Annotated in this window: 108 protein-coding genes, 1 tRNA gene and 7 pseudogenes; 48 read left to right on the forward strand and 68 right to left on the reverse strand. The window is 62.0% G+C overall.

All coding sequences use genetic code 11. The features are described from left to right. Positions 1-291: 291 nt before the first annotated feature. The 5 genes from LDP01_RS02665 to LDP01_RS02685 all read right to left on the reverse strand — a co-directional run bounded on the left by LDP01_RS02665 (position 292) and on the right by LDP01_RS02685 (position 5161). Complete coding sequence (locus tag LDP01_RS02665) at positions 292-1083, reverse strand: SDR family NAD(P)-dependent oxidoreductase (protein WP_224090039.1); 792 nt, start codon at positions 1081-1083, stop codon at positions 292-294. 160 nt (positions 1084-1243) lie between these two features. Then, a complete protein-coding gene (locus tag LDP01_RS02670) occupies positions 1244-2056 on the reverse strand; it encodes a sugar phosphate isomerase/epimerase family protein (RefSeq protein ID WP_224090986.1) in 813 nt (270 codons plus the stop codon). Between the two features lie 198 nt (positions 2057-2254). Next, positions 2255-3655 (reverse strand): MFS transporter, encoded by a 1401-nt coding sequence (locus tag LDP01_RS02675; RefSeq protein WP_224090040.1) that lies wholly within the window; start codon positions 3653-3655, stop codon positions 2255-2257. Between the two features lie 315 nt (positions 3656-3970). After that, positions 3971-4459: a P-loop nucleotide/nucleoside kinase family protein gene (locus LDP01_RS02680; protein ID WP_224090988.1), complete on the reverse strand. Its 489-nt coding sequence runs from the start codon at positions 4457-4459 to the stop codon at positions 3971-3973. 54 nt (positions 4460-4513) lie between these two features. Further along, a complete protein-coding gene (locus LDP01_RS02685) occupies positions 4514-5161 on the reverse strand; it encodes a bifunctional 4-hydroxy-2-oxoglutarate aldolase/2-dehydro-3-deoxy-phosphogluconate aldolase (protein ID WP_224090041.1) in 648 nt (215 codons plus the stop codon). 225 nt (positions 5162-5386) lie between these two features. Here LDP01_RS02685 and LDP01_RS02690 point away from each other — a divergent pair, with 225 nt between their 5' ends. From LDP01_RS02690 to LDP01_RS02710, 5 genes are read left to right on the forward strand one after another with little or no spacing between them, the layout of a single operon-like run. Then, the gene (locus LDP01_RS02690) at positions 5387-6289 is read left to right on the forward strand and encodes a Gfo/Idh/MocA family protein (RefSeq protein WP_224090042.1); all 903 of its coding nucleotides are present in this window, start codon (positions 5387-5389) and stop codon (positions 6287-6289) included. Further along, positions 6282-7277: a LacI family DNA-binding transcriptional regulator gene (locus LDP01_RS02695; protein ID WP_224090043.1), complete on the forward strand. Its 996-nt coding sequence runs from the start codon at positions 6282-6284 to the stop codon at positions 7275-7277. Before LDP01_RS02690 ends, LDP01_RS02695 begins: the two co-directional genes overlap by 8 nt. Continuing rightward, positions 7274-7840 (forward strand): VOC family protein, encoded by a 567-nt coding sequence (locus LDP01_RS02700; RefSeq protein WP_224090044.1) that lies wholly within the window; start codon positions 7274-7276, stop codon positions 7838-7840. The genes LDP01_RS02695 and LDP01_RS02700 overlap by 4 nt, the downstream gene beginning before the upstream one ends. A 3-nt stretch (positions 7841-7843) precedes the next feature. Beyond that, complete coding sequence (locus LDP01_RS02705; protein WP_224090045.1) at positions 7844-8743, forward strand: sugar phosphate isomerase/epimerase family protein; 900 nt, start codon at positions 7844-7846, stop codon at positions 8741-8743. Continuing rightward, positions 8743-9435 carry a Gfo/Idh/MocA family protein gene (locus LDP01_RS02710; RefSeq protein ID WP_224090046.1) on the forward strand — a complete coding sequence of 231 codons (693 nt, stop codon included), beginning with the start codon at positions 8743-8745 and terminating at the stop codon, positions 9433-9435. The genes LDP01_RS02705 and LDP01_RS02710 overlap by 1 nt, the downstream gene beginning before the upstream one ends. Here LDP01_RS02710 and LDP01_RS23330 read toward each other — a convergent pair. Next, positions 9427-9549: a hypothetical protein gene (locus LDP01_RS23330; RefSeq protein ID WP_263433745.1), complete on the reverse strand. Its 123-nt coding sequence runs from the start codon at positions 9547-9549 to the stop codon at positions 9427-9429. The genes LDP01_RS02710 and LDP01_RS23330 overlap by 9 nt on opposite strands. 305 nt (positions 9550-9854) lie before the next feature. Between LDP01_RS23330 and LDP01_RS02715 the strand changes: the two genes are divergently transcribed. The 4 genes from LDP01_RS02715 to LDP01_RS02730 all read left to right on the forward strand — a co-directional run bounded on the left by LDP01_RS02715 (position 9855) and on the right by LDP01_RS02730 (position 13620). Next, entirely contained in the window at positions 9855-11084 is a 1230-nt protein-coding gene (locus LDP01_RS02715; RefSeq protein ID WP_224090047.1) for an MFS transporter, read from the forward strand. A 135-nt stretch (positions 11085-11219) separates the two neighbouring features. Beyond that, complete coding sequence (locus LDP01_RS02720) at positions 11220-12356, forward strand: Gfo/Idh/MocA family protein (protein ID WP_224090048.1); 1137 nt, start codon at positions 11220-11222, stop codon at positions 12354-12356. Continuing rightward, a complete protein-coding gene (locus LDP01_RS02725) occupies positions 12353-13102 on the forward strand; it encodes an SDR family NAD(P)-dependent oxidoreductase (protein ID WP_224090049.1) in 750 nt (249 codons plus the stop codon). The genes LDP01_RS02720 and LDP01_RS02725 overlap by 4 nt, the downstream gene beginning before the upstream one ends. Before the next feature lie 53 nt (positions 13103-13155). Next, the gene (locus LDP01_RS02730) at positions 13156-13620 is read left to right on the forward strand and encodes a VOC family protein (RefSeq protein ID WP_224090051.1); all 465 of its coding nucleotides are present in this window, start codon (positions 13156-13158) and stop codon (positions 13618-13620) included. 90 nt (positions 13621-13710) lie between these two features. On the opposite strand, the gene LDP01_RS02735 is transcribed toward LDP01_RS02730, so the two are convergent. From LDP01_RS02735 to LDP01_RS02755, 6 genes are all read right to left on the reverse strand, one after another. Further along, complete coding sequence (locus LDP01_RS02735; RefSeq protein WP_224090053.1) at positions 13711-13857, reverse strand: hypothetical protein; 147 nt, start codon at positions 13855-13857, stop codon at positions 13711-13713. Beyond that, complete coding sequence (locus LDP01_RS02740) at positions 13829-14572, reverse strand: carbohydrate ABC transporter permease (RefSeq protein ID WP_224090055.1); 744 nt, start codon at positions 14570-14572, stop codon at positions 13829-13831. The genes LDP01_RS02735 and LDP01_RS02740 overlap by 29 nt, the downstream gene beginning before the upstream one ends. After that, complete coding sequence (locus LDP01_RS02745; protein WP_224090056.1) at positions 14569-15501, reverse strand: carbohydrate ABC transporter permease; 933 nt, start codon at positions 15499-15501, stop codon at positions 14569-14571. Before LDP01_RS02745 ends, LDP01_RS02740 begins: the two co-directional genes overlap by 4 nt. Positions 15502-15559: 58 nt before the next feature. Then, complete coding sequence (locus LDP01_RS02750; RefSeq protein WP_263433746.1) at positions 15560-16420, reverse strand: ABC transporter substrate-binding protein; 861 nt, start codon at positions 16418-16420, stop codon at positions 15560-15562. Then, positions 16407-16817, reverse strand: a complete 411-nt coding sequence (locus LDP01_RS23335) for an extracellular solute-binding protein (RefSeq protein WP_263433747.1) — start codon at positions 16815-16817, stop codon at positions 16407-16409. The genes LDP01_RS02750 and LDP01_RS23335 overlap by 14 nt, the downstream gene beginning before the upstream one ends. 301 nt (positions 16818-17118) lie before the next feature. Beyond that, on the reverse strand, positions 17119-18708 hold the full coding sequence (locus tag LDP01_RS02755) for an ATP-dependent DNA ligase (RefSeq protein ID WP_224090057.1): 1590 nt from the start codon (positions 18706-18708) through the stop codon (positions 17119-17121). Positions 18709-18904: 196 nt separating this feature from the next. On the opposite strand from LDP01_RS02755, the gene LDP01_RS02760 reads away from it, so the two are divergent. Beyond that, positions 18905-19222 carry a DUF6457 domain-containing protein gene (locus LDP01_RS02760; protein WP_224090058.1) on the forward strand — a complete coding sequence of 106 codons (318 nt, stop codon included), beginning with the start codon at positions 18905-18907 and terminating at the stop codon, positions 19220-19222. Between the two features lie 83 nt (positions 19223-19305). Here LDP01_RS02760 and LDP01_RS02765 read toward each other — a convergent pair whose 3' ends face one another. From LDP01_RS02765 to LDP01_RS02775, 3 genes are read right to left on the reverse strand one after another with little or no spacing between them, the layout of a single operon-like run. After that, the gene (locus LDP01_RS02765; RefSeq protein WP_224090059.1) at positions 19306-20073 is read right to left on the reverse strand and encodes an Rv2133c family protein; all 768 of its coding nucleotides are present in this window, start codon (positions 20071-20073) and stop codon (positions 19306-19308) included. After that, the gene (locus LDP01_RS02770) at positions 20073-20627 is read right to left on the reverse strand and encodes an Rv2134c family protein (RefSeq protein WP_224090060.1); all 555 of its coding nucleotides are present in this window, start codon (positions 20625-20627) and stop codon (positions 20073-20075) included. The genes LDP01_RS02765 and LDP01_RS02770 overlap by 1 nt, the downstream gene beginning before the upstream one ends. A gap of 24 nt (positions 20628-20651) precedes the next feature. After that, positions 20652-21344 carry a histidine phosphatase family protein gene (locus LDP01_RS02775; protein WP_224090061.1) on the reverse strand — a complete coding sequence of 231 codons (693 nt, stop codon included), beginning with the start codon at positions 21342-21344 and terminating at the stop codon, positions 20652-20654. Positions 21345-21546: 202 nt separating this feature from the next. Here LDP01_RS02775 and LDP01_RS02780 point away from each other — a divergent pair, with 202 nt between their 5' ends. Both LDP01_RS02780 and mctP read left to right on the forward strand, forming a co-directional pair. Continuing rightward, complete coding sequence (locus LDP01_RS02780; protein ID WP_224090062.1) at positions 21547-21894, forward strand: DUF3311 domain-containing protein; 348 nt, start codon at positions 21547-21549, stop codon at positions 21892-21894. Then, complete coding sequence (mctP, locus tag LDP01_RS02785) at positions 21891-23561, forward strand: monocarboxylate uptake permease MctP (protein ID WP_224090064.1); 1671 nt, start codon at positions 21891-21893, stop codon at positions 23559-23561. Before LDP01_RS02780 ends, mctP begins: the two co-directional genes overlap by 4 nt. 85 nt (positions 23562-23646) lie before the next feature. On the opposite strand, the gene LDP01_RS02790 is transcribed toward mctP, so the two are convergent. From LDP01_RS02790 to LDP01_RS02815, 6 genes are all read right to left on the reverse strand, one after another. After that, complete coding sequence (locus LDP01_RS02790; RefSeq protein ID WP_224090066.1) at positions 23647-24507, reverse strand: phosphogluconate dehydrogenase C-terminal domain-containing protein; 861 nt, start codon at positions 24505-24507, stop codon at positions 23647-23649. Next, a complete protein-coding gene (locus LDP01_RS02795; protein WP_346658894.1) occupies positions 24489-25307 on the reverse strand; it encodes a sugar phosphate isomerase/epimerase family protein in 819 nt (272 codons plus the stop codon). The genes LDP01_RS02790 and LDP01_RS02795 overlap by 19 nt, the downstream gene beginning before the upstream one ends. Next, complete coding sequence (locus tag LDP01_RS02800; protein ID WP_527249050.1) at positions 25304-26122, reverse strand: triose-phosphate isomerase family protein; 819 nt, start codon at positions 26120-26122, stop codon at positions 25304-25306. Before LDP01_RS02800 ends, LDP01_RS02795 begins: the two co-directional genes overlap by 4 nt. Continuing rightward, the gene (locus tag LDP01_RS02805; protein WP_224090067.1) at positions 26106-26576 is read right to left on the reverse strand and encodes a ribose-5-phosphate isomerase; all 471 of its coding nucleotides are present in this window, start codon (positions 26574-26576) and stop codon (positions 26106-26108) included. Before LDP01_RS02805 ends, LDP01_RS02800 begins: the two co-directional genes overlap by 17 nt. Then, entirely contained in the window at positions 26573-28333 is a 1761-nt protein-coding gene (locus LDP01_RS02810) for a dihydroxyacetone kinase family protein (protein WP_224090068.1), read from the reverse strand. The genes LDP01_RS02805 and LDP01_RS02810 overlap by 4 nt, the downstream gene beginning before the upstream one ends. An 87-nt stretch (positions 28334-28420) precedes the next feature. Next, on the reverse strand, positions 28421-29788 hold the full coding sequence (locus LDP01_RS02815; protein WP_224090069.1) for an MFS transporter: 1368 nt from the start codon (positions 29786-29788) through the stop codon (positions 28421-28423). Positions 29789-29994: 206 nt separating this feature from the next. Here LDP01_RS02815 and LDP01_RS23895 point away from each other — a divergent pair. From LDP01_RS23895 to LDP01_RS02830, 3 genes and pseudogenes are all read left to right on the forward strand, one after another. Further along, positions 29995-30739, forward strand: a pseudogene (locus LDP01_RS23895) (FadR/GntR family transcriptional regulator). A gap of 214 nt (positions 30740-30953) precedes the next feature. Continuing rightward, the gene (gene ppsA / locus LDP01_RS02825; protein ID WP_224090070.1) at positions 30954-33353 is read left to right on the forward strand and encodes a phosphoenolpyruvate synthase; all 2400 of its coding nucleotides are present in this window, start codon (positions 30954-30956) and stop codon (positions 33351-33353) included. Continuing rightward, complete coding sequence (locus LDP01_RS02830) at positions 33354-34196, forward strand: pyruvate, water dikinase regulatory protein (RefSeq protein ID WP_224090071.1); 843 nt, start codon at positions 33354-33356, stop codon at positions 34194-34196. An 81-nt stretch (positions 34197-34277) separates the two neighbouring features. On the opposite strand, the gene LDP01_RS02835 is transcribed toward LDP01_RS02830, so the two are convergent. Next, a complete protein-coding gene (locus LDP01_RS02835) occupies positions 34278-34664 on the reverse strand; it encodes a winged helix-turn-helix transcriptional regulator (RefSeq protein WP_224090072.1) in 387 nt (128 codons plus the stop codon). Between the two features lie 81 nt (positions 34665-34745). Here LDP01_RS02835 and LDP01_RS02840 point away from each other — a divergent pair, with 81 nt between their 5' ends. Continuing rightward, positions 34746-35156 (forward strand): RidA family protein, encoded by a 411-nt coding sequence (locus LDP01_RS02840; protein ID WP_224090073.1) that lies wholly within the window; start codon positions 34746-34748, stop codon positions 35154-35156. Positions 35157-35275: 119 nt separating this feature from the next. Further along, complete coding sequence (locus tag LDP01_RS02845) at positions 35276-36316, forward strand: AAA family ATPase (protein ID WP_224090075.1); 1041 nt, start codon at positions 35276-35278, stop codon at positions 36314-36316. A 391-nt stretch (positions 36317-36707) separates the two neighbouring features. On the opposite strand, the gene LDP01_RS23340 is transcribed toward LDP01_RS02845, so the two are convergent. The 5 genes from LDP01_RS23340 to LDP01_RS02865 form a co-directional block, all read right to left on the reverse strand. After that, on the reverse strand, positions 36708-36926 hold the full coding sequence (locus LDP01_RS23340; RefSeq protein ID WP_263433748.1) for a glycine betaine ABC transporter substrate-binding protein: 219 nt from the start codon (positions 36924-36926) through the stop codon (positions 36708-36710). 10 nt (positions 36927-36936) lie between these two features. Further along, positions 36937-37689, reverse strand: coding sequence for a glycine betaine ABC transporter substrate-binding protein (locus LDP01_RS02850; protein WP_263433749.1), 753 nt, complete (start codon positions 37687-37689; stop codon positions 36937-36939). A 65-nt stretch (positions 37690-37754) separates the two neighbouring features. Next, positions 37755-39782 (reverse strand): ABC transporter permease, encoded by a 2028-nt coding sequence (locus LDP01_RS02855; protein ID WP_224090077.1) that lies wholly within the window; start codon positions 39780-39782, stop codon positions 37755-37757. Next, positions 39782-40819 carry a quaternary amine ABC transporter ATP-binding protein gene (locus LDP01_RS02860; protein WP_224090079.1) on the reverse strand — a complete coding sequence of 346 codons (1038 nt, stop codon included), beginning with the start codon at positions 40817-40819 and terminating at the stop codon, positions 39782-39784. The genes LDP01_RS02855 and LDP01_RS02860 overlap by 1 nt, the downstream gene beginning before the upstream one ends. Positions 40820-41306: 487 nt before the next feature. Next, the gene (locus LDP01_RS02865; RefSeq protein ID WP_224090081.1) at positions 41307-42239 is read right to left on the reverse strand and encodes a LysR family transcriptional regulator; all 933 of its coding nucleotides are present in this window, start codon (positions 42237-42239) and stop codon (positions 41307-41309) included. Positions 42240-42402: 163 nt separating this feature from the next. Between LDP01_RS02865 and LDP01_RS02870 the strand changes: the two are divergent. Beyond that, a pseudogene (locus tag LDP01_RS02870) lies at positions 42403-43705 on the forward strand (aromatic ring-hydroxylating oxygenase subunit alpha). Next, positions 43702-45117 carry a ferredoxin reductase gene (locus tag LDP01_RS02875; protein WP_224090083.1) on the forward strand — a complete coding sequence of 472 codons (1416 nt, stop codon included), beginning with the start codon at positions 43702-43704 and terminating at the stop codon, positions 45115-45117. The pseudogene LDP01_RS02870 and the gene LDP01_RS02875 overlap by 4 nt, the downstream one beginning before the upstream one ends. A gap of 230 nt (positions 45118-45347) precedes the next feature. Here LDP01_RS02875 and LDP01_RS02880 read toward each other — a convergent pair whose 3' ends face one another. The 6 genes from LDP01_RS02880 to LDP01_RS02905 form a co-directional block, all read right to left on the reverse strand. Then, complete coding sequence (locus LDP01_RS02880) at positions 45348-46835, reverse strand: NAD-dependent succinate-semialdehyde dehydrogenase (protein WP_224090084.1); 1488 nt, start codon at positions 46833-46835, stop codon at positions 45348-45350. A gap of 184 nt (positions 46836-47019) precedes the next feature. After that, positions 47020-47916: a LysR family transcriptional regulator gene (locus LDP01_RS02885; protein ID WP_224090085.1), complete on the reverse strand. Its 897-nt coding sequence runs from the start codon at positions 47914-47916 to the stop codon at positions 47020-47022. Between the two features lie 44 nt (positions 47917-47960). After that, a tRNA-Lys gene (locus tag LDP01_RS02890) sits at positions 47961-48033 on the reverse strand. Positions 48034-48148: 115 nt separating this feature from the next. Next, positions 48149-48823, reverse strand: a complete 675-nt coding sequence (locus tag LDP01_RS02895; protein WP_224090086.1) for a DUF6766 family protein — start codon at positions 48821-48823, stop codon at positions 48149-48151. A 94-nt stretch (positions 48824-48917) separates the two neighbouring features. Beyond that, the gene (locus LDP01_RS02900; protein WP_224090087.1) at positions 48918-49313 is read right to left on the reverse strand and encodes a hypothetical protein; all 396 of its coding nucleotides are present in this window, start codon (positions 49311-49313) and stop codon (positions 48918-48920) included. A 218-nt stretch (positions 49314-49531) separates the two neighbouring features. After that, positions 49532-49918: a hypothetical protein gene (locus LDP01_RS02905; protein ID WP_224090088.1), complete on the reverse strand. Its 387-nt coding sequence runs from the start codon at positions 49916-49918 to the stop codon at positions 49532-49534. Between the two features lie 158 nt (positions 49919-50076). On the opposite strand from LDP01_RS02905, the gene LDP01_RS23550 reads away from it, so the two are divergent. Next, positions 50077-51729, forward strand: a complete 1653-nt coding sequence (locus LDP01_RS23550) for a helix-turn-helix domain-containing protein (RefSeq protein ID WP_276573605.1) — start codon at positions 50077-50079, stop codon at positions 51727-51729. Between the two features lie 30 nt (positions 51730-51759). Here LDP01_RS23550 and LDP01_RS02915 read toward each other — a convergent pair whose 3' ends face one another. After that, entirely contained in the window at positions 51760-52572 is an 813-nt protein-coding gene (locus LDP01_RS02915; RefSeq protein WP_224090089.1) for an MBL fold metallo-hydrolase, read from the reverse strand. 224 nt (positions 52573-52796) lie between these two features. Here LDP01_RS02915 and LDP01_RS02920 point away from each other — a divergent pair, with 224 nt between their 5' ends. After that, entirely contained in the window at positions 52797-52937 is a 141-nt protein-coding gene (locus LDP01_RS02920; protein WP_224090090.1) for a hypothetical protein, read from the forward strand. Positions 52938-53206: 269 nt separating this feature from the next. On the opposite strand, the gene LDP01_RS02925 is transcribed toward LDP01_RS02920, so the two are convergent. From LDP01_RS02925 to LDP01_RS02950, 6 genes and pseudogenes are all read right to left on the reverse strand, one after another. Beyond that, positions 53207-54883 carry a thiamine pyrophosphate-binding protein gene (locus LDP01_RS02925; protein WP_224090091.1) on the reverse strand — a complete coding sequence of 559 codons (1677 nt, stop codon included), beginning with the start codon at positions 54881-54883 and terminating at the stop codon, positions 53207-53209. Next, positions 54880-55693 (reverse strand): annotated as a pseudogene (locus LDP01_RS02930) (cyclase family protein). The gene LDP01_RS02925 and the pseudogene LDP01_RS02930 overlap by 4 nt, the downstream one beginning before the upstream one ends. Positions 55694-55721: 28 nt before the next feature. Next, positions 55722-57299, reverse strand: a complete 1578-nt coding sequence (locus LDP01_RS02935) for a phytoene desaturase family protein (RefSeq protein WP_224090093.1) — start codon at positions 57297-57299, stop codon at positions 55722-55724. Positions 57300-57315: 16 nt separating this feature from the next. Beyond that, entirely contained in the window at positions 57316-59094 is a 1779-nt protein-coding gene (locus LDP01_RS02940) for a flavin reductase (protein WP_224090094.1), read from the reverse strand. A 50-nt stretch (positions 59095-59144) separates the two neighbouring features. Then, entirely contained in the window at positions 59145-60389 is a 1245-nt protein-coding gene (locus LDP01_RS02945) for a styrene monooxygenase/indole monooxygenase family protein (protein ID WP_224090095.1), read from the reverse strand. Positions 60390-60532: 143 nt separating this feature from the next. Further along, positions 60533-61327: an SDR family oxidoreductase gene (locus LDP01_RS02950; protein ID WP_224090096.1), complete on the reverse strand. Its 795-nt coding sequence runs from the start codon at positions 61325-61327 to the stop codon at positions 60533-60535. A 369-nt stretch (positions 61328-61696) separates the two neighbouring features. On the opposite strand from LDP01_RS02950, the gene LDP01_RS23620 reads away from it, so the two are divergent. After that, entirely contained in the window at positions 61697-62785 is a 1089-nt protein-coding gene (locus tag LDP01_RS23620; RefSeq protein ID WP_346658896.1) for a cupin domain-containing protein, read from the forward strand. Here the strand turns inward: LDP01_RS23620 and LDP01_RS02965 are convergent. From LDP01_RS02965 to LDP01_RS02980, 4 genes are all read right to left on the reverse strand, one after another. Beyond that, positions 62782-62940 carry a universal stress protein gene (locus LDP01_RS02965; RefSeq protein ID WP_527249051.1) on the reverse strand — a complete coding sequence of 53 codons (159 nt, stop codon included), beginning with the start codon at positions 62938-62940 and terminating at the stop codon, positions 62782-62784. The genes LDP01_RS23620 and LDP01_RS02965 overlap by 4 nt on opposite strands. A gap of 30 nt (positions 62941-62970) precedes the next feature. Continuing rightward, complete coding sequence (locus LDP01_RS23625; RefSeq protein WP_346658897.1) at positions 62971-63252, reverse strand: universal stress protein; 282 nt, start codon at positions 63250-63252, stop codon at positions 62971-62973. 165 nt (positions 63253-63417) lie between these two features. Beyond that, on the reverse strand, positions 63418-63597 hold the full coding sequence (locus tag LDP01_RS02975) for a hypothetical protein (RefSeq protein ID WP_224090097.1): 180 nt from the start codon (positions 63595-63597) through the stop codon (positions 63418-63420). Between the two features lie 190 nt (positions 63598-63787). Continuing rightward, positions 63788-64789: a zinc-dependent alcohol dehydrogenase family protein gene (locus tag LDP01_RS02980; protein WP_224090098.1), complete on the reverse strand. Its 1002-nt coding sequence runs from the start codon at positions 64787-64789 to the stop codon at positions 63788-63790. Between the two features lie 614 nt (positions 64790-65403). Here LDP01_RS02980 and LDP01_RS02985 point away from each other — a divergent pair. The 4 genes from LDP01_RS02985 (at position 65404) to LDP01_RS03000 (ending at position 68660) form a co-directional block, all read left to right on the forward strand. Continuing rightward, positions 65404-66675 (forward strand): GAF domain-containing protein, encoded by a 1272-nt coding sequence (locus LDP01_RS02985; RefSeq protein ID WP_346658898.1) that lies wholly within the window; start codon positions 65404-65406, stop codon positions 66673-66675. Positions 66676-66762: 87 nt separating this feature from the next. Then, on the forward strand, positions 66763-67233 hold the full coding sequence (locus tag LDP01_RS02990; RefSeq protein ID WP_224090099.1) for a universal stress protein: 471 nt from the start codon (positions 66763-66765) through the stop codon (positions 67231-67233). Positions 67234-67335: 102 nt separating this feature from the next. Then, on the forward strand, positions 67336-67779 hold the full coding sequence (locus LDP01_RS02995) for a pyridoxamine 5'-phosphate oxidase family protein (RefSeq protein ID WP_224090100.1): 444 nt from the start codon (positions 67336-67338) through the stop codon (positions 67777-67779). A 41-nt stretch (positions 67780-67820) separates the two neighbouring features. Continuing rightward, complete coding sequence (locus tag LDP01_RS03000; protein ID WP_224090101.1) at positions 67821-68660, forward strand: universal stress protein; 840 nt, start codon at positions 67821-67823, stop codon at positions 68658-68660. A 128-nt stretch (positions 68661-68788) separates the two neighbouring features. Here LDP01_RS03000 and LDP01_RS03005 read toward each other — a convergent pair whose 3' ends face one another. Next, a complete protein-coding gene (locus LDP01_RS03005; RefSeq protein WP_224090103.1) occupies positions 68789-69652 on the reverse strand; it encodes a universal stress protein in 864 nt (287 codons plus the stop codon). Positions 69653-70038: 386 nt separating this feature from the next. Then, a complete protein-coding gene (locus LDP01_RS03010; RefSeq protein WP_224090105.1) occupies positions 70039-70401 on the reverse strand; it encodes an SPW repeat protein in 363 nt (120 codons plus the stop codon). A gap of 239 nt (positions 70402-70640) precedes the next feature. Here LDP01_RS03010 and LDP01_RS03015 point away from each other — a divergent pair, with 239 nt between their 5' ends. Then, complete coding sequence (locus LDP01_RS03015) at positions 70641-71330, forward strand: response regulator (protein ID WP_224090107.1); 690 nt, start codon at positions 70641-70643, stop codon at positions 71328-71330. Positions 71331-71347: 17 nt separating this feature from the next. On the opposite strand, the gene LDP01_RS03020 is transcribed toward LDP01_RS03015, so the two are convergent. Then, a complete protein-coding gene (locus LDP01_RS03020) occupies positions 71348-72916 on the reverse strand; it encodes a GAF domain-containing sensor histidine kinase (protein WP_346658899.1) in 1569 nt (522 codons plus the stop codon). Between the two features lie 294 nt (positions 72917-73210). Between LDP01_RS03020 and LDP01_RS03025 the strand changes: the two genes are divergently transcribed. The 4 genes from LDP01_RS03025 to LDP01_RS03040 all read left to right on the forward strand — a co-directional run bounded on the left by LDP01_RS03025 (position 73211) and on the right by LDP01_RS03040 (position 77328). Beyond that, a complete protein-coding gene (locus LDP01_RS03025; RefSeq protein WP_224090109.1) occupies positions 73211-73681 on the forward strand; it encodes a pyridoxamine 5'-phosphate oxidase family protein in 471 nt (156 codons plus the stop codon). A gap of 101 nt (positions 73682-73782) precedes the next feature. Further along, positions 73783-74247 carry a pyridoxamine 5'-phosphate oxidase family protein gene (locus tag LDP01_RS03030; protein WP_224090111.1) on the forward strand — a complete coding sequence of 155 codons (465 nt, stop codon included), beginning with the start codon at positions 73783-73785 and terminating at the stop codon, positions 74245-74247. A 72-nt stretch (positions 74248-74319) separates the two neighbouring features. After that, the gene (locus tag LDP01_RS03035; protein WP_224090996.1) at positions 74320-75387 is read left to right on the forward strand and encodes a zinc-dependent alcohol dehydrogenase family protein; all 1068 of its coding nucleotides are present in this window, start codon (positions 74320-74322) and stop codon (positions 75385-75387) included. Between the two features lie 72 nt (positions 75388-75459). Next, the gene (locus LDP01_RS03040) at positions 75460-77328 is read left to right on the forward strand and encodes a heavy metal translocating P-type ATPase (RefSeq protein ID WP_224090999.1); all 1869 of its coding nucleotides are present in this window, start codon (positions 75460-75462) and stop codon (positions 77326-77328) included. Here the strand turns inward: LDP01_RS03040 and LDP01_RS03045 are convergent. Further along, complete coding sequence (locus LDP01_RS03045; RefSeq protein WP_224090113.1) at positions 77267-77689, reverse strand: pyridoxamine 5'-phosphate oxidase family protein; 423 nt, start codon at positions 77687-77689, stop codon at positions 77267-77269. The two genes, LDP01_RS03040 and LDP01_RS03045, sit on opposite strands and share 62 nt — an antisense overlap. Before the next feature lie 350 nt (positions 77690-78039). Between LDP01_RS03045 and LDP01_RS03050 the strand changes: the two genes are divergently transcribed. Beyond that, positions 78040-78537, forward strand: a complete 498-nt coding sequence (locus tag LDP01_RS03050; RefSeq protein WP_224090115.1) for a pyridoxamine 5'-phosphate oxidase family protein — start codon at positions 78040-78042, stop codon at positions 78535-78537. Positions 78538-78584: 47 nt separating this feature from the next. Here LDP01_RS03050 and LDP01_RS03055 read toward each other — a convergent pair whose 3' ends face one another. Then, the gene (locus LDP01_RS03055; RefSeq protein ID WP_224090117.1) at positions 78585-78692 is read right to left on the reverse strand and encodes a universal stress protein; all 108 of its coding nucleotides are present in this window, start codon (positions 78690-78692) and stop codon (positions 78585-78587) included. A 176-nt stretch (positions 78693-78868) separates the two neighbouring features. Continuing rightward, a pseudogene (locus LDP01_RS03060) lies at positions 78869-79393 on the reverse strand (universal stress protein); the annotation flags it as partial. A gap of 166 nt (positions 79394-79559) precedes the next feature. Between LDP01_RS03060 and LDP01_RS03065 the strand changes: the two are divergent. The 3 genes from LDP01_RS03065 to LDP01_RS03075 all read left to right on the forward strand — a co-directional run bounded on the left by LDP01_RS03065 (position 79560) and on the right by LDP01_RS03075 (position 83862). Continuing rightward, positions 79560-80708: an acetate/propionate family kinase gene (locus tag LDP01_RS03065; protein ID WP_224090119.1), complete on the forward strand. Its 1149-nt coding sequence runs from the start codon at positions 79560-79562 to the stop codon at positions 80706-80708. 13 nt (positions 80709-80721) lie between these two features. After that, entirely contained in the window at positions 80722-83148 is a 2427-nt protein-coding gene (locus tag LDP01_RS03070) for a phosphoketolase family protein (protein WP_224090120.1), read from the forward strand. 264 nt (positions 83149-83412) lie between these two features. Beyond that, positions 83413-83862: a DUF1003 domain-containing protein gene (locus LDP01_RS03075; RefSeq protein ID WP_224090121.1), complete on the forward strand. Its 450-nt coding sequence runs from the start codon at positions 83413-83415 to the stop codon at positions 83860-83862. 251 nt (positions 83863-84113) lie between these two features. Here LDP01_RS03075 and LDP01_RS03080 read toward each other — a convergent pair whose 3' ends face one another. The 6 genes from LDP01_RS03080 to LDP01_RS03105 form a co-directional block, all read right to left on the reverse strand. After that, on the reverse strand, positions 84114-84305 hold the full coding sequence (locus LDP01_RS03080; protein WP_224090122.1) for a hypothetical protein: 192 nt from the start codon (positions 84303-84305) through the stop codon (positions 84114-84116). A 150-nt stretch (positions 84306-84455) separates the two neighbouring features. After that, a complete protein-coding gene (locus LDP01_RS03085) occupies positions 84456-85430 on the reverse strand; it encodes a LysR substrate-binding domain-containing protein (RefSeq protein WP_224090123.1) in 975 nt (324 codons plus the stop codon). Between the two features lie 59 nt (positions 85431-85489). After that, entirely contained in the window at positions 85490-87106 is a 1617-nt protein-coding gene (locus LDP01_RS03090) for an ATP-dependent acyl-CoA ligase (RefSeq protein WP_224090124.1), read from the reverse strand. Next, on the reverse strand, positions 87103-87420 hold the full coding sequence (locus LDP01_RS03095; protein WP_224090125.1) for a zinc ribbon domain-containing protein: 318 nt from the start codon (positions 87418-87420) through the stop codon (positions 87103-87105). The genes LDP01_RS03090 and LDP01_RS03095 overlap by 4 nt, the downstream gene beginning before the upstream one ends. Continuing rightward, a complete protein-coding gene (locus tag LDP01_RS03100; RefSeq protein WP_224090126.1) occupies positions 87417-88556 on the reverse strand; it encodes a thiolase family protein in 1140 nt (379 codons plus the stop codon). The genes LDP01_RS03095 and LDP01_RS03100 overlap by 4 nt, the downstream gene beginning before the upstream one ends. A gap of 49 nt (positions 88557-88605) precedes the next feature. Further along, entirely contained in the window at positions 88606-89934 is a 1329-nt protein-coding gene (locus tag LDP01_RS03105) for an MFS transporter (protein WP_224090127.1), read from the reverse strand. 340 nt (positions 89935-90274) lie between these two features. Here LDP01_RS03105 and LDP01_RS03110 point away from each other — a divergent pair, with 340 nt between their 5' ends. Further along, complete coding sequence (locus tag LDP01_RS03110) at positions 90275-91087, forward strand: cyclase family protein (protein WP_224090129.1); 813 nt, start codon at positions 90275-90277, stop codon at positions 91085-91087. Then, positions 91084-92799 (forward strand): thiamine pyrophosphate-binding protein, encoded by a 1716-nt coding sequence (locus LDP01_RS03115; protein ID WP_224090130.1) that lies wholly within the window; start codon positions 91084-91086, stop codon positions 92797-92799. The genes LDP01_RS03110 and LDP01_RS03115 overlap by 4 nt, the downstream gene beginning before the upstream one ends. A gap of 21 nt (positions 92800-92820) precedes the next feature. Here LDP01_RS03115 and ligD read toward each other — a convergent pair. After that, positions 92821-94066, reverse strand: a pseudogene (gene ligD / locus LDP01_RS03120) (non-homologous end-joining DNA ligase). 106 nt (positions 94067-94172) lie between these two features. Here ligD and LDP01_RS03125 point away from each other — a divergent pair. After that, positions 94173-95922: pseudogene (locus LDP01_RS03125) on the forward strand (pyruvate dehydrogenase). Positions 95923-95973: 51 nt separating this feature from the next. On the opposite strand, the gene pdxR reads toward LDP01_RS03125, so the two are convergent. Next, positions 95974-97371, reverse strand: coding sequence for a MocR-like pyridoxine biosynthesis transcription factor PdxR (gene pdxR / locus LDP01_RS03130; RefSeq protein ID WP_224090131.1), 1398 nt, complete (start codon positions 97369-97371; stop codon positions 95974-95976). A gap of 124 nt (positions 97372-97495) precedes the next feature. Here pdxR and LDP01_RS03135 point away from each other — a divergent pair, with 124 nt between their 5' ends. The 3 genes from LDP01_RS03135 (at position 97496) to LDP01_RS03145 (ending at position 100464) form a co-directional block, all read left to right on the forward strand. Then, complete coding sequence (locus tag LDP01_RS03135) at positions 97496-98383, forward strand: dihydrodipicolinate synthase family protein (protein ID WP_224090132.1); 888 nt, start codon at positions 97496-97498, stop codon at positions 98381-98383. A gap of 76 nt (positions 98384-98459) precedes the next feature. Then, a complete protein-coding gene (locus LDP01_RS03140; RefSeq protein WP_224090133.1) occupies positions 98460-99935 on the forward strand; it encodes an MFS transporter in 1476 nt (491 codons plus the stop codon). A 73-nt stretch (positions 99936-100008) separates the two neighbouring features. After that, the gene (locus tag LDP01_RS03145; RefSeq protein ID WP_224090134.1) at positions 100009-100464 is read left to right on the forward strand and encodes an Lrp/AsnC family transcriptional regulator; all 456 of its coding nucleotides are present in this window, start codon (positions 100009-100011) and stop codon (positions 100462-100464) included. A 111-nt stretch (positions 100465-100575) separates the two neighbouring features. On the opposite strand, the gene LDP01_RS03150 is transcribed toward LDP01_RS03145, so the two are convergent. From LDP01_RS03150 to LDP01_RS03175, 6 genes are all read right to left on the reverse strand, one after another. Continuing rightward, entirely contained in the window at positions 100576-101991 is a 1416-nt protein-coding gene (locus LDP01_RS03150; RefSeq protein ID WP_224090135.1) for an aldehyde dehydrogenase family protein, read from the reverse strand. Then, positions 101984-103030: a homoserine dehydrogenase gene (locus tag LDP01_RS03155; protein WP_224090136.1), complete on the reverse strand. Its 1047-nt coding sequence runs from the start codon at positions 103028-103030 to the stop codon at positions 101984-101986. The genes LDP01_RS03150 and LDP01_RS03155 overlap by 8 nt, the downstream gene beginning before the upstream one ends. Positions 103031-103219: 189 nt before the next feature. Beyond that, the gene (locus LDP01_RS03160) at positions 103220-103621 is read right to left on the reverse strand and encodes a RidA family protein (protein WP_224090137.1); all 402 of its coding nucleotides are present in this window, start codon (positions 103619-103621) and stop codon (positions 103220-103222) included. A 116-nt stretch (positions 103622-103737) separates the two neighbouring features. Next, positions 103738-104157: an alternative ribosome rescue aminoacyl-tRNA hydrolase ArfB gene (gene arfB, locus LDP01_RS03165; RefSeq protein WP_224090139.1), complete on the reverse strand. Its 420-nt coding sequence runs from the start codon at positions 104155-104157 to the stop codon at positions 103738-103740. A gap of 60 nt (positions 104158-104217) precedes the next feature. Next, positions 104218-104358, reverse strand: a complete 141-nt coding sequence (locus LDP01_RS03170; RefSeq protein WP_224090141.1) for a hypothetical protein — start codon at positions 104356-104358, stop codon at positions 104218-104220. After that, complete coding sequence (locus tag LDP01_RS03175; protein WP_224090143.1) at positions 104348-104881, reverse strand: TetR/AcrR family transcriptional regulator; 534 nt, start codon at positions 104879-104881, stop codon at positions 104348-104350. The genes LDP01_RS03170 and LDP01_RS03175 overlap by 11 nt, the downstream gene beginning before the upstream one ends. Positions 104882-104947: 66 nt before the next feature. Here LDP01_RS03175 and LDP01_RS03180 point away from each other — a divergent pair, with 66 nt between their 5' ends. From LDP01_RS03180 to LDP01_RS03195, 4 genes are all read left to right on the forward strand, one after another. Then, positions 104948-105421 carry a nuclear transport factor 2 family protein gene (locus LDP01_RS03180; RefSeq protein ID WP_224090145.1) on the forward strand — a complete coding sequence of 158 codons (474 nt, stop codon included), beginning with the start codon at positions 104948-104950 and terminating at the stop codon, positions 105419-105421. After that, on the forward strand, positions 105418-105867 hold the full coding sequence (locus LDP01_RS03185; protein WP_224090146.1) for an NAD(P)H-binding protein: 450 nt from the start codon (positions 105418-105420) through the stop codon (positions 105865-105867). The genes LDP01_RS03180 and LDP01_RS03185 overlap by 4 nt, the downstream gene beginning before the upstream one ends. After that, positions 105830-106300 (forward strand): NAD-dependent epimerase/dehydratase family protein, encoded by a 471-nt coding sequence (locus LDP01_RS03190; protein WP_224090147.1) that lies wholly within the window; start codon positions 105830-105832, stop codon positions 106298-106300. Before LDP01_RS03185 ends, LDP01_RS03190 begins: the two co-directional genes overlap by 38 nt. A gap of 107 nt (positions 106301-106407) precedes the next feature. Next, positions 106408-107001: a dihydrofolate reductase family protein gene (locus LDP01_RS03195; protein WP_224091001.1), complete on the forward strand. Its 594-nt coding sequence runs from the start codon at positions 106408-106410 to the stop codon at positions 106999-107001. A gap of 65 nt (positions 107002-107066) precedes the next feature. On the opposite strand, the gene LDP01_RS03200 is transcribed toward LDP01_RS03195, so the two are convergent. Then, a complete protein-coding gene (locus LDP01_RS03200; RefSeq protein ID WP_224090148.1) occupies positions 107067-107363 on the reverse strand; it encodes a hypothetical protein in 297 nt (98 codons plus the stop codon). Positions 107364-107737: 374 nt separating this feature from the next. On the opposite strand from LDP01_RS03200, the pseudogene LDP01_RS03205 reads away from it, so the two are divergent. Then, a pseudogene (locus LDP01_RS03205) lies at positions 107738-108092 on the forward strand (TraR/DksA family transcriptional regulator). A 66-nt stretch (positions 108093-108158) separates the two neighbouring features. On the opposite strand, the gene LDP01_RS03210 reads toward LDP01_RS03205, so the two are convergent. From LDP01_RS03210 to LDP01_RS03220, 3 genes are all read right to left on the reverse strand, one after another. Next, positions 108159-108377: a hypothetical protein gene (locus LDP01_RS03210; protein ID WP_346658900.1), complete on the reverse strand. Its 219-nt coding sequence runs from the start codon at positions 108375-108377 to the stop codon at positions 108159-108161. 188 nt (positions 108378-108565) lie between these two features. Then, complete coding sequence (locus tag LDP01_RS03215; protein ID WP_224091003.1) at positions 108566-109822, reverse strand: MFS transporter; 1257 nt, start codon at positions 109820-109822, stop codon at positions 108566-108568. A gap of 129 nt (positions 109823-109951) precedes the next feature. Then, on the reverse strand, positions 109952-111886 hold the full coding sequence (locus tag LDP01_RS03220; RefSeq protein WP_224090150.1) for an FAD-binding monooxygenase: 1935 nt from the start codon (positions 111884-111886) through the stop codon (positions 109952-109954). A 182-nt stretch (positions 111887-112068) separates the two neighbouring features. On the opposite strand from LDP01_RS03220, the gene LDP01_RS03225 reads away from it, so the two are divergent. Then, a complete protein-coding gene (locus LDP01_RS03225) occupies positions 112069-113064 on the forward strand; it encodes a 5'-3' exonuclease (RefSeq protein WP_224090151.1) in 996 nt (331 codons plus the stop codon). 92 nt (positions 113065-113156) lie between these two features. Next, positions 113157-113702: a hypothetical protein gene (locus LDP01_RS03230; RefSeq protein ID WP_224090152.1), complete on the forward strand. Its 546-nt coding sequence runs from the start codon at positions 113157-113159 to the stop codon at positions 113700-113702. The last annotated feature ends 181 nt before the right edge of the window (positions 113703-113883 follow it).

A 113883-nucleotide genomic window follows, 5' to 3' on the forward strand; every position in this document is an offset into this window, starting at 1 on the left:
GCTCCCGCTCGAAATACGGCGGGGCCGCCACAAGACAGACATGCCAGTTCCTGTCGGGCTGCTTTTTGTTGTTCCGGGAGAAGAACCGCGAACTCCGGGGCGGTCCATTCCGTGCCATCCAAAATGTTCTTTGCCATGTACACGGCGCCTCCTCGTGTAGTTGTCATGGACAGTTGAGCGATGTGCTGCGGCCCAGGTGAGTCGGGCCCCCGCCAACGTAACGGTGCTTTCAAAGCACGTGACGGTGGCGGGGCTGGCCCTTTGCTCCGGGTTGCAGGTGCAGTGCAGGCTTCAGGATTTGGAGCTTGGTCGTCCAGGGATATGGCTAAGAATAGATTTGGTGAAGCCACCGTCGACACAAATGTCTTGCCCGGTGACGTAGCCCGCCAGAGGGCTTACGAGAAACTCGATCACGTTGGCAATGTCCATGGGATCTCCAATTCGTGCCAAGGGGATGATGTTTTCCCTGGCCTTCTTGATTTGGGGATCGGCGTACATTTTTTCGGTCATCCGTGTGTGAGTCATTCCGGGCGAGACCACATTGACGCGAATTCCTTCAGGCGCCCATTCCAACGCGAGAGTTTGGGCCAGCATCGTCAACGCGGCCTTACTGGGGCTATAAGCACCTGATCCTGCGTGTGGTATCTGGCCAGACATTGAAGAGGTAAAGCAGGCGGATCCGCGGCTCTGCTTCAAATGCGGGTGGCTTGCTTTGGCAAGAAGCCACGGTCCGCGAAGGTTGACGGAGAACATTTCGTCCCAGTCCTCGATTGTCACGTCACAGATAGCACCAGGATTTGCGATCCCGGCATTCGCTACCAGGGCGTCCAACCCACCAAACTCCGCTACCGCAGCTTCCACCAATTGACTTGGTACATCCGGATCGCCGAGGTTGCCCGCCAGTGCTATCGCGGTACCGCCCATTGACTGGATCGAACGCACCACCTGGTCTTGGTTGCCGTTCGATTCGTGTCCTGCGACTGCGATCATGGGGTGTACGCCGCGGGCAAGAGCCGCCTCTGCGATTCTTAGGCAGGCAGATGCTCCTATGCCGCTGCTTCCACCACTGACCAAAGCTCTCATTAAACGTAGTCCTTATCATCGGTTCACTTGAGAAATACTTCTATTGCCTGAGAATCAAGATCTGCCCAATTTTACCGGCCACCTGATTCGCAATGTGAACTATTTCGAATTTCTAAATTCGATCTACGGGCCCGCAGGCGTCGCGATCGCCAAATCCGGGTTAATTGGCCAGTTCCCAGCCCCGATCTTTGAGGTCCTGCATCGCCTTCTTGAATTCTTGTTCGGGGTTTTCTTCGCGAATAATCTCGAGAACTACGTTGTTGACGCCGCACGTTTCGCTGACCGCCTTGCCCAGTCCGTACCAGTCAATCACTCCCGTGCCGATCGGATCATGACCCCATGTGTCAGTACCCGTATCGGAAATATGTACCAACCCAATTAGCTCGTGATGGGAGAGCAAGCTTTGTACGGGGTCTTCACCTATGTAGGCGGCGTTGGCGACGTCATAGACGATCTTGACGGCGTCGTCGTTGATTGTCTTAACGACGCCTGCCAGGTCCTGGATCGTGGGGGTGAAGCAATACGGAGTGTTTTCGAAGAGGAGTCGCGTGCCCGCCTGTTTGGCCAGCGGAATCAGGCTTTCCAGACTCTCGTACATCCACCCGTAAGTCTTTTCAAGAGAGGGCGAAATCATAGGGCGTCGCGTCCCGGGGGAGATCACCACCTCCGGGACCTTCCAAGCTTCGGCCAGCTCAATCACTGACTTGATATGCTCGATACTCTTCCGGCGCATATTTGCCCCGGGACTGGCCAGATTGATGTCGTATCCACCGGCATTCAGCGACCTGATTTCGGCGCCGTAGCCATTGAGCCGACTGTAGATCGCGGACCGCTCGGGGCCGGAGATTTCCTCCGGCCAGCAATGTGGAGAGCTAATTGGGACTTCAAAGGTTTTGTGCCCGTTTTCAACCAACTCGGCAATCGCATCAATTGCCGTGGATGACCACAGGTAGGAAAACGTATTGATAATCATTTGGTTCACTTGGAGAGTTCCTCTCAGTTCTGAGCCAACGTGGAACGAGCTTTTTAGATAGCACGTACTGTAACTTTCGATCCCACCCGGCAATTTGCTGCGCGAGCCGGCGGCCCGGTAAATCGGGGTCACCCGCTGATGCCTCGTCGGGCTGTGCCGGCCTTCAAAGGACAGGCGCGCCTAACGGCCAGGCCTGCCCTAGCTGGTACGCGAGGACGTGCTTGAGACCAGGTGTTCGCCTTCGAGTACCTCAGGGTCGGCAAGCGCCACGGTGGCGCGGTCACCGCGGTTTCCGGTCTCCGGCAGCGTGAAGTAGACCGCGAGGCAGATAGCGACGACGACGATCATGTAGACCGCGACAAGCATTGGCTGCCCGGCGCCGACGAATGCGGCCGCAATCAGCGGAGCGGTACCCCCGAAGACGGCAATCACGATCTGGTGTGCGAAGCCGATGCCCGATACGCGGACGGAGGCCGGGAACAGCTCGGCCTGAATGGTCGGATAGACCGACTGCCAGATACCGAGAACAACCCATCCGGACGCCGATACGAGGACGTAAACGCCGAAGCCCGGCTGGTTCAGGAGCAGGAGCAAGGGGTAGAAGAGGACGATCATGCCGATGGCGCCGATGATCGGAAAGATCTTGCGTCGGCCGAGACGGTCAGAAATCGCGCCGCATGCCGGCACGATGATAACCAGCAAGGCCAGCCCGATAACACTGCCGGCCAGTGTGGAAGCGAGGTCCCGGCCGGAGGTCAGCTTGGCGTAGGTGGGGAGGAACGTGGCCCAGGTGTAGTAGGCCACGGCCGGAGCAGAGAGCGCTGCTGCCTGCAGCAGCGCCTTCGGGTGTTCGCGAAGCAGGTCCATCAGGCGCGCAGCTGCGGACTTTTGATCGACAAGGCTCCCTGCTTCAAATTCAGGGGTTTCTTCCGCGCGGGACCGCAGGATGAGGCCTACGATGCCGAGGATGCCTCCAATGACGAAGGGGATGCGCCAGCCCCACGCGGCAAGGTCTGCCGGTGTAAAGGATGATGTGACCATTGCAGCGGCCCCTGTTGCCGCGAGGGTCGCCAGACCGCTTGCCATGTTGGTGAACGAACCGAACAGGCCCCTCCGGCGCGCGGGAGCGTGTTCAACCATGAATGCGATGGCGCTCTGTCCCTCGCTGCCGGCCGAGATTCCCTGGAGGATGCGTGCAACCAGGAAGAGTACAGGCGCTGCGTAACCGATGGTTGCAAAAGAAGGAGTGAGGCCAATGATGAGCGAGCCGAGGGCCATTCCGGAGATAGACAGTGTAAGAATGACCCGCCGGCCGAATCGATCGGCCAGTGGCGAGACGATGATTCCGCTGAGCGGGCGTACCACGAACCCGACCGCGTAGGTGAGCAGTGCTGCGATGAGGGAGGCGAAGGGGGAATCGCTGGGGAAAATCTGTGACGAGAACACGGCCGCCAGCAGTCCATAAATGTACCAGTCGTACCACTCAACGAAGTGGCCGATCGTACCGGCCACCATGTTCAGTGTGCGACGAGGATGTTCAGACGCTTCGGGTCGCTCCGAAGTGCCGGGACTGTCAACGGCTTCCTTTGAGGTCTTCATTGAACTCTCCATGTTTTCACGTTTAGTGCTGTGGGTATATTGCGGGTTCCCGGACACGTCGGTGTGCGGGTTTCAGCCGGCTGTAGATTTTGTTGGCCCGGTCGGTGGAATTCCAACGCCGGGCAGCCGGGCAGCGCGGTGGGCGCTGCTTGGTTTTGAAGCGGAAAGAAGCATATGCAACATCCGGAATCTCCAATGAGATCGGTTGCTGAGATCGGTTGCAGTCAACGATACGGATGCAATGTGATCATTGTCAATGTGTTTTGCCATAGCTTCGCGTCGTATCCAACATGCGGTCGTTTAGGAGCAGGGGGCTCAATCGACGGGAAGGGGTGCCTCGTTATTGAAGTCCAGGTATTCCACGCCGGACCAGGCGCACTCCAAGCGGCCATATAAGGACCAATATTCATCCCAGTGGGCAAGTTTCCACTGGTCTCGTTCCAGTCCGCGGCGGATAAGCCGAGTACGCAGAACGTCTTTAGGCACCCGTACCCGGACTACGGTGATCGTGGACGTTGGCCAGTGGAAGCTTTCTGCCGTGCGGGTCAAATAGTCAGGGTCCCCAAAATAGGCCCCAAAAGGGGCGTCGAGGACTACGGACCTGCCTAGGCGCAGGTTCACTCCCGCCACATCCATGAGTGTCTCGTATTCAAGGGGCAGCAAATTGTCCCGGTAGTAGTCGTTGGACTCCCGGTCGGTGGGATCGTGTCCGGTCGCCGCCAGGGCGAATTCGACAAATCGCCCGCTGACCCGGTCCTTGTCCAGATACGCGGCCTCATGATCCTTTGCCGTTTGCTGGGCAATGGTCGTTTTCCCCGAGCCGGCCCGGTCCTATGACAATGAAGACCTGGGGAGACATTAACGGCGGGCCTCTGCTACAGCTGCGAGGAAAGCCCGGGCTGCCTCGCTGACGCGGGTAAAGTCGCCGTCCGGCTGCCATGCCTTGGTCACATAGCTCCCCACGCCGACGCCTGCCACACCCGCGGCAAACCACTCGCCCACATTGTCCAGGGTTACGCCCCCAGCCGGCATGATCGGCAGGTGCGCCAGCGGTGCCAGCACTGCTTTCGCGTACGCGACTCCTCCAGCCTCGGTGGGGAAGAGCTTGAGGATGTCGGCACCTGCCTCGGCGGACTCGACGAGCTCGGTTGGCGTGTAGGCTCCGCTGATTGTTGGCACTTGGTACCGGTTGGCTGTCCTGATCATGGCAGGGTTCAGTTGGGGGCTGACCAGGAACTCGGCGCCCGCCCGGATGCACTCGTATGCGGAGTGCTCATCAAGCACTGTCCCCGCCCCGACCGCCACGCCGCTGGGTCCGTGTTTTGCGGCCAGGTGGCGGATCACTTCAACGGCCCCCGGAATGGAAAGAGTAATTTCCAGGGCCCGGAAGCCTCCTTCGATGGCAGCTTCAGCGACCTGCTCGGCAAGTTCGGCGCTCTCCAGCCGCACGATGAGGACGGCTCCTGATTCATGGATGGTCTGCAGGGTGCGAAGTTTCTTATTCATAGCTGGCCTCTCTCTGGCCGGGCGGCGTCATCTTCACGAGCGGCCCGACCGTATTGATGTTTCGTTGACAAACTCTCCCACCATCCATACTGTTATTGCAACCGATCTCAGCAACCGATCTCATACAAGGGGGTATTGCGGTTGACTCATGTACGAACAATTATTCTTGGCGCTTCCCATTGGCACGTTCCACTCTGCGCGCAGGCTATCGCCGAAGAACACGACGTGGTTGGAGTAAGCGACGAAGATGTCTCCCGTCTGCAGGTAAAGGAACTGGCCGCTCGCTGGGAGGCGGACGCTGAAGCCGATTGGCAAAAGTTGGTTGATGTTCCCGACGTAGGACTCGCGTACGTCTTTGGTCCCCACGAGGGGATGGCGGAAAAGTGCATGGCCCTGATTGAGCGGGGTATTCCGTTCGTCGTGGAAAAGCCGGTGGGCACTTCCCTCGGGGAGCTTGCCACCGTGCGCCAGGCCGCCGAAGCAGCAGGTGTGCCAGCCACTGTGCCCTTGGTTCAGCGCGGTGGACCCACAGAGAAATGGCTTGCCAAGGCGGGTAGGCCCAGTTATCAGCGAGCCTCATTCATTGCCGGGCCGCCATCCCGGTATCTGGAGAACTCCAATCCTTGGATGCTCGATCCGGTCAAGGCCGGGGGAGGCTGCCTCGCGAACCTGGGTCCACATTTTGTTGACCTGTTCCTCCGAGGTTGCGATGAGCCGGCAGCGGACGTGGATTCCCGGCTCTCTTCGGTTCTCCACGGCCAGGCTGTTGAGGATCATGCCAGCCTCATCATCACGACGCCGGAGGGACGTGAAGCCATCGTGGAAGTTGGCTACGCATTCCCTGGCTCGCCATTGAAGCGGTATTGCAGCTTTACCTCAGTGGGCGAGGCCGGATTCGCCTCCGTTAATTCCGATGGCACAGCTACTTTCACGGGACTGGACGGAACTACGGAAACCGACGAAATCAATGTCGACAGCGACCCGCTCTACGACCCGTTTGTGCGGAACGTCGCCCGGACGCTGGAAGATGGATTCCGGGGCCTGCCGACGCTGGCCCAGCTCGAAAATGTCATGCGCCCCATTTGGCAGGCCTATGGCAACCAGCACGGAGGAAGAGAACATGCCTGACTTGAGTATCGACGTCGTCGCGAAAGCCGCCGGTGTCCATCGGTCAACCGTCTCCCGGGCGTTCTCTCGCCCAGAGGCGGTGAAGAGCGAAACACGCGAGCATATCCTCCGGGTCGCCGAAGGACTCGGCTACACGATGAGCCCACTCGCCCAGGCGCTTCGACGGAAGACAAGCAACATCATTCCGCTGATCGTCCCCGACATCACCAACCCGTTCTTCGCGGAACTTGCCAAGACGATGACACAGGCAGCCGACGAGCGCGGCTACCAGCTCATGCTCTGCGTCACCAACGGCGACCCGGCCAAGACCGACGGATACTTCACCGCCATGCAGGCGATGTACGCCCCCTTCGGGATTGTGGCACCTTCGACCAAGGTCGATACCGAGGCCCTGAAACGCTTCGACTTCGGCCACAAGGTGGTGGTAATCGACCGTGTGGAAGGGGATTCCTCCGTACCAACCGTCACGGTCGACAGCTGTCAAGGGATCATGCTCGCACTTGACCACCTGCACGGCCTGGGGCATACATCGATCGGATACGTATCCGGCATCGCCGGCACACACACTGCCCAAGACCGGATGGACGCCTACCTTGAACTCACCGCCCAAAGCGGGAGCACGCCCATCGTGCTGGACAGCGGTTCAGACCTTGATGCGGGCACTCGCGGTGCAGAGCACTTCCTGGAGATGGACAATCCGCCAACGGCCATCATCGCAGCCAACGACATGGTGGCCTTCGCCGTGATCTCAGCACTGGGCGGCAGCGGTGTGAAGGTTCCGGAAGACGTCTCGGTTATCGGATTCGATGGCCTTGCTCTTGGTGCCCGGTTTAACCCTGCCCTGACAACCATCCGGCAGCCCATTGCCGACATGGGGCACATTGCCATCGAGCTGGCCGAGAAGCAAAACGTGGATGGGGCGGTTGAGCATATAGTCCTCGAGCCTGAGCTTCTGGTCCGACGCTCCACCGCTGGACCGCGCAAATGAGCGGGGCGCAGGAACAGACGCTCCGGCGCCTGCCGGGAATACGGCACACAGACCACGTCGGTCTGACGGTTCCGAACCTTGATGAAGGCATTCGCTTCTTCGTCGAAGTCCTCGGCGCCGAGGAGTTGTACCGCTCCGAGCGCGGCCCCGATGAAGAATTCATGCCCACCAACTTCGAAGTGCCGGCAGATGCCAAGCTCACGCTTGCCATGCTGCGCTTGCCGCCGAACCTGAACATCGAGCTTTTCGAGTGGAGCAGCGCTGAGCGGCGTGAGACGCCACCGCGTCATTGCGACGCCGGTGGGCACCACTTGTGCTTCGTCGTGGATGACGTCGACGAAGCCATCGCCGTACTGCAGGAAACACCTGGCGTCAGGGTGCTCGGTGAGCGCAAGGAAGTCGCTGGCGACAGCCCACGCGTAGCTGGCAACCGCTGGACCTACTTCGTCACCCCTTGGGGGCTGCTGATGGAAATCGTGGACAGATCCCGCGTCGCAGCCCCGCCCCGGCTGGTCGGTCCTACGGACTGGACGGCAGCTCCAAACACTTCAGAAAGGACATAAACAATGCGGCTAGCGGGTCACACTCTAGGTACTCCGAACCACACCGTTCCCCAAGCACTTGCTCTCTTTCGGGCCGCAGGGCTCGATGCCGCCGAGGTCATCTACCAGGATGACTACAAGTCCGGTTTGCCCCTGGGCGACCGGCGCTCGGCAATGGAGGCGCTGAAAGCAGCCGAAGGCGAAGGCGTACCAATCGTCGGTTTGACGCCTTACACCACCGCTATCAACTCACTCGACGATGCCGAATGGCACAAAGCCGTTGACGAATTCCGTGGTGCCATTGACACCGCACAATTGCTCGGCGCTGACCGCGTCCGTGTCTACGCTGGTTCCTGGCACCCAGGAGACACCGATCACGCGGCCCGCTGGGGACAGCTGCGGAAGGCGCTGGAGACCCTTGCCCCCGTGGCCCAGCAGGCTGGCGTCCGCCTCTGCGTGGAGAACCATTTCGGCACCATGACCCAGACGGCAGCGGACACAGCGGCCCTGGTCCGGGAAATTGCCCAGCCGTCCGTCCGCGTGCTCTACGATCAGGCGAACCTCACCTTCACGCACGACGAAAACTACGAAGAAGCCTTCGCTGTTCAAGGTGACCTGATCGGCCACGTCCACGTGAAAGACCTTGTCTTCACGGATCCCAATGCGGCCTTCCGCGCCACTGAAACGGCCAGGGTCAACGCCTCAGAGCGGGCAGTCCGTTCCCGCGTTGTAGGAAGCGGTGTTGTTCCGTGGGCCCGGATCCTCGTCGCGCTGCTTCAGCACGGCTATGACGACGTACTGAGCGTCGAGCTTGAATACCGTTGGCACCCGCAAGACCTCCCTGCGCCGGAGGATGGATTCCGGGAATCCGTCGCCGTCCTGCGCTCAATGCTCGCTGATTCGGCCAAAGTAAGGAACGCCTGATGAATACCAACCGCCTCCGCGTCGGAGTTATCGGCGCCGGCAACATCGCCACCATTGCCCAGCTGCCCACCCTCGTGCAACGCGATGACATTGAACTGGCTGCCTTGGTTTCCCGGCGTGAGGATCCCAGCAGCCTGGTCCGGCGGTGGGGCTTCAACGATGCCTACAAAACGGTGGAGGACATGCTGGCTGCGCAGGAGCTGGATGCAGTTTTCGTGTTGACCCCACGTTCCGAGCATGCCCATGCCGTTCAGCTTTGCCTCAATCACGACGTGGATGTGTTTTGCGAGAAGCCTTTGGCTCCGGCAACTGATGAAGCGGAACGTCTGGCTGATCTCGCCGACGAGCGGGGACGGATATTGATGGTTGACTTCAACCGCCGGTATGCACCCGTATACACGGCCGGCCGCGAAGTTTTTGGCGACAAAGGTGCTACTTTCTGCGTCGCCCAGAAGAACCGCCCAGGGTCCGAATACCGCGCGACCTTCGAGAACGCCATCCACATGGTCGATCTCCTCCGCTGGTACTGCGGAGGCGAACCGGAACACGTGGCCGCCCATGCCGCGGGTGAGGATCCTTGGGAAGAAGACGGACTCGCAGCGACCATCCGCTTCAGCACCGGGAATACCGGCGTCCTGATGGCGGCCCCGTACAGCGGGGGCATGGAACGAAAAACTGGACGCCTATGGTGACGGGAAGACGGTCGAAGTCAGGGCACCGGAAACGGTTTCCACCACCATCAACGGCGTCACGACGTCACGGGAACTGAGCGCGGAAGCATACGGCTGGGCTACGGCGACAGACACCCTCGGATTCTCGGCCGCCGTTCACCACTTCCTGGACCGGGTCGCCGACAGGGGCCAGCCGCTTACCTCAGGCCGGGAAGCCGTTCACACCCAACGTCTGCTCGATCAGATCCTTGCAGCCGCCGGCCTGCCGACAGAGGAGCAGACCGGCCGCGAATGGGCAAGCCACGCGGTAAACGCAAGCTGAACCGTTCACCTCTGCCAAAGTTGCACAGGTGTCTGGCGCGGGCGCTTTAGACGCAGTGGCCAGAGCCGCCTGTCGGATATAGGGAGGTGCGAACATAGCTCTACTTCGCCTACGAAACATGGGTGCACTGAAAGGCAAGGAAGCAGAGAAGCGGCCACTTCGGGGGCGTGTCACCGCGCTGGCTGGAGTCCTGCTGGTTGCGTTCAGCGCGAGAGAAGCGGTCTCGGCGGTGTCCCCGCTCCTTGGCCAAATAAGTGCGGACCTTCCGTTCGACGCGGTAACCACGGGGATCCTCGGGATGCTGCCGACCGCAGGCTTCGCAATGATGGGCTTCTTTGCGCTGCCGCTCGTGCGGCAATTCCAGATGGAACACCTGCTCTTGGTCGCGATCCTGTTGACAACATCAGGTCAGGTGGGCCGTGCACTTGGATGGAACGTCGTGGCATTCTTGGTGTTCACCTGCATCGCCATGCTTGGGATTGGCCTGGTCAATGTCGTGGCTCCGCCTCTACTGATGAAGTATTTTCCCGATCGGATCGGGGTTCTGGCAGCGCTTCACATCAGTCTCCTGGGTGGCAGCACGGCCATGGCCGCCCAATTCGCCATCCCTCTGGGCAATCTATATGGCTGGCGGTTCTCCATAGGTATTTGGGCTGCCTTCAGTGCGCTTGCTGCGATCCCTTGGCTGATTCTTCCGGCGGCCAAACGGAACCTAGCCCGTTCGCGGACCTCACCAGCCGATGATAGGCCGTTGCCCCCTGCGAACGCGATAAAACCATGGAGATCATCAATCGGCTGGGGCACAGCGATGATCTTTGCTGGTTGCTCCAGCAACACCTTTGCGGCGCTGACTTGGCTTCCGGCGGTTCTCGTTGACAGAGGGACGGGCCCGGACGCTGCTGGATCCATGCTGGCGCTCTATTCGATCCTCGCTTTGCCGGTCGCCCTGGTTGCGCCTGTGGTTGTCGTAAGAATGCCACGCCCGCTACCTGTGGCAATCCTCTTTGTCCTCGCGTTTGCCGTCGGTTATGCAGGCATAATCTTCGCCCCACCAGCCTCTGCAGCGGTCTGGGTCGTCATTGCGGGCCTGGGCCAAGGCGCTTATGCCTTTGCGTTCACCATGATCAACAAGCGGACACGAACGCAATCCGGCTCGGGAAGTTTATCCGCCTTCGCCCAGGGGACCGGCTACGCCTTCGCAAGCATCGGCCCTTTTCTTTTCGCGCTCCTGCACAGTCCAGGGGACGGCTGGCTGCCCTCATTTGGCATGCTCGGTGCCTGGCTCGTGGTGCTTGTGGCAGGGGCAATCATGGTCAACAAGCCACGCATGCTTGATAAAGGCCCTTGACACCCTTACTGCGACACCAAATGTGGGTGCCGCCCATTAATACAACCGATCTCATCGACATTTTGAATGAACTCAAGGGAGAGATTTCATGACCTACGCTTTCACCCGAGGCTTGACCTTCGCAGGACCCGCATCATGACGACGGCGGCACAGGCACCGTGCGTCGCTGTGGTGGGAGCGGCCGGCTGGGCCGGATCCCGGCATGCCCGCGCATTCGCCAAAGCCGGTGCAAATGTCACCCACCTTGTGGAGCCGGACGAGCGGGGGTTCGCGCTTGCACAGGAGCTGGGTTCGCAGTTGGTGCCCAGCGTCCTGGAGCTGCCTGATCACCTTGACCTGGTCGTCGTCGCGTTGCCAACAACCTTGCAACCGGCCATCTGTGCGGATCTGCTGAACAGGGGATTCCGGGTGCTGACGGAGAAGCCGGTGGCGGCAGATGCAGAAGGTGCTGCCATCATGGCCGCTGCTTCGGGAGTCAATGAACGGCTCATGGTGGGATACACACTCCACCAGCATCCAGGCGTTCCAGCCGTATCGCAGTGGGTCAGCGACAACGACGTTATAGCCATTACTGTTCGTTCGGTTGCCCATAAGCAGAACGTTGACTCATGGCGTGCTGATCCCAAGGAGGGTGGCGTTGCGGTAGTGAACGGCATTCACGCCATAGAACTGGTTTCGTCGTGGTTCAAGGGTGACCCGAAGGTCCTGGCCACCAGCGCCAGCAACAGCCTTTACGGATCTCCGGTGCCGGAACACGTCGTCTCCACGCTCGAATTCCCCTCTGGAGTGGTGTTCACTCTGCAGACTTACTGGTCCCCTTGGCAAGAACCCGAAGGTCTCAATCAGGGCGATTGGAGCCTGACCGTCGATGTCCTTGCCAATGGCGGCCGGATGTTGTGGTCAAACGATTCCCTGCACGTGTGGGACCGGGACGGCGGCCAACAAGAGCAGACCTTCGATCCCTCTGACCTCTTCCTCCGCCAGGCGGAAGCGGCATTGAGGTTCTGTGCGGGTGAAACGCCGGCCGTTTCATTCGCCCAGGCACTCCGTGCCACAGAGATCGCCGACGCAATCCGTGCAGGGGCAGCCCCTGATGCCAGGGCGGTTCATCACGCAGCATCAGCAGAACGCGAAATAGACAAAACGCGAACCAATGGCGACCGGCCGAACCGAGCAATATCGAGTAAGGAAATGAACATGACGCAAGCACCTCACGCCCCGACCACAGGAACGCCGCGGATGAGCCGCGCCCAGAGCGGAGGGAACCGATGAGCCTCAAAAACCAGGTGGTTCTGGTAACCGGATCAAGCGGAGGAATCGGCGATGCTGCAGTCAGCGCACTCACAGCCTCAGGTGCCATCGTCATCGGCGCAGACCGTTCCCCGAAAGAGGACCAGTCCCTGGAGGCGTTCCATCCCCTCGACATCACCTCTGAACAACAGTGCGCAACGGTTATCCAGGACATCCAAGCCAAATATGGCCGTCTTGATGTCCTCGTCCACGCAGCGGGAGTGCTCGGCCCCACACCGGACATCATGGAAACAAGCACCGAAGAGTTCGACTCCATCCTGAGGATCAATACCACCGCGACCTTCACCATGGTCCGGGAGACCGCAAAATCGATGCTTGAGACCGGCACATCCGGCGCCATCGTAGTCCTGTCCTCAGTTGCGGCCAAAGAAGCACGGCTCAACTATCTGCCCTACAACGCGAGCAAGCTTGCGGTCCTGCATATTATGTGGTCTTTCGCCGAATTGCTTGGACCCAACGGCATCTCAGTGAACGCCATTGCGCCAGGACCGGTGAACACGCCCATGTGGGCTCAATTCGCCAGGGACTCCGGCCCGGACGCAGCAGCAAACCGGGCCAAGCGGGCAGCGCAGCTACCGATGCGCCGCTTTGCCGAACCCGATGAAGTTGCCCGTGCCATCCTGTTCCTTTCTGATCCCGACAATCGCTACATCACTGGAGTGTCCCTCGACGTGGCAGGCGGAGCACATCTGGGAATAGGAACCTGACCCGCGCGCATCTTTGAGCAGATATTTCGATTCAGTCAGGAATTAGAGGAAAAATGCATACAGCAATCCGTCATCATCACACTGCTCTGCACGTTGCAGACTTGGAGCGCAGCGCCCGGTTTTACGTGGAAGGGCTGGGCTTGACCCGTTTGAATGAGTGGACCTCGGGCCCCTACGTCGGCGAGCTGTACGGCCGTCCTATCGTCAAGGTCAAAGCCATGATGCTCACAGCCGGTGATGGGACCTTTCACCTGGAGCTGGTCCAGGTTGAGGATCCTCCGCCTGCCGTTGATCCCTCGGAAGCGCAGCCTGGCACGGCACATCTTGCCTTCACGGATATTGACCTGCGCGAGGTCTACGCCAGAATGACGAAGCTCGGATACAGGGCCTTGTCCGAACCGGTCGCGCCCACGTCCGGACCGGTTGCAGGAGGTCTGCTGATCTACTTACTCGATCCGGATGGGAATCGGGTAGAACTGATTCAGCCGCCCGACTGGCGCTCGAGCGAAAATTCATAAGCGAATTGGCGGGCAGGGTGCACCCTGCCCGCCAATGTTGCATTTACCGTGGCACCACGCCCGCCTGAGGACCAAACCTCGGCGAATAGGCTACCCCTTGACACCACCTGAGGTCATGCCGGCAACGAACCAGCGCTGGAATGCGAGGAAGATTGAGAGTACGGGGATGAAAGCCACGACGATGAATGCGGCGAAGAGTCCCCAGAAGCTACCGAAGCCGGTGGTTATGTATCGCACTATGCCGTTCTGGACGGTCTTCATGTCTTCTGTGGTGGCGAGGACGGTGCCCACAAGGAAGTCGTTCCAAACGAAGACAAAGATGAAGATTGCCACAGCAGCGATACCGGGCCCGGATGAGCGGGAGGATGATGCGCCACAAAATCTGCATTCGGGAGCATCCGTCGATTGCCGCCGCTTCCTCGATTTCGACGGGTATGTTCTCGATGAAATTTCGCAGGAACAGGATGGTTTGTCCACAGATGATTGCCGTGTAGACGATGATCAGCATCGGGTAGGTGTTGATCAAGGCGGTCTTGACGAACATGGAGTACAGCGCGATGAAAACCACGATCGCCGGGACCATGGACAGGACCAGAATCCCGGTCATCAGTGTTTCCATGCGGCGGCTCCGGTACCGCGTTGCCACGTACGCTGCCGGGATGCAAATTGCCAGGGCAAGGACGATAGAGCCGACCGCATAGATGAGGGAGTTTGCGAAAAAGCGCATGTTGGTCGACGTCAGCAGGCCGATATAGCCCTCGGCAGAGAATGGGGCCGGTATCCACCTTGGAGGAAATTCCAGGGTGCTCGAGGCGGTCTTGAGCGAAGTGGACAGGATCCATGCGACCGGAGGAAGGACCACCGCGGCTGAGAGAATGACGTACGCCCAGGACGGGACCGCACGAATGACATTGCCCAGGCGTCGCTGGCGGCGCGGGGTTGTGATGCTCACAGGCTTTCCTTCCGTCGGAAGCGAATGGCGACGAGAGTCAGGACGATGTTGACGGCGAAAAGAAGGATTGCCGTTGCTGATGCTCCGGAGAGATCAAACTTGTCGAACATCTGGTTGTAGACACGCATGGACAGCGTCTCTGTAGACCCGATGGGGCCTCCTCTTGTGGTGACCAAAATGATGGTGACCATCTGCACATAGAGCATGAGAAGAACGACGACGACGGAGACGATGGTGTTGCGCAGGTAGGGCAGAGTGATATTCACGAACTGGTGCCAGATACCGCCGCCGTCTACCCTCAGGCTTTCGCGAAGCTCTTCAGGAATCGTTTGAAGGGCGCCCAGGAAGAGGAGCATGGCCTGGGGATAGGACCACCAGGCTGTCATCAGAGTTACTGCAACAAGCGCACTGCCGGGTGATGAGAACACATCAGTAGGTCCGAATCCGAGGGATTTGGTGATAGCGGAAGCGGGACCGTAATTGGGATTGAGGAACCAGAGCCAGATTGTTCCTGCAGTGGCCTGTGACATCAGCCAAGGCAGCAGGAAGAGGCTCCGGACGGAGCGCTTGAAGCGGTGAAGATTGTTGAGCACGATCGCAGACAGAAGCCCGGCCGGCAAGGCGATAACCAGGGCGCCGAGCGAGAATACCAAGGTTGTCCAGATGCGGCTCGGGAGTTCGGAGTCTGAGAACAGTCGGACAAACGAATTCAGACCCGAGAATTTCCCTATCTGGTAATAAGTCGTCTCGTGGAGGGCCGTCCACGCTGTGTAGATGAGCGGCCCCACAAAAACAAAGAGGAAGACGGCGCTGACGGGGACGACGTAGAGCCATACCATTCGATCCCTACGGACCCGGCGGATAGCATCGACGCCTGAAGGGGAAGCCACAGTCTGGCGTGAGGTGCGGGTTGGGCTTTTTGTTGACATTATCTGTGTTCCTTCCGAGGGGAGCCTGATTTGGTCAGGCTCCCCTGACATCGGGCGGCTACTTCTTGTTGGCCGCGTCCTGCGCGGAACGGATAAAGTCGTTGCCTGACGTACCGTTGAGGGTCAGTTTCTGCCCGGCTTGGGACAGACCAGTGGCAAGTGCGGTCCAGGTGTTGGAATAGGTGCGTGGCTCACTGTTGGTCTTGACGTAGGCTGCGATGTCATTGACGGTCTTTGCCTCAGGCGTGGAGAAGAACGGTTGCTGGTAGGTGGCTGCCCGGGTGGGCACCTCACCGCCGGTTGCCATGAGGGCACCGGCTTCCGGCCCGGTCATGTACTCGATAAATTTCCAGGCGGCGTCGGTGTTCTTGCTGCCATTGCCTATGCCCAACGTCCAGCCAATGGTGGTACCTGTCGTATCGCCGGTACTCGCTTTAGGCAAGGCCGTCCACTTAAGGTCCTTGTTCTGCGAGCCGAAGGAAACTGCTCGTTCCGTGCCCAGAACTGCCATGGCGACCGTGCCGCTCGCCATGCCGTCAGCTACTGTGCCGTACGTGTCTGAAACGACGTTGCTACCCAAAGCCTTTGCGTCCCTGAGCTTGGCAAGGAAGTTACCAAACTCGTTGCCTTTGGCTGTTGCGAAATCCGCTTTCCCATCCTTGTTCCAGATTTCCTGGTCAACCTGTGTCATGAAGCAGTTGAAGAAGGTGCTGATGATTGCCGAGTTGTCGGTGTCCGAGAAGCCGGTCCCGAAGCCGGTGAATCCTGCAGCAGCAGCTTTCCGGGCAACGTCGACAACTTGGTCGTACGTGGTGGGAACGGTCGCGCCTATCTGGTCAAGGATCTTTTGGTTGTAGTAGAGGGCGCAGGTTCGGTATTCATAGGGCACGGCAACCGGCTTGCCGTCAGGGGCCGGCAAGAGTGTCGGTCGGACGCAGCCAGTCAGTCACCTTGGAAGCAGCCTCAGGCAGCGGTGCGTAGACGCCGGCAGACGCCATCTGGGGCACTACGGGAGTGAACATCTTGAAGACGTCAGGAGCCTGACCTGCTGCCGCCGCTTGCGGCAGTCTGTTCAACATGTCGCCAAGCGAAACCACAGAGAGGTTGATCTTGATATCGGGGTTTGCCGCCTCAAACTTGGCAATGTTTTCCTTGAGTGCCTTCGAGCGCGGATTCGCCTGGCTGGGATCGAGGAAGTCCCAGTAATTGAGCGTCACGGGACCTTTGGGTTCCGAAGCCGAGGGGGAGCAGCCACTGAGGGCGAGGCCGGCCACGACAGCTGTGACGAGCGCCAAGCCCCATCGCTTTTTGATCATGAATTTCTCCTGTGAACTGGGTTGCATATGCGGGAGCATGCCGTGCTCAATCGATGCCTACCAAACGTGGGCCACCGACGATCGGGAGGAGCCAGTTGATCATCGAGTCTCTCCTTTGAGATCGGTTGCATTTTTACGAAATTAGCAGTGAGATCGGTTGCTGAGATCGGTTGCAATAAACTTAGGGCCGATGGGGGGCTCTGTCAAGGGAACCTTTGGTGCGGATTTTGGAAGTGCCTTGCTCTCGATCGGCGGCCCGTGCGGCCACCGCCACACTGGTCGAACTCAACCAACATCCAGATTAAGGCTCCTCAGCCAGGGCCCGGGGATCCGGCTCCGCCGGTGCGGGCGATACCTTTCTACCCCCTGTTGTACGGAGCAGAGCGCGCAAGGCCTGGATCGTGTCGGCCTCGGCGGCGGTCTTGTCGTCACGGTAGCGCTTGACGCGTGCGAATCGAAGGGCGATTCCACCCGGATAGCGGGGAGAGTGTTGGACGCCGTCGATGGCGATCTCGACCACGGTGACCGGCTCGATCCATACGGTGCCCGCAGTACGCCGCACCTCCAACTCCTGGAACTTTTCAGTCTGCCACTTCAGCAGCGCGTCGGTGATGCCCTTGAAAGTCTTGCCCACCATCACGTAATCGCCGGGTTCGCCGAACTCCCCAACAGGGTCCAGGGCTCCGAGGTGCAGGTTCGACAGCAGCCCGGCGCGTCGTCCTGACCCCCATTCGCAGGCGAGCACCACCAGGTCGTAGGTGAGCACCGGCTTTACCTTGATCCAGTTCGAACCCCGCCGCCCGGCGGCGTAGGACGAGCCCAGCGCCTTCACGACCACACCCTCATGGCCGGCTTCCAGGGCATCGCGCGAAACGCTCTCGGCAACAGCTGCATCCGCAGTTATTTTCCCTGGGATGCGGTGATCGGGGACGATCCGCTCGAGCACGCCGATTCGCGTTGCCAGCGGCTCGTCGAGAAGGTCGCGCCCGTCGACGTGCAGCACGTCGAAAAACCACGGATGCAGCAGTGTGGTGCGCGCCGCGTTTGCCCCGAACCGGGACATGGTCTCCTGGAATGGTCTGGGCCCGCCGTCCTCGTCGAGTGCCAGTGTCTCGCCGTCGAGGATCACATCGCGCACCGGCAGTCCGCGCACCACCTCCACCACCTCAGGCAACCGATGGGTCACTTCGGCCAGGGTGCGGGTGAAGATATGCACGTCGTCGCCGGCACGGTGCACCTGGATGCGTGCGCCGTCGAGTTTGTATTCCACGGACGCTTCCCCCGTCGTCTCCAGGGCCTCGCTGGCACTGGCCGCGGTTGCGGCGAGCATGGGCTGGACAGGACGCCCGACGACGAGGCCGACTGCGTCAAGCTCGGCGGCGGTGCCTGTGATCGCCAGCAGGGCAGTCCCGCCGAGATCGCCGGAGAGCATCGCTGCGCGCCGTACGGCCTCGACCGGGCGATCGGCGGCACGGGCAACGGCATCCGTTAATACGCCCTCAAGCGCACCGGTACGAAGCTCCCCGAGCAGCACGCCGGCGATGAAGGTCTGCTCTCGTTCTGTGGCTTCCGCTATCAGGGTCCGAAGGATGGCGGCGCGTTCTACGGTCGACCCAGCGCCTGCGGCCGCCAGCAGCCGGTCCAAGGCAGCGTCGAGGTGGGCGATGGTGAGAGTCGGCTCAGCAGCGGGCTTGCCCTTGGCCGCCCTCATGCCGCTCCAGCCGATCCCGACCCGCCCTTGGCGAGGCTTCGCCGTGAGCAAGCCGACCGCCGTCGGGATGTCCGCGGGGTCGAGGCGCAGCAGCAGGCCTACCAGTTCGTTGATCTTGGCGACCCGGGAGCGGGTGGCCGCGACGGCTTCCGAGGTCCTCACGAGCTCATCGAGCAGCATGGCACCAGTCTGTCACGGCCGCCGTCCATGAACAGCGATTAATCCCTGTCCAGAAGCGGCGCGGGCGAATGCCCGGTCCCCGGCCAATTTGCCGGGCAACCCCTGACTTGTGGAGCAATGCCTTGTATTCTCATGGCACCACACCGAACCACGGCACCACCCCCGAACCACTTGAGACTTTCGGCAAGGAGAAATCATGCCCAGCGACAACGAAGCACAGGTTCTGTCCCAGTGGAGCCAGGAACTGGCAAGGGCGCTGCACATCCTGGACCTTGAGGTTGACCAGGAACTTGTCCTCGATCTGGCCAGGAAATCTGCAGACTCCGTGATCCATGCAGCAGCGCCGGTGACGGCTTTCATGGTCGGTTACGCTGCCGGGCTTGAAGCCGGGAAAGGAAGCCGGGGATCGGACGTTTTACCTGCCGTGGCAACTAGCAAGGCGGCAGACATCGCCTTCAGGCTCTGTTCTGACCGGGCGGAAGGAAGGGGCTGGGAGCCCACAAATCAGTCGTAAGGCCGAGAACCCCTGACGGTAAGACTTGGCACAGGGGAGTACCGGACGACTCAGCCCGCGAAGCCGGTAGCCGGTAGCCGACTCTAGAACAGCGGCCAGGGGACCGCCGGCATTCCACTGACCGGGGCCGGAAATCGTCCCGTCAGCCGGAGCCGAGCGCAGCGCGCGATGAGCGATGCGATTTCTTCGGAAGTGAGCAGGTCCGCCAGATTCCGGCCCAGCTCGCGCTTTAGTCCTTCGGTGACGCGATCGATCCCGTCGAGTTCCTCCGCTGTCAGGGCCTCTCCCAGCCATCCCCATAGCACGGTACGCAGTTTAGGTTCGCTGTGAAAGGTGAGTCCGTGGTCCACACCGTGCCGGTGTCCGTCCGTCATGGCAAGTATGTGGTTTCCTTTGCGGTCAGCGTTGTTGACCACGACGTCGAACACCGCCATACGTCTCAGCGCCGGCGAGTCTTCGTGGACGAGGGCCACCATCCGACCATTTTCATCTTGTCCCTCGAGAACGTGTTTCCAACCTGACTCTGGCAGGTGGTCCGCTGCAATCAGGTCCACCGCGCTTTGGGCGGGGTGTTGCTCCTGCCAGAGCTGCACCATCCCTTCGCCCAGAGGACCGTCACGCAGCCAGGTGTGCGGCACGACGTTCCAGCCGAGGACCTGCGAGACCAGGTACGCGGCCACCTCCCGGTGGGCGAGGGTGCCGTCGGGAAAGTCCCATAGGGGGCTCTCGCCCGCTATTGGCTTATAGACGACCGGCACGTCGCCGATGCTGCCGAGGAATGTGGCGTTTGAGGCCGCCGTGATGCGCCCTGAAAGCGTCAGCTCGGCGGTCATCAGGTCCAGCGCCGGCATTAGACCTCGGGCAAGGTGCAGTCGTGCCCGTCCGCATCCATGGGGTACCCGCAGCGGGGGCATATCGGCCGACCGGCGTCCACAATCTCACGTGTGCGCTTGGCGAATGCGCGGGCGGTCCCAACCGGCATTCGCACCAGCATCATTTCGGTTTCGTTAGAGCCGTCCTCAACAAGCGGTTCGTCCTCGTCGTCAGCATCAACGTCGATGAGGGGGTATGCCTCGACGACGATCTGGGCTGTGGTTGGGTCCCAATCCAAGGTCATGGCGCCGGTGCGGAACTGCTCCACAGGAGGTTCGATCGGGTCATTGTCGACGAGTTCAATGGGTGTACCCGTAGGGACGCTGAAGGGGTTGCCGTCGACGGTGAGGAGTTGATCGAGCAGTTCGTCGATCTTCTCCGCGAGCAGGGCCGACTGCTGCTTCTCAAGGGCAATACTCACGATCTGCGCCCCGGTCCGCACTTGCAGGTAGAACGTGCGCGCTCCGGGAAGGCCAATGGTGCCAATGACAACCCGATCAGGCCAGGCAAACTCGTGAACGCGTGTAGGCATGCCAGTAGTTTAGGCACATGACCTTCACGTCGTCTTCTGTCCTGCGCCGCCGCCCACCGGTGCATCGCCCGAGCGGATGCCGTTCGACAGCCACGACAGGTCACCAGCTTCGGTATTGGTCGCATGGACGCTGGGGCGACTCGCGCTGTAATGCACGATTGATACGGAACCGGGGCTGACGTTAATACGCTGGAACAGGTCAAGGTGCATGCCCAGCGCGTCCGCAAGGATTGACTTGATGACGTCACCGTGACTCACGGCCACCCACACGGCCCCTGGCCCGTTCCGGGCTTCGAAGGCAGCATCGTGGCGTCGAACTGCTGCCACGGACCTGGCCTGCATCGCGGCCATGGATTCACCGCCGGGAAAGACGACGGCGGACGGTTGCGACTGCACCATAGGCCACAAATCCTCGGTGGCCAGGTCATCGAGCTTGCGGCCCTGCCACTGACCGTAATCGCACTCGGTGAGATCGGGATCCACTACTGCCTGCGGCGAGCCGGCCTGGCGATCGATGATGAGCCGGGCGGTCTGCCGGCAACGCTCAAGAGGGCTCGATACCACCCCGGCGACGGGCACAGCAGCGAGCCGGTCACCGGCCAGGGCTGCTTGATCGCAGCCCAGTTGGTCCAGGCTGATGCCGTCGGCCCTACCCGCCAACAGTCCACTGGCGTTGGCTGTGGTGCGGCCATGCCGCACGAGAATTAGTGTTGCCATCCACCCAGCCTAGCCACCCTCCGCTGGTGGTGTGGACCATGCCGGGTCGCATCATTCCTGGCTCGGTAAGGAAGAGAATCCTGCGATGAACAAACAGGCTTCGGATAGGCCGAAGAGGCCTTCCCGAGCGGGACACACAGCGGTACAAAAGAGTTGAGGAGGGCATATTCGCCCTCCAACCATGGTCGACAAGGAGGTCGTGGTGTCCAATCAAAATGGTGCGGGTCCGGATCAGGGCCCCTTCCCCGCAGTTCCGCCGGGCGGACAGCCAACCCGCGAGACGCCAACCCGAGGACCGGCGAGGCCCCTACCCTACGTGGTGGCAGGCGTACTGTTGGTCACCGCGATCGTGCTCCCACTCATGCCGCAGCTGTACTCTTTCGACGCGCCACGCCTGGGCGGTATGCCCTTCTTCTACTGGTACCAGCTGCTCTGGGTGCCCATCTCCGCAGGGCTCAGCGGGATAGCCTACTGGCTGGTCAGTACGGAGGATCGACGACGGCGGACAGCGGCCCGCGCCGGGAACCGAAACGGAGGGGACAGGCCATGAACGGACGCGAGATCAACTGGATCGCCCTCATCATCGTCATCGTGCTGTTCGTCATTGTTGCTGTTATGGGCTTCCTTGCCGCTCGGTGGCGCAAGTCGGACGAGGGGCTCCACAGCCTCGATGAATGGGGGCTGGGCGGCCGCGGCTTCGGAACGTGGATCACTTGGTTCCTGCTGGGCGGCGACCTCTACACGGCCTACACCTTCGTGGCCGTGCCTGCAGCGATGTGGGCCACGGGCGCGGTGACCGGCTTCTTCGCCGTGCCGTATACGATCGTCCTCTACCCGATCATCTTCATCATCATGAGCCGGCTGTGGTCCGTGTCCCACAGGCACGGCTACGTCACTTCCGCGGATTTCGTTGGTGGCCGGTACGGGAGCCGGTGGCTGTCGCTCGCCGTCGCCATCACCGGCATTGTGGCGACGATGCCTTACATCGCCCTCCAGCTTGTGGGCATCAAGGCAGTCCTCACGGTTCTCGGCCTCGGCAGCTCCGAGAACGTGCTGCTAACGGACCTGCCGCTCATCCTCGCATTCGTCGTGCTCGCCGCCTACACCTACACCTCAGGTTTGCGGGCGCCGGCCATGATCGCCGTCGTCAAGGACCTGCTCATCTACCTCTCCGTCATCGTGGCGGTCATCTACCTTCCGATCAAGTTCGGCGGTTGGGACACGATTTTCGGTGCGGCGGAAACCAAGCTGGGCACAGTGAACCAGGCAACGGGCAAGCCGGCCGGGGTGTTCATCCCAGGCGGCGCCAACTACTCCGCATATTGGACCCTGGCGCTCGGCTCAGCCCTGGCCCTCTTCATGTACCCGCACTCCGTGACTGGCGTCCTCGCGTCAAAAGGCCGCAACACGATCCGACGCAACGCAGCCATCCTGCCGCTTTACTCGCTCATGCTCGGGTTCCTCGCCCTGCTGGGTTACGTGGCCATCAAAGCCGGTACCAAGCCGACTGACCTCGATGGATCGGTCAATCCCCAACTCGTGGTCCCGCAGTTGTTCCTGGACCACTTCCCGGCGTGGTTCGCCGGAGTTGCCCTCGCGGCCATTGCCATCGGTGCCCTGGTGCCGGCGGCCATCATGTCCATTGCCGCGGCGAACCTGTTCACGCGCAACGTCTACCGGGACTTCATCCGGCCCGACGTCGACCCCAAGACAGAGGCGAGCGTCTCCAAGATCGTCTCGCTGGTGGTCAAGGTTGGCGCGCTCATCTTCGTCGTCGCCATGGACCAGACCACGGCGATCAACTTGCAGCTGCTGGGCGGCATCTGGATCCTCCAGACGTTCCCGGCCGTTGTAGCCGGTCTATACACGCGATGGTTTGACCGCTGGGCGCTGCTTGCCGGATGGGCGGTAGGCATAGCCTTCGGTACCGTCTCGGCCTACAACGTCGTCAACCCGGTGACCCACGCGCATTTTGGTGGATCCGTCGCCCTCATCCCGGGAACCGACTTCACCGTGTATATCGCCGTTACGGCCTTCGCCCTCAACCTGATCGTCGCCGCTGTCCTCACCTTGGTGCTGCGCGCGCTGAAGGTGCCGGCAGGGGCGGACAAGACCCGGCCATCGGATTATGGCGCCGATGAAACCGATCCGAAGATTGCCGAGATCGAGCGGACGCATCGCTTCGTGGAGCCGGGAGACGCGCCGCCGGTGCCGTGAGGCTGAGCAAAGCGCCTGCCTGGGCCGCAGCCCGGGATGGCCCGAGGTGCGGTGGCATGGTGACCACCGCACCTCCCGGAAGATTTCAGCGCTTGACGGCGTCCAGCTTGAGCATCTTGGCGATGACGCCGTCCAGTTCGGAGTCGTCGAAGATCTTCTTCCAGTCGTCCTTGATGATGGTGTCCTTGCCGTATTGGATCGCGATTTCGCAGGCTTCGGAGAAGGGATTGGACCCGCGCAGGGCGTTGGTGAGTGCGATCTGGACGTGGCCGAACAGCATGGCCTTGGCGGCTTCCTCGGGAACCCCGGCTGTGTGGACGGTCTCGTGCAGTGCTTCGTTGAGCAGGGTGCCGATCATGCAGGCCACGGTTTCCACCAGGGTGGGTTCCAGGATGGCGAGCTGCTTGACGGTGACCCAGTGAACGTCGATCACGGGTGCGTAAATGGTGCGGATGACCGCTTCGGCTACGTCGCGGGTGGTGCTGGGTGCGTCGTCGTCAATGGCTGCTACGACATTCTGCGAGGCCCCCTGGCCGCCGAAGGTATCGGCCCATTCTTCCTTGGTGGTGCGCTCCAGGAACACGGACGGGTGGCACGGGTGGGCGACGGCCTGGACAACGTCGTCGCGCTTGGCCAGCAGTCCTGCGTACGCGGCGGCCGGGTCAAGGGTCAGAAGGATCGCGCCGGCCTTCATCTGCGGGACGACGCCCTCGGAGACAATGCCAAGGACGGTGTCCGGGACGGCGAGGATGACGACGTCGGCGGACTTGACGGCGTCGTCAGTTGCCGTGATCTCGCGGCCTTCAGCGCGGACGCGCTCCTGGCCGGCGGGGGAGTTCTCGCTGTAAAAGACGGTGTGGCTGGACTTCTGGAGGTTGCGGGAAACGCGCATCCCCATTTTGCCACCGGCTCCGATAACCGCGACGGTCAATTGTTCTGCTGACATTTCACTTGCTCCTTAGGAAATCGAGGCTTTGTTGGGTCCACTGGTTTTCGAGGCGGATGGTTTCCGCTTCTGTGTCCTGCCATGGCAGCCAGTGTTCGACGATCTGGTTGATGTTTCTTTCTTTGGGCTGGATCTTTTCGACCATGTAGTCGTAGTCGAGAAGGCCCTCGCCCAGGGGTGCGCCCGAGTACGTGAACCCGACCCATCCCTGTTTGCGGCTGAACGCAAAGTCTTTGATGTGCATATTCAGGACGTAAGGGCCCGACGGCGTCAATCACCTGCCGCGGCATCTCCAGCGCCGCCACGGTATTGGCGGGGTCGCTGCAAATGCCGAGATACGGGCTGTTGACGCGGCGGACGACGTCCAGGATCCGTTCCGTGGGGACCTGTTCATAGGTCTCGACGGCGATCCTCACCCCGGCTGCCTCAAACTCGGGCAGCACCTCGGTAAAGATCGCCACGGTTTCCTCGTTGTCCGGGGTGTGGCCGGGAACGTTGAACATGGTCCGCAAAAGGTCCGAGCCCAGCACCCGGGCGATATGCAGGAACCTGCGCAGGTGCTCCGGGCGGATGCCCTTCGTCCCCACTTCCAGGGTGATTCCCAGTTGGTCTGCCGTACGGCGGACGGCGGCGAGGTCGGCGTCGTCCATGTCTTCCAGCGGCGCGTAATCGCAGATCTGGAACAGGTCCACGCCCAGGTCCGCGGCCTTCCGCAGGGCGTCATGGATGCTCAGCGGTTGGGAGACCTGATCCGAGAGCTGCCAGAAGAACGCGTAGCTGCTTAAACCAATCCTGCTCATGCGGCCACCGCCTTATCCGCGGCGAGCCGTGCGGCTGTCTCGTCCAGGATGGTCTTCAGCGCTTGCGGATCGTGCGCGAAGCGGCCCAGGAACAAGCCCGCGACGGCGGTGTCCAGTTCCGTGATCAGGCCCGGTCCGGCGCTGCCGCCGTAGATGACCCGGCTGCTTTCCTGGCCCGGCAGCGAGCGGAGGTGCTCGTCCAGGCCACGAACCACGGCGCTGATGTAGTCCGGTGTTGCAGGTTCCGGTGCTCCGATGGCCCACTGCGGTTCGTAGGCCACGATGGTCCTGTTTGTGGGGCCAAGGGTTGCGGCACGGTTGAGCGCGGCGTCGATCTCTGCCGTGCAGTGGGCAACGGCTTCCTCGGGGGAGCCGGCGTTCAGTTCGCCCACGCAGAGCACGGGCGTGAGGCCATTGCGGTAGGCAGCTGCAGTCTTCAGGCCGATCACGCGATCGTCCTCGGCGAAGATCCTGCGGCGTTCCGCGTGTCCGACCTCGACGTACCTGCCACCGAGCTCGGCAACGGTCTTGCCGCCGACCTCCCCGGTGTACGCGCCCTCGTCTTCCCAGAAGATGTCCTGCGCTCCCGTTCCAACGTTGGCTTGCCCCAGGATCCGGGCCGCTTCGGGCAGGACCGGCAGGGTAGGCAGCACGAATACTTCGATGTCGCCGCTCACCACGGCCGGGTGCTTGAAAGCGATCGTGGCGACATCGCGGCAATAGTCCACGGAGCGCTGGTAGCCGAAGTACATCTTCAGGCTCACGCCGATGACCGCCATGGATTTCACCCCGGGGTTGTTAGCAGGAAGTGACACCCTCGTAGTCCTTAATCAGTGTGACCTTCTCGGCCGAGGCAGAGGTTTCGTCGAAGGTGTACGTGAGCCACTCCTTGGCGAGGCGGCGGGCGAGTTCCAGCCCAACCACGCGCTGTCCGAAGGTGAGGACCTGTGCGTTGTTCGAAAGGACGGAGCGTTCCACGGAGAAGGAATCGTGGGCGGTGACGGCGCGGATGCCGGGAACCTTGTTCGCTGCGATCGCGACGCCGAGGCCGGTGCCGCAGACCAGGAGCGCGCGGTCGGCCTTGCCGGCGGCGATCAGTTCAGCCGCTGCGATGGCCACGGACGGGTACGGAGTGTGGCTTGACGCGTCGACGCCGACGTCGGTCACGGATTCCACCAAACCGTTGGCTTCCAAGTCGGCTTTGAGGGCCTCCTTGTACTCGAATCCGGCGTCGTCCGATCCTATGACCAAGCGCAGTTTGGTGCTCATGCTGATTCCTTTACTGAGATCTTCCCGGCGGTGTTCCCGGCGAGGGTGTTGTGGATGGCCCGGACGATCAAAGCCATGGAGACGGCTCCGGCGTCGGGCGTTCCAAGGCTCTTTTCCGCGTGCGGGCGGGCGCGGCCCATGAGGGGCAGCAGGTTCGCGGTCGCCTCGGCCGACTGCTCGGCGATGGTGGCGGCAAGGCCCCACGCCTCGGTCAGGGACTGGCCGTGGTGGACACCCTCGCTGAGTGAGTCGCGGAAAGGGACCAGGACATCAACCATGGTCTTGTCGCCCACCTTGGCCTTGCCGAAGTTCATGATCGCGGCGGCGGCGTCGGCCACACCGGTGGCGACAGAACCGGCGTCGGGCGCGTTGACATCACCCAAGGCGTCACCCACCGCCCGCAAGGCCATGCCCCAGAGGGCGCCGGACGTGCCACCGGCTTTGTCTGCCCAGGCATCGGCGGCCAGGTTCAGGACGGTTCCGGCGCCGGCACCGCGTTCGACGGCGTCTTCCGCGGCTTCCACGGCGGCCCGGACTCCGCGTTCCATGCCAATGCCGTGGTCGCCGTCGCCGGCGATCGCATCGATCCTTCCCAGTTCGTCCACGCTTGAGTCAATGACTGCCTTCGCGGCACCAAGTGCCGCAAGGACACGGACTGCTGCATCACGGGAGACCACGGAGGCAACTGGGATGGAACGCTCCGCCACGTCGCTGCCGGCGGCGAGTTGTGCGGCGTCGAGCGGTGTTGCGGTGACCGCACCACGGCGGAAAGCCGGGGCATCGGCGGGGGCGAGCCACAACGCCTCCAGCTCCGCGTCCAACCAGAACAACGTCAGGGACGTCCCGGCCATGTCGAAACTGGTGACGAGCTCGCCCACCTGTGGGTCCACGGCTTGGATGCCTGCCTCGGCCAGGAGCTGGGCCACGCGGCGGTAGACCACGAACAGTTCCTCGTACTTGACGCTGCCCAAGCCATTGAGGACCGGGACCACCCGTGCGCCGTGGGCGGAGAGTCCATCCGGGATTTCGGCGAGGAGGTCCTTGACCAGCAGTTCGGCGAGTTCATCCGCCGTCGGGATGTTCGTCTCGGCAATACCGGGCTCCCCATGGATGCCCATTCCCACGGCCATACGCCCCTCGGGAACTGTGAAGAGCGGGTGGTCCGCGCCCGGCAACGTGCAGCCGGTGAACGCGACACCGAAGGAACGGGTGCGGTCATTGGCCCGTTCGGCAATCTCCACCACGGCATCCATGGAGTAGCCCGCTTCGGCGGCCGCTGCGGCCACTTTGAAGACCGTGAGGTCGCCGGCGATGCCCCGGCGCTTGTGCCGTTCGGCCAAGGGCGCGCTGGAAATGTCATCGGTGACGGCGATGCTCCTGCAGTCGATGCCCTCGGCGCGGAGCTTGTCCTGGGCCTGGGTGAAGTGCAGGACATCGCCGGCGTAGTTGCCGTAGCCGAGCAGGATGCCGCCGCCGTTGTTCGCGGCTTTGGCTACGTTGTAGACCTGCTGGGCGGAAGGGGACGCGAAGAGGTTGCCCATCGCTGCACCGTGGGCCATGCCCTGGCCGACCAAGCCAGCGAAAGCCGGGTAGTGACCGGAGCCGCCCCCGATCACCAAGGACACAGAGCCCGGGATGCTGCGGGTGCTTCTGGCGACGCCACCGGCGACACGCCGGACCCAGCGGCCGTGCGATGCGACGAAGCCTTCGATCATTTCGTCAGCGAAAGCTGAGGGCTCGTTGAATAGGCGGGTCATGGGGTATCTCCTGGGCTGTACTAAAGGTGTGAGGTGTGGTGGTTGTGCCCTCCCTGCTGGAAGGGCACAACCTGCTGCTTGGCGTGGTTACGGCTCCGCGTGGTGGCCGGCACCTGCGGGGTCCAGTGCCTCGGCGGGGATGCCGTCGCTGGACTTACGCTGGCGGCTGAGGGTGACCATGAGGATCGAGGAGAGCAACATGAAGCCTCCGACGACGAACATGGGTACCGTGTAGCCGCCGGTCAGGTCCTTGAGCCAGCCCGTGATATATCCGGCGCTGAAACCTGCCAGGTTGCCCACCGTGTTGATCAGTGCGATGCCTGCGGCGGCCGCTGCACCTGTAAGGAACTGGGTGGGAACCGTCCAGAAGTTGGGCAGTGCCGCGAAGATGGACATTGCCGTGATGGTGATGACGGCAATCGTTGCCGTGGGGGATCCGGCGAACAGCGCCAGTGGGATGCTGACACCGCCAATGAGGGCCGGAAGGGCGATGTGCCAGGTCTTTACGCCGCGCTTTGTGGCGTCCTTGGACCAGAAGTACAGGGCGAACGCTGCCGGCAGGTACGGGATGGCCGTGATCAGGCCCTTCTGGAAGACATCGAATTTGGTGCCGTAGAGGCCTTCGAAGCCGGCGATGATGGTCGGCAGGAAGAAGCCAAGGGCGTACAGGCCGTAGATGAATCCGAAGTAGATCAGGGAGAGCATCCAGACGCGGCCATTGCCGAATACGGTGCGGACGCTGACGTGCTTGTTGCTTGCGGCGGTCTGGGCCTTTTCCTTTTCAAGGGCGCCGGTCAGCCAGGTCTTTTCCTCGGATGTCAGCCACTTGGCCTTGGCGGGGGAGTCCGCCAGGTAGAACCAGGCGATGATGCCGATGACGATTGCCGGGATGGCGACACCGAAGAACATGAAGCGCCAGCCCTCGAGACCGAAGAACACGCCGTGCTGCTGGATCAAAGCTCCGGCAAGCGGGGCGCCGATCACGGTGGTGAGTGGCTGTGCCAAGTAGAAGAGGGCAAGGATCTTGCTGCGGTGCTTGGACGGAACCCAGAGGCTCAGGAAGAGGATGGCGCCGGGAAAGAAACCGGCTTCGGCAACACCCAGGATGAAACGCAGGATGTACAGCTGCTCAACGTTGCCTACCCAGGTGAAAAGCAGGGACACGATGCCCCAGCTGACCATGATGCGTGCCAGCCAGCGGCGGGCGCCGAATTTGTGGAGGGCCAGGTTGCTGGGGACTTCGAGAAGGATGTAGCCGATGAAGAAGACTCCGGATGCGAAGCCGAACTGGGCCGCAGAGAGTGCCAAATCGTTGTTCATACCGTTGGGGCCGGCAAAGGAGATGGCCGTGCGGTCAAGGTAGTTGATGAAGAACATCAGGGCGACGAACGGCACCAGCCGGATTGCCACCTTCTTGATTGCGGATTTTTCGACCACCGATTGTGTGGTGTCCACATTGACTCCTAGATGTTGGTATCCCTGCGGATCCTGCACTGGATGCGCCGGGCTGACTCATGTCATGCCGGTGGGGATCCGGCGATGGCGAAGCTTGTGAGTTAAACCATAGGGCGCTCGAGGCAAATTGGTCAACCGGTTGACCTCAAGTATTTGTTCCGGATCCCCAAACGCTCAATTGGTCATCCGGTTGTTACGCTGAGAGCATGTCAGCGAACACCGCCGCAGCAGCGGCACACATGACGGCAGCGCTTGCCCCCATGGAGCAGGGCTCCGTTGTGTCCGAAGTTGCAGAAAGGCTGCTGGCCTACTTCACGAGTGGTGACATCGCACCGGGAACCCGCCTTCCGGCGGAGCGGAATCTGGCTGCTTCCTTGGGGGTTGGGCGTTCAGCGATCCGCGAGGGCCCTCGCCGCGTTGGAGATCCTCGGTATCGTCATCGTGCGCCCAGGTTCGGGAACGTACCTGCGCGACGGCGTCTCCGAACTTTTGCCCCGGACGCTGAGTTGGGGACTGATGCTGGGTGAGCCGCGTACCCGCGAACTGGTTGAGTTGCGCAGCGGCCTGGAAGTTCAAGCTGTCGAGCTTGCCGCGCTTAGGGTTACTGACGAGGCGCTTGAGCGCATGCAGACCGACCTGGACGTCATGGCCAAGAACCTCGATGACCTCGCAGCATTCGTTGAAGCAGATGCGGCCTTCCACCGCGAAATTGCGGCCGCCTCCGGCAACATGGTCCTGGAGGAGCTCCTCCAAAGCATTCGCTCGCTCCTGCGTATCTGGGTGGACCGTGCCCTGACCGACGAAGGCCACGCCGAAGCCGCGCTCCGCGAACACACTGCGATCTTCGAGGCTTTGCGTTCCAGGGACGCCTCAGCAGTGTCCGAGACGATGCGTTCCCACATGGACACGGCATCGCGGCGCCTGCTCGCCGGATTCGACGCTGCACAGTAGGACACCGCGCGCTTCACGCCAAACGCCCTGGGCATTTGAGTCCGGCAATGGTCTTACGCAGTGGCTTCCGAGACCGGGTGGGTGACCTTTCGTTACTTCCCGGTCATGTTGCGCTCATCACATCTATTTGCTTCCCTCGACCTGTGCGCTGGATCCTTGCATGACCTAGTTTTTTTAGCGCTTGTCAGAGCGTGCCCAATGGAGGACACAATTTATGACTAACGTTCTTTGGTTTTCTGAGCTTGGCTTGTCCGACCTTGACCAGGTTGGCGGCAAAAATGCATCGCTTGGGGAAATGGTCCGGAATCTCGCCTCTGCCGGGGTGAAGGTTCCAGGCGGTTTCGCGACGACGGCGGACGCTTACCGGCGTTTTCTGGCGGACTCGGGGTTGGATGCCCGGATTGAAAGCATTCTTGAGGGCTTGGACAGCGGCGATGTGGCCGCGTTGGCCAAGGCCGGCCAGGAAATCCGGACCCTGATCCGTGAGACGCCGTTTCCGGCCGGTTTCGAAGAGGACATCCGGACGGCTTATGAGCGACTGACCCAGGAGCATGGTGGGGATGTGTCGTGGGCGGTACGTTCCAGTGCCACGGCTGAGGACCTTCCGGATGCGTCGTTTGCAGGGCAGCAGGAGACGTTCTTGAACATCCGCGGCATCGGGAACATCCTGCTGGCCATTAAGGATGTGTTCGCTTCCCTGTACAACGACCGCGCCATCGCCTACCGCGTACATCACGGCTTCACGCATTCGGAAGTGGCGCTCTCGGCAGGTATTCAGCGGATGGTGCGTTCCGACGTCGGTGCCTCCGGCGTCATGTTCACGATGGACACCGAAACCGGCTTCAGGGACGCTGTCTTCATCACGTCCTCGTATGGGCTGGGGGAGGCCGTGGTCCAGGGGGCTGTGAACCCTGATGAGTTCTATGTCTACAAGCCCGCTTTGGCAGCTGGGCGCCCGGCGGTGCTCAAGCGCGGCTTGGGCGAAAAGGCCGTGCAGATGGTCTACACGGATTCGGACGAAGTTGGCCGGACGATTGACTTCGTCCCGGTGGCGCAGGATCTGCGGAACCGTCTCAGCCTGACCGATGCTGAGGTTGAACAGCTCGCCCGGCACGCGGTAGCGATCGAGGAGCACTACGGCCGTCCGATGGATATTGAGTGGGGCAAGGACGGTGTGGACGGGGAGGTTTACATTCTTCAGGCCCGTCCGGAAACCGTAGAGTCCCGAAAAGCCGCGGGGACCACTTCCCGGTACACGCTTACTGAGCGGTCCACCGTGTTGGTGGAGGGCCGGGCGATCGGTCAGCGGATCGGTGCCGGGCAGGTGCGGGTGCTCTCCTCGATCGACCAGATGGCCTCGTTCCAGGAAGGCGATGTCCTGGTGGCGAACATGACGGACCCGGACTGGGAACCGATTATGAAGAAGGCCGCCGCGATTGTCACGGACAGAGGCGGCCGGACCTGCCACGCCGCCATCATTGCCCGGGAACTGGGTATTCCAGCCGTCGTTGGTACTGGATACGCGTCCCAGATCCTCAAGGACGGCACTCCGGTCACCGTTAGCTGCGCGGAGGGCGAGGCTGGGCTCGTCTATGAAGGTTTGCTGGAGTACTCGCTGCACGAAACCAGCCTGGAGACCATGCCGGAAGCTCCGGTGAAGATCATGATGAACGTGGGTACCCCGGAACAGGCGTTCAGTTTCGCCAAGCTCCCCAACCACGGTGTGGGCCTGGCCCGCTTGGAGTTCATCATCAACCGGCAGATCGGTGTCCATCCCAACGCCCTGTTGGCTGTGGCTGGTGAGATCGAGCGCCCGGCGACCCTGGATGACTACACCATCCGGCAAATCCAGGAAAAAACAGCCGCCTACGACGGTCCCCGCGACTATTACGTCCGGCGCCTGGCCGAAGGCATCGCCACCATCGCGGCGGCTTTCGCCCCGGAACCGGTCATCATCCGGCTCTCGGATTTCAAGTCCAACGAGTACGCCAACCTGATCGGTGGTCCGGCGTTCGAGCCGGAGGAGGAAAACCCGATGATCGGGTACCGCGGCGCGTCCCGGTACCTGTCGGCGTCCTTCCGGCAAGCGTTCGAACTCGAATGCGAAGCCTTGAAGTACGTGCGGAACGAGATGGGCCTGTCCAACATCAAGCTGATGGTCCCGTTCGTCCGGACCCTGGACGAGGCCCGCGGCGTGACCGAACTGCTCGCCGCCAACGGGCTTAGCCGTGGCGAGGACGGGCTGGAGATCGTGATGATGTGCGAACTGCCGGCCAACGCGCTCCTTGCCGACGAGTTCCTGGAGTACTTCGACGGCTTCTCCATCGGGTCAAACGACCTCACCCAGCTCACCCTGGGCCTGGATCGCGACTCTGCCCTGGTTGCCGAAGGCTTCGATGAACGGAACCCGGCCGTGACCAAGCTGCTGGAGATGGCGATCACGGCGTGCCGCGCCAAGGGCCGCTACGTCGGCATCTGTGGCCAGGGCCCCAGTGACCACCCGGACTTTGCCGAGTGGCTGCTCGGGCAGGGCATCAGTTCGATTTCGCTCAACCCCGACGCCGTGACCGAAACCTGGCTGCGCCTGGCCCGCACCACCAGCACCACGGTCTAAGTGGCAGACCACCAAACCGTGGGGGCGGGCTCCCCGCCCGCCCCCACGGTGTTCTTCCTCTCGGACAGCACCGGAATCACCGCTGAAACGCTCGGCAATACGCTGCTGACGCAGTTCCCGGGCCAGCGGCTGGAACGGCGGACCATCCCGTTCATCACCACCATCCAGCAAGCGCGTGAGGTCGTGGCGCTGATCGACCGGGTGGCTGCCACAGGTCCTGTTCCGATCATCTTTTCCACCGCCGTGGGGCAGGACATCCGTGCCGTACTCTCCCAGAGCCGCGGGCAATTCTTCGACTTGTTCGGTACGCATATAGGGCAACTCGAACAAGCCCTCGGTGCGCAGGCCAACGGCAAGCCCGGCCAGGCCCACGGCGTGGGCGATGCCGTCCGCTATCAATCCCGCATGGCCGCGGTGGAATATGCCATAGAGCACGACGACGGCCAATCGCTCCGGGCGCTTGAACGCGCCGAATTGATACTCATTGCCCCTTCGCGGTGCGGGAAAACTCCCACCACCATGTACCTTGCTTTGCAGCACGGCATCCTCGCCGCCAATTTCCCGCTGGTGGAGGAAGACTTTGACAACATGGTGCTCCCGAAGCCTTTGTTGCCTTTCGCGGGCAAGTGTTTCGGGCTGACATCCCAGCCTGTCCGGCTCAGCCAAATCCGGCAGGAACGCCGCCCGGGCAGTAACTACGCGTCCCTGAACCAGTGCACCTTTGAGCTGCGCAACGCCGAAGACATGTACCGGGCCAATGACATTCCCTACGTCAACTCCGCGTCCATGTCCGTGGAAGAAATATCTGCCACGGTGCTCCAACGAATGCAGCTGCATCACTGATGGCGTGTCGTCGTCTCGCAACCCATGGTTGATGTAGATCATGAACATCGGGAGGCACGCCGGTCGGAAGGTCAGAGACGGTCAGGTGTCTTCGGCCAGGTCCTGGACGTCGAAGGTCTCGCGCGCCTGTTCGATGAGGGGCATGTGCTTTGCGGCCCACTCCAGGAGCACATCGATGGGGTAACGAAGTGTCTTGCCTAAAGGTGTGATGCGGTACTCGATCGCGACGGGGCGCGAGCTAAGCAGTTCGCGTTCGATAATGCCGTTTCGTTCGAGGCGACGCAGCGTCGCCGTCAGGGACTTCTGCGACACCGACGGGATGGCCCGTCGCAGTTCGCTGAACCGGCAAGGCCGCTCGCAGAGTTCGTTGAGCACGCTCAATGACCACTTGTCGAGAACTTGATCGAGCAATTCCCGATGGGGCGTGCTGATCTCCAGACGGTCATCGTGGCTAGTGGTATCCGGCATGAAACCTGGTCTCGTTGAAGTGTCCTGCATCTACCAGGTATCAAAGATATACCAACGTTTACCTCTTTCCCAAGGAGTCTCATGCCTGTTCACCGTTTCAGCCCGGAAGGCCTGATGCAGCCCACCCCGTACCACCACGTCGCCGTCGGCACCGGCACCCGTCACGTTCACGTCGCGGGCCAGATCTCGCGCCTGGCTGATGCTACGCCCGTCGCTCCGGACGACCTGGCCGGCCAGGTCGCCCAGGCCCTCCGCAATACCGCGACCGCGCTGGCCGGCGCCGGGGCGAGCTTCGACGACGTCGTGCGTTTGACGTTCTACGTCACCGCCTGGGCTCCGGAGAAGATCAGCGCTTTCATGGAAGGTATCGAAAGTGTCGCTGCGGAGATCGGACTGCCCTCGCCGATGCCACCGTCCTCGCTGATCGGCGTCGAGTATCTGTTCGAACCGGATGGGCTCGTCGAAGTTGAAGCAACCGCGGTACTGGATTAGCAACGCCACCAGGGGTTTATACGCCACTCCTAAAGAGCCCTCAGCGCTTCAACCACCAAATCGTGATACCGGTGGGGGCCAAGCCCACTCAGCGGGAAAACGAGTACTACAGTTGATGTATGGCTGCCAGCCGCAATCCGCTCGATGACCTGCGCGAAACCATCGGCCATCTGGCCAATCAGCTCAAGCTGCCTGGTTCCGAACGCGTCGACGACCTCGTGGGCGATCTCATCGGTGCGAGGCCCGGGCCGGCCCGCCCGCTGTCCGAGGTGCAGGCCGAACTCGACGCGCTGGTTGGACTGGGGACCGTGAAGGAACAGGTGCGGGCCCTGGTCGCACTGCTCCAGGTCCAGGCCCGTCGTAAGGCGCACGGTCTGCCGGAGGTGGCCACATCCCAGCATCTGGTGTTCCTCGGAAACCCGGGCACAGGCAAGACCACCGTGGCGAGGCTCCTGGCCGAGATGTACCGCGCGGTCGGGCTGCTGCAGAAAGGACACTTGGTCGAGGTCGACCGTTCGGGCCTGGTGGGGCAGTACGTCGGGGCGACCGCCATCAAGACGGACCGGGTGATCCGGCGTGCGTTGGACGGTGTCCTGTTCATCGACGAGGCCTACGCGCTGGCCCCGGAGGACGGCCGGATGGATTTCGGCCCTGAGGCGATCGAGGTCCTGCTCAAGCGGATGGAGGACCACCGCCACCGCCTGGTGGTGATCGTGGCCGGCTACCCGCGGCTGATGGAGTCCTTCTTGCTCTCGAACCCTGGACTGCGCTCCCGGTTCGCCCGGGAGATTACGTTCCCGGACTACTCCGTGGACGAGCTCGATACGATCTTCCACCAGATGCTTGCCCAGCACGAGTACACACTGGAGTCGGGTGCGGACCAGATGCTGCGGCGCATTCTCACCGGACTCCACGCGGGCGAGGACTCCGGCAACGCGCGGTTCGCACGCACGCTGTTCGAGCAGGCGCTCAACCGCCAGGCGCTTCGGCTCTCGCTCGATGAAGAACAAAGTCTCGACGCCCTCGATCGTGAGGCCGTCATGACGCTCACCGCGGACGACATCGCCGAGGCCGCACTGGCCTTGGGTGAGGAGCCGGAGCCGGAGACGGAAGCGACGCCGGAACGGCAACAGTCACGCTGGTGGCGCTGGCTGGTCTGAAGTAGAGACCTTCTCGCCGCCTCGGGCTCGAGGTGGTGGCACGCTGCCGGAAAGCCTTCAATCACGGCAGTCGGGCCAGATTTGATGGCTCGTTTCCTGAATGCCAAAACCACGGGATTCGGATCGCAGCCCAGTCGCGGGGGGAGTCCGCCACGCGGTCGCCTTACATGTGACACCGCTCGACACTTTGACCGGCGAGCTTCCCTTGGGGGCTCCGCCTAAGGTAGGGGTGTCTGTTATGCGCTTCATGGCTCCTCCTGCATCCTGCTGGTTCAACCATGCTTCACCTGGATCAAGAGTTACCCCGGTTTTGCGCAGCGTAGGCAAAGTTTATGGACAGGAAAAAGTGCGACGGCGGTACTTGCCGAGTGCCGCCGTCGCACGATTCCTGTTACTTAAGCCAGGACGTCACCGTTTCCTGGTGCGCGTCCACCCACTTTTTGGCTGCGGCTTCGGGGCTCATGCCGCCCTGAATATCCGTGGCGACTGAATTCTGGTCATCGTTGGTCCATTTGAAGCCCTTGGCCAGTTTGGCTGCCGGTGAGCCGCTGTCCGCAAACTTCTTGGAAATAATCTTGTTGAGTGTATAGGTCGGGTAGTCGCAGGCCACTTTTTCTGCGTCAGCATCGCAGCCCTCGGTCCAGGGCCGGCAGGGAGACCTTCTTGAGGGGAATCTGGGACAGGAACCACTGCGGTTCGTAGAAGTAGCCCAGCAGCGGCGTCTTGTTTTGCTCCGCCGTCCGGAACGACTGGATAAGGGCAGCCTCCGAGCCGGAGAACACCACTTTGTAATCCAGGTTCAGGTTCTTCACCAGTGCTTCGTCGTTCGTGACGAAAGCGGGGTCGCCGTCGAGGATCTGGCCCTTTCCGCCGGACTCGGAGGTGGTGAACATCGACGCGTACTTGTTCAGGTTCTTCCCGTCCGTGATGTCCGGGTACTTCTCTGCCATCCATGGTGGTACGTACCAGCCGATGTGGCCTTCGTTGCCGGTGGGTCCGGCGTCTACAGCCACCTTCTGATCCGTAATGTACTGCTTGGTGAGGTCAGCATGACCCCAGTTTTCCATGATGACGTCCACCTCACCGGAGGCGAAACCCTGCCAGGAAATCTGTTCGTTGAGGTCCTTCTGCACCACAGTGCAACCAAGCTGGTTTTTCGCTACGTAGCTGTACACGGCAGCATTGGCCGTATAGCCGACCCAGGCGTTCATCGCGACACTAACAGCTCCGCAGGGTGCATCCGAGGCACCTGCGGGTGCGGCGGCCACCTGGTTCACGGAAGCACCCCCGCAGCCTGTCAGCAGCAAAGCAGCCGCGGCGACTCCTGCCATCAGGGGGATAGTTCGTTTCAACAGCGGTCCGGCTTTTTTCATTGTTGGGTCTCCTTGTTGGGGGGTGGGAGTATGGCGGGAATGTTTGTTCATTGGAGCGACCAGGTTCATGGGGTCTTGGCCGCGGCAATTTTCCGCAGCGGGGTTGCTGCCGCAGCCTGGGTCATCCTGTCGAGCAGGATGCCGAGGAACACGATGGCAAGGCCTGCGGCCAGGCCCTTGCCGAACAGTGAACTTTGGACAAAGCCGGCGACGACGTCGTACCCGAGTCCGCCTGCACCGACCAGGGCACCCACGACCACCATGGCAAGGACGTAGATCAGCCCTTGGTTGGCGGCGAGTGCCAGGGACTTCCTGGCCATCGGCAACTGGACCTTGGTAATGACCTGCCAAGGCGTTGAGCCGCTGGAAATGGCAGCTTCAAGGACAGTGGGTGAGATTGCTGCGATGCCATCGGCGGTGATTTTGATGGCGACAGGAGCTGCGTAGATGATGCCTGCGATGATCGCCGTGAAACGGGTAGCGCCGAAGAGTCCCAGGAACGGAACAAGATAAACGAACGCGGGCATCGTCTGGCCGGCGTCCAGAATTGGCCGAAGGACTTGGTCTACCCTTTCGGAACGGCCCATCGCGACACCGAAGACCACACCAAGGACCATGACAAGCGCGGTGGCCACCAGCGTTCCGGCGAGGGTGACCATGGAATCGCTCCAGAGGCCAAGGTAGATGATGACACCAAGGCAGGCGGTGGTTACGGCGGCGAGCTTCCAACCGCCCAATGCGTAAGCGGCCAGGGCAATGACGCCCACGAGGATGTAGAAAGGGGTGTCTGTGAGCAGGGACTGGAACGGGTTCAGGATTCCAGTGGTGACCGATTCACGCAGGGACACTGTGAACAGGGACAGGTTGCTCTGCATCCACTGGCTTGCCGAGCTCACCGCCTGGACAATCGCCGGGCCGATGTTGAAGTCCTTCGGGAAAGCCGCGGCCCACAATGAGCTCCTGGACAACTGGACCATGACCAGGGCCAGGCCCAGCGTGACACCCAGGACTATGTATCGGTTCCTGCGCGAGATCCGGCCGTTCCGGGCAGCGCCCGGTTCCGCCCGGCGGCTGGCTGCAGTGGTTACCCGGTCCAGCACGATCGCGAGCAGGACGATGGAGAGGCCGGCATTTACTGCAGTTCCGACGTCGAGCGATTGCAGCGCGCGGACAACGACCTGGCCGAGTCCTGGAGCGGCGATCAGTGCCGCAATAGTGACCATGGACAGAGCCGCCATGGTGCTTTGGTTGATTCCCATGACAACTGTGCGCCTGGCCATGGGAAGCTGCAGGGTAAGCAGCCGCTGCAGGCCCGTGGTACCCAGCGAGTCCGAGGCTTCCCGGGTGTTCTCCGGGATGCTTCGGATACCGTGGGCCGTGAGGCGGATTACCGGAGGCGCGGCGTAGATGACAGTGGCAATGACGGCCGAGGCCGGGCCGATGAGGAAGATGAGCGCCAAGGGGGCCAGGTAGACGAATGTGGGCAGCGTCTGCATGAAGTCCAGTACCGGCGTGATCACTGTGGCAACCCGGGTGGAGACACCGGCGAGGATACCGAGCGGGATCCCAATCAGGAGTGTCAGCAGCACAGCGGTAAGAACCAAGGCGAACGTGTAGGTGGCCTCAACGAACAGACCCTGGATGCCGAAGAAGGTAAAGACGGATAGGGTCAGGAGAGCCACGCGGACGTTCCCGACGGCGAACGCAATCCAGCCAAGTAGTCCTACGGTTCCTAGCCAGCCAATTTCAGGCAGCCGCAGGCCGGTGGAACTCGCCGCAAAGAGCGTGATGAAGAGGTTGGCGACGTTGTCCACCACGGCCCGCAGTGGTGTGAAGATATACAGGAAGACGGGGTTGTCGGCCCGGTTGGCCGCAACCCAGGCGTTGAACTGGTTGAGTGAGCGGTGCAGATCCGTCAACTCGGAGGCAGGCAAAGTCAGGGTGGACGTCCCGTGCAGGATCAGAAAGCCCAGGATCCAGATGACGCCCGCGCCAACCAGCAGCATGGTGCGGCGACTGGGCAGGCGGCGCGGTTCCTTAACAGGGGAGGAGGCTGGCTGGATCTTTTCCTGATCCCGGACAAGCGTAGTCATCAGGCCGCTGCTTCCGCTGGCTGCAGCACAGAGAGGATGCTGTCACGGTCGATCTGCCCGATGATCCTGCCTGCTTCATCCTCCACGAGGACGGGGCAGGAGGAATGCATCACGGTTGTTATGGCGTCCCGGATGATCATGCCGGAACTGAGGACCGGAGCATCCAGGGGCGTTCCATCCATCAAGGGACGCATAATCCACTTCAAGGTCAGGACGTCCGCGCGGGGAACTTCGGACACAAAATCCTCAATGTACTGATCTGCCGGAGATCCCACCAACTCATCCCCGGTGCCGCACTGGACCATCTCGCCGTTGCGCATGATCAGGATGCGGTCCCCGAGCTTGAGTGCCTCGGAAAGGTCATGGGTGACGAACACCATGGTCTTCCCCATTTCCTTGTGGAGTCGGATCACCTCGGCCTGCATGTCACGCCTGATGAGGGGATCCAATGCAGAGAAGGGCTCGTCGAAAAGGATGGTGTCCGGGTCGCCTGCCAAAGCCCGGCCAAGGCCGACACGCTGCTGCATACCGCCGGACAGCTGGTCCGGATAGTGCTGTTCGTACCCCTTCAGGCCGACCAGTTCAATGATTTCCCGAGCCCGGCCGTAGCGCTCGTTCTTAGCCGCCCCGCGGATTTGCAGCCCGTAGGATACGTTGTCCAAAACCGTCCGGTGAGGCAGGAGTCCGAAGTGCTGGAACACCATGGACATCTTCCGCCGGCGAAGTTCCCGCAACTCCCCAACGCCTGCCTGCAGGACGTCCTTGCCGTCCACCATTACCTGCCCTGAAGTGGGTTCAATAAGCCGGGTAAGGCAGCGGACAAGGGTTGATTTGCCGGATCCCGAGAGACCCATAACGACGAAGACCTCACCCTTTGCGACGTCGAAACTTAGGTTGCGGACGGCCGCTACGCAGCCTGAGGCTGCCAACAGTTCAGCAGAGCTAAGGGACGAAAGCCGGGGATCACCAGGGATCTTTTCACCAGCGGGGCCAAAGACTTTCCAGAGGTTCCGTACTGAGATGTCGGGGCTGTTCATTGCTGTACTCCTGCTTATGGCGGCTCGAACCAATGGCCGGGCTTTGAGTGGATGTCTTGCTGCTTGCCTTTTCGCCGAAGTCCCCCACTGAGCTTGGGGAAAGCTGGGGGATACGCCGGTGGAGGCAGCGCTCTCAACGCCATGCTCCAGACGCCCGCGGGCAAATCCTTGCGCGATGTCGCGAGGGCACTGTAAATCTTCTTCGCTGCGAACGGACTTGATCTGCATGTTGCTGGTTGTGCATGCATCAACATCACCCGTAATACGCAACAGTGATGTATCTCACTCCACCTGTCAAGGTTTGGAAATAAATAAAAACGATGGCCAACAGCCACCGTGGGTGACGCTTGCGCCATCCCAATGATTGACGGGTTGGGCGCTGGACCACGTCAAGGGAAGGGTCGCCGTGAGGGAAGCTGCTTTGTGACGGTGCCGTCGAGTCGTATGACGGCATTGGCCCGTACTGGTTCTGACCGGTGTGAGGATCTCAGAGGTCGTCTTCGGGCCGGGCAGTGAGAATTCGATTGGCGCTCAACTGGAGGATGCCGAGCGATTCCTGGATCAGGGGAGAGGTGATGCTGCCGCGGCGTACGGCAGCGACAATGCGGCGCGACGGCTTACCCCTGCCCGTGATACGGAGCCGAACTACGTTTTCTGCACTACGCAGCGGCGCCAGTCTCGGCAGCAGGCCCACGCCCAGCCCTGCGCCCACGAAGGCGATTTGGGTTTCCCACTCGACGGCCTCGTGGGCAATTCGTGGTGTTACCCCGGCCGCGGTGAACGCCGCAGTGAAGAGGGAATGGTAGGTGGAGCCGGCGGCCTCCGTGATCCAGGGTTCCGACGCCAGCTCCTGGAGTGTCACTGTCTCCCGCGATGCCAACGGATGATCAGAGGGAATGATCACGTCCAGGGGGTCATCGAGCAGGACGGTCTGTTCGAAGCGCGGATCGTCCTCGGCGTAAGTGTCGGACTGCATGGCGACGATGACTGCAAGGTCGATTCGCTCGGCAACCAACAAGTCGAAGCAGCGGGCCGGGTTGGCCTCGAGCACTTGCACTTCCAGTTGGGGGCGCGTTGAGCGAAGAGTCGCGGCGAGTGGCGCAAGCAACTGGGCGGCCGCCGTCGAGAATCCGCCGAGGCCAAAATGTGACTGGACCTGGTCCCCGGCCTTCATGGCTGCGGCGCGCAGGCTCTCCCAGTCGGCAATGAGCGTGTCCGAACCCGCCACGAGAAAGCGGCCAGTGGCGGTCAGCCGCACCCCCCGGCCGTCCTTCGTCAGCAGCTGCATTCCAAGTACGCGTTGGAGCTCCCGCAACTGCGCCGACACGGCGGAGGGAGAATAACCTGTGAGCTCCGCGGTGGCGCCAATGGTGCCGCAGCGGGCAAACACTCGAAGTGTGATGAGTCTCGCATCGATCATGCACCTATTGTGCACGGTTATCTTCCAAATGTTGCGCTTTTGTTGCAGCGCATTCGTCCCTAATCTCATGACTACAAGGATTTTGAATACAACATCGGTTGCACCCAAGCACCCTTGGTCGCCATGAATCGCACGCTAACCCAGGCCTCCCGGGAGGAAACACATGTCTGCTCCAGTCTTGCCCCTCAATTCACGCGGAAAACTCGCTTCATCATTGCCTGCAGAGCAGCTGGCAGAGATCAGCCAGTTGTTCGAGTTCCGGCGCACGGGATATTCCCTCGATGCCCCCTTCTACACAGACCCCACGATTTTCAAGATCGACATGGAGGCCATTTTTGGCCAGCACTGGATCTTTGCCGGCAGCGTCGCAGAACTCCCGGAGCCGGGTGACTACATCACTGTGGATTATGGCCCCTACTCGCTGATTGTGCTGCGGAACGACGACGGCGGCGTGAACGTCCTGCACAACGTGTGCCGCCACCGTGGCGCCCGCGTCCTGACCGAAGCTGCCGGGTCCACTGGCAACCTCGTTTGTGGCTACCACTCCTGGACCTATTCCGCGGAAGGTAACCTCATCCACGCCTCCGCTCCCGGCGAAGCGAAGTTCGACAAGAACTGCTTCGCGCTCAAGCGTGCGCACAGCCGCGAAGTTGCCGGCCTCATCTTCGTCTGCATCGCTGATGAACCGCCGACGGACTTTGACGAGACCTCCAAGATCTTCGAGCCCTATCTCGCGCCCCACGATCTGTCCAAGACGAAGATTGCCTACCAGCAGAACATCATCGAAGAGGGCAACTGGAAGCTCGTCATGGAGAACAACCGTGAGTGCTACCACTGCGACGGGCATCCGGAACTCGCCTGCTCGCTCTTCCCCACGTGGGGCCTGACCGAGGGGCTGATCCCGGCCCATCTCGAGGAAGTTTGGGACCGCAACAAGGAAGCACAGTCCTCGCTTGAGGAGCGTTGCCGCCGTTACGGCCTGCCCTACGAGGTAGTTGAGGAACTGGACACCCGTATCGCCGGAATCCGCATCTCGCGCGAATCCCTGGACGGTGAGGGCGAATCGTTCTCCGCCGATGGCCGCCGGCTGTCCAAGAAGCTGCTCGGTGACCTGCCCGACTTCCGCCTTGGCCGCTGCTCGATGCACCTGCAGCCCAACAGCTGGTTCCACTTCCTGGGCGACCACGTGATCACCTTCGGTGTCTTCCCGATCAATGAGCACCAGTCCTTGGTCCGCACCACCTGGCTGGTAGCCGACGATGCCGTGGAAGGCGTTGACTACGACCTCGAGAAGCTGACCTACACCTGGAAGCAGACCAACCTGCAGGACAAGGCCTTCGTGGAGCTGTGCCAGCAGGGCGCCGGCAGCCCCGCCTACGAGCCCGGCCCCGTACATGAAGAGCGAATACCAGGTTGAGGCGTTCATCAACTGGTACGTACAGCGCGTGCAGGAGCACTTGGCATGATTGAACTCCTCACAGAGACGGCAATCCAGGAGCCACAGCGGATCCGTGGACTTGAAATGCCGTGGAACAGGGTGATGGGCAGCACCGAGGCACCCGCCCGTGCTGCCCGTGCCCTGGGTCCCTGGCACCCGCAGGAGTTCATGGCTGAATGCGTGGAAACCGTTCCGGAAGCGGGCGGCCTCATGACGTTCGTGTTCCGGCGCTGCGACGGCGCCCCTCTGGCGTTCCGCGCAGGGCAGTACGTCAACGTGGCCTTTCCCGTGAACGGCGAGGACAAGGAACCGGTGGACCGCAGCTACTCGCTGTCCAGTTCGCCTACCGAGCCGTGGACTTTCAGCATCAGCGTCAAGCGCGACGGTGGCGGCCTGGTTTCGCCGTGGGTGCACGAAAACGTCAAGCCAGGTACCGTCCTGGAGATGCTCGGGCCAGTCGGCGCGTTCCACCTGCCCGACGCGGACCGGCGTGCTCGTTACCTGTTGCTCGCTGCTGGAGCCGGCATTACGCCCATCATGTCCATGGTGCGGACCATCCACTCCTTGCCGGGGCATGCTGACGTTGTTGTCCTGTACCACGGAGCGGAAGCCGGGGGTTTTGCCTTCCACCAGGAATTGGCATACATCGCGTCCGTGGACTCGCGCGTAAAGGTCTTCTATTCCCTGGGTGACCGCAGCAAACCCGAGGGGTGGGAAGGGCTCAGCGGAAGGCTGACGGCGGCCATGCTCGACGAGGTGGCCCCTGATGCCAACGGCCGTCAGGTCTATGCCTGCGGTCCCGAGGGCTACCTGAACACTGCCACCGAGCTCCTCAAGAAGGTGGGCGTCGACGACACCTCCATCTACATGGAGTTCTTCACCGGCGACCGCCAGACGCTCCTTGAATACCAGGCAGAGCTGGCGCATGCAGCGGACATTGCCGAGGAAATCGCGGAGGAAATCGCTGATTCCGCCGAGGACTACTTTGAAAGCCAGCCCACAGCCTTTGGGCTCTACGAGCCAGGCTACGACGCCGAGGGAACCCTGAAGGCCGGGGGACTGCCGCTGGAAACCGTCGATGCGGATGCGGCTGGTCCGGAAGCCCTCGACGGCGGTTCGGACACCGAGCCGGAGACCGCGACCCCGGATGCCTCAAGTTTCGACACTGTCGGAACGGGAAGCCTCACGCTGTCCTTCATGCGCACGGGAATCAATGTACGCATCGATCCCACCGAGCACATCCTGGGGGCGGCCCAGCGTGCGGGCGTCAGGATCGGCGCAAACTGTAAGGAAGGCATGTGTGGCTCCTGCAAGGTCGTCAAGCTTTCCGGGGAGGTGGAGATGAACCACCAGGGCGGGATCCGGGCCCGGGAAATCGATGCAGGCAAGTTCCTGCCCTGCTGCTCCACAGCCCGGACCGACATGGTGATCGATGCCTAGCTTCCAGCTGCGGAGATAGCGGGACAGGTAGCGTGGCCGCGGTTAGGGACGAAAGACGAGTACAAACTACTCGTGCACCAAGACTGCCCGTTGGTCTTTACTGGATGCAGCGGAGCCCAAATAACTGCCAATAACCCCCCAACGTTTGGCGGTTGGTGCCCAAGGGTTCCGTCGGCCAGGGCCGGACAACTGCAGCAATGCAGATGTCCGGCCCTTAGCCTTGCCACGGGCTAGGATGTGGCGCGTCGCGCTACGTTGTAGAAGCGGATGTTCTCGTATTCTTCGAGGCCTTCGGCGCTTCCTTCGCGTCCGAGGCCTGACTGCTTGACGCCTCCGAAGGGGGCGGCTGCGTTGGATGGGACGCCTTGGTTGATGCCGACGATTCCTGTCTGGAGACTGTCGGCGACATTAAGGGCGCGGTCCAGGTTCTCGGTGAAGACGTAGCCGGCGAGGCCGAATTCCGAGGCGTTGGCGCGGGCAATTACTTCGGTTTCGGAGTTGAAGCGCTGTATCGCCGCGATGGGGCCGAAAATTTCGGACCGGGCGACGTCGGAATCTTCCGTGACGCGGTCCAGGACGGTTGGGGCGAAGAAATTGCCTGCGGAGTCGTAACCGTGGCCGCCGGTGAGCAGTGTGGCTCCGAGAGCCACGGCGTTCTCGGTGTAGGCCTGCATTTGGGCGACTGCACGGTCATCGATCAGCGCGCCGAGTCCGGTCTGCTGTCCGAGGCCGCTTCCCACAGCGACCTGGGCGAAGCGTTCGGTGAGCGCTGCTACGAAGTCATCGGCTATTCCGTCCTGGACGTAGATCCGGTTGGCTCCAATGCAGGACTGGCCGCCATTGCGGAGTTTCGCGGCAAACGTTCCGTCCACTGCCCGCTGCAGATCGGCGTCGTTGAAGACGATGAGCGGTGCGTTGCCGCCAAGCTCCATTGAGCTTCGGAGGACATTCTGGGAGGCAAGCTGCAGCAGCTGGCGTCCCACCGGCGTCGATCCGGTGAAAGAAACTTTCCTGACTCTGGGATCGAGCAGGACGGCTTCGCTGAACGCACCTGATTTTGAGGTCGTGATGACCTGGATAAGTTCTTCCGGTACCCCTGCCTCGACGGCGAGTTGAACGGCAAAGTACGTCGTGAGGGGAGTGAGGGTCGCAGGCTTGATGACTACGGGGCATCCCGCAGCCAGGGCGGGTGCGATTTTTCGGGTGGCCATCGCCAAGGGGAAATTCCATGGCGTGATCAGGACCGCCAGGCCGACGGGGGAGCGGCGTGTCAGGAGGCTCGCACCACCATCCGGTGTTTCGCGGAAGTTTCCTGCGGGGCGGACTGCTTCCTCGGCGTACCAGCGGACGAAATCGGTTCCGTACTTGACCTCGCCGCGGGCTTCGGCGAGGGGCTTGCCCATTTCGCGGGAGATCAGGTGGGCGAGGTCTTCGGTGTGTTCAACGAGTTTGTTGTACCAGGCGTGGAGTACGTCGGCGCGTTGGCGGAGGCTGGACCTGGCCCAGGGCGTTCCAGCCTTGTCGGCCGTCGCAACAGCTTCCAGCGCGGCCTCAACATCGGCGTCGGGGACATGGGCTATGGTTTCGCCTGTCGCGGGGTCCTGGACTTCGATGCCCGAGCTGGGAAGGCTGATGGATCGGATGACGGCATCGGCGTGTTTGACGCTGGCGGAGTCGGCCGCAATCAGGGGTGCAGCGACGTCGGATATGAGGCTCATCGATTCTCTCTTTCAGTACTGGCCTGGTCGATGGCGGTACGAAGACGCGTACATCTCCAACGGATGATCTGCGTTTCGCCGCGATCGATAACCAACGCATGATGGTTTTGTGCCTAAAGCCAATGTAATTACGTGCGAAAGTAAATAAAAGCGAACCTTTTTGACGTACTTATGTAAGTTTTTCTTACATGTTGTGCTTGGCGTGCAGCACTTGGGTTATTGCTTCCCGCACGGCAGTCAGGGAAGCGCTGCGCTCAGAGCCGGACCGAACCAGGAACTGGATGCTGCGCTGTTGATCCGCTGGCAGCCAGGAGCTGGGCGTCATCACACTGCCGGCTTCACGCAGCACCATGTCAGGCAGGAAGGCCGCGGCGAGGCCCTGTTCAACCATGCGGAGGTGGAAAAGAAGGTCCGAAGAAACATAGGAGATAACCGGATCGATGCCTAGCTCGCGGCAGACGCGCACGGCCCATTGTGATGAGGCGGTGTGCGGTGGCTCTGCTACCCAGCGCAGTTGCTTCAGATCGTCAAAGTCAGCAAACTCCAGGCCGTGCGGCAGATAGCCGCGGATTGGGTCCTGGCCGATCAGGGTGGTGTGCACTCCTCCGGGCGGAGCCACTGCAGTCCCGGGAAACGCATCGCTGACCACGGCATCGACCTGCCGGGAGATCAGCTGAACGACTGCCTGCTCGGGATCCTCGCGTCGCAACCTGACGTCCAGTCCGGGATAGTTTCGGGCCAGTTCGGCCAGCGCAAAAGGCATTACGCTTCGGCTGATAGTGCTGAATGCCGCTATGGTCACAATCCCCTGGGGCCGTTCATGGGAGGTCGCAAGATCAGCTTCGGCGCGCTCCATCGCGGTCAGTATTGCCTCGGTATTGCGTACGAGTTCCTCGCCTGCAGGGGTGAGCCGGACATTGCGCCCCACCCGTTCGAGAAGAACGACACCTGTTTCCTTTTCCAACAAACCGAGCTGCTGTGAGATCGCGGAGTGGCTATAGGAAAGTTCGCGGGCGGCGGCACTCATGCTGCCGTGCAGCTTGACTTCCCTGAGGAGGGTGAGGCGATGGAGGTCGAGCATGCTGGTAGCTTACGCGTGCGCAGGCGGGGTAGTTTCCACTTCGGTGCATCCGGTGGGGTTCGAACCCACGACCCGAGGATTAAAAGTCCCCTGCTCTGACCACTGAGCTACGGATGCCGGAATCGCGCCGGAGCCATGCGCGCCGGACTCCGGCTCGGCCAGGGTCACACGGCCTGACTCATTGTGGGCGCAATCTTTAACCGTGCCTCACCACGAGGTATTCCCGGCCGGGTCAGCCGCTGGTTCCGGTGGCATCATGGGCTGCGCCAACAGGTTTGGACTCCGGTGATCCCCGCTGGCGAAGGTAAATGGAAAGGACCACCATGGATCCGACTGCAAGGAACTCCGACTGCCAGTTCTGCAGAGTACGGTTCCAAAAGTCAGGTGATACCAGATACTCAGCCCAGGACAGTGGCTCTTGGAAGTTGCGAAGTTGCTCTTCGTTGAAGGCAACGTGGCCTGTGATGGACTGGACCAGCCACGAGAGGATAAAAATCAGACCCATTGTTGCGGCGAGCGAGTTCGAGAATACGGTCAGGCGCCAACCTTTTGCCTTTGCCCATGCGGGGGACTTGGCGTCGGCATGCTCACCGACGAGTTGTTCTTCGTCGGATTCCAGGCCCGGCTTGTCCAGCTCCTTTGATTCCGGGGATCCCTTCTGAAGCAGCCAGATGGTAGCTGTGATGTAGAGGAGAAACTGCAGGTACTCGGATTGCCAGTTTTCCGACACGTCAACCGCGAAGCTGGAAGAAGTGATGTATTGGAAGAAGGTGATTTCATCAAGGCCGGCAGTGAGTTGGTCTTCGTTGAAGACGGCCTGTCCAGTAATGGCCTGACCCGCCAACGCAAGGATGAAGATCAGACCGAAAAATAGGCTTAGTCCGTTGTTCCTCAAGGCTTTTTTCACGTCGCGTCCTATCCGTGAACCAGTCCCACGGAGGCCAGGTAGGCAAGACCACCGAAAATGAGAATGAGATAGAGGCTAAAGGCGACACGCATTGCTATCTTCCTCCTACTTCACAGGAATAGGGGGTTTCCTCCCTTTGAGTGCATCCGGCAGCTGTCACACGCCAACTTGAGCCGGAAACAGCGACGAAAACGTTATCCCTCTCGAACTGCACCAATGCTTCCCGGCCATAGGCTTCGGTTTTGACCACTTCTCCGGAAGCTCGAAGATGTAGTGACGCCAAGTGGGTCTGGCAGTCGTCACCGTCCTGCTCTTCAGATTTGTCCCGGACCGTGGGCTGCAGCAAATCACAGGCAGCAGCCCAGTCCGAGGCATCTACGGCACGATGGAAATCCTCAGCGACCTTGGTTGCGCCGGCAGTATCTACGGCGCAACCTGTCGCAGCAAAGAGGAGAAGGCTGGCGGCAGTAGCGGGGATTATTCTGCGCATGGGCCCCAGCTTAAGAGACTGGACCAGGCAACCGAACCTTCGACATGCACCCATGCGTTCCTCCCCGCCACCGACACTAAGCAACCTGAGGATCTGCTATGGCTTTAGTGTAAACCCAGGAACTGCTTAGCCAGGTGAACTGCACGTCGCCGCCTTATCCAGCGACTTTGGGCAGTTCCGCGGTGGTCCTCAATGGCGACCTTCATCAGGGCCTGTGCTCACCCTACGGGCGACCCAACTCTGGTGATGCCCGCTATGCGCCGCGGGAACTGATCCAGTTGCTCGCCGGCCTCCTCATACCACTGCGTCAGGACGGCTGGTGGCTCGCCCAGTGTGACGGCATTGGTGAAGGACTCGATCCATGAACCGGACTGTGCGAGATGATCGCTGATCACGGACATGTGATTGGCCATGGACTCTGCTTCGGCATGGACCTGAAGGCAGGTGATTTTCCGGCCTGATTCGTCGCCGAAGAATTGGAAAATAAGCATCCTGGGCTCGCGGCTCTCCACAAGCCGCGACACCTCGCGGCATGCTTCGAGGGCTTCCTCCAGATGACCGGCCCGCACCTTATATGTGCTGAAGTAGATGAACGGCTCTGACATGATTGCCTCCTGAATCAAGGGATCCGCACCTTGCGGATTACCTTCAGGATCCCGCTGGCGCCCCGCCCGGACATCGGGAGTTCGGGCCGGCTTCGCCGTCCCGGCGTTGGGTAGTTCTGCCCAGTCCACCGATGCATACTGGTGATCAGGAGGTGGACGTGGCCGACGAGGCAGATCACCTGGCGAGGGCCCGGACGCTCCACATGGAGTACCAGTGGCGGGAGGCGTGCGAGGAGTTTCGCGCCGCCGGCGGACTGCCGGCACTCGGGGTAGAGGATGTGGAGCGCTTCGCGGAGTGCGCACAGATCGCAGGGCTGAATGAGGATGCGATACCCGCGCTTGAGCGTTCCTTCGAAGTGCGGGCAGCGGAGGGTCAGGTGCGCGCCGCGCTCGCCTCAGCGTTCTGGCTGTGGCAGGCGTACAACCTCAATAATGAGTTCGCCCAGGCCAGCGGCTGGATGGCAAGGGCTCGCGAACTCGGTCCGGATGACGTGGGGGGAGACCCCGGTTGGCTGCTCATCACTAAGGCTTACGGTCTCATCGCGGCGGGCGCGTATGACGAGGCGGGCGTACTTCTCGCGCGCGCCCGGGCGACGGCCACTGCCGCGCACGACGCCGATCAGCTGGCTTTTTCGACGCTTCTTACCGGCCGCGCACTGGTCAAGTCCGGCCACCTCGCGGACGGACTGGCTTGGCTGGACGATGCGATGCTCCGTGTTGTGGTGGGCGAAACCACCCCCAGGACCACGAGCCTGCTCTTCTGCGCGGCGATCGGCACGTGCCAGATGGAGGCCCGGGATGTGTCGCGGGTCCGCGAGTGGAGCATAGCCCTTGGATCGTGGTTGGATGCGGTGCCCCCATTCGGCGGGCCCTTCTATGGCAATTGCCTTACATACCGGGCAGTCCATCTCCGGCTCGCGGGACAATGGGCGGCGGCCCTCGCTGAGCTTCAGGAGGCATGTCGGAGTTTGGCCGACGGTGCGGGCACACGCCTTATCGGCCACGCCCGCTACGAACTCGGTGAATCGCATCGTCTTTTCGGGGATTTCCCCGAGGCAGAGGCGTCCTTCCGGGCGGCCGCCTTCTCGGGAGGTCCTACGCAGCCGGGGCTGGCACTGCTCAGGCTTTCCCTGGGCGATGTTCCAGCGGCGGCCGCGGGTATCCGGCGCGCACTCGGGGAATCCGCGGGATCAGGTGCTCGCGTGGACCTGCTGCCCGCGGCGGTGACGGTCCTTCTTGCGGCCGGGGCTGGCCGCGAGGCCGCGGCCGCTGCCGAGGAGATAGGCAGCCTCGCCGAGCATTTCGCCTCTGACAGTGTTCGCGCAGCCCACGCGCGGGCCCTGGGCGAGCTTGCTCTTGCCGACGGTGACTGTCAGAAGGCACTTCCCGAACTTCGACGGGCCGCTGACCTATGGCGTGGGCTGGATGTCCCCTACGAAGTCGCGCGGTGCTCGGTCCTCCTCGCGACGGCCTGCCGGGGTGTGCGGGACCACGAGGCCGCAGGCTTTGAGCTTGAATCAGCGCGACAGGAATTCAGGCGTCTCGGCGCCCGTGCCGACCTGGCCGAGGTTGAGAACATGCTCCGGCAGCAGGGTGTTTCCCCTCAATACGGGCTCTCGCCGCGCGAATTGGAGGTGCTCCGTTTGATCGTGCGTGGCCGGACGAACCGGGCAATTGCCGGCGAGTTGTTCATCAGCGAGCGGACCGTCCACCGGCACGTAACCAATATTCTCGAAAAGCTCGGCGTGAGCTCCCGAACGCAAGCAGCCACGCATGCCATCGGCCAGGGGATCGTCAACATCGCCCCGTAGCCGAGTGTCTTTGGGCGCCAGGTTGCCCCATCACGTCAAATGGTCAAAGTCGCCTCGCGCCCAGGCAGCATGCCGTTGGGCTGAATCGTGCAGAACGGCTTTGGCTTCGGAGGCGATGATGTTGTTGAAGTTGCCGTAGATCCTGTCGAACGTGAGTTCTTCCAGTTGTGCGGTGACCCGCAACGCTACCGCACCCGAAAGCGGCAGATGATTCGGGTAGCTACGCATGAAGGCGATGGAGCGGCGGTCCGGATTTGGAAACACGCTATCTCCGGTCAGCAGGACCCCCTTGCCTCCTGCTCCCGCAGTCCAGTGCGCTACCGCGCTCCCGGGGAAGTGGCCTCCGGTCTGGTGCAACGTCAATCCTTCGGTGATGGTCCTGCTGCCGGACCAGTAGGAGATGACCGCATCATTCCGACCAACCCACTGCCGGTCGGCGTCCGCCACAAGCACGGGGACGCCGCCAAGCCGGCGTGACCATTCCACCTGCACCCCGAACATGTGGGGATGGCTGGCTGCAATCGCCACAACCGGGCCTCGTTCAAGGACTGCTTTCACGCTGATGTCATCAACAAATCCAACGGGGTCCCACAGCAGCGAACCCTGTGGTGTCACTACAAGCTGGGCAGTTTGACCGATCCCGACTTTCGGCGCAGCTCTGATGCCGATAAGTCCCGGCTCGTTCTCTTCCAGCAGTAACTGCTGGCCAGCCTGCGCCAATTCGTCGAGTGAAATCCACGTTTGTCCGTCCTCGGGCACGTACTGGCGCTCGTCGGCGCAGATCGGGCAGAGTTCCGGCGTCGGCTCGTCACGTTCAACGGCACAGGTTGCGCAGATCAGCACAGCTATCCCTTCCAGCTCAGGTCCCGGACGTATCCGGTCTCCTTCTGCTCCGAACCTGCCGCCAATTTACGCTGTATCAGCCTTCTACTCCAGCCCCTCTAGCCCGGAAATATATATGTCGATCCATTTACGAGCGTCATAGTATCGATATAAACTTGTGTCTGGAAGCATGGGGGCACCGCAAATGGTGGCCCGCTCCTCATGTCCGAACTAAGGAGACAAAGATGTCTGGTTCACGCTCTGATGAGATCAATGAACATTCACAGGAACTGACCATGGGCGCTCTGCTCGATGAAGAGTTCCGCTCCGTGTTCGACGGCACGACGCCGGTTGCCACACCGTGGGCTGGCCTCATCTTCATCTAGACACACTTGAACAAATTCCTTGCGTGTACAGCACGTACAGCAGGTAGGGCCGTGAAACTGCATGGGCTGGCCGCCAAGGAGCTCTTCACCAAGCTTCACGGTCTCCTGGGTCCGAAGGCCCATGATGATGCGCTGTCCATCGTTGGTTCACCTGCGACATCGGATGTGCCGGCAGTCGCAGCCCTTAACAACTGTGTGAAAGTACGCAACCGTGAAAAGGGTTGGGGCAGCATCGCGCCCCAACCCTTCTCCAACCACCCATCCCGGGATCAGTGTCCTTGGAAGGCCTCCGCCAGCCACCAGGAGCCACCATCCGAGGCGATCTTGGCATCGATCACCAAGGGCCGGTCCTGGCCACCGTCGCGGAAGGCCGCAACCCATTCCCGCACTGGCTGAAGGTCCTCCAGGGTCCTGACTGTCACGCCGTCGGCCCCAAATCCCCTGGCGATTGCGGCAATATCGGTCTCCGGGAACGAGACACTGCCCAGTTCCTCCTCGGCGTGATGCTCAGCGAAGTGATGCACCTCAGCGCCGTACGCGGCGTCGTTGTAGACGATGCAAACCAGCGGCAGCTTAAGCCGGACGGCGGTCTCCAGTTCGCTGATGCCCATCAGGAAACCACCGTCTCCGGCACCCAGGACGGGCAGCCGCTGTGGTTGCGCCATTGCAGCGCCGATTGCCGTGTAGAGGCCAATGCCGATCGCCTGGAACGCTTGGGTGAAACAGAATCCGAATTCGTCCGGCACCGCCAGGTACTGGCTGGGGTAGCCCATGAAGTTGCCCGAATCCACTGCGACGATCCTGTCTGCCGGAAGGATTGTATCCAGTTCCCGGCTGATCACCCGGGGATCGATGGACGTCGAAGTGCCCAGGTCCGGAGTCTCCACGTCCCGCCACCGTGCACTCTGTTTGATGGCGAGGGCGTTCTGCTCGGTACGGTACTTTTCAGCCGCAGCAGGCTGGATCGTCTTGAGGACTTCCAGGGCGTCCTCCGCGGTGAGGGCGGAATCACCCAGCACGCCCAGTGTGATCGCCCTGTTGGCGCCCAAGGAGGAGTCTTCGACGTCGATCTGGACTACTTTTGTTCCGGCAGAGATGAGCCTGCCGTGACGCATAGTCCACATATTCAGCGTGCAACCCCACCCGATAATCAGGTCCGCTGAGGTAATGAGCTCCGCGGTCAATGGGGAGGAGAACCCGCCGGAGATGCCCAAATTATGCGAATCGCCGTTGAACAGCCCATTGGCCACGGCCGAGGTCGCCACCAGCGCCCCGGCGTGCCGGGCCAGGGCCAGGATGGAATCCCGGGCGCCCCGGCCACCGCGGCCTGCGACGAACACGGGACGTTTAGCATTCGAGATCAGCTCTACCAGCTGGTTCACCGCACCGGTATCCGGACGAAGCCGCGCCGGCACAGGCACGACGACGGTACCCACCGTGTCTGCGGCGGTTCCGCTTTGGATATCCAAAGGCAAGCTGAGCACCACGGTCCTGCGCTCGTTCACCGCCGTTCGGAAGGCCCGGACGGTATCCGCTACGGCCGTTTCGGGGGAGTGGATCCGTTCTGCCACGGCCCCGACGCTGCGCGCCAGAGCATCCTGGTCGATCTTGAAGTTGGACCGGATGGCTGCCGCCTGCGTATCAGCCGTCAGCACGATCATGGGGGTGCGGCTCTTGGCAGCCTCTCCGACGCCGGTGATCGCGTTGCTCAGGCCACATCCTTGGTGTGTGGTCACCACGCCCACCTTGCCCGACATCCTGGAGTAGGCATCGGCCATGGTGGCAGCGCCGCCCTCATGGCGGGCCGCGGTGTAGGGAACACCGGCGTTCATCAGGGTGCTGGTGACGTCGAAGTTGCCGCTTCCCACCACCCCGAAGACGTGGCCGACTCCCAGTTTTGCCAGTGTCCGGCCCACCAGGGTGGAGACCCTTGCCTGCTCGCTCATGCGCCCGGCTCCGATACCGTGCTTGCCGTATGTGCTGAGTTGTCAACCAGAGCATAAACGCGGCTGGGGCTGCCCGTCCCGCCAACGATGGGCAGGGGTGCGACCACCAGCGTCGCGCCGGTGACCGGGAGGCGGTCAACGTTCCGCAGCGACGTCACGCCATATTTGTCAGCGCCGAGCAGGAACGAATGGACAGGGAACATAGGGTCCAGCGTGGCGGCCTGGCCGGCGTCGATGCCCACCGTTTCCACGCCGAAGCCGCTGATGGAGGCATTGCCGGCGAGCCACTTGGCGCCGGCCGCGGAGACCCCCGGCGTGTGGGGGCCGGCGTCGTCAGCGTTCATGAAGTCCGCGGCGTTACCGCCGCGTGCGGACCAGCCGGTGCGGAAGATGACCCAGCAGTTTTCCGGGAAAGGGCCATGCTCCTGCTGCCACTGCTCGAAGTGTTCGGGCTCCAGCAGGAAATCGGCGTCTCGTGCAGCTTCGGCGGTCTTGTCAATCACTACGGCCGGCCCCCACCAGGCGGTGCGGCTCGATCCGGTCCACCGACTTCCCGTCCTTGCCCGTGATCCAGTGGACGGGAGCGTCCAAGTGCGTCCCGGCGTGTTCGCCCACCGTGACGTCGTTCCACGCCCAGGCCGGTCCGGCGTCGTCGAAATTGCTGACGGGAGTCAGCGAGAGTCCAACCGTGTTGGCCAGGGGTTGCGGCAGATTCAGGATGGGAGTGTCACCGCTGAGCGGCGTGGTGAGGTCGACGACGTCGATGGCGCCGGATGACAAGGCTGCGGTGAGCTCATTTAGAACAGACATTGTTCTCCTGTCGGATTGATGTATGGGTTCATTTCAATTTTTGGGCCACCAAATGCCCCGACCCGCCGGACAGTCCGGGGCCGGGGTGGGTGGACGCGCCGATGTGCCACAAGCCCTTGACCGGGGTTTTGTGGTTTGCGGCCTGGGGGAAGGGCCGCCAGAGCAGGTTCTGGAAGAGTTCGGCGGATCCGCCGTACGGGTCGCCGTTGACAGCATTGGGGTTTTCCGCAGCCAGATCGGTTGGTGCCAGGATGTCCCAGGCCAGGACGGACGCCCTGGTGCCCGGCGCGAATTGTTCGAGCCTGCTCAGGACGCGCTCCATGTACCGTTCCTTAAGTTCCTGTGTCCAGCCGCCGTCCACGGCGAGCGCGCCTGCGGCATCCGCCACAGGCGAGAAGGGCACTTCCTGAAGCTGGAGCCAAAGTGTCGCTTTGCCTGCGGGGGCCCGGGTAGGATCCAGGATGCACTGTTGGCCGACGACGACGGTAGGTTCCGTAGGCAACAGCCCCGCCTCGGCTTGGGCGCAAGCAATTGCAGTACTGTCCGAACCGTTGCTCAAGTGCACCAGGGGTACGGAATCCAAACGGGGATCGAGCCATTGGACCGGTTTGTCCAGGGCCAGGTGGATCTGCATGGCTCCGCGGCCGTTCTGGTAACGCGCGGCTGCTTCGGCCAAGCCCGCTGGTGGTTGACGCAACAGTTTGGAATACAAGGCCTGGGGCGACACGTTTGCCAGGACGGTTCGTGCGCTGATCAGGCCATTGGAGGTTTTCACTCCCGTTGCACCTTTGGAATCGACCGGGATTTCCTCGGCTTCTGTGTCCAGCAGGATCCGGACGCCTTTATCCCTCAGGAGGGCCTCAAACGCAGCGATGAAGTTCGAGGCACCGCCTTTCACGACAGGGAGGCCAAAGCTGTGCATGCTCAAGGCCATGACCGGAAGCATGACGCCGCCGGTCGCTTGGTCCGGGCCGAGGCCTGCGTGAAGGAGCCAAGGGGACCAGAGCTGGTCGGTTTGCCATCCATTGAAGCGGCTGCGGAGGTAGTTGCGGCCACTCATCACCGAATCGCGGACGAATGCTTCGGTGCCGTTGACCTTGCCTCGCCGCAGGGCGCCCGCGGCGATCGTCAGGACCTCCCTGAAAGACCGCAGTTCAGCACCGAACGCACCGAAAATGGTCCCGGCATTGCGGCCCAGGTCCTCCAGCATCGCCAGGTAGGCGCCGTCGTCTCCGTTTGCCTGCAAAGCGGCTGCAGTGACCTCTGGATCGCGGTGCGCCACGACCACTCTGTGCTGCCCTGTCTTTGGATCGGCTGCCACGCTGGCGGTCACCGCGCCGTCGGAATTGCAGTATTCCAACCCCCTCGCATGGAGCTCGCTTCCCAAAGCTTGGTAAGCCCCTCCGGAAACGAACAGGGGGTGCCAGGAAGAGAAGGAATCATGGATGAACCCGGGCAGCGTTCGTTCCGCTGAATGGATGAAGCCGCCCAGCCTATCGGCACGTTCAATCAGGCAGACGCGCTTCCCGGCCATCGCAAGCTCCGCGGCGGCTACCAGGGAATTGATCCCCGAACCAACGATGGCAATATCGGTCGAGTCCGTCATGGAGGACGCCGTCATCTCAGAAGTCCGGGTGGTTGGTCGCGGCGTGGTACTTCCCGCTGTGGAACACCAGGGGCGCCCCTCCAGCATTCTCGTACTTCTCCACCTCGCCTACGTAGATGACGTGGTCTCCGGCATCGTGTCGCGAGACGGTCCGGCATTGGAACGTGGCGACAGCGCCGTCCAGCAACGGGATCCCGGCGATTCCTTCCGTGGTTTCCGCGCCGGCGAATTTGTCTGTGGCGGGTGTTGCGAACTGGCGCGAGAGGACGTGCTGGTCGCTGGCCAGGATGTTGATGGCAAAGTGCGTGGCGTCCTCGAAGTCCGCCAGGCTCGGAGCCCGTTTGCTGGGGCACCACAACACCAGTGGAGGTTCCATGGAAACGGACGTGAAGGAGTTGGCAGTCATGCCCACTTTCCGGCCGTCGGTTCCGAGGGTGGTGACCACCGTGACGCCGGTGGCGAATTGTCCCAGGGCGCCGCGGAAGTCCCTCAGGTCAAAAGCCGACGAATCTTCGTCCTTGCGTGCCTGCACGAACTCGGCGGCAGCTGCGGGATCGAACCACCATGGGTAGAACGTGCGGGGATCATCGAATCCTGCAGCGATGCTTGCGGCCAGGGCCGGGTGGTCTGCAGCCTCGGCCAGGACAGTCTGCTGGTGTTCCCGCCGGGGTTTGAGCATGTCATTTGTCCATGCCACCGCCCACTGGCCCCAGCCCCGCCAGAACTCGTCAAAGGTGCGTTCCATCCATTGCTTGTCAAAGGGCTGCTGGCCTCGCCTCACGATGGAATCCAGATAGTACTTGGCGGCCAGCGTCGCGTTATTGGACCCTTGGCCGGTGAGGGGATCGTTGAGCAGGACGGCGTCGCCCAGGCCGAAGACGAGGTTGCCGTTGCCCAGCTCACCCACTGCTGAGCGAACCGTCGGGGTGATCCGGCCCAGGAGGGTTGCGCCCTCGTCGGTGAGCCTTGCGTTGGCGAAGTTCTTCGCCTCGTGGGGAAAATACTCTTCCAGGATTTCCAGAGATCGACTCAGCTGCTCCTCCGGACTGGTGACGTCGGTCCACTTATCCATCGGGCCGCCCACGACGCCTTCAAAGACCATCATCTGGCATGGCCCGGACACGGTGAGTCCGGGAAAGGTGAAGAATTCCCCCACGCCGGGGACTACCGACATGCGGATGCTGTCGCTGGGCTGATCGGCCGGTTCGTTGGTGGATGCATCGAGAGAGGCTGTGTCGAGAGAGACGGTATCGAGGCAGACATAGTTCAGGGCGAGGACTCTTTGCGGCCGGTCAAACGGGGACTTGGACCTGTCCTTGGGGAAGATCTGGGCGATCTCTCCCTTTCCGGTGCTGACGATAACCAGTTCGTAGTCCCGTGCGAGCTGCTCGAGCATGCGCGGCGTTACTTTCTCTATACGGAAATCACCGCCGCCAGCCACAAAGGCCTCGATCCAGGCAGCACTCTTGATCCGCTGATCCACCGAATGGGCGGTTCCCTCAAGGGGCGCCTCCCACTCGATGGCGCCGAAGCCGGGTTCGCCTTCCACACGCAATTGGATAGCGCTGATCCCGGGCACGGCTTCATCGTCATAAAGCCTGGTCAGGGCCGAACTCAGCTGTGCTTCGGCGGCGAGGGCCGTGGGGAACATGCATTGGCTGGACATTACCTTGCCGGTGCGGATTTGGGCGGCCGAACGGTCCGAGAACAGCGTGACTTCATACCCCTCCCGCTGCAGGCCCAAGGCGAGTTGAGCGCCGGATTCGCCGGCTCCGATAATTGCGATCTTTCGCATGTCTGGTTTTCCTTCGAGGAACGTTGTTGCCAGGGGAAGTGGAACGACTATCAGGTCGCGGGTACGGCGGAGCCCACGCTTGCAAGGTATGCAGCCGCCTTATCCGGGTCCATGAACCATTCCTGGAAGTCCGGCGGGTTGTTGAATCCGTTGGCGAAGCGGTGGGCGATTTCGGCCGACTGGCCGGCCGCTCCCAGTAGCGAAAGGACATGCGGGGGCGGCGGAGCCAGCAGCGCATTCGTCCACTGTGCTACGTGCTGGGCGTAGTTCCAATACTTTTCGAAAGTGGCCTGCATAAACGCTGCGTCGAAGGCACCTTCGCCGTGCGCCGCGATGCTCTGCAAGTAGGAAGCCGCGCACTTGCTGGCGTTGTTGGAGCCCTGTCCGGTGATGGGGTCGTTCAGGACAACGACGTCGGCGAGTCCCAGGACCTTCTTGCCGCTGGGGAGCGTGGCGACGGGATGGCGGACAGTGGGTGCGAACCGGCCCTGCAGGAACCCGTTGGGGTCGGTCAGCTCGACGTCGGCTGCCCGGCTGGCTTCCCACGGCAAGTACTGCTTCAGGATGTTTTTGGACGTCTCCAGGTGTTCCGCGGGAGTCAGGCCCTTCCAGCAATCCATGGGTCCGCCCGGGATGCCCTCGAAAACCATGATTTCGCAGGGACCAGTTGTGGTGAGCGCAGGGAAGGCAAAATATTCGCCCACCCCTGGAATCAGGTTGAAGGAAACTGCCGAATGTTCTGCCCTGGGCTCCATTCCAGTGACGTACGTCAGCGCCAAAGCGCGTTGGGGTGCGTCGTAGGCGCTGCGCTGGGCATCCCGGGTGAAGAGCTGCGCAATTTCTCCCTTGCCGGCTGCCACAATCACCAAATCGGAGTTTAGCGAGTAGCGTTCCAGTTCTTCCACGCCGGCGTCCTCGAACACGAGCTCGCCTCCCTGCGCCACGAACTCTTCCATGAACCGCGGGAATTTGACCCGCTGGTCAATGGACTTGGCCGGGTTATCCAGGCGGGATGCCCAGCTGATGGCCTTCTCACCAGGAACTTCAGGATGGGGGATCGTGAACGATATTCCGTCCACGGTGGGAGCTTCTGGCCAGAAGTCCAACCCAAGCGCCCTCTCGTGTTCAAGGGCATCGTGGAAGATGCACTGGCTGGAGGAGACTTTTCCCTCGTGGATTTCTTCAGCGGTGCGGTTGGAGATCGTGGTGACCGTAAATCCTGCCTTGAGCAAGCCGATGCCAAGTTGCAGACCTGACTGCCCTGCTCCGACGATGGTGATGTGGCGCTGTGTCATAGTGTTGACCTTGTCTTTCTGCTGTCTCTGCATCCGTAAATGATGGGGGAAGATATTTGGCCGGGCCTCGGCGTTCGTTCGGGATGGGTTTGTTCCCAGCCGGGAAGGCCGATGTGCACGAGCTTGATGTCATTCATGTGTCGTCACCTCTTTTCAGCGGCGAGTAATGGGATGGCTTCTTCGGCGCGCTCGGGCCCCAAAGCGGAGTAGCCGCCGTCGACGGCCCAATCAGCTCCTGTCACGAAGCTTGCGGCGTCGCTGGCGAGGAAAGCGACCACGGCTCCGATCTCCTCGGGCCGGCCCACCCGCTTCAGGGCATGGAACGGGGCTGCCACCGAGTCTGTCTTGTCAATGTCGCCGCCGGACAGGGTGTCCATGATGTTGCTCCACACCCATCCAGGGCTGACCGAATTGACGCGAATGCCGTCGTCGGCAAGATCTACGGCCATACTCCGGGTGAGCTGGACCAGGGCGGCCTTGCCCGCGGGGTAGAGCCACCGGCCTGTCTGGGCAACGGAACTCGAAATCGAGGTGAAGTTGATGATGGCTCCGCGCTGGGATGCCTTGAGGTAGGGGCGCGCCGCGTTGCTTGCCATGACGGCACTCACCACGTTGACGTTGAGTGCCTGAAGCCAATCGTTCCTGTCCGAAGCCGCACCATCATCCTTGTAGGTGCAGGCAAGGTTGACAAGGATGTCGATACCCCCGTGCGAGGCTGCCGTGTCGTCCATAAGCCGCGCAATGGCTACGTCATCCGTGATGTCAGTGAGTGAAAAGCTGATGCCGCTTCCCAACGTGTGGAGCTGGGCACCGCCGTCGGCGTCGATGTCGGCGACCACGACGGTGGCACCGGCATCGTGCAACGCCATGGCGACGCCTTGGCCGATCTTGGTGACGCCGCCAGTGACGACAGCGGTCCTGCCCGAGAGTTCTGACATGGCCAAACCTTTCGTAGTGAATCTGTGAGGTGGAAAGTCTTACGTACGCTTGACGCTCGTCATTGCCGACGGAGGGCCCGTTTCACTGCCTATTTGACCGAGCCAGGACTATTGGACAGTCGGCCTGGACCTATTTGACAGTCGGCTTGGGCGCGGGCTTCGGATGAGTCCGTTCCCACTCGATTCGGCGGTCATGCACCAGCTTGACGTTCTTCATCTCTGCTCACCCCTTCCATCGGTTTCGTTGCTGCGTTTCTATGACGTGCGTCATACTTGTTCTAAAAGCGACTCTATTCACAGGCGAAAAACGGGTCTATCCGCTTGGCGCAGGGCTCATCCGAAAAACGAAAACCGGGGAAGGAACGCGCAATGGTGAGGATCCTTCCCCGTGACGTCCTCCGGGGTCTGCCCACAGTGACCACGACCGATGTCGAGGATGCGCACCAGAAAATTGCCGACTTATTCTGCGGTCACGACCTCGTTCCGCAGACCCGCGGGACGTCCGTGGACATGAAGCTGCGCTCGTTGCATCGCGGTGATGTCGGCATCGAATTCCTCGACTACGGTGCGGACGTCCGGATCAGTCCGGAAGGCCTGGAGAACTTCCATCTGATCCAGATTCCGCTCGCTGGCCACGCGCACATGGATGTGGGCGAATCCTCGGTGGACTCGAGCCCCAAAACCGCGACAGTTCCGCCGATCGACCGCCCGTTCACCATGACGTGGGATCGCGGAACCCCGCACCTGATTGTCTACGTGAGCCGCCTCGCCCTTGCCTCCGTTGCAGCGCAGCTCTACGGCGGGGATCCGCAGGGTAAAGACTTGGGCAGCAATGATCCGGGCGCAGACCCGGAGAAGAGCGTGAAGCTCGGCTACGCGATGGACCTCACGGGCTCGGCCGGCCGGGCGTTCTTGAGGTCCGTCGTCGAACTCCACGACGACATGATCAGCCAGCGGGAAAAGACAGCTCCAGGGTTCGTCCAGAAGCTACTCGCGGACACGATGGTTTCACGGCTGCTCTTGGCAATGAATCCTGTGACGGAGGCTGATCGCTCCAGCCCTGCCGCCGAGAGCCGGTTGATCCGCCAGTTCCGCGAACTGCTGGAACGGCACGCCTCTGAGGACCTGGCGGTTCCGGACATCGCAGAGAACCTGGGAGTGTCGGTGCGCACCCTGCAACTGGCTCTTCGCTCCGAAGTTGGGGCAACGCCGTCAGAGTTGTTGAGGAGGGTGCGCCTGGACCGGGCCCCGGGAACTGCTTCTCGCTGCCGCCCCTGGACAGGAAACCATTGTTTCGATCGCCGAGCGCTGCGGTTTCTCCCACCAAGGGCGCTTCTCGGCGCTGTACCTGGACACGTTCGGCGAGTTGCCCTCGGAGAGCCTTCGCCGGTAGCAGAGACCTTCGCGGCGCTGCTGCACCGTCGGTTGCAGGTGGGAGGATGGAGAAGCGCAGGCTAGTCCATCCCCGGAGTGTTGTCCGGCGGGATGACGATGGTGGGGCATGGCAAATGAGTCAGAACGCCATGGACCGTCGAGCCAAGCAGCAGACGGGCGAAACCTCCGCGTCCCCGGCTCCCCACCACCACCAGCCTTGCGTTGGCGGCCGGCGCCAAACCAGCATCCGTGACCGGTCCGGCTCCATCTCACGTGGCCGTCTCGCGTGAATGAACGACGACGACAGGGCAGTGGGCGTGGGCGACGACTGCGGAACTCACTGAGCCAAGAAGGAGGCCACCAAAGCCACCATGTCCGCGGCGGCCGACGACGACGAGTGCTGCATGCTTGCTGCCCTCCACCAAGGCGGCACGGGCCGAGCCTTGGACAAGTCGCCAGCTGACGTTCTTTGGCAGCCTGGCCCCGAAAGCCTCTACAAGGGCGTCCTCCAAATGCTTCTCGGCTTCATGGGCGAACCCGTCGATGCCCATCGCCAGGTAGGTCTCGTATCCGAGGGGAAGTTCCCAACAAGCCCAGGCCCTCCATGGGCGCGTTGAGGGCCGTTGCCAAATGTTGGCCTTGGCGCAAAGCTTCCACTGAAGCTTGGGAGCCGTCGACGCCGACGATGATCTTGCTGGAATCCAAACGTCCAGCCATCAGGCACTCCTCTTCGTTGCATTGGTCTTGATTAGCGTTAGGAGCTCCCCGCCCCATGTACGTGCCCGCTCGGTCTCCCCGGCCAGGAGCGGACCTTCCGTGCCCTCCACGTAGAAGGGCACGGGCTTGCTCACAAGAGTTGCGCCCGATTCCAGCCTCCCGAAGTTGGATGGTTCCATGGTTTACCTCCTGCTCTCTTGTCCAGCATGGGCGGCCGTCAGGTGGCGTAACAGGGCCAAAAGTCACCAGGGGCCAGAGGACCAAGACCCTCCGCATGCAGCGGGCCTACCTCCAGAATCAAGGCATGCCGAATAGCCACCCGTACTCCGCCGAGGAACCGACCACGGAAGCATGCCGGGACTCAGGTGGTCAGTGGACGCGGAGTACGGCCGCTCCGGTAATACGGTCGTTGGCCAGATCGTCCAGGGCCTGATCTGCACGCCCGAAGTCGTACGAGGTTGTGGTCGGTGTCAATGCCATGTCCGCCGCGAGAGCCAGGAGTTCCTCCCCGTCCGTGCGTGTGTTGGCAGTTACGCTCCGCACCTGACGTTCGTAGAAGAGGTCGTCGGCGTAGTCGAGTGACGGGATCTCTGTGAGGTGTATGCCGGCAATTGCCAGCGTTCCGCCGCGGTCCAGCGACCTCAATGCGTAGGGCACCAGCTCTCCTGCCGGTGCGAAAAGAATGGCTGAATCGAGTTTGACCGGAGGAACATCCTTGGCACCGCCCACGTACTCGGCGCCAAGGGCACGGGCAAGGGCCTGGGCTTCAGTTGAACGCGTCATGACGTAGACCGATGCTCCTTGATGGAGGGCAATCTGCGCGGTGAGGTGGGCAGAACCTCCGAAACCGTAGATGCCCAGGCGCCCTCCTGGTGGTAGGGAGGACCTCTTCAGTGCGCGATAGCCGATAATTCCCGAGCATAGGAGCGGAGCGGCTTGTTCGTCCGTGAAGTCGGCTGGGACAGCGTAGGCAAAATCCTCTTGGGCCGTCATCAGTTCCGCGAAGCCACCGTCGCGGTCCCATCCAGTGAAAGTTGGCGTCAAACACAGGTTTTCCTTGCCCCGTCGGCAGAAGGTGCACGTTCCGCAGGTGCCACCGAGCCATGCCACGCCCACGCGGTCGCCCGCCGCGAATCTGCTGTCGTTCGAGCCGGTTTCGAGCACAGTTCCGACGGCCTCGTGGCCCGGAACCACATTAGCGCTGCGCGGCTGCAGATCACCCTCAGCCAAGTGCAGGTCTGTCCGGCATACACCGCAAACACTCACCCGGATCAACAATTCCCCGGCTTTCGGCCGGGGATCTTTCCGCTTCCCCTGCACCAAGGGCCGGGTCGGCATCGGTCCGGGATTTGCTACCCACCATGCATGCATTGCCAAATCCTTCCGCGATTCAATGCCACGAGGTTTGCAGGCTGCAGGGATACAAACCAGAGCCAAAGGTCACGGGGTCCGGTTATTGGGGCCGGGGGGCACCCTCCTGCGGAATCGCCCCGCGATCTCGACGGCGGCGCTGGACGCCACCGCGACTCCGATCGTCACCGGCAAAAGATCCCCCGGGGGCCAGTCGAGCCGGAAGAAGTCACTCAGCAGCGGGAACGTGAATACAGTGACTGTGCCGGTATACGTTGCGGCTATGACAGCTGGATCACCACAATTAGGGCGTTCCCGATGGCCGCCAACCCCAACAGCGCGTCTTGCCACTCCCCGAGGAACAGCAACAGCGAAAGCCCGACAGGACGATGCAGTTGAAGAGCGTAAAGACGTTTTGCACGGATGACCGAAAGTCACAACATAGTTTTCAACGATAGTTTGCAACGTCGGGAGAAGAATGCTCTGTACAAGGGCCCACCCCGGAGTTGCAGGGACGTGTGCCTGTATTCTGCGATTTCCCCTAGACTCAACCAAAAGGCACTCCTGGACCGACGTAAGGAAGTTCGGTACCCATGGGCGAAGAACATACTTGGGGCTCCCCGGTGAAAGGGCGTGTGGATACGCTTCTGCGCGAATTCGTGGAGCGTGCAGACGAATTGTTGCATGCCCAGGAACAGATGAACGGCCTGCTCGCGGCAGTCGTATCAATTGCCGAAGACCTAAGCTTGGAAGCCGCTCTTGATCGCGTCGTCAAATCGGCCTGCGCGCTGGTGGATGCAAAATACGGAGCGCTGGGCGTGATCGGGGAAGACCAGCGTCTGAGCCACTTCATCACAGTAGGTATCGACGACGACGGCATCAGGTCCATCGGCGATCTCCCGACCGGGCATGGGGTTCTGGGACATCTGATCCGGGAGCCGGAGCCTCTACGGCTCCATGACCTGCGCCATCATCCCATGGCCGTGGGATTCCCCGAAAACCACCCGCCCATGAAGACTTTCCTTGGCGTTCCGATCCGGGTCAGAGACATCGTTTTCGGCAATTTGTATCTCACGGAAAAGAGCAATGGCCAGGACTTCAACGCATCAGACCAGGAACTTGCCATCGCTCTTGCAGCGGCGGCCGGTGTTGCCATCCAGAATGCCCGCCTTTTCGAGGAGAGTCGCCGCCGGCAGCGGTGGTTGGAGGCCGGCATGGAGCTGGGCGGACGCCTGATTGCCGATCAGTCCGAGAGTGGCCCGGGCAACCTTGACCATGTTGCCGAAACTGCTTTACGGGCCTCGGACTCTATCCTGGGCGTCGTAGCCGTCCCGACTCCTGCAGGAGTTCTGCGCTGCCGCTCGGCCGTCGGGGTGCAGGGCTTGTACTCGGGCCAGGAACTTCCAAGCTCTGACGTTGTCGCGTCGGTGCTGGAAACGGGAGAATCCGAGTTGGTGCGCGATGCGGCGACGGTGTTTGGGGCTGGCGTGTCGGAAAAGCTGGGTAGCGTACTGGTCTCCGCCCTGGGTCACCGCGGGGCCGGGAACGGAGTCCTGCTGCTGGCGCGATCTGCAGGTGGCCCTCTGTACACGCGCTCCGACGTCGAATCGAGCGCCTTGTTTGGCAGCAGGGTCGGTCTCGCCTTGGACCTTGCGCGAGTCAGCGCCCTTCGCGAGCAAGCACTCCTGCTGACGGACCGGGAACGAATCGCCCGGGATCTGCACGACCTCGTGATCCAACGCCTCTTTGCCGCTGGCCTGGGGATTCAGAACCTTCGGCGCTTCATGGAGGATCCTGCAGCCCTGGAACGCATGGAGGACATAACATCGGACCTCGACCAAACCATCCGAACGCTCCGGGAGACCATCGAGCAACTCCGCTCGGACGAATCCAGGGACGTCCCGTGAGTGGCGTTGTGACCTAGGACTCTGGTCGACGTCGGTCTTTCACGAGAATCTGGCAGTGCAAATGCTTTGCTCGGTGGGAGGACGGTTATGAACAGTTCAGTTTCCGCAGGCACCATTATCGTAGGAGTCGACGGCTCGGAGGCATCAATCGCTGCCCTGCAGGAAGCCCAACGCCTGGCTGTGCCCTTGGGCGCTGAGGTGGTTGCCACGGCGTTCTGGGAGTATCCCCGTGTTTATGAGGGCTACGTAGCCATGGGAATCACCGGCTTCGAGGAAGCTGCGGGGGAGATCCTCAAGAAGTCCGTAGAAAAAGCATTCGGACCTGCCCTTCCGGACAACGTCGTTTCCCGTTTGGTCCGTAATCATCCTCGGCAAGGGCTGATCGAGGCAAGCCGCGACGCGGATCTGATTGTCGTTGGACGGCGCGGACATGGTGGGTTTGGTGGGCTGCTGGTGGGATCGGTCAGCTCAGCGTGCGTCGCACATGCCCACTGTCCGGTTCTCGTTGTGCATGAGCCTGAGGTGGATGCGACGTCGGACAACGGCAGGAGCCAGTAACTGGTGTTCCGGGGTCTTTTGGCCCTACGCCCCGGTGCCCTGGGCTTCCTAGGCTCACGGTAGACGGTGGGTGAACGCACCCGCCCAATGGAGGAGATGAAGATGGCACATCCAAACACGGAGCCTGGCCGGATTGATGGAGCAAGGCATGTCAGCGAAGACCTCAGCAAAGACCAGTGCTGGGAATTGCTCCGTTCGCAGACTACCGGCAGGGTTGGATTCGTGCACCACGGGAGGGTGATGATCCTTCCCGTTAACCACGTGATCCACAAGAACAATCTCTACTTTCGCACAGCTGCCGAAGGGCTTATCGGTGAGCCATATGCACGGATGCAGGTGTCCTTCCAGGTTGATGACTTCCGGGTCGACAGGAGTGAAGGCTGGTCCGTGCTCGCCAGTGGTCCGTCTTCCCATGTGGTAGAGCCTGAGCTGTTGACCGAACTCTGGGGCAAGGCCATGGCCGAGCCTTGGGCAGGCGGCGGACGTGACCTCTTCGTCCGTGTTCAGGTCGTCGAGATGACAGGCCGGCATGTCTATTTGGCCTGACAGGAGCCATGGGCCATGCGTGGCGGAATGAGGATTTGACCATGAATGACAGCGAGCCGATTGTCGCTGGCTACGACGGTTCGCACGAGGCAGACACGGCCGTGCAGTGGGCCGCCAGGCTGGCCAACAGGAGAAAATGCCCGCTGCAAATTGTGCATTGCTCGCTCTGGCCGGTCATAACCCACAACATGGAACCTGTGCCTGGAATCGCCGAAAGCGGCTTGCGCCACGCGGCCGAGTCGGTCGTTTCCGAAGGAGTAGCGCGCGCTCACGAGGTGTCGGCTGACGTCGAGGTCACAACGAGCCTGGTGTACGGCTGGCCGGCCGAGAACCTGCGCAAATTGGCCTCACATGCTTCCCTCCTGGTTGTCGGCACCCGCGGCATTGGTGGGTTCCTGGGCCTGCTGGTCGGATCGGTCAGCCTCGAACTGGCCGCCACGGCGGCCTGTCCCGTGGCCGTTATCGGGCCCGTGCAGCGTCCCGGCGGACCCGTCGTTGTCGGAATCGATGGGGAAGGCTGGGAAGCGACGCTCCGGTATGCAGCGACCTTCGCATCCCAGACCCAAGCGAGCCTAAGGATTGTGCACGTTCGGAGAAAGCACGACGGTCATGACCCGGCTCAGGGCCCTGGCGCCCGGGAAATGCTTGACTCCGCAATACGTTCTGTACGCAACACGACGCCGGGGCTGGAGGTGGCGGATGTCCTGCTGAGTGGAACATCCGTCGCAGGAACACTCTTGAGCGCCACAAGCGATGCGCAGGTTGTCGTCGTGGGGAGCTCCGGCCTCGGCCTCGTTAAAGGCAGTATTGGTTCGACTGCCCATGCCGTGCTCCACCACGCCGGCTGCCCGGTGATTGTCGTCAGGCACCCCAAGCAGTAGTCAGGTACACGAAGCCGTAAGAGAATGCCGGCCGTTGCAGCGAAGGACCGCCGAACCTGAAGGGCCCTGGAACGTGTGGGTCCAGGGCCCTTCAAACTACAGCGATCAGCCAAACTGCAGCACTCAGGCTATTCGGAGTGCTTCACGGTATGGAGGCGGGTGATGATGGTCGGGCACGGCAGCTTGCTAAGTACTGAGTGTGCCGTTGATCCCAACAGAAGACGCTTGAAACCACCACGCCCCTTGCTGCCGACAACCAGCAAGCGTGCAGTAGCGGCGGCTGCGATAAGTGCCTCTGCGGGTCCCGTGTGTGTCTCCAGAACCTGATGCACAATGAGGTCAGGGTAGGTGTCTGCCAACCCTGCAACCGTTTCGGCCAACACCACGCGTTCTTCCTCGGCAACGATTTCTGAGAAGTTTCCTGGCGGCATGCCGCGGGCCACCACCGGCTCGGGCAGCCGGAAGGCGTGGAGCACGGTAAGCTCCTGTCCTTCCCGATCCGCCTCGGCTGCGGCAAACGCCACGGCTTGCGTGGATTCTTCCGAACCGTCCACGCCCACCAGGACGCCGTGCCGGTTCGCCAGATCATGCTCCCCTATTACTGCCACGGGGCAGTGGGCCACGGCGGCAACCTGCAGCGCACGGTCAGTCAGGGAGCCCCCAACCCAGCTGTGCCCGGATCCTATAACCACCATTGAGGCCCTTTTTGACTTCTTGCGAAGCGCGTATCCGGCCCCTCCCGAGACCAGGTCTGTGGTGATTTCGACAGTCGGCTCAAGTTTGCTGGCACGGTCCTTGGCTGTGACCAGGAATTTGTCCCCGGATTCCCGGATCCATTCGTTATACCCAACGGCGTCATATGCCCAGCGGTCATCCACTGCGTGAACAAGCTGCACCGGCAACTTCAGGGCGGCCGCCCTCTGCATGGCCCACCGTGTGGCGGCCTCGCTACCGGGGGAATCGCTGACGCCAACGACAATTGCTTCCTTCATGGCTGATCCCATTCTTCTTGGATATTTCCCCGGAAGGGTGAGGCCGGGGCTTTGTCAGTCCAGTTTCTGCTTTCCATTTCCTTGGAGTTAGGGCCGGAAGTCCTACTAAGTGGATGCTGGTCCCGCTGCTGTCCAGGGCCGGGGATCTGGCTTCGCGGGTTCCGGCGGCTGGTAGCCGCTCAGCACCAGGGCATTATTCGGGTCGGACCCTTACGCCTGTATAGGGTGCAGGATCCTGCTGCCAGCACGTGGACTGAGGAGCCCATTTGGCCTGCGTAGCGGGCTTCCTCTTCCTGCAAGTGGGCGCTGGGCCGGCGGCTGAAGCAGCGGGATTCGGGGAAGCATCTGGCGCCGGGCGATGCTCCGGCGCCAGGTGTTTGTCCTCGCTAGGACGACGGAACGGCGTGGTGATGCCGGTATCCCTCAGTACTGGGCTTTATTGCCAACGCGGTTACTACCAACGCAACGGCGCCGGTAATCCACGCGCTCCAGGCTGCGCCTGTGGCCGAAGTGAAGCCGGCTACCCACGGCGCCAGCAGCAGGGCCACCGCAATGATGGCTTGTGCCCATTCCGCAGCAGGCAACCCTGGCGCGGCAAGGTTAACCACCCCGCCGATGACAAGGAGTATGCCCAGGGTGACCATGACTGCCGTCGAGGATCCCATTTGACTGGTCCACAACACGGATAGGGCCGCATAGGCGCCGGCTGCGACAACGGTCCAGTCCTGCCATCGCGTCCATTTCTTCATGGTTTTCTTGCTCCTTCATTGTCTGGAAACACCGCCTGCCTCTGCAGGGCGGCTTCCGGTCTCCCGTATTCCCAGATTCAGTTCAAACCTCGAAGCGCAACAGGGCCGAAAGTACAGGGCCGAAAGTCACGAGGGCGCGGCAGGGTCCTTGGGCCCTTGTGACCCGGGGAGGAGGTCCGCAACAATTTGGGGGAGTTGATAGATCGGCAAGTGCGGTGCCGCCGCCGGAGAGGAAAGCGATGTATCCCCTAGAGGAATCCGCCCCGGATATCACGGTGCAGCCCATCCGTGTGTTCATACTCGACGACCACGAATTGGTACGCCGGGGTTTGCAGGAGCTTCTGGAAAGCGAGGGGTTCGAGGTGGTTGGGATGTCGGGGTCTGCAGAGGAGGCGACTCGGCGGATACCAGCCTTGCACCCCGACGTCGCGGTCCTGGATGCGCGGCTTCCGGACGGGACGGGAATCGAAGTTTGCCGGGACGTCCGTTCCGTTGACCCTCGCCTCAACTGTTTGATTTTGACCAGCTACGACGACGAGCAGGCATTGCGTGGCGCGGTGCTTGCCGGTGCGGCCGGTTACATTCTCAAGGAAATTGGCGGCACGGATCTCCTGGGGGCCCTGCGACGCGCAGCCCGCGGCGAATCATTGTTCGATGAGAGTGTCAAGGCCCGCATTATCAAGGGACTCACGGAGCCCAAGAGGCTGGATCCGCGCGTAGCGTCACTGACGCCGCAGGAGCGGCGTGTCCTGGAGTACGTCGGCCAAGGCATGACCAACCGCCAGATTGGTGAAGAGATGCTACTGGCAGAGAAGACTGTCAAGAACTATGTTTCGTCATTGTTGGCGAAACTGGGTTTTGAACGCCGGACCCAGGCGGCGGTCTTCATGGCCCAGGCGCCGGGGGAGGACTCAGGAAGAGGTCACTGACTGTCAGGTTGACCGGCTCACCGCAACGGAACGGTCCATGTCAGCGAGGTACCCTTGCCCGGGGCACTGGTGATGGTGCATGAACCATTGAGTTCAGCTGCCCTGCGGATCATGTTGCCCAGCCCGTTGCCGGCACGGGGCTCCTTGAATCCGCAGCCATTATCGGCCAGCTCCATAATCAGGGCGCCGTCTTCCACCGCCACGGCCACTGTGATCGTTTCTGCCCCCGAATGGCGTACGGCGTTGCTCAGGCTTTCCGTAATGACTGCCAACAGGTGCTCTACGACAACCTCGTCCTCCAAGGCATCCACGGCCCCTGTCAGTGTCAGGTGTGGTGCATGTGGCAGAGTCTTTGCCCCTGCTTGTATGGTCCGCAGGATCCGGCTGCTCAAGAGCTCAGGTTCACTGGTAGTCGCCCGCAGGGAGTAGATGGTATTCCGAAGATCCCGGATGCTGGTGTCGAGCTCGTCCGTTATGGCATCGATCCGCCCTGCAGCTGATCCTGTGGAGGTGAAGCGACGCAGGCTTTGGATGCTCAGTCCTGCGGCGAAGAGCCGTTGGATCACCAGATCATGAAGATCGCGCGCGATCCTGTCCCGGTCAGTGAAGACGACCAACTGTTCACGTAAGCGATGAATACGGTCAAGGGCCAAAGCCAGGGCCACGTGTGAGCCATAGACGGATGCCATATCAATATCGGTGGCGGAGAAGGCCCCGGCGCCGGGCGAACGGCCCAGTAGGAGGTATCCCTGATGGGCGCCTTGGGCGCTGAGGTCCACCATGAGCAGCTTGCCGGGCTGCCCATGGCCTGTCTTGTCAACGAGTCTCCAGGGATCGTCGAGGGCGGTCGCTGCTCCGTCGAAGGTATCGGCGCCGGTATCCGTGGAATCCACGGATAGCACCCGGCCTCTGAGTGCAACACTGTCTATTCCGGCGGAACCCTCCACGGTGTAGACCCCGTGCCGCTCGGCGGCAGGCAACAGGACCAAGGCCAGCTTCGCCCCGGATTCCAGTAAAGCCCTGCTTGCAATCAGGTCCAGGGATGCATTCTCGGGCTGGCCGTCCTCCAGCATCCTGCCGGTGACGTCCATGCAGGCTTCGAGCCACGATGTGCGGCGACGGGCGTCCTCGTAGAGGCGGGCGTTCTCAATGGCCACGCCGGCCGCGGCCGCCAAAGCAATTGCCAGGTCCTCGTCTTCCGGCGTGAAGTCCTCGCCGCCGGCCTTTTCAGTCAAGTAGAGGTTCCCAAAGACCGTATCCCGGACCCGCACCGGGACGCCCAGAAACGACTTCATGGGAGGATGATTCCGGGGGAAGCCATGGGCTTTGGGATGCTGGCTGAGATCATGGAGCCGCAGCGGTGCGGGCTCAGTGATCAGAAGACCGAGGACCCCGTGGCCGGTGGGAAGCGGGCCGATCCGGCTGGCCAGGTGGTCATCGATGCCGACGGTGATGAAGTGACTTAATGCGTCGTCCTCGCCGATGACGCCCAGAGCGCCGTAGCGTGCTTGGAGGAGATCGCAGGCGGATCTGACAACCCGCTCCAGCACGGATTCGAGGCTCAGGTCCTCGGCTACGGCCACCACCGCTTCGAGCAGCCCCCGCGTTCTCTCCTGGGGCCTGGAGCAGTTCTCCCGCCCGGGCCATGAATTCTTTCAGGAGGTCTTCCAACTGGACTCCCGGCGTGCCCGGCGCCTCGTTGCGTGCTTCCTCCGGAGAATCGTTCATTGTCGCCTTTCGACCAGGACCGGCAACACCACGGGAGGTGCCTCACCCATCTTTGGTGCCAGCCTACTCCGGGGCCCTTCCGCCCGAAACCGTTGTCGGGTAGGGGGCTTTGGGCCCTGTCGCATTCCCTTGGGCCGCCTTAGTGTCGTCGCATGACGAACAAACCAGCGATCCCCGAGGCAGAGAACCTGGACATCAAACAATGCTGGGAACTGCTCCGCAGTGTGTCGGTGGGGCGCTTGGCAGTCTGGGCAGGCGACCACCCCGACATCTTCCCCATCAATTACAAAGTTGATCACGGAACCTTGGTCTTCCGCACTGGCGAAGGCACAAAGCTCCATGCGGCACTGGGGGCAACGCCTGAAGCGCTGGAGGCGGACGGTGTGGACTCCGGATCCGGTATTGCCTGGAGCGTAGTGATCAAGGGGACCACGGAAAGCATCAAGTTGACACAGGATGTACTGGACACTGTTGGTTTCTTGCTCTTTCCCTGGCAGGCCGGCCGGAAGGACCATTTTGTCCGGATTGTCCCAACCTCCATGACCGGGCGGCGCTTCAAGGTGACGCCGCCCCTGACGTGGTGGAGCCCCTTGGACGATGCCACCCGCGCAAGTTTGGAATAGCGGGCGGGCCCGCTGCGGTCGGTCCAACAGCATCCAGGCCCGCGCTGCCCCGGGTCCAACGGCCCTAACGACGGCGACCTGCCGCCGCTAGCGTCGAGGGCATGAAGACAAAGCCTGATGCAGTCATAGAGCGGTTGGCCCCTGACGAATGTTGGGACCTGCTGGGTGAGACCAACGTTGGCCGGCTGGCCGTCCTGGTTGAAGGACACCCTGATGTTTTTCCGGTGAATTACGTCCTGGAAGGAGACAGCATCGTCTTCCGTACAGGTGCCGGTACGAAATTCTGGAGCACCATGACCACGTCCTGTGCCTTGGAAATCGACGGTTACCAGGCACTCAGCGGAAAGGCCTGGAGCGTGGTCGTTCGCGGCCGGACAGCCCTGATCCTGGACCGGCAGGAAAGGGCCAAGGTTGACGCGCTGGGACTCGATCCCTGGCAACCTGGCAGCAAGAACTACTACCTGCGCCTCGTTCCGGACGCCGTCACCGGCCGCCGCTTCAAGACCCAGCGACCGGATCTCTGGGGAACCCCGTTGAACGACGCGCGTACCGAAACCTTCCACTAACCCACTCCCAAAGTGCCTTGCACGCCTGCTAAGCGGTAGCCTGCAACGCCACGTACAGGACGGATGAGCACTATGAAAGCCCTTGTTTACGGTGGTCCAGACACCAAGACGTGGAAGGATGTTCCGGATCCGGGCATCACTGAGCCCACGGATGCAATTGTGCGCATCGACACGACCACCATTTGCGGCACCGATCTGCATATCCTCAAGGGCGACGTACCTGCAGTGGAACCTGGACGGATCCTCGGCCATGAAGGGGTGGGTACCGTCGTGGAGGTTGGTGGTTCAGTTGGCAACGTCAGGCCAGGAGACCGTGTGATCATCTCTTGCATCAAGTCCTGCGGACACTGCACCAATTGCCGGAAAGGGCTGTTCTCGCATTGCCTTGGAGATGAAGGGCAAGTGGGTACGGGCTGGATTTTCGGTCATCTCATTGACGGGACCCAGGCGGAGTTCGTTCGTGTTCCCTACGCGGACAACTCACTTCACAAGCTTCCGCACGGCGTCAACGATGATGAGGCCGTCATGTTGTCCGACATCCTTCCCACAGCCTTTGAGATCGGCGTGCTGGATGGCCGCGTTGCTCCCGGCGACATTATCGCCGTAGTGGGGGCCGGGCCCATTGGCTTGGCGGCCATGGCGACGGCGGGACTCTGCGGAGCGTCAACGATCATCGCCATCGACCCCAACGTAAGCCGCCTTTCAAGGGCCGCCGATTTCGGTGCGACGCACACCGTCAACCCTGAAAGCCAGGATTGGATCAGCGACGTCCTGGCCCTCACGGATGGTGCCGGCGTTGACGTTGCCATGGAAGCGGTGGGGATTCCGGAGACTTTCGAGATGGCCCTGCGGCTGGTACGTCCAGGAGGCAATGTGGCCAATATCGGCGTTCACGGAAAGCCTGTTCAACTGCCCTTGCAGGACTTGTGGATCCGCAATATCAATATCAGCATGGGGTTGGTCAACACGAACACCACTCCGATGCTCCTGCGCTTGGTTGCCCAGCACAAGCTGCCCGCAGAGAAGTTCGCCACCCATCACTTTTCCCTCGACCGGATCATGGACGCCTATGACACATTTTCCAGGGCCGCCGAAACGGAGGCGTTGAAAGTGGTGCTCAGCAGGACGCCCCGTGACTGAACATTCATCGTGAGACATCGTTTGGTGACGCTGGTAGCGCGCTTTCCGTTGGTGGCCGGCACTGTGCTGGCCATGCTCGTCGTTGCGGCACTGATTATCAGCGGGCACGATGCTGCAGCCCAGGGGACGGCAACCATTTACTCGCTCTCGGTAGCGGTCTACCGCGCAGGGAGCATGGTCAAGGGCCTTTTTCAAGGACGGTGGGGCATTGACCTCCTGGCCGTTACGGCCATTTGTTCAACCGCAATTGTCGGGGAGTACATTGCGTCCTTGGTCATTGTTCTCATGCTGACCGGTGGCGAAGCGTTGGAGGACTTTGCCCACGGCCGCGCCACCAAGGAGCTCCGCGCACTATTGGAACGTACCCCGCGTATTGCCCACCGTGAGGAAAGCGGTGGATTAGTGGAAGACGTCGGCGTCGAGTCCGTTGCTCGTGGTGACATTCTGCTGGTGAAGCCGGCTGAAACTGTTCCCGTGGACGGCAGGCTGCTGTCCGACGTCGGGACCTTTGACGAGTCTGCGCTGACAGGCGAAAGCCTTCCGGCGGAGCGACTGGCGGGAGACTTGCTGCTCAGTGGCTCCGTGAACGGGGCCGACGCGATCCGGATGGTGGCCACGGCTTCCGCGGGCGATTCGCAGTACAGCCAGATTGTTGCGTTGGTGAGGGAAGCCGCGGCGAGTCGTGCACCTACGGTTCGCCTGGCTGACAGATATGCCGTGCCGTTCACCCTGGTAGCCTTTGTCCTTGCCGGGGCGGCCTGGTGGCTCAGCCACGATCCAGTCCGGTTTGTGGAGGTGCTCGTTGTTGCGACTCCGTGTCCCTTGCTGATTGCCGCGCCCGTCGCCTTCCTTGCCGGTACCAGCCGGGCCGCCAAAGCCGGCATCATCATCAAGAATGCAGGTACGTTGGAGCAGCTCAGCCGCGTGAAGACTGCTGTGTTCGACAAGACCGGTACTCTCACCCAAGGCAGGCCTGTCCTGACCGGGATTCGCCTTTCTGCCGCGGCAGGCCTGTCAAAAAACGAGCTGTTGCAGCTGGCGGCATCGGCTGAGCAGTACTCGTCGCACATCTTTGCAGCCTCCGTCATCGCGGCGGCGCGCGAGCGGAGCTTACCGTTGCTGCCGGCGACGAACGCCAGCGAACACGCCACCAATGGCGTGGCTGCCGATGTCGGAACCCGGAGGGTGGTGGTGGGAAAGCCGGCGTTCGTCGAGGAAAATACGGCAGGCTTTGAAAGCGCGCCCCTGGAAGGAGGGCAACTCGCGGTCTACGTAGGTGTGGAGGGAAAGTTTGCCGGGACACTCATCATGAGTGATCCCTTGCGGGCAAATGCTGTGGAAACACTCACGGAGCTCCGCAGGCTCGGTGTCGCACAAACCATGCTGCTGACTGGCGATGCTTCGTCGACCGCCCATCACATCGCTGAAACCGCTGGGATCGGGAATGTCCAGGCGGAGTGTCTGCCTTCGGACAAGGTCGCCACCGTTGCAGCCCTCACTGTGCGGCCGGTCATGATGGTTGGTGACGGTGTCAACGACGCCCCTGTCCTGGCGGCGGCCGACGTCGGCATCGCCATGGGCGCCAAAGGTGCCACTGCGGCAAGCGAATCGGCGGACGTGGTCATTATGCTCGACGACCTCTCAAGAGCCGCCTTCGCGGTGGACATCGGCCAGCACACCATGCGGATCGCCCGCACGAGCATCTGGACAGGCATCCTCCTAAGCTTAGGCCTGATGGCGGTGGCAACGTTGGGTGTGATCCCCGCCGTGGCCGGAGCGCTGCTTCAGGAATTCGTGGATTTGGCGACTATCCTGAATGCGCTCAGGGCGCTTGGTCCACGGCTGGCCAGCGCACGTTCAAGGGCCGTTGGCCCCGCGTTCAGTAGCGCTCGGGCTCATCCCCAAGTTCAAAATAGCGGCCCTGGACACGCGTCGGAGTGATCTCCACGTAGGTGTATTTGCGGGTCGGGATCCACGGTTTGAGGGGCAACTTGTCGGCCTCGTCGATTTCCGACTGCGACTCGATGACGCGCGCCGTCCCTTTGAGGACCACACTCCAGGCTTCGGCGTCAACGATCTCTTCCACTTCGAAGGCAACCTTCTCATTGACAGTCAACTCAGCTAGCTTTGTTCCCGGATTGGTCCTGAGGAGCAAACGCTTCCCATGTGCGATGAAGTTCAAGGGGTAGATGTCCGGCTCGCCCAGGACGCTGACGGCCAAACGACCATGCTGGTTCCGTTCGAGGACCTTCCATGAGTCGGCTTCGGACAGGACAGTGCCTGGTCGCTCGTCATTTTCCACGGTCTTTCTCCTGCACCTGACGTAGGGGCTGCCCGGCTGGATGGCCTGCCGCAGCTGATGTCCGTGATCCTACGGCGGGCCATGTTGACCGCAACAGGGTCGAAGGTCCTGCGGGAAGGTGCGGCACCATGACCTTCGGCTCTGGCCTCCCGGGCCTGTCCGCGAGAAGCTGTGAAGCGGGCCCGTTCAGGTGTGGAGGGAGACATAGAGGACATGGTTTCTCCAAAACGGGATGCCTGTTCGATGGAAGGCTCCATCAGCAGCCCTGACGTGTCTAGGGCCAAAGGGCACGGTTGGGAAAGGACCTTCTGCCCTACACGTGCCGCGTCTGAGGCGTTAGGCTCGGCGCCATGGAGAACACATCACCGGACCAGGAAACGAAAGAACTCAGCGTCCACGACTGCTGGAAGTATCTGCAGTCCACGTCTACGTGCAGGGTGGCACTCATCAATGGGGACGTTCCGGAGATCTTCCCGGTCAACTACATCCCTAATTTCGGGACGCTGCTGTTCAGGACCGGACAGGGGACCAAACACAACGCCCTCCGCGAAGGGTCCGTGCTTGCTATGGAAGCTGACGGGTTCAACCGTTACGGGACCATCGCTTGGAGCGTCATCATTAAGGGACGCCCCGAGTTCGTGACCCATCCCGAAGAAATTCAGGAAGCGGTGGATGCAGGCTTGTCCCCGTGGCAGCCCGGTCCGAAGGACATTTTGGTGCGGGTGACGCCAACGGAAATCAGTGGACGGCGGTTTGTCATCACCCCACCCTCCAAGTGGTGGCCGCCGCTGGATCCTGCCGCATCTGACGACGGGGCCGCGGAAGGGAACGACGCCGGACACCAGTAGCGGGCGCGCCGGCCCGGGGTTGGCGGTCTGGTTTCAGGACGGCCTTGTCAGGATGACGGCCTCGTCAGGATGGTGGGGCACTGGACATTGAGGAGAACGTGCTGTGCCACGGATCCCAGCAGCACCCGTAGGCCGCCCCGCCCGCGGCAGCCCATGACCAGCAGCCGGGGCCCTCCCTGGCAGCATCCACCAGCGCGTCCCCAGGTCCTAGGCTGTCCTCCAGCTCTTCCTGCACGGATACCCCGGGGTAGTTTTCGTGGACCCAGCGGACGGCCTCGGCCAGGATGCCACCGTTCCGGGGAGATCGGGGATCCGGACCCGTCGCATGAACGATGATCAGTTCTTCATCCATACGCTGTGCCTCACTCGCCGCGAGATCCAGGGCAGTGAGCGAATCGGCGGAGCCGTCGACTCCGACCACCACGCCCGTGCAGACACCGGATGCCATGTCCGGAACCACCGCGACAGGGCAGTTGCTTGTGACTGCGATCTGGAAACTGACGGATCCGTATCCCTGGCCTTCCGTCCCCGGCCCGCGGTCGGTTCCTGCGACCAGCATGTTTGCTTCCGGGGACAGGCCGGCGAGGGTTTCTGCAGGTTCTCCGGTCAACTGTGTGGATGAGACCTCCAACGAAGGGTACGCCTGGGCGAGCCGCCTGGTTTCGCTGCCTAACAGGTCGCCAGCCCGTTCCAGGGCCAACTTTCGTTCATCCGCCCCGGGAAACGCCCAGTCGGGCGGAACGACATGAACGAGGTTGAGCCCCAGACCAAGGGCATCTGCATGTGCCGCCGCCCAGTCTGCGACGTTCCGGCCGGCCCTGGAACCATCAAGGGCTGCCACGATCTGCTTCTTCACGTAACGGCGCCCCCTCGCGTGTCCCAACAGTGATCGTTTCCACTATCTGCGGGAGAAGTCGCGGTCGCAAGGGCCAGAAGACCTTTCCGCCGCCTGCAGAAGTGCGTTAGGGTCCTCAGCAGAGGGCTGGAGGCTCCCACTGGACATAGGCGGGAAGGATCACAATGTGCAAGTTCTTGTGCTGAACCCCGGTTCCTCATCGCTGAAATACCATTTGAGGGACACTATGCACCCCGCTGGGAACAACAGCGTCCTGACTTCGGGACAGGTCAATTTGCCACCGGATGGCCGCCATGATCCTTCTCTCCTGCTGGAGACTTTTGAAGAAATCGGTGCCGCAGTGGCCAAGAACGCGGGGACAGGATTTCCGGAGGCAATCGGACACCGCGTCGTTCACGGCGGTGACCGGTTCAGTACTCCGGTACGCGTTACGTCGGACGTTGTGGCGGCCATTGAACGGCTGAGTCCCTTGGCGCCGCTGCATAACCCCGCGAGCGCCGCTTGTATGAAGACTGCCGGAGAACGCTGGCCGGGGATCCCCCAAGTGGCTGTGTTCGACACAGGGTTTCACCGTTCCATCCCCGAGTTCGCAGCCCGCTATGCGATTCCGGAAGACAGCTATACAGCGCACCCCGTCAGGCGCTATGGATTCCACGGCATTTCCGTTGAGATGGCATGCCGTGATGCGGCTGCGTTTCTTGATGTGGCTTGTCCTTCCCTTAACGCAATAGTGGCGCACGTGGGTAATGGCGCATCGGTGACGGCAGTCAGGGACGGCCGGAGCGTGGACACCTCCATGGGTATGACACCGCTGGAAGGGCTGGTCATGGGTACCCGATCAGGGGACCTGGACCCTTCCATCATCGTCTTGATGCAACGTGCGGGAGCCACTGCGGACGAAGTCGATGCTGTCCTCAATCATCGATCGGGCCTCCTGGCATTGGCAGGAACGGCGGACATGCGCGAAATTGGCGCTGCGGTAGAGAGGGGAGAGCCCAGGGCAGTTCTGGCCCTCGAGACTGCTGCCTACCGTCTGGCCAAGTACATCGCGGCATACTCGATGGTGGTTCATCGGCCCGACGCTTTAGTGTTCACGGGGGGCGTGGGTGAGAATTCCCATGTGTTCAGGGCCAAGGTCCTTTCCTGGCTGGGCCCCTTGGGACTACACGTTGCCGCGGAGGGGAACTCAGCTGATGTGAAAGGCATCCACGGCGTCAGCACGGAGGATTCCACATTTCCTGTGCTTGTGGTGCCCAGCGACGAGGAGCGCGCAATCGCAGAAGCCACTGCTTCATTCCTCGCTGAACGTGAATAGGAAGGATTGCAAGATGAGGCCAAGCACGCCGGACACCCGCCAGGTCAATGGGCCGGAGTCCGAGGACTTTCAATTGCTCAACCGTTACTGGGCTGCCGCGAACTACCTCACCGTGGCTCAGATCTACCTTCAGGAAAATCCTCTTCTGCGCGAACCATTGCAAGCACGGCACATCAAACCCCGGCTTCTGGGCCATTGGGGAACCAGCCCCGGGCTGTCTCTCATTTATGCCCACCTGAACCGGCTTATCTGTCGCACGAAGGCGGAAGTCCTCTTGGTGACTGGCCCTGGCCATGGAGGCCCCGCCGTCGTTGCCAATACGTATCTTGAGGGCAGCTATTCAGAGGTCTATCCGGCTGTTGGCAGGGATCTTGAAGGGCTGAGGCGCCTTGTCAGGCAATTTTCGACGCCCGGCGGGATCGCCAGCCATGTCGGACCGGCCACGCCCGGTTCCATCCACGAAGGCGGTGAACTGGGGTACTCGCTGATGCATGCCACTGGAGCCGCCATGGACAATCCGGACCTCATTGTGGCCTGTGTGGTTGGGGATGGAGAGGCAGAAACAGGGCCTTTGGAGGGTTCATGGAAGGCGCCGGCATTTATCAACCCGCTCCGCGACGGCGCGGTCCTTCCTGTTCTCCACCTCAATGGATACAAGATCTCTGGTCCCACGGTCTTGGGCCGTCGCACGGACATGGACGTCGCGGCGTTGCTGGCGGCGCATGGCTGGGACCCTGTCACTGTTGCCGGAGACGATCCGGACCTTGTACACCCAGCCTTGGCCTCCGCGATGGATTCGGCGTACGCCTCCATCCGGGCCATACAATCGCATGCCCGCCAAGAAGGCGTTACGGGTCCGGCCCGATGGCCTGCCATTATCCTTCGCACTCCCAAAGGTTGGACGGGGCCGGTCGCAGTGGACGGAGTGCCGGTTGAAGGAACCAGCCGTTCACATCAGGTGCCGTTGGCTGGAGTAAGGGAAAAGCCCGGGCATCTGGCGCAACTGGAGGCCTGGATGCGCTCCTACCGTCCGGAGGACCTCTTCGATGACCAAGGGCGCCTTATCCCTGAACTGGCGGCCTTGGCTCCCGACGGCGACCTTCGCATGGGAGCGCTGCCGGCGAGCCGTGGGGTGGGTGGTGGAGAACTCGTGATCCCCGACCTTGGCCGGTACGCCGTCCGGGCTGTTCCTCGCGGAGCGTTGATGAACGAGAGCACCAGACCACTCGGGGAGATGCTCAGGGACATCTATATCGATACCGCCGATGATCCCAAATTCCGCCTTTTCTGCCCGGACGAAACCAATAGCAACCGGCTTGGTGCAGTCTTTGAAGCCACGGACAGGTGCTTGCTGGAGTCGCCCGCCAACAGTGCCGCCGCACTGGCCGAGGACCATGTCTCGGCCAGCGGCCGGGTTATGGAGGTCCTCTCCGAACACCTGTGCCAAGGCTGGCTTGAAGGATACGTGCTAACAGGACGGCACGGCCTCTTCGCAAGCTACGAGGCATTTGCGATGGTGAGCGCCTCCATGACAGTCCAGCACGCCAAGTGGTTGCAGCATTCCAGGGAGCTGGAATGGCGGCAGCCAGTCCCGAGCCTTAATATCCTGCTGACCTCTACCTGTTGGCGAAACGATCACAACGGATTCAGCCATCAGGGACCGGGGCTCATCGACACGGTCCTATCGCTGTCCGGAAGTGTCATCAGGGTCTACCTCCCGCCGGATGCCAATACCCTGTTAGTGGCGGCGGAGCACATGCTGGGGAGCAAGGACTACGTAAACCTCGTTGTCATCGACAAGCAGGACCACCCCCAGTATCTGACGCTTGCCGAGGCCAGGGAGCACGCTGCCGTTGGTGCGTCCATATGGGGGTGGGCCGGGAATGAACCGCGCGGCAGTTCACCCGTGGCTTCAGAACCTGACATCGTCCTTGCCTGTGCCGGGGATGTTCCCACCCAGGAGACCCTGGCCGCCGCCTGGCTTCTCCAGCGTTACGTCCCCAAGCTGACTCTGCGGGTGGTCAACGTCATGGATGCCATGGTGCTCCCGCCTGCGGGTGCGCATCCCCACGGGCTCTCAACTGAGAAGTTTGAAGAGATCTTGACTACTGACGTGGACGTGGTGATGGCGTGGCATGGATACGCGCGGGCTCTCCATCAACTCCTGCACGGCCGCCCACATCCCGAGAGATTCCACGTCCGCGGTTACAACGAACAAGGGACCACCACCACACCCTTTGACATGGTGGTCCTGAACAGGGTTAGCCGCTACCACTTGGTCATGGAGGCGCTACGCCGGGCCCGTGGGCACTTCGCAGGTTCGGAAGAACTTGTGAAGCACTGTCTGAGTCAGCTTGACGCCCACGCAACCTACATACGGGAGCATTTCGAAGACCTTCCAGAGATCAGGGACTGGACATGGTCGGAGCCGGATTCCTAACGGACTTCGATGACGCCAACATCCCTTGATCCTCACATCAGGACCACCAGAAGCACGAGTATTGCCGGTCCGATGACAATCCGCAGCCCCCGCAGGAACACCCAAACATTCCGTATGCCAACACACGTCATGACAAGCACCCCTCCCATAGCGAATAGCTTGTTTGGACGGCGTGCTGATACTCCGGGGCTGCGTGCGCGACATCGCAACGCTCAACAAGTGCTGAAAGTCCCTGGACTGCCTTCCGCGCTCTACGCTGTGCTCATGAGTGAGCGAATGAGAACGTGGCATGGACAGCACAAGGCTGGGTTGAGCCGTGGTGAGCGCGCGGCCGACGCCCTTCGGAACGGCATGGGCAGCTGGACTTTCGTTGGGCTCTTCGTTGCCTTCATGGCTGCATGGGCCGCCGTCAATACCTATCTGTTCGCTGCGCAGGCCTGGGACCCGTATCCATTCATCCTGCTGAACCTCTTCTTATCAATGCTGGCGGGGCTCCAAGGCGCCATACTGCTCATTGCCGCAAAGCGTCAGGATTCCATAGCTGCCGCCATGGCTTTGCATGATTTTGAAACAGATGTGCAGGCAAAGGCAGAAATCGACCGGCTCATGGCGGTAAACAACCAGCAGCTGGAACTGCTGGAGGAACTCCGGGCACTCCTGCTCAGGCCAGGCCCGACGGATCAGGGAATGCGCAGGGGGGAGTTGGGTGAGTAGTCAGGCTCATGGATTCTTGTTAGGAATTCCACAATCCCTGGACGCATAGCGGATGGAAACTCCTCGTACTTTTCGCCCGTCGGCCACCCGCAGCGGTTTATCACGACGCTGACCCCGGAGGGCCAATGCCGCATGACGGGCCGCAAAGTGACTGGACTATCCGTTCTTAGCTGACTTATGGCCGATTTGTGCCAAACACCACGGCGTCCCGATCCCCAATCCAGCAGGGAAACAAGGACGCAGTGCTTCCGTCACCCAAACGCGCCCAGCTGGATGTTGACGGCAAGCACCACGGACGCCAGCGCGAGGATTCCCGCGCCGAGCTGCAAGAGGAGGCCGTCCTTGGAGAGCCGCGATCCTCCTGGCGCGGAGCGCGGAATGAGGGACACTGCACTGAAACTGGTCACCAAGGCCGCGGCGATGATGAGGCTCAAGCTAAGCATGGCGCCAGAACCTTCGCCGGCTTGCAAAACTTCCAGGGCGATAGACGACGACGTTGTCGCATGGGGGGCTGCCTTTCGCAGACGGATGCAACAACAATATCGTCAATTGTTGACGATTACCAAGGATTTCGAATTGCAGTCTGCCTTCGTTCAGCCTTCTCCGGGAACCTCGGACGAAGGCAGCGCCCGTAGAGCAAGTTCGCTTGCCATCTCGTCCCCGACTTCGCGGAGTTTTTCTGCCAGCAGTGCTGCGCTGGGGGCCAGGGGCCTATCGGGATGGAGCAGCAGCCCTACTTGTTGAGCCAGTCCGTTCAGATGAAGGTCGACGATCTTCACATCCGGTTCAGCCAAGGCCATGGACTCAGGCATGAGGGCCAGGAACCCCGCCTCCACCACGAGCGTACGCACGGTGGCCGGAGCGCCGGATTCGACCTGTTGTGCAGGTGGGGCAAGCCCGGCATTCCTGAAATTCTGTTCGAGCTCATCGCGAAGCGGAGTGTTGGCAAGTGGTACCACCCAGCGCTGATCTGCCAGGTCCTGCAGGGTGACGTCGGGCATGGCGTGGGCGGGGTGCCACGGAGCGGCGACGATGCGAAAGTCCTCACGGTACAGGGGGACGAGCCGCAGCCGTGCTGTACTGGGATGCTCAGTCACACGCCCTACAAGCAGGTCCAGGTCACCATTGCCCAGTTCCTGGATCAGTGTCTCAGGCGGCGCTTCGCGGAGACGGACTTCCACGCGGGGCTTTTCGGCGGTGAGGCGGGCGACAGCGCGCGGCAACAGGAGATTGGCGCCGGTGACATGTGCGCCCACCTTAACCAGGCCCGAGGCAGGGTCGGCCAGTTCCTCTACCCGGCGCCGCAGGGTGCTGAGATGACCGACGATGGCCTTTGCATGCTCAAGGCATGCCTCCCCGGCCGGCGTAGGGACCATCCCACGCGCCGTTCGTTCGAAAAGGGGTGCTCCGATGGCGTGTTCGGCTTCCCGTAAAGCGCGGCTCAACGCCGGTTGGGTTAGATAGAGTTCTTCGGCCGCCCGGACCAAGCTGCCTTGCTCCGCCACGGTGAGCACAATGACAAGGTGGCGGAGCTTTACGTGGGTGGTCAGCAGCGCCCGCAGGTCCATGCCTTCATCCTACGGGTCGATATCCTGCGGGCTGCTGCCAACCCCAGCGGGAGTGGCAATCAGCGGGTGCCTACAGACGCGGCCCGGTGCGGGGAGGCAACGTCCCTGTCCCACTGTGCTGCCTCCCGGCCAGCGGCTTTGAGCACCTGTTTGCGCACTTTGCCGTTCTCGGTCTGGGGCAGTTCATCCACGACCCGCAGGAAGCGGGGGATGGCGAAGGAAGCGAGCCGGGGAACACAGAACTCGCACAACCCCTCAAAATCCACAGGTTCACGCAGGACAAGTGCGGCCATGACTTCATCTTCACCGAGTTCGGAATCCACCGCGTACACGGCAGCCTCCTGGACGGCGGGATGCTGCCGCAGAACCTGCTCAACCTCCACTGAAGAGATGTTTTCCCCGCGGCGCCGGATGACATCCTTGATCCGGTCGACAAACCGGACCCACCCGTCCTCTTCCAGAACCACCCTGTCCCCGGAATGGAACCAGAGATCCTGCCACGCCTTCGTTGTCGCCTCGGGCATGGCATGGTATCCGGTGGCCAGTGCATGGGGCTGCTCGCTGCGGATGAGCAGCTCACCCGGCTGCCCATTGGGAACGGGCACTCCGTGCGCGTCCACAACGCGGATGGAGAACCCGGGCCGCACCTGGCCCATGTACCCTTGACGCCACCGATGGGGCGTGGAACCGATCACGGAGTTGGTCTCGGTGGATCCGTAGCCATCCAGGAGGAGCACACCGAACCGTTCCTGGAAGGGCTCCACCAGGCGGGAAGGCGTGGCCGGGGAAAGGGCCAGGCGAATGGTGTGGTTCCGATCGCCGGGTGCAGGCTCCTTGCCGGCGAGTATTCCGACCATCGCGCCGAGAAGGTAGGTCACGGTCGCTCCCGCCGAGGACGCATCTGCCCAGAACCGCGAGGCCGAAAACCGTGGGCCGAGTACGTACTCACCGCCGCAAGCGACGGCCTGCATGAAGGCATTGAGGGCGTTCGTGTGGAACAGCGGCAAACAGGTGTAGAGCACGTCATCAGGCTTGAGACCCAGCTGGTCTGACATATTTTCGGCCCACCAATAGAACTGCCCTTGAGGGCACAGCACACCTTTGGATACCCCGGTGGTGCCGGAGGTGTAAAGGATCGCAGCTGTGTCTGCCGGTCCCGCTTCCACTGGTTCCACTCCGGAAACGGCCTCGGGAACAGGCATAACCTCAAATGCGGGGGTGGCCTCGAAAGCGGTGGTAACGTCCGTCATCGAACCATCAAGTACCCACACCTTCTGCAGGTCCGGTATTGGACCAACCGCGGAGATATGGGGCAGCAGTTCAGCTTCAGCAACCATCAGCGCCGGTCGGGAGTTGATCAGGACGTGCCGCAACTGCTCGCCCCTGCTTGCAGTGTTTACGGGGACAGCGACAGCGCCGATCCATGCGCAGCCCAGGATGAAGTCCAGCAGCTCTATCCTGTTGGAGGACATCAGGGCTACTGTTTGGCCAGCCTCGATCCCGGCACTGCGCAGCAGCCCACCAGCGCGGGCAACTGCGTCTGCCATCGTCTGGCTGTCCCGACGAATTTCACCGCAGCGGAACAGAGGCGCCGTGGGTGCTTTCCGGGCTCGTTCAAGGAGCATTTCCGGGATGGTCAGGGGGCGGCGGTTTGGGTCTGTTACCTGAGGGTTCATGGCTGATTCTCATTTACGTTTGAGTGGACAGGGATGAAGGCGTGGACGCCGGGGCCGGCGTTTGGGTTGTTGGTGAGCGGCAGGCTTTGACCGGGCTTTGTCGTGCCGCCGGTCACCCTGGCAATGACATGAGGCCCGTTCGGGATACTCAGAGTGGCCAGAAGCGTGCCGTCAGCCAGTTGCGTTGTCTGCTGGACGTCTGCGTGCCCGGCCTGGACCGTCGAAAAGTCATCCTGTCCGCAGCGGGGACAAATGAGACGTGCCGGAAAGAAGAGGCTCCCGCATCCAACGCAGGCTTGGATGGCGGCGCTCATTCGGCTGCCTCCAGCACCGACATCGTGGCGCAGGCCCCGTAACGGTAAAGGACCATCCCATAACCGCTGACGACTGCGTGGCGTGCCGTGACCTGACGGGCCCCGGCCCGTCCCATCAGCTGTGTGGCCGCTTCAACCAGTCCGTGCATTCCACCCGCTGCACCAGCTTGCCCGGCCGAAAGCTGGCCTCCGGAGCTGTTGACCGGCAACTGGCGCGTGGCAATTCGGTGTTCGATGAAGTAGGCCGGGTCGTCCTGCTCTGAAAGAATGCCCAGGTCCGCCAATTGCGCGACCACCATGGCCGGGTAGTCGTCATAGACGCAGGCGAGACCTACGTCGCTGGGACCGATCCCCGCCTGCTCCCAGCCGCTGGTTGCGCAGGCTTGCAGGCCCGTAGCGAGGCCGTCGCCGGACTGTTGGTCGGAGTTGTACGAGGCCTTTGCGGAAAGCACCTTGGCGCGGGGAGTTCCCTTGCTACGATCTGCCATTAGGACAACCGCGTCCGCCCCGGTAACGGGAGGTACGCAGTCGTACCGGCCCAAGGGGGTGGCAACCATTGGAGCGTTAAGGTATTCGTCCATGCTCAGGGATGTGCGGTAGACAGCAGCTGGGTTATGCATGGCCCATTGGCGCTGCGCAACGGCGATGCGGCCGTAATCTTCCCGGCAGAGTCCCAAGTGCTCCATCTGGCGGGAAGTAAGCATTGCAAAGAGCGCATTCGGTCCGTTCATCGGCAGGGGCGTCAGATGGACTTCCGTCGCCTTGTTGTAACTGGCAACAAGGCGGGAGAACGCGGCCTGGTCCATGAGGTCACCGGCGGCCAGGACGATAACGTTTGCGTCGCCTGCTTCAATGGCACGGATGGCATGCTGGAGCATTCCACCTGCGCTGGCGCCGCCGTTGGTGTCCTGCATCAGCCAGGAGAGTCGAAGGCCCATGCGCCATGCCAGATCGATGGCGTGATCGGGTGCGAGCGTGAAGCTGGATACCGCAAACCCATCCACGTCACTGGTTTGGAGGCCGGCATCATGCAATGCCTTGCTCACGGCCCCGGCAATAAGCCGGGACGTGGTGGTACCTGGTGAAGGGTGCCTGGTGTAGGGGGACTGTCCCGTCCCGATGATGGAGACCGTCATGGCCATCCTTTCCAAAGAATGAAAGCAGTAGCAGAAGGACTTTGGGTGCCTACAAGAGAACCTGTGCCTGATGGCCAGCCTTTTCCTTCTGTGCGGCTTTGATGCCATGGCGCGAGAAGACCAGTGCTACGAGCGTGACCAGGACCAGGCCAATCACATAAAGGGACACCGGTATGGAGGAACCGTATTGCAGCAGCAAGGCTGTGGCGATCAAAGGGGCGAATCCGCCGGCGAAGACCGCTGCAAGCTCGTGGGCGATCGCCATCGCGGAATACCGGACCTCGGCGGAGAACAGTTCGTGGAAGAATGCCGGCTGCGTTCCGATCATTGCTCCGTGGCAGAGGCCATTGCCCAGGAGGAAGGCAAACATGACGATGGCGGGAGTGTTGGAATCAATCATGGAAAAGAACGGGAAAGCCATGGCGCCCATGCCAACTGCCCCGAGGGCGTAGACAGGACGCCGTCCAATCCTGTCCGAGAGATGGCCGAAGAAGATGTACGTGCCAAATGAGACAAGCATGGATACTGCCACTGCCATCAACAGCAGGCCCTTGTCCACGCCCACGTGAACTCCATAGGCAATGGAGAAGGAGAGGAAGATGTACGAGCCGCCGTTCTCTGCCACACGAAGTCCCATGGCGACGAGGATTTCGCGGGGGTGGGTTTTGATGGCCGCAAGCACGGGGAGGCGGTGTTGTTTGCTGTGGCTGACGGCGGTGAACTCCTTGCTTTCCGGTAGCCGGAAGCGAATGTACGCGCCCACTGCCAGCAGCACAACGCTCAGGAGGAACGGAACGCGCCAGCCCCACGCCAGGAACTGGGCGTCCGGCATCAACTGGACCAGGAAGAAGACCATGGACGACAGCACGAAACCGAGCGAAATTCCTCCCTGGCTGAAGGCAGAGAGCATGCCCCGGCGGGCATTGGAGGAGTTCTCGCTGATCAGCAGGACGCCTCCGCCCCACTCACCACCGGCCGCGATGCCCTGAATGACCCTGAGCAGGATCAACAAGGCAGGGGCCCACAGCCCTACTTGCGCATATGTGGGTAGCAAGCCCATGAGGGCTGTGCTGATTCCCATGATGGATAGCGTCATGACCAGGGCGCGCTTGCGCCCCAGCCTGTCGCCGATGTGTCCGAAAATGATTCCGCCCAGAGGACGGGCTGCAAACCCGACGGCGAAGCCGGCGAAGGCGGCCATGGTACCAACCAGGGGGTCGACGTCGGAGGGGAAAAACAACCGTCCAAAGACGACTGCCGATGCAGTGGCGTAGAGGAAGAAGTCATACCACTCCAGCGCATTGCCCACGAGGGAGGCAACAACGTACCGACGGACTCCGGGACGTTGTCCGGGCAAGGTGTGCTGTGGATGGGACATTGTTGCTCCTTAGGGCGAAAGCTCCGGCAATCGTGCGGCCAATTGGACGTACCGTCCTGGCTGCAACTCTGCGGATCAGGTTGTCCGCTTCATGATCGAAACGGTCAATTGTGATGGGCGTTACAGCTGCTGATTTCAGTTTCCACCGAGGGCAGGGGAACGTCGAATGCCGGTTTTGCCAGGGGCTATGCCTTTCCGGGTAACCCTTGCAATTGGGATGAAAACGCTGTTCCGGTGCGTATGAATGTGCTGCTAATGTCGCAGCCACAAGTCCTGTTGCGCACCGCCACGGGACCCTCAACGCCCTCATCGACGGCGGACCCATCCCCAAGGAACTCTCATGGATACCAGCAGCAATATTGACGTGCGCCAAGGCAGCGTAGCCCAGGTGCTTGCCGGCCTCGCCGCGGGCGGGATCGATGTCATTGACCTGACCACCAGGCTCTCGAACAACACTCCAACCCTCGAACTACCCGAGCCCTTCGCAAACCTCATCGACTTCAGCCTCGAAGAGGTCTCCGCCTATAACAGCCCCGGGCCCTTCTGGAAGCATCACAATATCCACACCGGCGAACACATAGGCACCCATCTGGACGCGCCCGTGCACTGGATCACCGGGCGCAACGGCAAAGACGTCGCCCGGATAGAACCAAACAGGCTCGTGGGCCCGGCCATCGTCCTTGACGCGACCGGGGAAGCTACTGCGGACCCGGACTTCCTCCTGGACCTCCACCACATCCGCCGATGGGAGGAAACCTACGGACCACTGCCCGACGGCGGCTGGCTCCTCATTCGAACGGGATGGGACAAGCGCTCCCATGACCGACAGCTCTTCCTGAACAAGGACGAGTTTGGGCCACATTCTCCCGGGCTCACGGTCGAATGCGCCCGATGGATTGCCGAGGAGTCTGCGCTGTCCGGCATTGGCGTGGAAACCGTTGGTATCGATGCCGGGGCCGCCGGTGGACAGGAACCTCCCTTTCCGGCCCATCACTTCCTGCTGGGTAACGACAAGTACGGAATAACCTCATTGCAAAACCTCGACCAACTGCCCCCAATCGGAGCCGCGCTCATCGTCGCGCCCTTGCCAATCGTTGGCGGAACCGGAAGCCCGGCCCGCGTGTTCGCGCTCAAAGAAGGAGAAACACGATGACCGTCACCACCAGCACCCCGGTTCTCAAACAGGACCCCACCGCGCTGGTCCCTGCATCCCGCTCCGTCAATGTTGCCGAACTCGTGGGGAACACCCTCGCCCGGCTTGGTATCGGCCACGTCTTCGGAGTAGTGGGCAGCGGGAACTTCGTCGTGACAAACGCACTGCGCAGGGCAGGAGTTCCCTATACCGCAGCAAGGCACGAAGGCGGCGCCGCCACCATGGCCGATGCCTACGGGAGGATGTCGGGCAAGGTAGGGGTCGTCACTACGCATCAGGGTTGCGGGCTGACCAATGCTGTAACTGGAATCGGGGAGGCAGCGAAGAGCCGAACTCCCATGATCGTCCTAACCGCGGACACGGCTGCATCCGCCGTCAGGTCCAACTTCACGATCGATCAGGATGCCCTTGCCCGAAGCGTCGGGGCAGTGGCTGAGCGGGTCCACTCGCCGCAAAGCGCAGTAGCAGACACCCTTCGCGCCTACCGGACGGCCGTAAATGAACGCCGCACGGTGGTCCTTTCACTGCCGACAGACATCCAAAGCGCAGAGGCACCGGCAGGAACAGGCCACGTGGAGCCTTTGGAACCCCGGCAGCGGATCAGGCCTCCACGGGCGGCTGCCAGCAAACTGGCAGAACTCATCCAAGCTGCGAAGAAGCCCGTCTTTGTGGCTGGCCGTGGAGGCCGCGATGCAGGGCCGGACATCGCAGCGCTCGCCGAAACCGCGGGCGCGCTCGTGGCGACATCCGCAGTCGCTCACGGACTCTTCAACGGCGATGCGTTCAATCTAGGAATCTCCGGTGGATTCTCCTCGCCATTCACTGCGGACACCGTGCGGGACGCAGACTTGATCGTCGGTTGGGGCTGTGCGCTGAACATGTGGACGATGCGCCATGGTTCGCTCATTGGCCCGGGAACAAAAGTGGTGCAAGTGGATCTTGATGACTCGGCCCTGGGGGCAAACAGGCCCATCGATCTGGGGGTACTGGGGGATTGCGGCGAGACGGCCGTTGCTGTGCTCCATGAACTGCGCTCTGCCGGACACCAGGCGGTTGGCCTGCGTACCAACCAGATGGCTGACCGGATAGCCGTGCATGCGCGCTGGAACTCGGTGGCCACGGAAGACCTGTCCACTGCGGGGACCATCGATCCCCGGGTGCTCAGCCGCGAGCTGGACCGGATCCTGCCCCACAATCGAATCGTTTCCGTTGATTCCGGCAATTTCATGGGGTACCCGAGCGCCTACCTGTCCGTTCCCGATGAGTATGGCTTTTGCTTCACCCAGGCTTTTCAGTCGATTGGGCTGGGGTTGTCCACTGCGATCGGCGCGGCGGTCGCCCAACCCCTGCGCGTACCTGTCCTGGGCACCGGCGACGGTGGCTTCCTCATGGCCATTTCCGAATTGGAGACGCTGGTCCGTGAGCGGATTCCGATGGTGGTGATTGTTTACAACGATTCCGCGTACGGCGCCGAGGTCCATCACTTTGATGCAGATGATGAAGACCTGGAAGTGGTTCGATTCCCCACGACAGATATCGCCTCCATCGCCGCGGGCTACGGTGTTGCCACCGTGACGGTCCGAAGCGTCGCGGATTTGGCTCCAGTGGAGGAATGGGTTGCGGGTCCCCGGGATATGCCGCTCGTCATTGACGCCCGCATCGCTTCCGACGGTGGCGCGTGGTGGCTCGCCGAGGCCTTCAAAGGCCATTGAAGCCGACCGTCGCGCAGGGCATCAGGATCCTGGACGCCCTGGCCATTCCTTGCCGGCCCAGGGATCGTAGTCCGCGATGAGCTCCTCCTGGGCCGGGCGCTTTGCTCCGGGGATGTGCTGCAGGTTCACCCGGACCCGGTACCAGAGCGAACTCGAACCGCGCATCCCATCGATGAGTACATCGGCGGGGTGCAGGTCCGGGACAAGGTCCGCATGCCGGGCTTTCCATTCATCGAGGGCGGCCTGCGCTTCGGGCTTGGTCTTTGTGCGGGCTACCTCAATGAGTGGCATTGTTGAGACACGGCGGCCCGACCCATCGCCGGCGCGCGGTGCCTTCTCGGCGGGGCCAAGTTCCTTGGCCAAGGCCAGCAGGCCCTCGAGGGATCCAACGGCGCCGTCGATTCCAGCGTGGGGATCGCCCAGCTCCGCGAAGCGTTCTGGCACTGAGCGGACGGTGAATTGTTCGGGCCTGGTGGTAGTGACCTCGGCCCATGTCAGGGGAGTAGAAACGCGGGCATCCGGCCGGGGGCCGGACAGAGTAGGCGGAGGCGACAGTCCGATCCTTCGCGTTCTGGTTGAAGTCGACGAAGACACTTTCGCCGCGTTCCTCCTTCCACCACCGCGCCGTGGCGAGCCCGGGGGCCCGGTTCTCGACCTCCCGGGCAAGGGTCTCCGCGGCGAGCCGCAGCTCGCTATAGGACCACTCCGGGGAGATCCGCACCAAAATGTGCAGTCCCCGGGACCCGCTTGTCTTGGGCCAACCAACCAGCCCGACGTCGTCAAGCACCTCGCGCGCCACATAGGCGACGTCGACGATCTGCGACCAATCCACACCGGGCATGGGATCAAGATCGATCCGCAGCTCATCGGGATGATCCAGATCCTCGGCACGTACGGGGTGGGGGTTGAGGTCCAGGCAGCCAAGATTCACCACCCACGCCAAACCGGCGGCGTCCCGGATTACAGTTTCTTCTGCTGACGTCCCCGATGAGTAGTGCAACGTTGCCGTATCAATGAACTCCGGATGGTTTTCGGGTACGCGCTTCTGAAAGAACGGCTCAGCGTCGATGCCCTTGGGGAAGCGCTTGAGCACCATGGGGCGGCCGCCCGCGCCCCGCAGCGCACCCTCCGCAACTGAAAGGTAGTAGCGGACCAAATCCAGCTTCGTTAGCCCGGGTTCGGGGAAAACCACCTTGTCCGGATTCGAGACGCGAACTTCGGCGTCGCCAATGTCCAGAATCTCTGCCGGAGTCTTCGACGGGTTCATGCCGCCACGCTAGCAACGATCGGCGGTCCCAGCCAGACCAAGGGCGAGGGCGGCGACTATATTGACCATGTCAGTCCACCACCACAATCGCGGGAGTCTGCACACTATGGCCAAGGAACTTGCTACCCAGCTCATCGAACAACTCCAGGCTGCCGGTGTGCAGCGCATTTACGGAATCGTCGGTGACAGCCTCAACCCAATAGTGGATGCCGTACGTCAAACGGGAGGGTCGGCCAAAGGCGGTATCGATTGGATCCATGTCCGCCACGAAGAAGCGGCCGCTTTTGCTGCGGCCGCCGAGGCTCAACTGACTGGCAAGCTTGCAGTCTGTGCCGGCTCCTGTGGACCGGGCAACCTCCATCTGATCAACGGACTCTACGACGCCAACCGCACTGGCGCGCCCGTACTTGCCATCGCTTCGCACATCCCCAGCAAGCAGATCGGCAGCGGGTTCTTCCAGGAAACCCATCCTGACCGGCTCTTCACCGAATGCTCAGTGTATTCGGAACTGGTCAGCACGGCCGAGCAGGCTCCCCGCGTTATGCACAGCGCCATCCAGAACGCTGTAGCCCTTGGGGGAGTCGCCGTCGTGACTCTTCCCGGCGATATCGCCGGACTTGAGGCCACCGCGCCGACGCCGTTACCCGCTACGTTTCGGCCCGCCCGCCTGATCCCGGACCAGTCGAGCGTCCAGGAACTGGCTGACGCCATCAACGACGCCGGAAAAGTCGCCATTTTCGCGGGGGCGGGCGTCCAGGGAGCCCACGACGAACTGATCGCTTTGGCGGAGCTGGTCAACGCCCCGATTGGCCACTCGCTGCGAGGCAAGGACTTCGTCCAGTACGACAACCCGTTCGACATCGGCATGACCGGGCTCCTGGGCTATGGTGCTGCTGCGGAGGGCATCGAGGACGCCGATCTGCTGATCCTTCTTGGTACCGATTTTCCCTACGACCAGTTCCTGCCGGACACCCGGACGGCACAGGTTGACCGGGCCGCACAGCGGCTGGGGAGGAGGACCGACGTCGACATTGCCGTCCACGGCGACGTCCTGCCTACCTTGGCCGCTCTTCTGCCCTTGGTCAATCCAAAGAAGAACCGCCGCTTCCTGGACCAGATGCTGAAGAAGCACGACCGCCTGATGAACAAGGCTGTGGGCGCGTACACGCGGAAGGTCGAAAAGAAGCAGCCCATTCATCCTGAGTATGCTGCTTCCCTGCTGGACCAGGTAGCGGCGGAAGACGCCATCTTCACCGCGGATACCGGTATGTGCAACGTCTGGACGGCTCGCTATATCAACCCCCTGGGCACGCGCCGGCTGATCGGTTCCTTCCTTCACGGGTCAATGACCAACGCCCTTCCACACGCCATCGGTGCACAGATGGCCTATCCCGGGCGCCAGGTGGTTTCTGTCTCTGGTGATGGGGGCTTGGCCATGTTGCTTGGTGAGCTCATTACCGTGGCTGCACATCAACTGCCGGTCAATGTAGTGGTCTTCAACAACTCAACACTGGGCATGGTCAAGCTCGAAATGTTGGTGGATGGGCTGCCCGATTTCGGCGTCGACGTACCTGACGCAAACTATGCCGCCGTCGCGAAGGGCCTTGGGCTTCCATGCTGTCCGGGTGACAGATCCTGCGGACATCGAGGAAGCGTATCGGGAGGCGTTCGCCTACCCGGGCCCTTCGCTGGTGGAGCTCATCACTGATCCGAATGCGCTGTCCATCCCGCCGAAGATTTCGGGGCAACAAGTCATCGGGTTCGCGACGGCCATGTCCAAAGTGGTCTTGAACCGCGGCGCCGGCGAAGCTGTAAGCATGGCCCGCAGCAATCTGCGCAACATTCCCCGGCGGTGACGGGAGTCTGTGCCGGCGGCAGTCTCAAACGGAACGCAGGAATTCCCTGGCTTACGGATGCTCGTCGAGAAGGGTGCCCAGAATAGCGAGGGCTTTTGACAGTTGGAGGTCGGACACTGCGCCATACCCGACGACCAAGCCATTCACCGGTGGGCGCTCAGCGTAATATCCGGCCAGGGGGATGACCCGTACACCCCGTTCCAGCGCCTTCCCAGCCAGATCCGCCGCGTCAGGGTGTTCGAAGCGGATCACGGCATGCAACCCGCCGTCGAGTCCTGCAAGCTCCACATCGGTCCGCGGGCCCAAGCGCTCAATGAGCAAGGACCGGCGGTGCGAATATTCCCTCCGGGCCCGGGCAATGTGTCGGGAGAGTCCGCCGCCCTGAAGGTAATGGGCGAGGGCCGACTGCAGGACCCCGGCCACCGGAGTGTCCAAGGCTTCACGTACGGCCTTGAGGCGCTGGCCGGCATCGCCCCGGACCACCAGATAACCGCAGCGCAGCCAAGGACTGAGGTTCTTTGAGAACGTTCCGAGAAGTACGACGTCGGCAGCTGCTGGCAGGGAGGCGACGGCAGGCAGGGGCATTCTGCTGTGGCGGAATTCGCTGTCGTAGTCGTCCTCCAACACGAGCACGCCATGGCGGTCCGCCCACTTCAGCAGGCCGAGCCGTTCCTGGACTGCCATCCTGCCACCGAGAGGGTACTGGTGGCTGGGGGTGATGAGGACGGCGTCGGGAATGACGTTGAGTCCGGCGAGTTGGGAGCTCTTCAGGCCGTCCTCGTCCACGGGAAGCAGCTGAAGATGGGCACCGGCCGCGCTCATCACCCGCCGCGCCGTGGGGTAGCCCGGGTCTTCGACCAGGATGCGCGGATTGTTCCTCCTGCCGCGAAGCATGGACACCACCAGATGCAGTGCATCACTGGTGCCGGCAGTAATCATGACGTCCTCCGGGTCGACGGCCAAACCCCTGGACACCGCCAGATGACCGGCCACGGCTTCCCGAAGCTCCAGCGTTCCAAGGGCTGGTGGCAGATGCGTGTTTCCTTGCTCCGCCAAGGCCCTCTTCCACGCGTTGCGCCACTCCCTGTCTTGGAACGGCGATCCCGAGGGGCGGCCGGGGGTCAGGTCAATCACCTCGGCGTTGGCAGGGCTGCTGCGCTGCGCTTTCACTTCGTCCGGGCGCTTTTGAATGTCCGGCCGGACAGCCACTCTGGTCCCACCAGTACCGTTGCTTTCCAGGAAACCTTCCCCGGAGAGCTGCTCGAAGGCCCGCACCACCACGCCACGGGATATCCCCAAGTCCTTGGCCAGGCTTCGGGTTGCGGGGAGCGTGTGCTCAGGCTGGAGGAGTCCGCTGAGGATGGCGCTACGGAGCTGGCTTGCAACTTGGGCGGACAGGGAGGCCGGACTCTGCCTATCCACCTCGATGGGTATTTCCGATTCGCTCATTGGACCTCCGGAGTTGTTCATTCTTGGATCTAGTGTAGGACCAAGCCCTTTGGCAGCATGAGACGCGTACTCACCCATTTGCTGTGCTCGCACCCGGCCACAGCCACAAGAAAGCAGGACTGTAGTGTTCAACGGCCTCAGCGCATTCCCCCTGACACCCATGAACGGTGAAAGTGTCGATCTGGACGCCGTTGCCCGGCTGGCGGCCCGCGCGGCACAGTCAGGGGCGGATTCACTCGGTGTCCTTGGCTCGACGGGAAACTACGCCTATCTCTCCCGTGAAGAACGACGCATGGTCCTTGAAGCGTCCGTTCAGGCTGCGGGGGGCGTGCCGGTTTTGGCCGGTGTGGGGGCAGTGCGTACCCGCGACGTCCTCGTTCTTGCCGGCGATGCCCATGCCGCTGGCGCCTCGGCACTGCTCTTGGCTCCGGTGTCTTATCAACGCCTGTCGGAAGGGGAAGTTTTCGGGTTGTTTGAGGACCTCGCGTCAGAGTCAGACCTTCCGGTCGTCGTGTATGACAATCCCGGCACCACGGGCTTTACCTTCACGGACGAACTGCATGCCCGGATCGCACGTATCCCGGGAATAGCTTCCATCAAGATTCCGCCGCCGGCTGCCACTGACATTGAGAGCAGGCTCGGCAAGCTCCGCGCAGCTTTGCCCGGGCAAACATTTTTGGGTATCAGCGGAGATTGGATTGCCGCCGAAGCACTGCTTGCTGGTTGCGATCTCTGGTACTCGGTGATTGGCGGGATCCTTCCCCGCCAGGCCCGGGAAATCGTTGACCACGCTTTGGCTGGCCGGCGCGATGATGCGATGGCAGCTTCCGCCGCGTTGGAACCCGTCTGGTCCCTGTTCCGAACCTATGGGAGCCTTCGGGTCACCGTCGCACTGGCTGAAGACCTGGGGCTCATTCCGTCGTCAGCCTTGCCGTTGCCGCTGCACGGCTTGGATACCGAAGGGCGCACCAGAGTTACCGAGGCCATCCGCCAGTGTGGATTGGAGGCCTAGGTGGCTTGGAGGGCTGGTCACCTGGCTGGAAACAACGCAAATGAATGGGGTCGGACCAAGAACGGGGGAGAGGGACATGAGCCTCATCGACGGGCGCACAACCAACCGTGCTGCCAGGGGTAAGCAGACGTCTCCGGGCGGATTGGCCCGCTATGTCGCTGCGGCCACCCTGGCGCGCAGCGCCGATGGGGGTGCGGTTGTCGCCATTGTCCTGCTGGTGACAACCAGTGGGGCGCCGGGTTGGCTGGCCGGAATCCTGGGTGCCTGCATCACGGCACCGCACCTTTTCGGTCCGTTCGTTGCCAGGACACTGGACACTGCCCGGGACGGCAGAACGGTGATCGCCTGGGCGTGCCTGATGCACGGCGTTACCCTGGCCGCTGCTGTCCTGCTGTACCCGCTGACTCCTCCAATCGTGCCGGGTCTTCTGCTCATTGCGTCCGGACTGGTCGGTCCATTATTGACGGGCGGCATTAGCAGCCGGCTCTCAGCGATCGCTGGGGGCAGCAGAATCAGTCAGCGACGCGCACATGGATGGGATGTAGCAACATATGGCATCAGCGGAACCATTGGTCCCTCTTTGGTCGCAGCTGTTTCGGGCTGGGCGAATCCGGCATTGGCGGCATTGATCCTAGCCGGACTAACGTTTGTCGCCGCCGCCCTGGTCAGGCTTTTGCCCTCTTCTCCTCAAACTTCAGTTCCCTCGGAGGTACCGCGCCCGGGTCCGACATTGCTAATGATGCTGTCCAGCGGTCCTTTGCGTCGCACGCTCTACCTGACGGTCGTCGTCGCCTTGTCGGTCGCTTCGCTGCCTGTCACCGCAGTGGCTTCGACGACACAACTGGGGGTCGGGCCAGCCGCGGCAGGGGTCCTGACTGCCGCATATGGTCTTGGCGGGCTTCTAGGATCCGCTGGTGTCATGATCCGGCCGTTGCGAAGCGATGCGGACCACCTCATGACCTGGCTGGGAGCTGCTGTTGGCGTTGCGCTGTGTGGGGCGGTCTTCGCCGGGATCTTCCCCGTGGCAGCGGTGGTCTATTCCCTGGCCGGAGTGCTCAACTCCTGCTTTTTCGCCGCAACATTGGCCGCGCGCAGCGAATATGCACCAGCCGGGGCACGAGGTCAGGTCTTCGTGTGGATCGGAGCCTTAAAGATCACAGCGGGTTCTGCCGGCACAGCGTTGGCAGGGGCCATGGTTGTACCAATGACACACCTGCCCTTGCTTTTGGCGTCCGCCCTTATTGCGGTGGCCGTGAGCGCTTCCCTGTTTGACCGCCGTCGTGAACGGTCCCAAACAGCGGGATCGGCCCTGAGGCAGGCCAGGGCCGCAAGACATATAAGGGTTCTACTGGAGCAGAAAGCCGCTTGCCGCACTTCTCCACAGCAGGGCACCATCACCTTTTCGTGTCACCTTGACGCTCTTGGGTTCGGGGGACTGGACCAGGTCCGGCAGGCCCACACCGAGCACCAAACAAGGTCCTGCCAACTATGCCCGAAGAAGCAACAGATCAATGGGATATGTTTGAACCGGCCAACTCGCCGGACACGGTAGCCGCAGCGGCATTCCTGCTTCGAAGGGCGTTGTCCCCAAACACATGTTCACATCCCCTCAGACAGGAGCGTCCGTGCCGAAGAGTCCACGTGATGAGATAGATGCGCAGATTCTGGCCGAGCTGCGGCGCAATGCCCGTATCAGCCTTGCCCAGTTGGGCGAGAAGGTGCTGCTCTCCCGAAACGCAGTGAGGCAACGGATTGAGCGGCTTGAACGGGACGGGTATATCCACGGGTACACCATCAAGGAATCAGCCGGGGAAGGCTCGGCCACGGTCAATGCGGTGCTCCTGATCCAACGGCATGACAGGATGCGGGGCGGAGACGTGATTGCCGGACTCAAGGCCATTCCTGAGATCGCCACTTGTGATGTCGTCAGCGGCGAACTGGATATCGTGGTCAGGGTGGAGGCCCCCGACGCTGCACGGATCCAGGAGATCTGGAGGCAGGTCTCAGAGTTTCCTGGAGTCCGCGACATCACCACTGCCTTGTCCCTCTCCACGGTCATCGACAGGCAGTCACCCCGCTAGGGCGGCGCGAACCATGCCGGGCTTAAATGGTTCCGGCGCTGCGGAACCGAGGAGGTTACGCAGCGCCGGACAGGCACGGCCTGTTTTATTGACGGTAACGCCAGGCGATCATCATGACGTGATCGCGATGACCTTGGGCTGCGTCATTTCTTCGTAGGCGAAGCGGACGCCTTCCCGGCCCATGCTGCCGTATTTCGAGCCGCCAAAAGGCATCGCATCGAGGCGGTAGTCCGAAGAATCGTTGATCATCACTCCGCCTGCGTCGATTGCCTTGGCGGTGGCCAGCGCCCGGGCCAGGTCCTTGGTAAATACCCCCGCTTGCAACGCGTATTCGCTGTCGTTGGCCAGTTCGATGGCTTCCTCGGCGGAGTCGAACGGTTCCACGAGGACCACGGGTGCGAACAGTTCCTCGCTCCATGCCTCGCAACTGCGCGGTACTTCGGTAAGGACAGCAGGTGTCAGGAGCGCGCCGTCCAAGGTGCCGCCAGTGAGCAGTCGCGCACCGGCCGACACCGCTTCGTCGATCTTGCGCTTCGCTTCTGCGGCAGAGGAGGCGCTGATCATGGGTCCGACGTCGGTCTGCTGCCTTCGGGGATCGCCTGTCGTGAGGGCGGCCGTTCGGGCGACAAAAGCGTGAAGGAAGGTGTCGAAGACCGGCCGCTGGACGAGGATCCGCTGGGCGCCGATGCAATTCTGTCCCGCGGCCCAGAAGGAACCGGAAACACTGGCCTCGACGGCGGCAGGAATGTCCGCGTCGTCGAAGACGATGACGGGTGCGTTGCCGCCGAGTTCCATGGACAGGCGTTTTATACCGGCATTGGCGGCGATGGCCCGGCCCGTGGAAAAGCCGCCCGTGAAGGAGACCATCCGAACCAGTTTGGACGAGATGATGGTTTGCGCGATGGTGCGATCGCCCAGGACAACGGTGACGAACTCCGTCGGCAGGCCTGCCTCGCGCAACAGGTCCACGAGGAGGATGGCCGTCAAAGGTGTCAGCTGGGACGGCTTGAGGATGACGGTGTTCCCTCCGGCAATCGCCGGCCCCAACTTGTGCGCCACCAGGTTCAGGGCATCGTTGTACGGGGTAATGGCAGCGATAAGACCCAACGGTTCACGGGTGAACCAGCCCTGGCGGTTTTCGGAGCCGGAGAAGGAGTCGAAGGGAACTACTTCGCCAACGTTGCGGCGGGTTTCCGCTGCCGAGAGCTTCAGCGTATTCACTGCACGGGAGACCTCTTTGAGCGCCTGTGTGATGGTCTTCCCGGCCTCGGCGACGATTAGCCCGGCCACTTTCTGCGTCCGTTGCTGGAGAAGGTCTGCAGCCGTATCCAGAATCCGCCCACGTTCATGACGCGGCATAGCCGCTGCTGCCGGAGCGGAGGCCGCCGCCCGGATGATCTCCACGCGCACATCTGCCTCGGTGCACTGTGGAAGTGTCGCCAGGATGGAACCGTCAAACTTGTCGTAGACCGCCAGGTCGGTGGTAGCGGCTGCGGTTGTGGCGTCGGCGATGGCTGACTCAGGCACGGACCGCTCCTTTGGCGAATTCGTTGACGGCGATGATGTCCGAGATGAGGGCGTAGGCAGTTTCCACGCGGCCGGCCCCAGGACCCGATACTGTGACGGCTCCCAGCAAATCCGTGCTGAAGGACACGGCATTGGTGGCACCGGAAATACCAGCCAGCGGGTGTTCACCCGGAAGGGCGATGGGCTGGACGGTAGCTACGATGCCGCCGTCGTCTTGCCGCCGGGCTTCGCCAATCAACTTCCAGCGGTAGCCGCTTGCCAGGGCCTGTGCCACGTCTTCGCTCTTGATGTCCTGAATACCGGTGGTTTCCACGTCATTGGGGTGGATGTTGGCACCGAGCAGCTCGTTGGCCAGGATGGCGACCTTCAACCGGACGTCCGAGCCGCCGATGTCAGCAGTGGGGTCCGCTTCGGCGTATCCGCGGTCCTGGGCTTCGGCAATCGCTTCCTCCAGGCCCAGCCCGGCCTCCATCCGGCCCAGGACGTAGTTGCTGGTTCCGTTCAGAATGCCTTGAACGGAGTTCAATTCGAGGCCGCCCAGCATTTTGTGTGCTAGTCGAATGACGGGCGTGCCACTCATGACTGAACCCTCGTACTCGAAACGGACACCATTGTCTGCCGCAAGCCGGCCCAGTTCCATGCCATGCAAGGCCACCGGGCCCTTGTTGGTGGTCACCACATGCTTGCCGGACTCGATGGCCCACTTGACGTGCGAAACTGCGGGTTCGCCGTCGATCGGACTGGTGAATGTAGCCTCAACGACGATGTCGGCCGGGCTGTTCTTGATGACGTCTTCATTGCGGGGATCCGGGCTGCCACCTGGCAGTCCCTCGAACGAGGACCCGCGGGGCATCGCCAACACGGCGGCCAGGTCGATGCCGTCTACCTGTACGAGTGAGCCGAAGGCAAGATCGGTGATGGCCACGACGCGAAGCTCGAATCCGAGTGAGGCAAATCGCCGGGGTTCATCACGGATGAGTTCGGCCAAAGCGCGGTTAACGCCTCCGAAACCGATGAGGGCCAGGTTGTAGGTAGTCACGTGATCTCCTTGGTAGGGCGGTGGTGCTGTCCTTTAAGCCTCGGTTCCAGGCGTGTCAGTTCCCTAGATGCGAATCGCCCGCCAAGGATGACGAAACGCCCAAAAAAGCTGCCAACCATGCCTAAACGCCCGCGGTGCTGCCCCCAGTTGGGATTGGATGGAGAACATCTTCCAGTGCAATGGCCTTCTTTACCGCTCGACGGCGGCTACCGCACTGATCTCCACCAGCGCCCCGGGAACGCCCAAACGGGAGACAAACGCGGCTGTCACGAGCGGCGGCTCGTCGGCGGCGAGGTCGGATGCAATGGCGCCGTACCCTGCGGCGAGGTCGGCGCCGTCCACGAAGAGGACCGTCCACTGCACGACGTCGCGAAGGGTTGCCCCGGCAGCCGCGAGCGCGGTCTTTGCGTTCGCCAGGGCGCGGGCAGATTGCACTCCAACATCACCCTCGCCTACGAGCGAACCGCCGCTGTCGACGGAGTTCTGGCCGCCGACGTAGATGGTGGTGGCGTTTGGAGGGACGACGGCTACATGGCTGAATGCCGGGCTGGAGACAAGTCCCTCGGGCCGGATGCGCTGGATAGGTGACATGACTGTATGCTGCCATCCCCGGCCAATTGCCAAAAGGGGGTGCACCCCAATGCTCCGGTTGGCCACGCCTCGTCAGTCGCGTATTCGCACTCAGGTGCTCGTGAGTCAGGTGTTCGTCACTCAGGCGAGGGCCGCCGTCGTTGCTGTTTCGTTGCTGCCCTCTGTACTTTTGCGGCGCGGTGCCGCTGGGCGGACCCGCGTGTGGGTTTAGTTGACCTGCGGACAGTCCGTGAGGCAAGGCCCGCCACCACAATGCCAGCGAGCTTGGCCAGGGCGCTCTCGCGGTTGCGTAACTGCGAGCGCTGTTCGGAGGCTGTAACTGTGATGACTCCGTCGACGAGTCGCTTCTCCAGGCGACGCAGCAAGATCTCCCGCTGGCCTTCTGTTAATGCCTCAGACGTAGCTACGTTCCAGGAAAGCTCAGCCTTGCTGTCGGTCGTGTTGACGTGTTGACCGCCCGGTCCCGATGAACGCGAGAACCGCCAACCGAGTTCCGAGGCTGGAATCGTGAGGGAGGGCGAGATTTCCAAGTCCATTGAACAAGCGTTGCACGTCGGGGCGGGTCTTCCCAGCCGGGCGGTGCTTCGGCATGCGTGTCAGAGCAGGTTTGCGGCGAGAGCAGAGGCGATGAACCGGCCGTACCGCACTGCGCTCCACCCTCGTTTCAGGACGAGGCTTTCGAACAGTTCGGGCGTGGTGCACGCGAACATGATGTCGGCGGCCTCTTCAGCGCCCAAGCCCGGACGGAGCAGGGCCTCGGGCAATCAGTTGACGCGCGTTGTGCAGCATCCGGCGATGCCGGGCGTCGTCAATGTCCTTCAGGAGGCCGGCCATGTCGGCATCCCCTGTTGCAGCGGCGTCACGGATCAGCAGGCTGATTTGTGCCGCAAGGGGGCGGACTTCTGCAGTGAACCGGCCGAACTGTTCCATCAGTTCCCGTGGGTCGTCTGCCGCTACTTGTGCGAGGTCTGAGCGCTGCTCGGCTGGCGGCCCGCCCTTGCCGAGGAGACTCTGCTCGTGGAGAGCCCGGACGAGGCCGGCCTTGCCGCCAAATTTCTTGTAGATGGACTCCGTCGATACTGCGGACGCAGCGGCAATTTCGGAGATGGTGGTCGCGCCGAAGCCCTGCAGGAGGAATAGTTCGCGGGCGTGCGCGAGGATGGTGCGCCGCGACGCCTCGGCGGCTTGGCGGCGACGGCTGGCATCGTAGCTGCGTTGACCCCCGGATGTTTCACCGGGACTCTTGATTCCGGTTGCCATGACTCCTAGACTCCAATCAATACAGATAACTGTATTGAATTCAAGATACCGCACCAAGGAGTCACCATGGAAACCGTGGAGGGCCTGGAGCGCCTTCCGGAAGGGCCCGTTCGCCGGATGTTCGCTGCGTCCGGCCGCCACGACCTTGACGCCTTGGTCGCCGAATTCGCCGCGGACTACGTCAACATCACCCCGATTCATCCCGAACGTAATTTCACCGGCCGCGCCCAGGTCCGTGCCAACTGGACCAGCCTTTTTGCTGGCATTCCTGACCTCACACCGGCAATCGCCGACGCCGCTGAAGGCCGGCACGGAACCGTTTGGGTTGAATGGGGCGCCCGGGGCACAAGACGCGATGGGACGCCGGTGGAACTTGCCGGAGTGGCGATTATTACTGTGCGGCAGGAGCGGATCGCCTCCGTCCATTTCTATCTCGAACCTGTGGAACGTTCTTCGGGTGACATCGACGACGCCGTCCGCACCACTGCGGGCACGGGCCTTCAGGATGGGGCCGTACTTCCGATATCGCAGGAGTCATGATCCTCGTAGTGGGCGGTACGGGCCGCCTGGGTTCGCGGCTTACGGGGGAACTGGTTCGGCGCGGTGCTTCCGTACGGGTCATGGCCAGGGGTGAATCCCAGCCCTTCCCCAGGAAGAACGTCGACGGCGTCGAGCTTGTCCGCGGGACGCTCGCCTCGGGCAAGGACTGCGGACGGGCCGTTGCCGGATGCAGCCACGTGGTGTTCGCGGCGTCGGGCTTTGGGCTGAAAAGAGGCGGCAACCCACGCAGTGTGGACCGCGACGGCGCACTTCGGGTCATCGATGCCGCGTCCCGGGCGGGCGTGGAACATGTAGTGATGATGTCGATGCATGGGGCGGCTCCCGATGCCCCTCTGGATTTCCTGCGCATGAAGTACGCAGCGGAGGAGGCATTGAAGGGCCTCGGGCATGGCATGGACAGTAATCCGGATGGGAGCGAACCTTGAGCAGTTCCTCGACTCAATGAGCCAGCCCCTCCACACGAAGGGCAGGGTGCTTGTCTTCGGTTCGGGACGGGCACCTGTGACATTTACGTCGACGCCGGACGCTGCTGCCGCTGTTCGGTTGGCTCTGTCCGGACCTTCCTTGCGTGGAAGAACCGTTGAGTGGGGGTCCGAAACGCACCCCTTCAACACGCTCGCGGAAGCCATCCTCGCAGACGCTGGAAAGGGCTCGATCCAGAGGATCCCAGTGGCAGCGTTGCGGGTGATGGCCGCAGTTGCAGGTCCGATTTCGCCGTTCATGGCCCGGATGGCCAGGGCTGCGCTGTGGATGGAATCAGGCGCTGCGGCCTTCGATCCGGCTGTGGAACGTGCCGCGCTCCCTGAAATTCCGGTGATCGGACTGCGTGAGAGTTTGGACCGGATCAGGAGCACATGAGTCGTGGTGCAAACCGGCCTTCGGGAGGACAATGCTAGGCACAACCTGAAATCCCGTGAGGAGCAGCCGTGGGCGAGCCAACTACAGAAGCGACATCAGCGCAGTTGATGGTGGATTTGATCATTTCCCTTGATGGGTATGCCTCAGCGGAGGGGTGGCCCGGTTGGTGGGGACTTGAATCCCCGGAATACCTTGCCTGGCTTGAGGAAGAAGGGAAGAAGGATTTCACAACGCTGATGGGGGCCAACACCTATCGGGTGATGTCAAGCATGTCGGAACAGGCCGCAGGCGAAGACTCCGGGTTCTCCAAGGAAGAGGGAGAGGCCTTGACAGGGCTGGCTGCCCTGCCGAAGGTCGTCTTCTCGTCCACACTCCAGGAACCCCTGGCTTGGCCGAATTCCGAGCTGGTAAGCGGGGATGCTGTGGAAGCTGTCAAAGAGCTGAAGCGGACCCGGACCGGCACCCTGACCACACTGGGAAGCCTCAGCCTTTGCCGCTCTTTGTTGAGTGCCGGACTTGTGGACCGATACAGGATCGTCGTTTTTCCGGTGATCACTGGCCGCACTGGCAGGGAACGGATCTATGACGGCTATCCTGATGTTTCGCTTCAAATGGTGAACAGCAGGACCTTCGATGGTCAGCTGCAGCTGCTGGAGTACATACCCACGCTGATCAGCGGTCCGCCTGTCCGGCAGCCGTGAAAAGAGGCTCCAGCGAATCCGAATAGCTGGACATTATTTCGGCAAACGTGAGCAGCTGGAATCCTTCAGCGGGGCAGAGGAGTGGTTCGCTGGTGGTTCCATTGGCGGTGAGCGTCGCGATTCCCCATGGACGCGTTGGTTCGCCGACCGAGATGCCGGCTGCGTCGAAGGTGTCCCGGAGCACGTACCGCGTGACGGTCCGCCACGACTGCAGGAACGGTGGCCGCAAACTGCTCAACGAGTTCTTCATCGTTGGCCTGGTAGGCAGTCCACAGATTCACGGACAGTTCGTCCCACTCCTTGGCGTCACGGACCATGAGGTGGGCCGCCCGGAGTCGGGCAATCGTTTCGTTCAACGTCATGGTCAGTCCCCAAACTTCCTGTCGTTATGTGTATGGCGGAAACGGCCGTCGTTATTTGTACGGCGGAAACGGCCGTTGTAGAGATGGCCGTTGTAGACATAACGGGCCGTTGTTCCGCATGATTCCCGGCCGCCGCGCGATGAAGGCCGGCGCTCACGCTGGGCCGGAAGTCTCTTGCAAACCTGCTTTGATTTTCCGCCACCCGCCTGCGCGATTGTTGGCGGCGATCTGTCGCAGCATAGCGATGAGGGGTGCGGTAGGTACATCGTCGTTGATGTAAAAGCTGATCATTCGGCCGGTCTTGTTATCGTGCCCTGCTGTGATGATCCCGGCCGGGTCAGGAACGGGGCGGGGCGATGGGTAGGCTTGCTCACATGGTCGACGTCGAGCGGTTCCGGGTTCTGCTGGAGGAGGAGCGGGGCCGGAAGCTTGCCCTGCTGAAGGCGCTGCGCAGTGACATCACATCGGTCAGCCTCGCCCGCCAGGACTCGAACGTCGACGACGAGCATGATCCTGAAGGCACCACCATCGCCTTCGAGCTCTCACAGGGCCTCCGCGCTGCTTGACCAGAGCCGTGTGGGCCTTGAGCAGATTGAGGCCGCGTTGCAGCGGATTTCCGATGGTACTTACGGCATATGTGCGCTTTGTGGTGTCGCTATTCCGGAGGGCCGGCTCGAAGCGAGGCCGTGGACGCCCTATTGCGTCAAGCACGCCTCAGGCAAACATTAGAACCCGGACAAACAGGAAACCCAGGCAACAGGAAAACCCGACGGGTAGAGACCAGCCAGGCACGCTTCACGCCATGTCAGGGCTGATGGGCACGAACTCGATGCCATGCTGGACCTTCTTTTTTGGTCCGCGGTCGAAGCCCTTGGCGTCCAGGTTGTTTCCCGCCCGGAACGCAGCCAGGGCGTCGTCGAAGATCTCGTTGAGCCACTTGCCCGGGAAAACCTTCCGGGTGCCGTCGGCAAAGGTGACGGAAACAGCGGCGCTGGCGGGAAAATGCCTGCTCATCCGGATGAAGCCTTGGGAATCCTGCCGTAGGGAGATCATTGCTTGTCCACGCTTTCAGTATCTGGTTTCACCACATTTGCGTTTAAACACGTTCATGGAGTGAGTCCCACTGTGTCATGCCGACGGACTTGCCGCCTCATTCACCTTCCCCTGACCGGAAGATTGCCCATAAAGCCCTCGTTGCCGGCTCAAGGTGACTGAACGGCTTCGGTGTTGGCACGGTCTGCGGATGCCCCCTGCCTTCGGCTCGCCAGCAGGAACGGCACCGAAATGAGCTCAATAATGCCCGCGATGGCCAGCGACGCCGGGTAGCCGTAAAGGTCAGCCCCACGGCCAAGGAGTGGCTGTATCACTACGCCACCGCTGGATCCCATGAGCGAATCGAAGCTCAGCACTGTGGCGCGCTGCTTCGAGGGGATCATGTCATTGACGTACGCCTGCCGGACGGGAGTTGCCGCAGAGCCAACCACAGCCCACAGTGCCAGCAGCACCAGTGCCACCCAAAAGACACGGGTGAAACCGAGGACCAGCAAGATCACGAATCCCACCAGACCGCCCAGGATCATCACCGAGGTTCGTTTGTGGAACAAGCGCCGGGCATGCGGCGCAAGCCAACCGCCCAGGATTTGCGAGCCCGCCACAATTGCAGCGGCGAGGCCCGCAATGGAATAGGCATGGGGGTCGCCAAACAGGTCCAGGAGGTATGGCTGCAGGGCGTAGAAAACATAGATCCCGACGCCGGCACTAAAGGGAGCGGCGAGCATGACGTATCGGACCGGAGGGTTTTTGAGGCCGTTCTCGATCGAGGCAGTAAGCACTGCGCGGGTGGCACGGAAGGGGTGCGTGGACCGCTCAGGTGAGAATCCGACGTCGTGCATTAGCCCAAACGCCACGGCGAACATGGCAACCAGAACGAAAACCCGTAAGAGGAACGGCACACCAAGGTTGGTGGCTTGGGCGATCACCCCACCTGCCACCGAACCCAGCAGCATAGCCACACCCTGCACCATCTGGCCGCGGCCCAGAACGGTTTCAAGACCGCCTTCGTAGCCTGAGAAGCGCAAGGCGTCCACAAGCCAGGCCTCCACAGCTCCGGAAAAGAACGTGAACCCGAGGCCAAGGAGCACCGAGACAACGGCCCACATCCAAAACGGTGCAGAGATCTGCCACAGCACGAAGTACAAGTATGTAGAGGCCGCCAACGTGATCGTGCCAAGCAGGAAAGAAGTACGGCGACCCCAGCCGTCCGCGATCACGCCTGTAGGTACCTCGAAAAGGACCATCCCCGCTGTGAAGAAAGCGTTGGCAGCGAAGGCCTCGAGGTTGCTCAAGCCTGCATCAAGCAGGAAAAGCGTGTTAATACCCCAGATGAAGGAAGCTGCCACCGTGTTGCCCAGCGTCAGCGTGAGATAGACACGTTGAATCTTTCTGGCGGCGTCGTTCAGGGTGTCGCCGCCAGCGCTGGCAGGTGTGACCACACGCTCATTCTCGTCCGCTTGCCCGGCCTCCGCCAGATCCCGGGGAAGGTTTCGCTGCCGGGAGCCTGGTCCCGCTCCCGGCAGCTGCATCCATCCTTACGCCTGGTGGCTGACCAGATCGGCGTCCGTTGTGTTCGACTTTTCCCGCTCCCGGGAATGCACGGTGGCAAAGAACCCACCGAGTTCCGCCGTCGCGGTCAGGGGGAGTACGTTGGCGACGTATTGGTCCGGGCGGACCACCACCACCACGCCGTCGCGGCTGAGTCCGCGCAGCTCAAAGATGTCTGCTGCCGGGTCCGTGCCGAAGACCTTCTCGAGGTAGGTGAGCTTGAATGGTCCAACGGTGGGTTTGAACGCTGCGGGGACGGCGTTGATGTCTACGTTGGTGTGGTCCTGCTGGTAGATCACCTTCACATCGAACCAGGCGTCGCGGTCAGCGTCCGACGGCGTAGCCGCAAGCGGCGAGTCCGGCGAGTTCGCGATCCACTCGGCGAAGTCCGCGAGGCGGCCCGGGGCGCCGGCCTGCGCGGCATCGGCGAAGACGTAGATCCGCCAGCGGCCGTCTGCCTTGGCGTGGTGGCCCAGGTGCATCGGGTTCGTGTCGCAGACCCGCAGGACCGGGGCCGACTTGAAGCGCTTGCCGATGGGGAAGCCCGTGGCGAGTTCCTGGTGCGTGGGCTCGGCAACAAGCATGGACGGAGCGTACTGGGTCATGAAACCGGCAGGGAACTCGGCCGTGCTTGTGTAGAAGTTTTCAAGCTCTGTGGGGTCTTCGAACTCTTCGGGTTTCTTGGCCATCAAGGTGGACCACTGCTTGTCGAAGTCGATCAGGTTCTTGGCCACCACCTGACGCTCAGCGGAGTACGTGTCCAGGAGGCTCTCAGGGCTTCGGCCTTCCAGGACATGCCCGAGTTTCCAGCCGATGTTGAAGCCGTCCTGCATGGAAACGTTCATTCCCTGGCCGGCCTTTGCGCTGTGCGTGTGGCAGGCATCGCCGGTGATGAACACCCTCGGCGTCCGCGTCCCGCGTTCCTCCGGCAGGACGTCGTCGAACCTGTCCGTGAGCCGGTGCCCCACCTCATAAACACTGTGCCACGCGACGTTGCGGACATCCAGCGTGTAGGGGTGCAGGATGTCGTTGGCCTTCTGGATGATCTGCTCAATGGTGGTCTTCCGCACAGCGCCGTGATCCTCAGGCTTAACCTCGCCAAGGTCCACATACATGCGGAACAGGTGCCCGCCCTCGCGGGGGATCAGCAGGATGCTGCCGCCGGCGCCGGACTGGATAGCGCATTTGGTGCGGATATCCGGGAAGTCGGTGACGGCCAGAACGTCCATGACACCCCAGGCATGGTTGGCCTGGTCACCTGCGAGATGGCACCCGATGGACTCGCGGACCTTGCTGCGGGCACCATCGGCACCAACGACGTACTTGGCCCGGATGGTGCGCTCCTGGCCTTCGTCCGGCCCCGCAGTGTGCCCAAGGGTGACGGTGACCGGGTAGTCACCGACACCAGTGACCTGAAGACTGCGGAACTCGTAGCCGTAGTCAGGCTTCATGCGGGTGGGGGAGTTGGCCATGAACTCCGCGAAGTAGTCCAGCACGCGGGCCTGGTTCACGATCAGGTGCGGGAATTCGCTGATACCGGTGGGGTCATCCACTGTGCGGGCCGCGCGGACGATGCGCGAGTGGTCGGCGGGGTCCGGCTTCCAGAACGCCATTTCGGTGATGCGGTAGGCCTCAGCCGTGATGCGTTCGGCGAACCCGAACGCTTGGAAGGTCTCCACGCTGCGGGCCTGGATGCCGTCGGCTTGGCCGATGGCCAGACGACCGGGGCGCCGCTCGATGATACGCGTCGTGATATCCGGGAACTGAGCCAGTTGCGCGGCCGCCAGCATCCCTGCAGGGCCTGTACCGACGATGAGAACGTCGACTTCATCGGGAAGCTCGGCCGGGCGGTTGATTCCGACGCCGGCGGCTGGCTCGACCCGAGGGTCACCGGATACGTAACCGTGGTGGTGGAACTGCACGGGCTTTCCTCACTTCTTTGTGGGTTGAATTCTTATTGTGTTCTATAGTTGAACACCTTGTTCTATTATCGCTCACCCAATCGTAATGCGGCTCACAGTGAGGATCAAGTCTTTATGTAGCCGGCCGACGAGGCTTAGCGCAGGTTCACGGTGAATCCGGCCAGGACGTGTCAGGATCAGATATGCCTCGACTCATGCTCCTGGACACTGCTTCCTTGTACTTCCGCGCCTTTTACGGTGTTCCGGACTCCATCCGCCGCTCCGACGGCACACCCGTCAACGCCGTCCGCGGCCTGATGGACATGATTGCCCGCCTCACCACGGACTATGAAGCGACCCACGTGGTCGCCTGCTGGGACAATGACTGGCGCCCGAAGTGGCGTGTTGAGCTCATCCCCAGCTACAAGGCCCACAGGGTGGCCGAAATCGTGCCGGTGGGCCCCGACGTCGAAATCGTCCCCGATCCTCTCGAAGCGCAGATCCCGCTGATCCGCCACGTGCTGGACCTTGCGGGTATTGCTGTGGTGGGCATCGATGACCATGAAGCCGACGATGTCGTAGGAACATACGCCAGCCAGGCGCAGCTGCCCACCGATGTGGTCACGGGTGATCGGGACCTTTTCCAACTCGTCGACGATGATCGGGACGTCCGCGTCATTTACACCGCTCGTGGCATGAAGAACCTGGAAGTGGTCACCGACGTCGTCGTCGTTGGCAAGTACCGCGTGCTGCCGCAACAATACGCGGACTACGCCACACTGCGCGGCGATTCATCCGATGGCCTGCCGGGCGTTGCCGGTATCGGCGAGAAAACGGCCGCGTCCCTGCTCGCGGAACACGGCTCCCTTGAGGGCCTCCTGGAGGCAGCAGAGGATCCCGACGGCGGACTATCCAGTTCCGTACGCGCCAAGCTTTCCGCAGCGGCCGGATACCTTAAGGTAGCTCCCGCCGTCGTCAATGTGGTTCGCGACCTGCAGGTGCCCACACTTGAGGAGGCAGGCGCCCAACTGCGTCCCGTGACCGGCGAGGCACGCGCCGAGCTTGAGCGCTTGGCCAACGAATGGAACCTGGGTGGTTCAGTCAAACGATTGCTTGCGGCCCTTGGACACCCAACCACACCTTCACAGCTGATTGACAGCTTCAGAACAGCGTGGGCTTGGGTGATCGCCTCACTGTAGTAACAGGACGATGTTTACAGATCGTCTGGAAGTTACCAGCCGTTCGGACGGCTCAGCACCGTTAAATTGACGGCGGATTGAGGAGAGGCACCATGTCAAAGACCAAGAGAATCACGCTGGGCATCACAGCCGGAGCGTTGGCGCTGGGCGCAGGGCTGGGTGTCACCAGTGTCGCTTCAGCCACCACGACGCCGAGCGCAACGTCGTCAGCCGATGCCACCACGCCCGGGCAGGGCCACGGAAGGCCCGGAGGCCACGGTCCGGACCGCGGCCAGCTCGCAGCGGACCTTGCCGCCAAGTTGGGAGTGGACGAAGCCAAAGTCACCGACGCACTAAAGGCCTTCAGAGAAGCGAATAAGCCCACCACGCCACCAACCCAAGGCACCGAAGGAACCAAGCCGGACCGGGCGGCGCAGGAAGCAGCCTTGGCCAAGTCCCTGGCCGCAGCCCTGGGCATTGACGAATCCAAGGTCACTACCGCCTTGGAAGAAATTCGTGCTGCCGCCCAGCAGGAGCGAGCCGCTGCCCTCAAGACCCGGCTGGACAAGGCCGTGGCGGACGGCAAGCTCACACAGGCTGAAGCGGATGCCGTGACCAAAGCTGTTGAAGCTGGAGTCATCGGAGGCGGCGGCCACTAAGGCGCTGCCCCCCCGGGCAGGAGTAACCACCCCGCGATGCTCCGAAAGCAATAAGGATCCCCTGGACAGCTCCAGGGGATCCTTATCGTTGAGGCCAAACAGCTTCTGGAAGAACCAGGAAAATTCTTTTGAGAGGTTGTCGATTTCGTCTCGCACTGTTCGACCCATGAATGAGAAGGTC

Origin of the sequence: Arthrobacter sp. StoSoilB13 (genome assembly GCF_019977255.1) — a bacterium.
GTDB lineage: Bacteria > Actinomycetota > Actinomycetes > Actinomycetales > Micrococcaceae > Arthrobacter.

Coding starts and splice junctions, on each gene's coding strand:
- LDP01_RS02665 (WP_224090039.1), bottom strand. CDS start 1,083: ATGAGAGCTTTGGTCAGTGGTGGAAGCAGCGGCATAGGAGCATCTGCC.
- LDP01_RS02670 (WP_224090986.1), bottom strand. CDS start 2,056: ATGATTATCAATACGTTTTCCTACCTGTGGTCATCCACGGCAATTGAT.
- LDP01_RS02675 (WP_224090040.1), bottom strand. CDS start 3,655: ATGAAGACCTCAAAGGAAGCCGTTGACAGTCCCGGCACTTCGGAGCGA.
- LDP01_RS02685 (WP_224090041.1), bottom strand. CDS start 5,161: ATGAATAAGAAACTTCGCACCCTGCAGACCATCCATGAATCAGGAGCC.
- LDP01_RS02695 (WP_224090043.1), top strand. CDS start 6,282: ATGCCTGACTTGAGTATCGACGTCGTCGCGAAAGCCGCCGGTGTCCAT.
- LDP01_RS02700 (WP_224090044.1), top strand. CDS start 7,274: ATGAGCGGGGCGCAGGAACAGACGCTCCGGCGCCTGCCGGGAATACGG.
- LDP01_RS02705 (WP_224090045.1), top strand. CDS start 7,844: ATGCGGCTAGCGGGTCACACTCTAGGTACTCCGAACCACACCGTTCCC.
- LDP01_RS02710 (WP_224090046.1), top strand. CDS start 8,743: ATGAATACCAACCGCCTCCGCGTCGGAGTTATCGGCGCCGGCAACATC.
- LDP01_RS02715 (WP_224090047.1), top strand. CDS start 9,855: ATGGGTGCACTGAAAGGCAAGGAAGCAGAGAAGCGGCCACTTCGGGGG.
- LDP01_RS02720 (WP_224090048.1), top strand. CDS start 11,220: ATGACGACGGCGGCACAGGCACCGTGCGTCGCTGTGGTGGGAGCGGCC.
- LDP01_RS02725 (WP_224090049.1), top strand. CDS start 12,353: ATGAGCCTCAAAAACCAGGTGGTTCTGGTAACCGGATCAAGCGGAGGA.
- LDP01_RS02730 (WP_224090051.1), top strand. CDS start 13,156: ATGCATACAGCAATCCGTCATCATCACACTGCTCTGCACGTTGCAGAC.
- LDP01_RS02745 (WP_224090056.1), bottom strand. CDS start 15,501: ATGTCAACAAAAAGCCCAACCCGCACCTCACGCCAGACTGTGGCTTCC.
- LDP01_RS23335 (WP_263433747.1), bottom strand. CDS start 16,817: ATGATCAAAAAGCGATGGGGCTTGGCGCTCGTCACAGCTGTCGTGGCC.
- LDP01_RS02755 (WP_224090057.1), bottom strand. CDS start 18,708: ATGCTGCTCGATGAGCTCGTGAGGACCTCGGAAGCCGTCGCGGCCACC.
- LDP01_RS02760 (WP_224090058.1), top strand. CDS start 18,905: ATGCCCAGCGACAACGAAGCACAGGTTCTGTCCCAGTGGAGCCAGGAA.
- LDP01_RS02765 (WP_224090059.1), bottom strand. CDS start 20,073: ATGCCGGCGCTGGACCTGATGACCGCCGAGCTGACGCTTTCAGGGCGC.
- LDP01_RS02770 (WP_224090060.1), bottom strand. CDS start 20,627: ATGCCTACACGCGTTCACGAGTTTGCCTGGCCTGATCGGGTTGTCATT.
- LDP01_RS02775 (WP_224090061.1), bottom strand. CDS start 21,344: ATGGCAACACTAATTCTCGTGCGGCATGGCCGCACCACAGCCAACGCC.
- mctP (WP_224090064.1), top strand. CDS start 21,891: ATGAACGGACGCGAGATCAACTGGATCGCCCTCATCATCGTCATCGTG.
- LDP01_RS02790 (WP_224090066.1), bottom strand. CDS start 24,507: ATGTCAGCAGAACAATTGACCGTCGCGGTTATCGGAGCCGGTGGCAAA.
- LDP01_RS02795 (WP_346658894.1), bottom strand. CDS start 25,307: ATGAGCAGGATTGGTTTAAGCAGCTACGCGTTCTTCTGGCAGCTCTCG.
- LDP01_RS02805 (WP_224090067.1), bottom strand. CDS start 26,576: ATGAGCACCAAACTGCGCTTGGTCATAGGATCGGACGACGCCGGATTC.
- LDP01_RS02810 (WP_224090068.1), bottom strand. CDS start 28,333: ATGACCCGCCTATTCAACGAGCCCTCAGCTTTCGCTGACGAAATGATC.
- ppsA (WP_224090070.1), top strand. CDS start 30,954: ATGACTAACGTTCTTTGGTTTTCTGAGCTTGGCTTGTCCGACCTTGAC.
- LDP01_RS02835 (WP_224090072.1), bottom strand. CDS start 34,664: ATGCCGGATACCACTAGCCACGATGACCGTCTGGAGATCAGCACGCCC.
- LDP01_RS02840 (WP_224090073.1), top strand. CDS start 34,746: ATGCCTGTTCACCGTTTCAGCCCGGAAGGCCTGATGCAGCCCACCCCG.
- LDP01_RS02845 (WP_224090075.1), top strand. CDS start 35,276: ATGGCTGCCAGCCGCAATCCGCTCGATGACCTGCGCGAAACCATCGGC.
- LDP01_RS02850 (WP_263433749.1), bottom strand. CDS start 37,689: ATGAAAAAAGCCGGACCGCTGTTGAAACGAACTATCCCCCTGATGGCA.
- LDP01_RS02855 (WP_224090077.1), bottom strand. CDS start 39,782: ATGACTACGCTTGTCCGGGATCAGGAAAAGATCCAGCCAGCCTCCTCC.
- LDP01_RS02860 (WP_224090079.1), bottom strand. CDS start 40,819: ATGAACAGCCCCGACATCTCAGTACGGAACCTCTGGAAAGTCTTTGGC.
- LDP01_RS02865 (WP_224090081.1), bottom strand. CDS start 42,239: ATGATCGATGCGAGACTCATCACACTTCGAGTGTTTGCCCGCTGCGGC.
- LDP01_RS02875 (WP_224090083.1), top strand. CDS start 43,702: ATGATTGAACTCCTCACAGAGACGGCAATCCAGGAGCCACAGCGGATC.
- LDP01_RS02880 (WP_224090084.1), bottom strand. CDS start 46,835: ATGAGCCTCATATCCGACGTCGCTGCACCCCTGATTGCGGCCGACTCC.
- LDP01_RS02885 (WP_224090085.1), bottom strand. CDS start 47,916: ATGCTCGACCTCCATCGCCTCACCCTCCTCAGGGAAGTCAAGCTGCAC.
- LDP01_RS02900 (WP_224090087.1), bottom strand. CDS start 49,313: ATGCGCAGAATAATCCCCGCTACTGCCGCCAGCCTTCTCCTCTTTGCT.
- LDP01_RS02905 (WP_224090088.1), bottom strand. CDS start 49,918: ATGTCAGAGCCGTTCATCTACTTCAGCACATATAAGGTGCGGGCCGGT.
- LDP01_RS02920 (WP_224090090.1), top strand. CDS start 52,797: ATGTCTGGTTCACGCTCTGATGAGATCAATGAACATTCACAGGAACTG.
- LDP01_RS02925 (WP_224090091.1), bottom strand. CDS start 54,883: ATGAGCGAGCAGGCAAGGGTCTCCACCCTGGTGGGCCGGACACTGGCA.
- LDP01_RS02935 (WP_224090093.1), bottom strand. CDS start 57,299: ATGACGGACTCGACCGATATTGCCATCGTTGGTTCGGGGATCAATTCC.
- LDP01_RS02940 (WP_224090094.1), bottom strand. CDS start 59,094: ATGCGAAAGATCGCAATTATCGGAGCCGGCGAATCCGGCGCTCAACTC.
- LDP01_RS02945 (WP_224090095.1), bottom strand. CDS start 60,389: ATGACACAGCGCCACATCACCATCGTCGGAGCAGGGCAGTCAGGTCTG.
- LDP01_RS02950 (WP_224090096.1), bottom strand. CDS start 61,327: ATGTCAGAACTCTCGGGCAGGACCGCTGTCGTCACTGGCGGCGTCACC.
- LDP01_RS23620 (WP_346658896.1), top strand. CDS start 61,697: ATGGTGAGGATCCTTCCCCGTGACGTCCTCCGGGGTCTGCCCACAGTG.
- LDP01_RS23625 (WP_346658897.1), bottom strand. CDS start 63,252: ATGGGCATCGACGGGTTCGCCCATGAAGCCGAGAAGCATTTGGAGGAC.
- LDP01_RS02975 (WP_224090097.1), bottom strand. CDS start 63,597: ATGGAACCATCCAACTTCGGGAGGCTGGAATCGGGCGCAACTCTTGTG.
- LDP01_RS02980 (WP_224090098.1), bottom strand. CDS start 64,789: ATGCATGCATGGTGGGTAGCAAATCCCGGACCGATGCCGACCCGGCCC.
- LDP01_RS02990 (WP_224090099.1), top strand. CDS start 66,763: ATGAACAGTTCAGTTTCCGCAGGCACCATTATCGTAGGAGTCGACGGC.
- LDP01_RS02995 (WP_224090100.1), top strand. CDS start 67,336: ATGGCACATCCAAACACGGAGCCTGGCCGGATTGATGGAGCAAGGCAT.
- LDP01_RS03000 (WP_224090101.1), top strand. CDS start 67,821: ATGAATGACAGCGAGCCGATTGTCGCTGGCTACGACGGTTCGCACGAG.
- LDP01_RS03005 (WP_224090103.1), bottom strand. CDS start 69,652: ATGAAGGAAGCAATTGTCGTTGGCGTCAGCGATTCCCCCGGTAGCGAG.
- LDP01_RS03010 (WP_224090105.1), bottom strand. CDS start 70,401: ATGAAGAAATGGACGCGATGGCAGGACTGGACCGTTGTCGCAGCCGGC.
- LDP01_RS03015 (WP_224090107.1), top strand. CDS start 70,641: ATGTATCCCCTAGAGGAATCCGCCCCGGATATCACGGTGCAGCCCATC.
- LDP01_RS03025 (WP_224090109.1), top strand. CDS start 73,211: ATGACGAACAAACCAGCGATCCCCGAGGCAGAGAACCTGGACATCAAA.
- LDP01_RS03030 (WP_224090111.1), top strand. CDS start 73,783: ATGAAGACAAAGCCTGATGCAGTCATAGAGCGGTTGGCCCCTGACGAA.
- LDP01_RS03035 (WP_224090996.1), top strand. CDS start 74,320: ATGAAAGCCCTTGTTTACGGTGGTCCAGACACCAAGACGTGGAAGGAT.
- LDP01_RS03040 (WP_224090999.1), top strand. CDS start 75,460: ATGCTCGTCGTTGCGGCACTGATTATCAGCGGGCACGATGCTGCAGCC.
- LDP01_RS03050 (WP_224090115.1), top strand. CDS start 78,040: ATGGAGAACACATCACCGGACCAGGAAACGAAAGAACTCAGCGTCCAC.
- LDP01_RS03055 (WP_224090117.1), bottom strand. CDS start 78,692: ATGGGCTGCCGCGGGCGGGGCGGCCTACGGGTGCTGCTGGGATCCGTG.
- LDP01_RS03070 (WP_224090120.1), top strand. CDS start 80,722: ATGAGGCCAAGCACGCCGGACACCCGCCAGGTCAATGGGCCGGAGTCC.
- LDP01_RS03075 (WP_224090121.1), top strand. CDS start 83,413: ATGAGTGAGCGAATGAGAACGTGGCATGGACAGCACAAGGCTGGGTTG.
- LDP01_RS03080 (WP_224090122.1), bottom strand. CDS start 84,305: ATGCTTAGCTTGAGCCTCATCATCGCCGCGGCCTTGGTGACCAGTTTC.
- LDP01_RS03085 (WP_224090123.1), bottom strand. CDS start 85,430: ATGGACCTGCGGGCGCTGCTGACCACCCACGTAAAGCTCCGCCACCTT.
- LDP01_RS03090 (WP_224090124.1), bottom strand. CDS start 87,106: ATGAACCCTCAGGTAACAGACCCAAACCGCCGCCCCCTGACCATCCCG.
- LDP01_RS03095 (WP_224090125.1), bottom strand. CDS start 87,420: ATGAGCGCCGCCATCCAAGCCTGCGTTGGATGCGGGAGCCTCTTCTTT.
- LDP01_RS03100 (WP_224090126.1), bottom strand. CDS start 88,556: ATGACGGTCTCCATCATCGGGACGGGACAGTCCCCCTACACCAGGCAC.
- LDP01_RS03105 (WP_224090127.1), bottom strand. CDS start 89,934: ATGTCCCATCCACAGCACACCTTGCCCGGACAACGTCCCGGAGTCCGT.
- LDP01_RS03110 (WP_224090129.1), top strand. CDS start 90,275: ATGGATACCAGCAGCAATATTGACGTGCGCCAAGGCAGCGTAGCCCAG.
- LDP01_RS03115 (WP_224090130.1), top strand. CDS start 91,084: ATGACCGTCACCACCAGCACCCCGGTTCTCAAACAGGACCCCACCGCG.
- pdxR (WP_224090131.1), bottom strand. CDS start 97,371: ATGAGCGAATCGGAAATACCCATCGAGGTGGATAGGCAGAGTCCGGCC.
- LDP01_RS03140 (WP_224090133.1), top strand. CDS start 98,460: ATGAGCCTCATCGACGGGCGCACAACCAACCGTGCTGCCAGGGGTAAG.
- LDP01_RS03160 (WP_224090137.1), bottom strand. CDS start 103,621: ATGTCACCTATCCAGCGCATCCGGCCCGAGGGACTTGTCTCCAGCCCG.
- arfB (WP_224090139.1), bottom strand. CDS start 104,157: ATGGACTTGGAAATCTCGCCCTCCCTCACGATTCCAGCCTCGGAACTC.
- LDP01_RS03175 (WP_224090143.1), bottom strand. CDS start 104,881: ATGGCAACCGGAATCAAGAGTCCCGGTGAAACATCCGGGGGTCAACGC.
- LDP01_RS03180 (WP_224090145.1), top strand. CDS start 104,948: ATGGAAACCGTGGAGGGCCTGGAGCGCCTTCCGGAAGGGCCCGTTCGC.
- LDP01_RS03185 (WP_224090146.1), top strand. CDS start 105,418: ATGATCCTCGTAGTGGGCGGTACGGGCCGCCTGGGTTCGCGGCTTACG.
- LDP01_RS03190 (WP_224090147.1), top strand. CDS start 105,830: ATGGCATGGACAGTAATCCGGATGGGAGCGAACCTTGAGCAGTTCCTC.
- LDP01_RS03195 (WP_224091001.1), top strand. CDS start 106,408: ATGGTGGATTTGATCATTTCCCTTGATGGGTATGCCTCAGCGGAGGGG.
- LDP01_RS03200 (WP_224090148.1), bottom strand. CDS start 107,363: ATGACGTTGAACGAAACGATTGCCCGACTCCGGGCGGCCCACCTCATG.
- LDP01_RS03210 (WP_346658900.1), bottom strand. CDS start 108,377: ATGAGCAGGCATTTTCCCGCCAGCGCCGCTGTTTCCGTCACCTTTGCC.
- LDP01_RS03225 (WP_224090151.1), top strand. CDS start 112,069: ATGCCTCGACTCATGCTCCTGGACACTGCTTCCTTGTACTTCCGCGCC.
- LDP01_RS03230 (WP_224090152.1), top strand. CDS start 113,157: ATGTCAAAGACCAAGAGAATCACGCTGGGCATCACAGCCGGAGCGTTG.